Source organism: Halarsenatibacter silvermanii (genome assembly GCF_900103135.1).
Classification (GTDB): domain Bacteria; phylum Bacillota; class Halanaerobiia; order Halanaerobiales; family Halarsenatibacteraceae; genus Halarsenatibacter; species Halarsenatibacter silvermanii.
The window spans coordinates 1-83,048 of record NZ_FNGO01000011.1; the positions used below are offsets into that span (position 1 = coordinate 1).

Here is an 83,048-nt window from a genome sequence, read left to right on the forward strand (position 1 = left end):
GTTTGAGCAGCAGGCCTATGGGCTGGAGCAGGACAGGGATGGATAGAATGTCACGTTTGAGAGCCTTCAGATTCAACGGTGGTAACAGGAATGATATTTTAGAGCTTATCAGACGTAATAGACGAGAAAAAAGAATTGAAGAAACTGTCAAAAAAGTTGCTGGCGGCGGCACATATCAAAGCAGCAGCCTAACCAGTGCTCTTGGTGAAAGAAAGCAAAACATTCCCGCCCTGAAAAAGGGGGAGAGAAACGCAATTTATCATCTTATGAAGGGGGCATCGAGATAATATTTTCATGGGGGGGAGTCCTCTTTTTATTCCCCAACCCACATTTACTTGACATCGTCTTTAATCTTTGATTACTTTACAGGCCAGGTTTATTATGATAGAATAAGGTCGTAATAGAAATTATCTATTTTTATAATTAAATACGAAGCTGACGGGGAGTGGTGAAATTCCATACCGGTGGTAAAAGTCCACGAACCCTTGCAGGGTTGATCTGGTGAGATTCCAGAACCGACAGTTATAGTCTGGAAGAAAGTTGGCTTATCAATATGCCTTCCTTCCCGGGAAGGTTTTTGTCTTTTTTAGAAAGGGAGATTATTTATGTCAGATAGAAATAATGGCGAACTCAAAAGTCATAGAAGATTTATGGATAGGGCCCTGGAGCTGGCCAGCCGGGGAGCTGGATTTGTAAGTCCAAATCCTATGGTCGGTGCAGTTGTGGTAAAGGACAACAAGATTATCGGTGAGGGATATCATGAAGAATACGGCGAAAATCATGCCGAAGTCAATGCTCTGGAAGATGCGGGAAGCGAAGCCAGAGGGGCTGTGCTTTATGTAACTCTCGAACCCTGCAGTCATTACGGCAAAACCCCTCCCTGTACAAAAAGCATACAGGAGTCAGGAATTGAAAGAGTTGTTATAGCCAACCGCGACCCCAACCCCGGAGTAGCCGGCGAGGGCTGTTCTGTTTTGCGCGAGGCTGGAATAGAGCTGATAGAGGGAGTGCTTTCTGAGCGGGCTAAAAAACTCAATGAAATTTTTTTCAGTTTTATAAAGAAAAAAAGGCCCTTTATAGTCCAAAAAGCTGCTCAGACTCTGGATGGTTATCTGGCAGCTTCTTCCGGAGACTCCAAATGGATTACGGGAAAAGAAGCCAGAAGTTATGGTCACAAATTAAGACACAGGCTTGATTCTGTGCTGGTCGGCGGAAAGACCGTCATCGAAGATGATCCCCGATTGAGCGTTAGAGACTATAAAGGCAGAAAAAGTCAGCCTGTTAAGATCATTGCAGCGGGCAGTACTATTATTCCCACCCGGGCTTCTTTGTTTTCCGCGGAAGGAGAAGAGGTTTTGATCTTTGCAGAATCAAAGGCTGCTGACCGAATGAAAGATGAATTTGCCTCGAAAAATGATATCTCGGTTTTTGCCACCGAGGTTGAGGAGGGCAAACTCAATCTGCGGGAAATCGTGGAAGTTCTTTATCAGCGCGATATTAGCAGCGTTTTAATAGAAGGCGGGGGCAGGATCAATCATTCTTTTCTTCAGGACAATTTAATCGACAAATATTATTTCTTCATAGCTCCCAAAATTTTGGGTGGAAGCGATGGAACTTCTGTATATTCCGGTTCAGCTCCGCCGATTATAGAATCAGCAGCCGACCTGGAAATAACAGATCAGATCCAAATCGGCAACGATATGATGATAGAAGCCTATCCGCAGGAGAGCACCCAACCTTAAAAAAGAGGTGAAAATTTTGTTTACCGGAATTATTAGAGAGGTCGGCAGAGTCAACAGTGTTTTTCGCAGCGGCAGCAGTTTTCAGATCAGCCTCAGGGCAAAAACGGTGACTGAAGGCTTGAGAAGAGGAGACAGCATAGCCGTCAACGGGGTGTGTCTTACCGTGGTTGATTTCGACAAAAATAATTTTTCGGCTGATGTTACACCGGAGACTTTAAGACATACCAACCTGGAAAAACTCACCCCGGGGGATCCTGTTAATCTGGAACCTTCGGTCGGACCTGAGGATCTTTTTGATGGGCATATAGTTACCGGACACATAGATGATGTAGGGGAATATATCGGTTACAGCGAGGAAAAAAATTCTCGGGTCGTAGAAATAGAGTATCCTTCTTCCCTGGAGCCCTATCTGGTCAAAAAAGGTTCGATTGCAGTCAATGGGATCAGTCTGACTCTGGCAGATATTAAAGAAAACAGCTTCACGGTATCATTAATTCCAGAAAGCTGGAGGGCGACAACTTTCGCTGAAATAAGACCGGGGGCTCAGGTTAATCTCGAAAGCGATATTATCGGCAAATATGTGGTGAGTACTGTTGAAAAATTCCTGGCCGGTAATAAAGAAGCTGAAGATGAAATGGATGCTGATGGTCTCAGCAGGGATGTACTGAAGAAAAATAATTTTATTTAAACCGCGAGGAGGAAGAAAATGGATTCCATTGATCAGGCCATTGATGATATCAGAGACGGTAAAATGGTGGTAGTGGTTGATGATGAGGATCGTGAAAACGAGGGAGATCTGGTCATGGCTGCCGAGAAGGCTGACACCGAAAAAGTTAATTTCATGATCAAAAAGGCCAGAGGCCTTGTCTGTACTCCCATGAAGGAAGAAAGAATCAACGAGCTCGAAATTCCCATGATGACCGATGAAAACAGCGACCCTCATGAAACAGGCTTTACCGTCTCCGTCGATCACGTTTCCACCGACACCGGAATTTCTGCTGAAGAAAGAGCAAAGACAATCCAGGAACTTGTTAATCCAGAAGCGGAGCCGGAGGACTTTAACAAACCGGGACATGTCTTTCCACTGATGGGGCGAAAAGGGGGTGTGCTGCGCAGAGCAGGTCACACCGAAGCAGCTATAGATTTATCAAGGCTGGCCGGTCTCAAACCCGCAGGAGTTATCTGTGAGATAATCAAGGATGATGGTACCATGGCTCGCATGCCGGCTCTCGAGGAGTTTGCCGATAAATATGATTTGACGCTGGTCAGCATAGCTGATTTGATTAAGTATCGCAAAACCAGAGAAAAACTGATAAATCTGGAAGCGGAAGCGGTTCTGCCCACTGATTTTGGTGAGTTTGATATAAAGGTTTATTCTACCATCGTAGATGAACTCGAGCATGTTGCTCTCATCAAAGGAGAAGTCGAAGGCAAAGAGGATATAATGGCCAGGGTGCATTCGGAATGCCTGACCGGAGATGTTCTCCATTCGTGTAGATGTGACTGCGGCGAACAGCTGGAACAGGCACTAAAAATGATCGAGGAGGAAGGTGAAGGTGTTCTTTTGTATATGCGCCAGGAAGGAAGGGGAATAGGACTGGCCAACAAAATTAAAGCCTATGATCTGCAGGATCAGGGGCTGGATACGGTAGAAGCCAATATTGAGCTTGGCTTTCCTCCTGATCTCAGAGATTATGGTATAGGGGCTCAGATAATGCTGGATCTGGGTTTGAGCTCGATAAAACTTATAACCAATAATCCCAAAAAGCTTGTGGGGCTGGAAGGGTACGGTCTGGAAGTCACGGAAAGAATACCTATCGAGGTTGATCCTAAAAGGGAAAATGTCTGTTATTTGAAGACAAAGAAGGATAAAATGGGCCATTATCTTTCGGAGATTGAAGAACAATAATACAATATTGACCGCTGCAGATAGAAATTAAATCAAAAAATTGAGGAGGCTAAACAATGGGAAGAGTGATTGAAGGCGATCTAAATGGTGAAGGTATTGAGGCGGGCGTGGTGATATCCAGATATAATGATTTTATTACCGGAAATTTGCTCGAGGGTGCGAAGGATGCGATGATCAGACATGGGGTGGATGAGGATGACATCGATGTAGCCTGGGTTCCAGGATCTTTCGAAATTCCTATGGCAGCAAATAAAATGGTTGATTCGGGTAGATATGATGGAGTTATATGTCTGGGAGCTGTTATTCGCGGTGATACTCCTCATTTTGAGTACGTATCCTCAGAGGTTTCCAAGGGCATCGCCAAAATAGGCCTGGACGCTGATATACCTGTAACCTTTGGTATACTGACGACTGATACCATAGAACAGGCAGTGGAAAGAGCAGGAACCAAGGCTGGAAACAAGGGTTTCGAAGCTGCAGTTAGTATGCTGGAGATGGCCAATCTAATGAAAAATATATAATATCGTGATGGAAGAGAAAAATAAGGATGAAAACGGTTCCAGGCTGAAAAAAGCTGCTCTAGTTTTAAACGGCAAACCTGAGAGCAAAATTTCTCTGCAGAATCGCCTGAATGAGGAGGATTATGATGAGATAATAGCAGCTGACGGGGGGGCGAAGATACTTTGGGATATAGAAGTCAGTCCTGATCTGGTGATAGGAGATATGGACTCGCTTTCCCAGGAGGCCATCTCTGAACTGAAAGATAAAGGGAGCAAAATTTCATCATTTCCCCCGGAAAAGGATGAGACAGATGCAGAATTAAGCCTGCAGTATTGTTCCCGGCAGGAAATAGAGTCAGTGGATATACTTTCCGCTCTGGGAGGCAGAGTTGATCAGCAGATCGCAAATATATTCCTCCTGGAACTCGCGGAAAAGCTGGATCTTAAGGCTGTACTTCTGGACGGGGGGCTGGAGATAGGATTGGTAGGGAAAAAAACCGTCTTCAAAGATTGTGAGGGAGCCCGTCTATCTCTGCTGCCGCTGGATAAAATAGCCGGCAGGATCAAAATTGAAGGCTGCAAATATAACGCCAGCGAGATCGAGCTCAAAAGATACAGGACAAGAGGATTGAGCAATTTGATAACTTCTGAGCTGGCGCTGGTGGAGAATCAGAAGGGCACGCTGGTATATATGATCGATAAAAAACACGGAAAATTTAATAGTGATTAAAATATCACAATAACTGAAGACAAGAAGATCTTAAAATAAATATACGCCAGGAAAGTTGTTTTCTCTCTTTCCTGGCGAATAGTTGTATTGATGAGAAATATTTGCTTTTGAGCGATCGATTGTTCGCTGGCTAGTGAGCCTTTATGATCCTGTTATTTTTTATGCACTGAGTGCAAACTTTGACCCTTTTCTTTTTTCCATCCACCATAGCTTTTACTTTTTTAAGATTCGGACGCTGAGTTCGCCCTGATTTACCGGTGATATTTTTACCAACACCACCTTCTTTTTTAGCTTGACCCCGTCTAGTTATGGAATTGGCATTGTTGCCACCTTTGCCGCATATTTCACAGACTCTGGACATAATTTAACACCTCCTGATGAAATCTTTTTTACCGGGATGATAATCGATATATATGATATCATACCGAATATGACAATTACAACACGTCAGAAGAATTTTATGCGATTAATTTGCAAGTTTATAATAAGTATTATAGAATGAGAATGGTATATGCAACAAATTATTTTGCAAAGTCAAGATGCGAGGTGAAATTATGAGTACGTCCTGGCAGACGGATCTGGGAAGCGTTATAGTGGAAAAAGAGGTTATAGCCAAAGTTGCAGGATTGGCTGCAATGGAGTGTTATGGATTGGTCGGCATGTCATCACAAAATGTTCAGGATGGCCTGGCTGATATTTTAGGCTGGGATAATATGACCAAGGGAGTGACGGTGGAGATAGAAAATAATTCGGTCAGACTTCAGCTTAACATAATCGTTGAGTTCGGAACAAATATAGCTCAGGTTGCCAATAATGCTATGCAGAGGGTTAAATACGTCATCCAGGATAAACTGGGTATTGACGTGGAAAAAGTTGATATAAACGTTCAGGGAGTGAGGGTAGAAGATGAGCAGTGGTAGAGATAGGGCTGGCCAGGAAATTGTCGAAGCTCAAAAATTGAAAAAGATGTTTGAGGTTGCCTTACAGCTGCTGGAGAACAAAAAATCCATAGTAAACTCATTAAACGTTTTTCCTGTTCCTGATGGAGATACCGGGACCAACATGTTTCTAACCCTGAAAGAAGCCATTGAAGAAATCAATGGCAGCGACTCCGAGCACGCGGGTGAAATCTGTCATAAGCTTTCCCGCGGTGCTTTGATGGGGGCGCGGGGAAATTCAGGTGTTATTTTATCCCAGCTTTTAAGGGGTTTTGCTCAGGAGAATAGAGAAAAAGAAGTGCTGGAAGCCGAGGATTTTGTCAGCGGATTTGACGAAGCTTCTCGAGTCGCCTATAAAGGTGTGTTAAAGCCGGTCGAAGGAACTATATTGACCGTTTCGCGCAAAGCTGCTGAAGGCGCTCAAAAAGCTCTGGATGAATCGAATGATTTACAATTCATCTTCGAAGAAACCCGGAAAGCAGCTGAAAAAGCATTGAATAAAACTCCCGAACAACTTTCTGTCCTCAAAGAAGCAGATGTTGTGGATGCAGGGGGGCAGGGTTTTGTTTTTATACTGGAGGGCATGCTGAGAGCGCTGAAAGGAGAAGAGCCGGTAAAAACCGTAGTTGATATAGAAGATGCTGAAAAAGATCTGGATAAGGATAGTCTGGAGCATACTTACTGCACCCAGCTGCTCATAAATCTGGAAAATAATGATGGTCAGCAGCGAATTGATAAGATAAGAAAAGAGCTGAACAATTATGGCAGTTCTCTTATGGTGGTGGGGTCGGATAATATAATCAAAGTTCATATTCATACCGACCATCCGGGAGTGATACTGGAGAATGCTCTGCGCAGAGGCATGCTGGAAAAGATCAGCATAGAAAACATGTATCTGCAGCAGGAAGAAACCCATGAGGATTTTATAGACGGTTTTGAGGCTGATAAGACGACGGCTTCGGGAGTCTCTATCAATAATAAAGCGGATGCAGGAGAAGCTGCCGGCGAGCATAATTCTATTGAAAACAAATCGAAAAAAAGAGGAATTGTGGCCTGTTCTGCCGGTCAGGGGGTGGCAGATATATTGATGGATCTGGGAGTTGATGAGATAATCAGGGGTGGGCAGTCAATGAATCCCAGCACCAATGATTTTCTTTCGGTTTTAGAGGAGATTCCCTGCGAAGAAGTGATAATTCTGCCCAACAATAAAAATATTATTTCGGCCGCCCGGCAGGCTGCAGAGCTATGTCAGGAAAAAGAGGTTGAAGTTGTGCCTACCAGAGCTTTCACCGAGGCCATAGCTTCTCTTCTCGCTTTTGATGATCAGGGAGAGCTAAAGGATATAGTCGAGCAGATGAAGGGAGAGCTGGAGTACGTCAAAACTATTGAAATCACTGAAGCAGTTAAGGATTCCAATCTTAAGGATCTTTCAATTGAAGAGGGCGAAGTTATAGGAATAGTGGAAGGAGATATAACCGGCAAGGGTGAAAATTATCATGATGTAGCTTTAAGAATGGTCAAAGAAAATCATGAATTTGAGGACCTGATTACTATATATTACGGGGAGGAAATCTCCGAAGAAGAGGCCGAAAAGCTGCAGGAAGAGATAAAAAAATCGCTGGATGATAATTTCGAGCTGGAAGTTGAGATTTACAGCGGCGGACAGCCTCTTTATCCCTATATCATATCTTTAGAGTAGACATAACGGGTGGTGAAATACTTTGAAAACAGCAGTTTTGACAGACAGCACCTGTGATTTGCCCCGGGAAACAATTGAAGAGAAGGATTATTTGCATACAATCCCCTTAAATATCAATTTTGCAGAAGAAAAATTTGTCGATAGAGAGGACATTACCCCGGAAGAGTTTTTTGCAAGAATAGAAGAAACCGGAGAACTTCCTTCTACCTCTCAGCCTTCAGTGGGAGATTTTTTAAAGACTTATGAAGAGCTGGAAAAAGATTATGACCAGATTATTTCCCTGCATCTTTCCGGTGAGCTGAGCGGCACCCTGAACTCTTCAAAAACTGCTGCTGCCGAGATGGAGGGAGTGGATATAAAAATATTTGATTCCAGATCCGCATCTCTGGGACTGGGATTTCAGGTATTATTGACCTGCCGCCTTCTGGAAAACGGATTTTCCTGGCCTGAAATCGAGAAAAATTTAAAGGTCATGAAAACCAATACAGGTGTTTTTTTTACCGTGGATGATCTGACCTATCTGGAAAAGGGCGGCAGAATAGGAAAAGCCAGCTCATTGATAGGATCGATACTCAATTTTAAACCCTTACTGGAGCTTTCCGGTGACAGTGGTGAGGTAACCCCCCGGGGTAAAGTTCGAGGGAATTCGCGCTTGAGGGAAAAGCTGATAAAAGAGATAGAAGAAGTTTTTCAGGAGGAAGAAAATGTCTGGCTGGCGATACTTTACGGATCCCGGCAGAGAGAAGCTCTTCTTTTGAAAGAGATGATTGAGAAAAAAGCCGGGGAGAAGGAGATAGATTTGAGACTTTGGCAGAGAGAAATCAGTCCGGTGCTGGGCTGCCATACCGGCCCTTCTGTTTACGGTCTGGCTTTGACTGCCGGTGATTTTTTGGCCTGAAACTTTAAATTTTACAGGGAAAGGATTGATTTAAATTGAGAATTATTTCAGGAAAAGCCAAAGGAACCAGATTAAAAACTGCCGATTCGAATCAGGCGCGACCTACGAAGGATGTAGTAAAAGAAGCTGTTTTTAATATGATCCAGAATTTTCCTGAAAATTCTCGCTGCCTGGATCTTTATGCTGGCTCCGGCAATCTCGGGCTGGAAGCAGCCAGCAGAGGGGCTGAGCAGGTCACTTTTGTTGAAATTGAAAGGCCAAACTGCGAGATCATCAAAAAAAATATAGAAATTTTAGGGTTTGATAATATTTCCGAGGTGTTCTGTCAGAAGGCATCGGCCTTTTTAAATTCTACCGGGCAAAAGTACGATCTGGTCTTTATCGATCCGCCCTATGATTCTGATGAATACGATAAATCTCTGCAGAAGCTGATAAATCAGGATTGTTTGATCAATCCTGCCATAATTATTGTGGAGTTTTATCAACGGGAAAAACCTGAAATGGATCTTGATGATTTTTTGATACTTCGTGAAAAGGAGTACGGCAACACGGGAATTTATCTTCTCGAATATCAGGGTTAATTATGAAGTTTGGAGGGAGAGCATGAATGAAAAAATTGTTTACCCGGGGACATTTGATCCTCTTACCCTGGGGCATATGAATATCATAAAGAGGGCGGGAAATATATTTTCCGGGCTGGTCGTGGCCGTAGCCGAAAACACAGAAAAAAGCCCCCTTTTATCGGCAGAAGAGAGAACTAAAATCATAAAGAGCGAGCTGGAAGATTACCCGCAGGTGGAGGTAGATTCTTTCGCAGGCTTGACTGTTGATTATGTTAAAGAAGGGGGGTTCTCGGCTGTTTTAAGAGGTTTGAGGACGGTCAATGATTTTGAAAATGAAATGAATATGGCGGCTATGAACAAGGTGCTGGACGAAGAAATAGAAACTATTTTTATGATGACTGATCCGGAATTTTCTCATATAAGTTCCAGTCTGGTCAAAGAAGTCGCCAGGTTCGATGGGGATCTGGAGAAATTTTTGCCGGAAAGTTCGGCTGAGGCATTGGATCAAAAGATCGAAAAATAGCGGAATGAATTGATTTAAATTAGTGTTAATATGACTAAAACTATATTCAATCAATATTGATGTGGAAAAGACCCTGAATTTTTTCTGAGGAGAAAAATGTATGTTTGATTTTAATAGCAAAAAATTCAGTTCACAGCGCAGGGTCGTTCTGGGAAGAAGAGGAATGGTGGCTGCCACACAGCCTCTGGCGGCCAGCTCCGGACTTCGCATGATTCAATCAGGCGGCAATGCCTATGATGCTGCCCTGGCATGTGCTGCGGCTTTAACAGTGGTGGAGCCCACTTCTAACGGGCTTGGGGGAGATTGCTTTGCTCTTTTTTCTCGAGATGGTGAAATAAAGGGTATGAATTCCTCGGGCTGGCTGCCTGAGGATTTTAATCGATCGGAAATAGATAATCTCTCCCGGAAAAAAGATCAGCTCGATCCATACAGCTGGGAAGCCGTAACAATTCCCGGACAGCTTGCCGGATGGAAGTATCTCAAAGATGAATATGGCTCATTGAGCTGGCAGGAGATATTAAAACCGGCCATAGAGCTGGCAGAAAAAGGATTTCCTGTGTCGCCTGTTGTTGCCGAATGCTGGAACAAGGAATTAAATGATTATAAAGACAATCTCTCCCGCGATCATTTACAGACTTTTCTGGAAACTTTTACTGTCGAGGGCAGAGCACCTGCAGCCGGAGAAATATGGAAATGCCAGGATCAAGCCCGAACTTTAAAAATTCTGGCTGACGAAGGCATGAGATGCTTTTATGAGGGCAGGCTGGCTGAAAGAATAGCTGCACATTCTTCCCGAACCGAAGGCTATATTTCTGAAGACGACCTGGAAAAGTTCAGCCCCAATCCGGTTGATCCGCTCAGTATTGATTATAGAGGTCATAAAATTTATGAACTTCCCCCCAACGGACAGGGACTTATAGCTCTTCAATCTCTTAAAATTTTACAGGACTACGGTTTTGACTGTGTTAATGATCCGGCAGAAGTCCACCTGCAGATAGAGGCTTTGAAGCGGGCTTTTGCCGATGGAGAAAAATACATAGCTGATCCGGAATTTTTCGGATTGAACCCGGAAAAACTGCTCGACGACGACTATATCGATGATAAAAGAAAAAATATTACTGATTCAGCTCAAATCCCCCGCCCCGGTAATATCGATAAAGGCGGCACGGTTTATCTGGCGGCGGCAGATCACAGCGGAAACATGATTTCATTCATTCAAAGCAATTATAAAGGGTTTGGTTCTGGCATCGTGATACCAGGAACCGGAATAGCGCTGCATAATCGAGGCTGTAATTTCACTCTTGATAAAAAGTCGGCCAATTATCCCGAGCCTGGCAAGAAACCCTACCATACCATAATACCGGGATTTTACAGTTCTCCTGCCGGCAGCCTGCAGGGGCCTTTTGGTGTTATGGGGGGGTTTATGCAGCCCCAGGGACATCTGCAGGTCTTACAAAAAATGATCGATTATGATTTAAATCCTCAGGAAGCTCTGGATGCCCCCAGATGGTGCTGGCAGGATGATAATCATGTTCTTTTTGAGCCAGAATTTGACCATGATATTTTGAATAAACTGGCGAAGAGAGGTCATGAGGTCGAATATGGCCTGGACAGGAGTGTATTTGGCAGAGGGCAGATAATTTTTAAAGATATGGCAGATAATACCCTGATTGGAGCTGCTGAATCACGGGCTGATGGGCAGGTCGCAGTTTATTGAGAGGTGAAATTAATTATTATGCCGGAGAAAAAGGCTTTTTCCTGGCCAAGATTGCTAATAGGCATTTTGCTTCTGACATTCGTAATTCTCAATCTTGTTCCCTCTGCTTATTATCTTCTTGAACCGGGACCTCCGATCAAAATTGCTGATCTTATAGAGGTGGAGAATAGCAGTCGAGAGGAAGACTGGGGAAATTTTTATCTTACTTCGGTGAGCCAGAAGCGGGCCTCACTCTGGGAGGTTATTCAGTTTTTCCTGATTCCTTTTGATTCAGAAAAAGAACTATCTCCGGTTGAAGAAGCCATTCCTCCCGGAATTTCTGAAGAGCAATATTTTGAGCTGATGGGCCAGCTGATGCAGGAAAGTCAGATTGAGGCCAGAGCTGCTGCTCTAACCCGGGCCGGTTATGAAGTGGTAATAGAAAGCAGAGGAGTTGAAGTCGTGAGTGTTTTTGATGATAGCCCGACGAGGGAAAATCTGAAACCAGGAGATATAATAACCCGGGTGGATGACCGGGAAATTGAAATGCCCACTGAAGCGGTGGATGTTATTTCGGAACGGGAGATTGGAGAGAAAGTCAGGTTGAATATCCTGAGGAACGAAGAATTGATTGAAAAAGAGGTCGAAACTTTTGAATATCAAGAAAGACCCGGACAGGCGTCACTGGGTATTATAATCACCTCGGCCGGGCTGGATTACGAGATGCCGCCGCTAAATATCGAGTTTGAAGAAAAAGATATTGTCGGCCCCTCAGCGGGTTTGATGTTCGCTCTGGAAATTTATAATCAAATAACTGAATACGATCTGACAGGGGGCAGAGATATTGCTGGTTCAGGAGAAATTGATCATAGGGGTAACATTTCCCGGGTGGCAGGCATTGATATGAAGATTATCTCGGCCGAGCGCGAAAATATAGGATATTTTGTTTTGCCTGAGGACAACAGACCCGATATCGACGACGGCAGAGAACTGGACCTGGAAATTATAACTTCTGAAAGCCTGGAAAAGCTGATCGAGAAGCTTGATATCGTCAGATCTTTCAGGCCGCTTCATTCTATCACTGGAGTATAGAAATCTCTGTGTGATTTCCTTTTGCTTTCAGAGGGGTATAGAAGGGTGAAAATATCAGTCGCCATCAGATCAAGGCTTATCTGCAAAATTTTATCATCCTGAGAATTGAAGTCGGTCTGAGAGGTGAGGCTGGAAGGATTGGTAATTACCGGCAGACGGGCCCGGCGATTTAGTTCGCCGAGTATATTTTTGCTTTCAGATTTTACGGCCAGAACTCTGAGATATTGAGGAGAATCGACTCTATTCCCCGCAGTTATTTTGGCGTTGTAATCAAAAACTCTCAGGGCTGCCTGCAGTAAAACTCTTCTCACTCTACCTTCGGTATGGGTTTTGGAGGAGGCTGTATTAACAATTTCTTCGAAGCTGGAACATCCATCTTTTTGAGACTTTATGATGGAATTGACCAGATCATCTGCAGAGTCGGGACATTTACGGAGCTCGCCTTTCGTTCTCTGGCGCAAAAGCCCGGGAATCAAGCGGGAAAAATTCTTTCTATCCGCCGGGGCAAGTCCGTTCTGGCAGGCTTTATATAAAATTTTCATCGTGGTTTGAGGTACGAAATCCTTTATTTTCTCCATTCTGCCTTTATATAATTTTTTTCTCAAAGAGGTCGCACTGGCAATTTTGTTTCCGGGTTCGATATATTCGTCATGATAGTCCGCTCCTTTTCGTTTTATGGTTTTGGGGTCAAGATCTAAATTTAATTCTTTTATATTTTTAATGTATTCTATCCCTAAAATATTATTGGGTGACGATAAAATGTCTGCTGGAGATGACAATTCTCTGTCAGTAAAATCGCCTCCGGTTTCAGGCCTGCTGCTGTAATATTTATTCAGAGCTCGATTACGCGCCTGCAGGAAAGATAAACCGCTTTTTAGCTCCTCATTCATCATTTTTTTAAATTCAATCGGTTCCTCGGCCAGAATAGAGGCAATTTTCTCTAAAATTTTTATATCTCCCTGTTCACTGCCGAATACAATTTCGTCAACCATACCTGTTTCGGCCAGAGTTTCTACAGCCCCTCTGGCAAAGGAATGTGCTCCGCGGATGCAGGATGATGTGGGCAGTTCCAGAACCAGATCAACCCCTGCTCTCACAGCCATTTTAGCCCTCTGCCATTTATCCAGGCAGGCCGGAACACCGCGCTGAGTGAAGTTGCCGCTCATGACAGCGATGACATATTTTCCGCGGGTTATATCTCTGGCTTTCTGCAGATGATAAAGATGTCCATTATGAAAAGGATTGTATTCAGTTATGACTCCAGCTGCTGATTTCATAGGCTTTCCCTCCCGGTGAATTAACTTATTATGGATCTTCTTGTCTTAAGCTGGTTAATAGGTGTGTAAAAAACCTCATTTAGTTGTACTGTAAGATATAAAGCTTCGTTCACAATGAAATTTTCCCCGATCTTATACGATATCTATCAACTGATAACAAGAAGACCCCTTATTATTTGAGAAAACTTAATTATATGAAGTTTAATAAATATTATTTATAACAAGGATTTTCCAGTAATGATATTGTATATAGTTAGTGAAGCATATTTACTCAGATAATACTATACATAACCATTATAATAAATATTTTATCATTTTGCAGGGTATCTTTTCGGGCTTGCAGGATTGGATTTTTATAATTTAAACCTGTCGACATATTCCACTGGAGGTAGATTTTATGGATGTTATAGGAAAAATTCGTGAAAAAGCTCGCAATACTGAAAGCAAAATAGTTCTTCCGGAAGCTCACGATGAAAGAATACTCAAAGCGGCAGAAGTTATTATCGAAGAAGGTATCGCTGACTTGATTTTGCTGGGAGAAAGAGAGTATACAGAACGGAAAATTGAAAATCTCGGCCTGGATATAGATTTTTCCCGGCTGGAAAGTCCGGAAGGCTCCAGCAGAAGAGTTGAGATGGGTGAATTGTTGTTTAAAGTCAGGAGACACAAAGGGTTGAGCCGGGGAGAAGCTTACGAAAAGACTGCAGATCCTCTTTATTATGGCACTCTTCTGGTAGAGTCAGGTCATATTGATGGCCTGGTAGCTGGAGCTGATAATCCGACCGGTAAAGTTTTGAAACCCGCTCTTCAGATTATCAAAACTGAACCCGGAATACAGGTTGTTTCCGGTGCTTTCATCATGGTTTTAAACCAGAGTGAATTTGGAGAAGAGGGACTATTGGTAATGGCGGATTGCGCTGTCAATCCGGAGGTTAATCACGAGATTCTGGGTGAAATAGCTGTCAGCACCGCTGAAACGGCAAAAGATATTTTAGGGATCACCCCCAGGGTTGCCATGCTGTCTTTTTCTACCGCCGGCAGCGCTTCCCATGAACTGGTGGATAAAGTCAAAAAAGCGACCGAAAGGGCCAATATTTTGGAGCCGGGTCTTAAAGTAGATGGCGAACTGCAGGTTGATGCAGCACTGATTCCTGAGGTGGCCGAAAAGAAAGCTCCAGACAGCGAGATTGCCGGTGAAGCCAATGTATTGATATTCCCTGACCTGCAATCAGGAAACATTGGCTACAAGCTGGTCCAGAGGCTGGCCGGCGCTGAGGCTGTTGGGCCCGTGCTGCAGGGGATAGCAAGCCCTGTTAATGATCTTTCCCGGGGTTGTTCGGTGGAAAATATAATAAATCTGGTGGCGATCACTGCAATTCAGGCTGATAAACAATAAAAATAAGGACAGATATACAAACTGGTTAAATTACAGGAGGTTAACTAAATCAAAATGAAAATACTTGTTCTCAACTGTGGAAGTTCCTCGGTTAAGTATCAGCTTATTGATATTTCCAGCGAAGAAGCTCTGGTTAATGGTATTGTTGAAAGAATAGGAATAGAAGGATCTTTTCTGGAACAGGAAATCGGTTCCGAAGAAATTCAGATAGAAAAGGAAGTTGAAGACCACTCTCAGGCAATAAATCTGGTTATTAATACTCTGCTGGACGACGAGAAGGGTTATCTTGAAGATATAGAGGAAATTTCGGCAGTTGGTCACAGAGTTGTTCACGGGGGTGAGAAATTTTCAGAATCTGTCGAGATCACCGGAGAGGTAATAGAGCAAATCGAAGAAGTTTCCGATTTAGCCCCTCTCCACAATCCACCCAATCTGGCGGGAATCAGGGTCTGTCGTGATCTGCTGCCGAATATTTCTCAGGTGGCTGTGTTTGATACTTCATTTCATCAAACCATGCCCGAAAAGGCATATATGTATGCTCTACCCTATGAATATTATGAGGAGTATGGAGTACGCCGTTATGGATTTCACGGCACCTCACACAAATATGTTGCCCGGCGGGCTGCTGCTTTGATGGAGCGGGATATTGAGGATTTAAATATTATAACCTGTCATCTTGGCAATGGCGCCAGCCTGGCAGCTGTTAAAGAAGGAAGCTCTGTGGACACGAGTATGGGCCTTACTCCCCTGGAAGGATTGGTCATGGGGACCAGATGTGGAGATATCGATCCAGCTATTGTGCCCTTTTTACAAAAAAGGGAAGATTTATCTCCTGAAGAGATCGACGATGTTATGAATAAAAATAGCGGCATGCTGGGACTTTCGGGTATCAGTAACGATGCCAGAGATATCGAAGAGGCAGCTGAAGAGGGAGATGAAAGGGCAAAGCTCACAGAAGATGTTTTTTGTTACAGAGTAAAAAAATACATAGGAGCATATGCCGCTGCTATGGGCGGCCTTGATTGTGTGGTGTTTACGGCCGGGATAGGCGAGAATTCTGTAACAATGAGAGAAAAAATATTAAAAGATCTTGATTTTCTCGGTCTTGAAATCGACGATAAGGCCAATCAGATCAGAGGAGAAGAGAAAATAATTACAAACCCGAATTCGGAAACGGCTGCTGCTGTTATACCGACCAACGAGGAATTGATGATTGCCCGTGATACCGCCAGAATAGCCGGGATATTACAATAAAAAACGGATTTAGCGGAGCAAACATTTCGGTTGGTCCAAAATCACCCGGTAAAACTAAATAAACATTTTTGACACACCTGTTTACCATGAACTCAAAGAGAAGCTATTGCAATTTCTACCTGCCTGTGCTCCTGTTTTTTGTACGGGCAGGTAGGTTATTTTTATCTGTATTAAATTTTATTTTGCCCGGCTGTTCTTGACATTACCGCAGTTAATGAGATATAATTATCCTTGATTACAGTGATCTAATTTTTTATTATCAAGCTGCATCCCCCGGATGGAGGGATAGATCATGCTTTTAGATTTGACCGGCCTTAAAGATGAAACCGGCTATATAAAAGTGGAAACTTCTGTTAATCCCGAGAATATAACTTTCTTAGGCAGGAAAATTAAAATGCCTCTCGATTTTCGGTTGAGCCTTGATATTTTTGGCGAAGAAAAAGAAATAGTCTTCGCCGGGGATTTGAAGGGTGAATTCTTGCTGGAGTGCAGTCGCTGTTTGAAAGAGTTTAAAAAGGACGTCAATGCAGAACTCGAATTTACTATTGAAAGAGAAGAAATAGAAGATTACAGCAGTGTAGATGTGGGTGAGCATGTCAAGGAAAATTTAATTCTGGCTATACCGATCAAAGCTCTCTGCCGCAAAGACTGCCAGGGGATCTGCAGCAGTTGTGGACAGAACTTAAATAAAGGCAGCTGTGAATGTGTTCAGGACAGCGTGGACCCACGATTGGAAAAGCTGGAGCAGTTTTATAATTCTGGAAATGAATAATACCTATATAATTTCAGTATATTAAAGCAAATGATTTGAGGAGGTGGAGAATTTGGCTGTTCCCAAGCGGAGGACTTCTAAGACAAGAAAGCGGAAGCGTAGAACTCATAAAAAAATTAAACCCAAAAACCTGAACAACTGTGATAACTGTGGAGAGCTTGTTATGCCTCACAGAGTTTGCGTGAGCTGTGGATATTATAAGGGTGAAAAGGTGGCCGAAGTAAAAGGAGAATAAAAAATTAAAGAATTATGGTCGTAAAACACACCTGCAGTGGTTGCAAGCTGCAGGTTAATTTTTATTACATTTGTTTAATTTGATTTATAGAAATTTATTATATATAATATTGTCAGGATATTGGTATACAATTATTTTTGTTTACATGCCGGGTAGACAGAGGAGGATTTGGACTTATGTATATTGTTGTAGATGCGATGGGAGGAGATAATGCTCCAGAAGAGATTGTCAGAGGATCAATTAGCGCGCTTGAAGATTTGGAAGATCTCAATATAATTTTGACTGGCAAAAAATCTCAGATAATTTCTTTTTTATCGGAAAAAGAGCAGCGAGAAGATCTGGAGATTTTAGATTGTGAAGAAGTTATAGAGATGAATGAAAAACCAGCCCGGGCTCTGAAAAGAAAAAAAGACACTTCGATAGGGAGAGCAGCAGACCTGGTTGCGTCGGATAAGGCTCAGGCGCTCGTATCGGCAGGAAGTACAGGAGCTTCCCTGGCTGCAGGAATTATAAAAATAGGCCGTCTTTCCGGAATAAAGCGCCCGGCTATCTCTGTGGTGCTGCCTACAAAAAAGAAGCCGGTGCTGCTGCTGGATGTAGGAGCTAACGCAAATTGTGAATCTTTTTATTTGAAGCAGTTCGCGGTCATGGGACAGATTTACTCAAAAAATATTATGAATAGGGATAATCCAGCTATCGGACTTATGAATGTAGGTGAAGAAGAAGGCAAAGGCAATAAGATGATCGATGAAGCTTTTGAACTGATATCCGAAGATGACCGCATTAAAAATTTCAGGGGTAACATAGAAGGGCGAGATATATTTACAGGAGAGCTGGATGTAATTCTTTGTGATGGATTTGCTGGCAATGTGATACTAAAAACTATGGAAGGCCTGGGGGAGTACATATTTTCTTTGTTAAAAGATGTTTTTACGGATAATTTGAAGACCAAAATCGGTGGTTTTCTGGTAAAGAATTCACTGCAGAATATGAAATCAGAAGTGGATTATCGTCAGTACGGCGGGGCGCCTATGCTGGGGTTAAAAGGCAATGTCATAATTTCTCATGGCAGTTCCGACGCTCTCGCCATAAAAAATGCCATAAAAGCTGCCGCCCGAACGGTGGAAAATGATATTGTGCCCATTATAGATGATGAAATTAACAGGGATGGTGAATAGATATGTCTTCAAGTTCCATTATTACCGGGCTGGGTAAAAAGGTCCCGGATAACGTTATGACTAATAAGGATCTGGAAGAGATTGTTGATACTACCGATGAGTGGATAACACAGAGAACCGGCATAAAAGAAAGAAGAATAGCAGATGAGGATACCAGCAGCTCAGATCTGGCCTACGAAGCCTCCCTCGAGGCCCTGGAAGAAGCTGATCTATCTCCCGAGGATTTAGAGATGATTATTCTGGCTACAGCCACTCCTGATATGTTATTTCCGGCTACAGCCTGCCTGCTTCAGGAAAGACTGGGCGCCGATAATGCAGGTGCTTTTGATCTGGAGGCCGGCTGCTCTGGATTCGTTTATGGTCTGGGAGTTGCAGATCAATTTATCAGGGCAGGAAACTATGAAAATATTCTGGTTGTAGGCGCGGAAACTTTATCAAAACTGGTGGACTGGGATGATAGATCCACATGCGTGCTCTTTGGAGATGGGGCTGGTGCTGCTGTAGTACAGCCTTCCTCTGAAGCTGGAATATTGAGCACTGTGATGGGTTCCGATGGCAGCGGAGGAGACAGTCTTTGTGTGCCCGCCGGCGGTTCTCTGCACCCCGCTTCTCAAAAGACGGTGGAAAACAAGCTTCATTACATCAAGATGGAGGGCAATCAGGTTTTTAAATTTGCAGTTAAGAAAATGGGGGCAGCTTCTGTTGAAGTTTTGGATAAAGCCGGCTATACTCCCGCAGATGTGGATTTTTTCGTACCTCATCAGGCTAATACCAGAATCATTGATGCGGCAGCCAAAAGACTCGATCTGGACATGGACAGCGTTATAGTAAATCTGCCTTTATATGGAAATACTTCCAGCGCTTCTGTGCCCATAGCTTTAAAAGAAGCTGTTGAGGAAAACAGGATTAAGCCAGGTGATTTGATAGTGCTTGTCGCTTTTGGAGCAGGACTGACCTGGGCTTCGGCCGCTGTAAGATGGAAATAAATAAACTACCAAAGTTGGATCGAACTAGGAGGCAAATTTTATGAACGATCTTTTTTACACCCCGCTCTGTGAAAAGCTCGGCATAAGATATCCCATAATCCAGGGAGGAATGGCCTGGGTTGCCACCGGTGAACTCGCGGGAGCAGTTTCGAAAGCCGGAGGATTGGGAGTGATTGGAGCTGGTAGAGCTCCAGCTGAGGAGATAGCTGAAGAGATAGATAAAGTAAGATCGATGACAGAAAATCCTTTCGCTGTGAACTTAATGCTGATGTCCGAACACATAGACGAGCTGATCGATTTAGTTGTCAGCAAAGAGGTCCCGATTGTTACAACAGGAGCCGGAAATCCGGGCAAATATATGGAGAGGCTGCAGTCAGCAGGAATAAAGGTCGTACCGGTTGTTTCATCGGCTGCCCTGGCCAGAAGATTAGTTAGATTTGATATAACCGCAGTTATTGCAGAAGGAAATGAAGCAGGCGGTCATATAGGAGAGATGGGAACTATCGCGCTGGTTCCTCAAATAGCTGACAGCGTGGACATTCCCGTTATAGCTGCGGGAGGCATTGCTGATGGACGAGGTCTGCTGGCAGCTTTTCATCTGGGAGCTCAGGCTGTGCAGATGGGAACAAGATTTGTATGTGCTGCTGAATGTCAGGCTGCCGGCGAATATAAAAATGCTATCATAGATGCCCGGGATAGAGATGCTGTTGTTACCGGTAGATCTACCGGTCATCCGGTCAGAACTATTAAAAATAAGCTGACAAGAAAATTGCACAAACTAGAAGAAAATGGAAAGGAAGACGAATTAGAGAGAGAGGCTCAGGGGGCTCTGCGCAGGGCTGTAATTGAAGGAGATATTGAGCAGGGCAGTGTAATGGCCGGGCAGATATCAGGAATGATTGAAAGAGAAATTTCTTCAGAAAAAATCATAGAAGAGATCATCGCTGAAGCTGAAGAAATTCTGGCTTCAGATTGCAGGGAGTTTAGGGAGGGTAAGAAATGACTGAGAGAAAGATTGCTTTTTTATTTCCCGGACAGGGAGCTCAAAGCGTTGGTATGGGAAAAGAACTGGCTGAAGAATTCGAGACCGTAGATAACTATTTCGATAGGGCTGAAAATATTTTGGAGCTAGATCTCAAAAGAATATGTTTTGAAGGGCCGGAATATGATTTAAAACTGACTGAAAATACCCAGCCGGCAGTATTTGCCCTGAGCACAGCCATCAGCCAGATAATACAGGATAAAGGGATCAAACCATCACTGCTTGCCGGACATAGTCTGGGAGAATACAGCGCTTTGATAGCTGCTGAATCCATAGATTTTTCTAAAAATCTTCGTCTGGTTCGGGAAAGAGGCAAAGCAATGGAAGAAGCTCTGCCCGCCGGTCTGGGCTCGATGGCAGCTGTTATAGGTATGGATGAGGAAGTTCTGGAGGAAATTTGTTCTCACATTAACGGTGTATGCGAAATCGCCAACTATAATACTCCCCGTCAATACGTTATTTCGGGGGAAAAAGAAGCCATAAATTCTGCTATAGAAAAATGCAATAAAGAGGGGGCCAAAAAAGTCATTGAGCTGCCGGTGAGCGGCCCTTTTCATTCGAGCCTTATGGAGCCGGCTGAGGGCAGGATGAAAGATGTGCTCGAGAGAACCGATATCTCAAAGCCCAAAGTTCCCCTGGTGGCAAATGTTACTGCTGAGCTTACGACTGATCCTCAAGATATCAGAAAGAATCTTTTAGATCAGCTGACAAACTCTGTTAGGTGGAGTGAGAGCATAGAAGTGATGAAAAGAGAGGGTATAGATACCTTCATAGAGGTAGGGCCAGGCAGAGTTTTAAAAGGGCTATTGCGCCGCATCGATCGTTCTCTGGATTGTTACAGCACCAATACTCCTAAAAGATTAAAGAAAACTCTGGAGGAATTATCATGATGAATTTTTCAGGAGAAAATGTTGTCATCACCGGCAGTTCAAGAGGTATTGGTGCAGCCTGTGCCAGAAAATTTGCTGAGCAGGGAGCTAACCTGATGTTGAATTATTACAGTGATGATAGCCAGGCCAGGGTGGAAGAACTGATAGATGAATTTGAAAATCTCGAAAATTCAGGCCGGATTATTAGCAGACAGGCTGATGTGAGTGACAGCGAGGAAGCTGAAGATCTCATAAAGACCTCCTTGAATGAGTTCGAAAGTATTGATATACTTATCAATAATGCAGGTATAACTCGCGATGGTTTATTTATGAGGATGAAAGAAGAGGACTGGCGGGATGTAATCGATGTAAACCTGAATGGTGTTTATAACTGTACTCATGCGGCCATAAGAAGTATGATCAAAAACAGATCGGGCAGCATCATAAATATGACATCTATAGTTGCCATGATCGGCAACCCCGGCCAGTCAAATTATGCAGCTTCCAAGGCCGGCATCATCGGTTTCACTCGTTCGCTGGCCAGAGAGGTAGCTTCCCGCAACATAAACATAAATGCAGTGGCACCTGGCTTTATAAAGACTGACATGACCGATGATATGCCGGAATCGGCCCGTGAGGAAATGCTTTCTAATATACCTCTTGCCCGGGAAGGAAAACCGGAAGAGGTTGCTGACACTGTTCTGTTTTTATCTTCAGATTTGGCTCAATATATAACTGGAGAAGTCATTAAAGTAACCGGAGGTTTAGGGATCTGAAAGGAGGTGAAAATATCATGGCAGATATCTTTGAAAAAGTATCTGACCTGATAGCCGAGGAGCTGGCAGTTGGTGAGGATGAAATCACTGCTGAAGCTTCTTTTATTGACGACCTGGGGGCGGACTCCCTGGACGTGGTTGAACTGGTTATGGCCATCGAAGAGGAGTTCGATCTGGAAATTCCTGATGAAGATGCAGAAAAAATTGAAACCGTTCAGGATGCGGTGGATTATCTGGAAAATAATCTTTAATATCTATCAATAATGATCAGCGTCCCCGTTGAGAAGCGGGGACATTTTTTGAGTTTTCTCAGGAGAAAATACATTGTCTATTAAACTCAGTCAGGCCAAAAATTATCAGCGTTTTTCTGGTCTGATTGGGTTTAATAGTCAAGCGGTGATAATAAGCTTTAACCGGAATTAGGGGGTTTTGAAATTGAGCAATGATAGGGTTGTAGTGACCGGCATGGGAGTTTTAACTTCTCTGGGAGATAGCCTGGAAGAATTCTGGCAGGGTATAATCGCGGGAGAGTCTGGCATAGATAAAATTGAAAGTATAGACGATGTTGAAAAATATCCCAGCCAGATAGGTTCCGAAGTTAAGGATTTTAATCCTGATTGTTATATCGATAAAAAATCCCGAAAAAGAATGGCGCTTTTTACCCAGTACGGAGTATATTCAGCGCTGGAAGCTCTGGAAGATGCTGATTTAGAAATAGAGGAAAATATTGCTGAGGAAACTGGTGTTATTGTGGGATCCGGTATTGGCGGGATTGAAGTAATTGAAGAGCAAATTACACGCTTGAATCAAAGAGGGCCTAAAAGAGTCAGTCCCTTCTTTATTCCCATGATGATATCCAATATGTGTGCCGGGCAAATTTCCATTTATGCCGGGGCTAAAGGTCCTAACAGCAATACTGTGACTGCCTGTGCATCTGCCACCCATGCGATCGGAGATGCCATGGAAGTTATTAAAAGAGGCGATGCCAGAGTCATGATAGCCGGCGGTACAGAAGCTTCGATTTCGCCTTCAGCTTTAGCTGGTTTTGGCAATATGAAGGCACTTTCCACCAGAAATGATGAGCCCAAAAAAGCGAGCAGGCCTTTTGATGATGAGAGAGACGGTTTCGTTATCGGGGAAGGAAGCGGAATGCTGATTCTTGAGGATTATGAGCATGCTAAAAATAGAGGTGCTGATATTTATTGTGAGATAAGTGGTTATGGTTCTACGGCCGATGCCTATCATATCACCCAGCCTGATCCTGAAGGTGAAGGTGCGGCCAGAGCTATGGAGGCTGCTGTTGAAAAGTCCAGCGTCTCCAGCGAGGACATTGATTATATAAATGCCCATGGAACTTCCACTCCTTTCAATGACAAACTAGAAACAAAAGCTATAAAAAAGGTCTTTTCGGATAGAGCTTACGATCTGTCAATAAGTTCGAGCAAGTCGATGATAGGACACCTGCTGGGAGCAGCGGGGGCTGTCGAATCCATAATATCAATTAAGGCGATAAACACCGGGCTTTTACCGCCGACGATCAACTATGAGAATCCAGACCCGGAATGTGATCTCGACTATATTCCCAACGAACACAAAGAGGTCGGGGAAGTTAAAGCTGTTATGACAAACTCTTTCGGGTTTGGAGGTCATAATGCCTGTCTGGTCCTAAACAGGCTTTAAAACGGGAAGGTGAAGATTTTGGTTGATGAGCTGATCGAGAAGGCAGATATTAAATCGCTCGAAAATAAACTGGGTGTTCATTTTGAAGACAAAAATTTGCTGCGTCAGGCAGTTACCCATAAATCATTTCCCAATGAAAACAAAAAGTTAAATATCAAAGACAATGAAAGATTGGAATTTCTGGGGGATTCAGTGCTTGGGCTGGCGATATCGACCTATCTTTTCAATAAATGTGAGAACTCTCCTGAAGGCGAGCTTGCCAAAACCAAGGCTATACTGGTGAGTTCTGAGACTTTGGCGGAAAAAGCCCGCAAGCTGGATCTGAATAAAAACCTCCTGCTCGGACGGGGTGAGGAAATTACCGGCGGTCGAGAAAGAGAGTCTATATTAGCTGATTCCACCGAGGCAATATTCGGTGCCCTGTACCTGGAAAAGGGGTTTGTCGAAGCTAAATCCTTTATCATATCTCTTTTCAAAAAAGATATCAATAAAGTTCTTTCCGGAGAATACGAGAAGGATTACAAAACCCTCCTTCAGGAGACCGTGCAGAAGGACAGCGATAAAACTCCTCAGTATCAGGTTATTGAGGAACTGGGACCGGATCACAACAAAAAATTTGTAGTCGAAGTCGAGCTTGCAGATGATAAACTGGGAAAAGGCAGGGGAAGCAGCAAAAAGAAAGCCGAACAAAAAGCGGCCAGAAAAGCCCTGGAAAATTTAGATATATATGCTGAAGAATAAGGACAGCTGCATTCTCATGGTACGATGACCTGCCTCAATTTCTGGAGAGAGAAATTCTCCAGGTCAGGTGGTGGATAAATAAATGTTTGCCATCAGAACTGCTATAACTATAGAGGAAGATAATGAGGACGAGATAAGGAAAGCCGTAAAAAAGATGACGGATGAATTGTTCAACAAAAACCGGATAGAGTTTGAAGAGATAGTGAGCATTATCTTCTCTTCCACTGCAGACATCTCCTCCCTCTATCCTGCTCAGGCTTTCAGAGAGCTCGGTTATGAAGGTATTCCCCTTTTTAGCTGTCAGGAACCGGAGATCGAAGATGGCATGGAAAAATGTATAAGAGCACTTTTTCATGTTGAGAGTGCCAGGATTGAACAGCAGGATATAAAACATATTTATCTGAGAAGAGCCAGAGAGCTGAGGCCGGATCTTGTTGATTAACATTAGATCAGTTTTTACATTTTTAACGGAGGTTTCTTTTAGATGGAGATAAGCATTGCTATTGATGGCCCTTCTGGTTCAGGAAAGAGCACAACGGCCAGAAGAGTGGCGCAGAGACTGAACATATATTACATTGATACAGGGGCGATGTATCGGGCTGTGGCGCTTTTGAGCATGAGAAAAAATATTGACCTTGAAGATAAAGATGAAATATCCCGTTTAAGCAAAGAAACTAACATAGAGTTCGGCCAGATTACCGGAGAAGATAGCCAGAAGGTTTTCCTTAACAATGAAGAGGTTACTGATTTGATCAGAACAAATGAAGTGGATGAAATAGTTTCTGAAGTAGCCAGCATTCCCGAAGTCAGGGAAATTATGCTCAATAAGCAGAGAGAGCTGGCCCGGAAGAGTGGAGTGGTAATGGAGGGAAGAGATATAGGATCAAGGGTTTTACCCGGCGCGGATTTGAAAATATATCTGACAGCTTCTTTAAACACCAGGGCCAGGAGGAGATTTCGCGAACTCAAAGAAAAAGGAAAGCAAATTGATTTTGCTAAAGTTAAAGATAATATAAGGTTGAGAGATGAACAGGACAAAAGCCGATCTCATTCTCCTCTGGTCAGACCTGATGATGCGATCGAAATAAAAACTGATGATTTTGGCCCGAATAAAGTTGTCGAAAAAATAATTGAACTGATCAAAAAAGAGGTGTAAAATTGAACCCTTTTACTTATTGGCTGGCCAAGCTGCTGGTCATAGTTATAGGCAGAATATTTTTCAGGGTGAAAGTTCGGGGGAGAGAGAATATCCCGCAGGAGGGTCCGGTTATCATTATGTCAAACCATATTAGTCTGCTTGATCCTCCCCTGCTTGGAGCTTTTTTACCCAGAAAAATTCACTATATGGCCAAAAAAGAATTGTTTGATAATAAATTAGCTGGCTGGCTGCTCGGTTCGCTGGGAGCTTTTCCGGTAAAAAGAGGCACAGGGGACAGGAAAGCTTTGAGAAATGCCCTAAAAATCTTGAAAAATGAAGGGGTTTTGGGAGTCTTCCCGGAAGGGACGCGTTACCCCGAAGGAGAACTCGGCGAAGCACATACAGGCTCAATTATGATAGCTTTGATGGGGCAGGCACCTATTGTTCCTGCCGGCATAAAAAACGTGAAAACCGGCGGAAGAACCACGATAAATTTTGGAAAGCCTATATATTTAAATGATTTTTACGAAGAAAAGCCGGATAAAGAAACTCAAAAAGAAATTGCTGAACAGGTTATGGCTGAAATTGAAGAGCTTCTTCAGATGGATTGATTTTCTTAAACCTTGAATATGATAGTAATTTGTTTTAGAATATAAGCAGGAATAATCCACAGTTTGAAGAACTAATTTAAAGAGTCTGATTGGAAGTTTCAGGAAGCTGAAAGGAGGTGCGAGCTGGATAGAGATAAAAAAAGCAGAAGAGGCAGGTTTTTGTTTTGGTGTCGAAAGGGCTGTCGAGATGGCTGTGAAAGCGGCCAAGTCAAACGATGATGGTGAAGTCTATACTTTAGGACCTATCATTCACAATCCTCAGGTAGTAAATAAGCTGGAAAAACTCGGAGTCAGGTCTGCTGAATCACTGGAGCAGATAGATAATGGAGTAATTATTATACGTTCTCATGGTGTCAGACCCGATTTATTAAAACAGGCCCGTTCCAGGGGTCTTAAAATTATAGATGCCACCTGTCCCTTCGTAAAGAAGGCTCAAGAAAACGCCAGCCATCTGGTTGAAAATGGCTATCAAACTTTAATTTATGGGGATAAAGATCATCCCGAGGTCAGAGGGATTTTAGGAGCTGCCGATGAAAAAGCCGTTATCATTGAGAATGAAGAGATGATCGATGATATGGACTTCGATGATAAAGTTGGTATTGTAGCACAAACTACCAAATCTCCGTCATCCTATCGCAGATTGGTCTCCAATCTGGTCTCGGAAATTAGAGAGCTCAAAGTTTTTAATACTATATGCAATACCACCCAGACCAGACAGAAAGCTGCTTTAAAACTAGCCGGAGAAGTCGAAGTAATGTTTGTGATCGGCGGTCATAACAGCGCCAACACGACCAGGCTGGCTGAGATGTGTTCTCGAACCAATACCCCAACCTATCACATTGAGACGGAAGAAGACATAGAATGGTCATGGTTAAACAATGTTCAAAAAATAGGCGTGACAGCAGGGGCTTCAACCCCCGACTGGTTAATTAAGGAGGTTATTCAGGCAATGAGCGAAGAGGAAAAAGACCTGGAAATGGAAACGAAAGAAAACGAAGAAACAGAGTTATCTGAAGAAAATGAAGAGGTGGAAGTTGAATTGGAAGAAGAGGAACCTGTTCAGGAGGAACTGGAAGAATCTGATGAGGCAGAAGAGGCAGATCAGGAGGTTAATGCAGAAGAGGATGTTGAAGAAGAGGAAGCTGAAGCAAAACAGGAATCAGAACATGAGGAGGAAGATGAAACAGAAGTGATGGAGCCCACCACTCAGGAAGAGATGATGGACGCAAACGATCTGGCTGATATTGAAAAAGGAGAACTGGTTGAAGGGACCGTCGTCGAAATAAACGAGAGAGGCGCTTATGTGGATGTAAATTACAAATCTGATGGATTTATTCCTTTGAGAGAGCTGAGCACCACCGAAGTTTCGGACCCTCATGAAGTGTTGGACTTAGATGAAGAGGTTAAGGTTGTAGTCCTTACCCTGGAAGATGAAGATGGCAATATGGTTTTATCCCGCAAAAGAGCTGAACAGGAAGAGGCCTGGGAGAGTATCCAGGAAGCGCACGAAAATGATGAGATTATAGAAGCTGAGATAACCAAGGAAGTAAAAGGTGGTCTCGTGGCTGATGTAGGACTGCGCGGCTTCATCCCCGCTTCGCATGTAGCCATCGGTTATGTTGAAGACCTCAGTCAGTATGTAGGTGAAGAACTAAAGTTAAGAGTGATTGAAGTTGATAAAAGTAATAATAATGTCGTTCTCTCACATAAAGAGGTACTTGAAGAGAAGAGAGAAAAACAAAAAGAAGAAACACTCGCTGAGCTCGAAGAAGGTCAGAAAGTTACCGGTGAAGTGACCAAATTGGTTGATTTTGGCGCTTTTGTAGATCTTGGCGGCATTGAAGGCCTTCTTCACATATCTGAAATGTCCTGGGGTAGAATTGGACATCCATCAGATGTGCTTTCAGAAGGTGAAGATATAGAAGTGAAAGTTCTTGATGTTAACAGGGAAGAAGAAAGAATTTCTCTGGGGCTCAAACAGCTTCTGCCAGATCCCTGGGAAGAATTTGCCGAAAAACATTATGAAGGAGAGATTATCGAAGGCAGAATCACTAAAATTGTCGATTTTGGAGCCTTCATGGAGATAGAAGATGGCATAGAAGGACTCATTCATATATCTCAGCTCTCAGAAAGACATGTTGAAACACCGGATGAAGTAGTAGAAGTTGATGAAGAACGCAAAGCCAAGATAATCAACATCGATCCCGAAGATAAACGGGTGGGATTAAGCCTTAAAGAACTCGAAGACGAACACAAGCCTCAAACTCAGACATCCGAAAAAACTCAAACACAGGAGAAAGCAGATGAAGACAGCGCTTCTGATGAGGATGAAGATTTGGAGGATGTGCCCTCGGGTGCAACCATAGGCGAGAGACTTGGAGATCTTAAAGATATGATGGACGAATAAAAAATCCATCTATAATTAGATCTGTTTTTAGGCCTGCCTTTGTAGGCAGGCCGAATTTTTATTTCATTTTTTTGAATTTTTTTCATTCTTTTATCGCTCTGAGTTGCTTGCTGCCGGCAAATATGGTATCATCACAATGTGTTAAAACTGTTTCAGGAGGAGAGCAGCATGGTTTTAATCTCAGGTGTCGAAAAAAATTCTCTGGCGGAAGAAAAGGGTGTTAAAAAAGGAGATAAATTGTTAGAGATCGATGGTAAAAAGCCCAGAGATTACATCGATTATATGCTGGGGACCTCACGCCCCTATTTTGAACTTTTGATTGAAAAACAGGTCGGCGGCCAGAGGCGCAGGCTGAATTTTAATCGTTCTTACGGAGACCGGGTCGGACTCGAATTTGAAGAGTTGATTTTTGATGAATTGAAGACCTGTCAGAATGATTGTTTTTTTTGCTTTGTAGATCAGCAGCCGCCTGATGTCAGGGATACCTTATCCTGCAAAGATGACGACTATAGATTTTCATTTCTAAAGGGCAGTTTTATAACCCTGACGAATCTAGCCGATATGGAGTATCAGCGAATCGTTGAAAATAATCTGTCTCCGCTATATATTTCTGTTCACACTACAAACCCCGATCTTCGCCAGAGAATGATGTCAAATAAAAAAGCCGGCAGGATTAAATCTCAGCTTGAATATCTTGAAGATAAGGGAATCAAATTTCACGTACAGCTGGTGATATGTCCGGGCTGGAACGACGGAGAAGAGCTGGATAGAACCCTGGATGATTTGCTGAATTATTCAAATTCTTTGCTTTCAGCTGGAATAGTACCGGTGGGTCTGACAGCCTGGAGAGAACAAAACGACATCAAATGTTTTGACGCCGAAAGGGCCAGAAAAACTACAGCAAGGGTAAAAAAATGGCAGAAAAAAAGTCGGGAACTGTATGGAGAGAACATTATATTTTTGGCCGATGAATTTTATCTGCTTGCCGATGAGAGCATTCCCGAGGAGGATCATTATCTGGGCTATCCCCAGCTGTCCAATGGAATAGGACTCACCCGTCTCAGCAGGAATAAGTTTCGCGAAAAGCAAAAAAATCTTTCCCGGTCAAATGTAGTAAATTCAGAGGTGAATATTATAACTGGCGAACTCGGCCGTCAGGCTCTGGAGCCAGTTTTTGCAGAGCTTGACTCTATTGAGGGATTAAATCTCAAAGTCATAGAGATTGAAAACTGTTACCTGGGTGAAGAAGTGACGGTTACTGGACTTTTATCCGGTAAAGATATCATCGATGAGATAAACTCCCGGGATTTAAAAGGCTATACTTTTATACCTGAAGTTATATTCAATGATTCCGGTTTAACACTGGATGATCTCACATTATCCGATATAAGCGAGCACTGCGGTGGCTCAGATGTTTTTTCATGTTCAGGTATTGAAGAAGTTTTGGAGGTGCTTTATGATGGAGAATCCGACGGTAGCTATTGTAGGAAGGCCTAATGTAGGGAAATCGACTTTATTCAACCGTTTAATCGCCGAGAGAAAAGCAGTGGTGGAAAAGTCACCCAATGTGACAAGGGATAGAATATATGGTAGAGCTCGCTGGAAAGGAGAAACTTTTGAGGTCGTAGATACTGGCGGACTGGATTTGGAATCCAGCGCGGAAATTGCTCAGAATATAAAATATCAGGTCGATAAGGCAATAGAAGAGGCTGATATAATACTTTTTGTGGTTGACGTAAGAGAAGGGATTTCTCCTCTCGACCGGGAGATATCTCAAAAATTGAGAAAATGTGACAGAGAGGTAATAGTTGCAGCCAATAAAATGGATGATTTTTCTGCTCAGGATGAGCCCTGGGAGTTTTACAATTTAGGTTTTGAAGACGTGTTGCCGATTTCAGCAGAGCACGGCAAAAATATCGGCGATCTCTGCGATAAAATTTTCGCCAGGATAGATATTGATGATTTCAAAAAAAATTCAGCAGATGATAAAGAGATTCTGGGAGTTGCAATTGCCGGTAAACCCAATTCTGGTAAATCAACTCTGGTAAATCAAATTCTTGGACAGGAAAGAGTCATAGTTTCGCCTGAGCCCGGTACTACCCGGGATGCAGTTGATTCGATTTTTGAGAGGGCTGATAACAAATTTAAGCTTATCGATACCGCCGGTCTGAGAAAAAAATCAAAAGTAGAGGAAGATGTAGAATATTACAGCAATCTTAGGGCGATCAGAGCTATCGAGAGAGCTGATGTTGTCGTAATGATGATCGACTCAGTGGAAGGTATAACGGAACAGGATAAGAAAATTGCCGGTTATGCTCATGATGAAGGCAGACCTATAATTCTTGCTCTCAATAAATGGGATCTTATAGAGAAGGATACCCATACCGCTGATATTTTTCGAGAAGAAGTTTATCGGCAGATGAAATTTCTCAGATTTGCTCCTGTGATTTTTATTTCTGCGCTGACCGGCAAAAGAGTCGGTGAGGTCCTGGACCTGATCGAGTACGTGTATGATCAGACCCTCCAGAGAATTAGCACCGGGCTTTTGAACGAAGTAGTGGAAGAAGCTGTCCAGATGAATGATCCCCCGGCCTATAAAGGCAAAAAGCTCAATATATATTACGCAACTCAGCCGGAGGTCCAACCGCCCGTGTTTGTATTTTTTGTAAATGATCCGGAGCTGGTTCATTTTGCCTATGAAAGATATCTGGAAAACAAAATAAGAGAAGCCTTTGGTTTTGTGGGGACTCCTATAATTTTGAAGTTCAAAGAGAGATAGAAATTATCAGGAGGAATGGATTAATATGAGATTAGTTATTTTAATTTTATTTGCCTATTTGATGGGCTCAATTCCGACCGGTTTTATAATCACCATGAAAATGCTCAATATTGATATAAGAAAACATGGCAGCGGTAACGTAGGTGCCACCAATGCGGCCAGAAAACTGGGTTTTAAAATGGGAGCTCTGGTTGCCCTGGCGGACATTTTAAAGGGTTTTTTCCCTGTGCTGATTGCTGGTTTTGTTTTGAGCAATAATTATCCGGCTTCGGCAATATATCTGGTCGGTATTGCAGCCATTCTCGGTCATGATAATTCTATCTTTCTTAAGTTTGATGGCGGAAAAGGAGTGGCCACCACTTTCGGTGTAATGCTGGGAATTTCGCCGCCCGGATTTTTGATAATGGCTCTAATATGGCTGGGAATTTCTTTCACACTCAAAATAGTTTCAGTGGCTTCTCTAATTGGGGCTTTTTCATTACCTGTCACAGCCTACATATTGAGCGGAGATTATTATCAGGTTTTATTTGCAGCTATAATTTTTCTGTCGATCGTGGTGACTCACAGGGGCAATATTCAGAGATTGCTCAGAGGAGAGGAAAATCCGATAAACCTGAACGATAGCTAATATTTTATCAGCGGGGTGTTAGAACCGAAAATGAAAAATTGCGCGGTTTTAGGCGGAGGCAGCTGGGGAACAGCTATTTCAGTTCTGCTGGCCAGACAGGATCACAATGTGAGACTTTACACCCGTTCTGCTTCCCGGGCTAGAGAAATTAATGAAGAAAGAGTCAACACAGGTTATTTTCCGGAAATTAAACTTCCAGAAGGAATTCAGGCCGGTTCCGATCCGAAATTTTGCCTGGCTGATGCGGATTATGTATTTATATCTGTTCCTACCGAAGCCACCAGCCAGATACTTTCCACAATTGAAGGATATTTGAGCGGTTCGGAAATAATCATCTCTACTGCCAAGGGCATAGATACTGATAAATTTAAAACCAATTTTGAGATAATAAACAATTATCTACCCAATACAACATCGGTACTATCCGGTCCCACCCATGCCGAAGAAGTGATTAAAAACATGCCGACAGCAGCCGTAGTTGCTGCCAGAAATAGCTCTATTGCCGGAGAGCTCCAGAGGCTTGTTTCTGATGATAGATTCAGAGTTTATCGAAATCAGGATGTTAGAGGAGTAGAACTGGGAGGGGCTGTCAAGAACGTTATGGCTATAGCAGCCGGTATCTCTGATGGGCTGGAGTATGGCGATAATGCCAGAGCTTCACTTGTTACCCGGGGACTGGCGGAAATCAGAAGAATTGGAGCTGCATTTGGAGCAAAAAGTAAGACATTTAATGGTTTATCTGGCCTCGGCGATCTTATCGTTACGGCAGGAAGTACTCACAGTCGTAATAGGACTTTCGGTTATAAGATTGGCTGCGGTTTTACGGTTGAAGATGCCCTGGATGAGGTCGGCCAGGTTGTGGAAGGAGTTAAAACCACCAGGGCGTTGTATAATTTTAACAGCGAAAGAAGCAGCTCTGTTGAAATGCCTATTACAAACCAGGTCTTTAAGGTGATTTTTAATGGTAAAAATCCCGAAAGAGCTGTGGACGAACTTATGATGAGAGAGTACAAAAGTGAATAAAATTAATCACTCTAAAGGAAGGAAATTTTGAACATGTCAAGAATATAAGATATTAGAGGTTCAGGAAATAATTATTAATTATTTCATCCGGGAGGTGAATTAATTGACCAAAACTGAACTTATTGACCACGTAGCTGAGAAAACGGATATGACGAAAAAGGATTGCGACAAAATCATCAATGCCACCTTTGACTCCATCATGGATTATCTGGAAGAAGAGGCAGATAAAGAAGAAGAGCAAAGAGACAAGGTACAGATAATAGGTTTTGGCAGCTTTGAAGTACGGGATAGACAGGAAAGAGAGGGAAGAAACCCTCAAAATCCTGAGGAGACCATTACCATCCCGGCCCGAAGTGTTCCCGTATTTAGAGCTGGCAAAACCTTTAAGGAAGCTGTCAAATAAAGATAGGACTATTACCCTGAAACATTCATTCCAGCAGCAAAAAAATTGATACTACATATTATAGACAACAGAAGCGGTTAATCTCCCGGCAGCTCATCTTTCCGGGAGATTTCTTTTATTCTTTCAAGGTATTTGTCTAAAGAAAATTTTCTTTCCAATCCGTTTCTATTCATATATCTGGTTTTGCCGAATATTTTTCTTTCCTGCCAGGCTCTGTCGTGTTTGCCAAAACACCAGCCTATACCTGAATAGCTATTGGGATCTCTGCCATCCAAAGCATATTTATTGTTTAAATAAAGACTCAGATCAAAAGCTTTTTTCGGAGTTTCTGTCCATTCCAAAATTTTCTTGCCCCAGTACATGCGCATATAGTTTTGTATTTTACCTCTATGGATCAGTTCCAGCTGAGCAGCATTCCAGTATTTATCATGTGTAGAAGCTGTCTCAAATTCGTGACGGCTGTAATTAAATTGCCTTTCATCGTCTTTGTGTTCTGCTAGAGTTTCTCTGGCCCATTCAGGAAGAAATTCAGGAAAGCAGTCGTAATTCTGATTGTAATAGACAAAGTTAAAGCTGAGCTCTCTTCTGACAGTCAGCTCATCCCAGAAATTTTCTATCACAATATCTTTTTTGCTGCTGTGTTCTTTAACTGCAATCGCTATTTCCCGGGGGGAAATGTGACCGAAGTGCAGATAGGGGCTCAGATCAGATTCACACTTGAGATCGGGATCGCTGCGGTTTTTTTCGTAGTGCTCAATCCTGTTATTCAAAAACTCAGTCAATCTTTCTCTGGCAGCAGAATAACCACCGGAAAAATTTTTAGCCTCGGATACTGAATTATTTAAATCCAGATCGTTAAGAAACTCATACTTTCTGGAAAACTTTTCGGGGATGCTGGTGTATTTGCTGCCATCGGGAATGTCACTTTTAAAATCCCAGATCTTTAGATATTCATCTATCTTGTCCTCGAGTTTTTTTCTGAGAGTATAGGCGGCGTATTCTTCTTTATTTGAAGCGGCCGTGACCGGAACTATTAAATTGGTGGAAATTCTTAGTAAAGGGATTTCGATCTCTTCAGCAAGAAGCTTTCTCCAGCTGCGGGCAGGTTTTATATAGCCGCTGTCACAGACCAGGGCTGCTGCTTTTTCGGATTCATTTTTGAGTTCAGTCACAGGGCTGCTGACTTTAATTTTCATACCAAAGCCGCTATCCTGCAATTCCTCGCTGCATTCTTTGACGCCATCATACATAAAAGCGAAATGTCTGTAGTTTCCACCCGGAAATTGAGGCATAAAAACAAAGCAGACAACCAGAGGCAGATTGAGATTGTCAGCGAGCAGGGAGGCTGCCGATAATGCTTTGTTATCTTTTTGTCTTTGAGTGCTCTGCATCCAGTACAGAACGTATTCTCCTTCAGAATTTATGTCTGTCTCTTTGAGTATCTCAATATCCTCACCATCAAATCCGCCTTTGAGAAGATGCTCTTCTAGATCATGAGAATTTGTCATTAACTTTCCTCCTGCTGATAATTTCTTAATGAAAATTTATAATTAACACTCTTTAATAAAATTATATGCAAAGATAAAAAAACCTGCAAAGTTCATTATTTTGCAGGAAATTAATTTTCGGCCCTAAATTATATAAGGTAGGAGAAAACAAAAAATAATTATTTTTAAATGACAGGAGGGTCTTATTAAATGCATAATGAAATTTTAGAAGCATTAAATGATCAGCTGAATCTGGAATTGTATTCCGCTTATGTTTATCAGGCTATGGGAGCTCAGATGGAAGAAGAAGGCTGGGAGGGTTTTGCTCACTGGATGGATATGCAGGCCGAAGAAGAACTCGAGCATGCCCGCAAAATTTACGACTTTATAAATGAAAGAGGCGGAAGAGTTGAACTGCAGGCGATCGACAAACCTCCTTTTGAATGGGATTCGGTAGTCTCTGCCTTCGAGACGGCGTTAGAGCATGAACAAAAAGTCACTCAGTCTATCAATGATATCGTTTCCCTGGCCCGGGAAGAAGATGATTATGCCACTGAATCTTTTCTGCAGTGGTTCGTGGATGAACAGGTTGAAGAGGAAGACACGGTGGAGGGTATACTCGACAAGATGGAAAAAGCAGGAGATCAGGGAATGCTTATGCTCGATAGCGTTTTGGGCAGGCGCGAAGAATAGTAAAATTTATCCGGCCAGAATTAAATAGGCATCAGTGCAGAAATTAATCTTACAACAATTATAACAGATTATAGCTTATATTTTAGGCGAGCCCTAAAAGGCTCGCTTTTTATCTGCTTGATTGAAGCTGCTAAATCAGTTATAATTGAGGCAGGTATCGAAATTAATAATACTAAAAATTTATGAGGGCCTGATATAATTATGCTGGATTTTTTCAAATCTTTGCTCAAAAAATTGGGGTTAATAAGAGGAAACTCAGAGTCAGACTCCATACTTATTGATGTGAAAGATGATAACTGCGGGAGAATTATGGAAGTTAGGGCTTTAAAAACTTACGATCTCCACAGAATATATGAGGATGAGCTGCCCGGAGAATACCGTCTTAAAAAAGTGGTAATATGTGATGAATGTTTTCAAAAAGTTTTTATTGAGGTTTTTTTCGACAGCCGTTATTCCATAGAATCTTACGAAGTTGAAGGTGGAGAAATAATTTTGGAAGATTGAATGCTGCCCTTAAATAATAAAAATTTTCGGAGGGGTTAAAAAATGTTTTTAATAGATAATATCGACGAGATTTATAGAGGTTCTGATGAGAAAAAAATTGAAGACGGCTACATTTTTATCGAAGATCAAAAGATATCTGAAGTTGGAAAAACCGGTGACAAAGCTTATAGAGAACTCAAAAAAGAAGATAAAAATTATATATTGATTTCAGGAGAGAATATGTTAGCTATACCCGGTTTGATTAACACTCATACTCACGCCGGGATGAATATGCTGCGGGGTTATGCTGACGATATGAGCTTAATGGATTGGCTGAAAAATAAAATATGGCCAGCTGAATCTCAATTAACTCCTGAAGATATCAGGATTGGCAGCAGATTTGCCATACTGGAGATGTTAAAGAATGGAATAACCGGTTTTAATGATATGTACTTTGCCATGGATCTTGTGGCCGACGAGGTAAAAAAGTCAGGTATCAGAGCTCAGCTAGGTTATGGTTTGATAGAAGAAAATGATGGGCAGGAAGGCCTGGAAAAAAGCGATGATTTTATCTACAGAAATCATAATGCTGCTAACGGTAGGCTGACATGTAATATAGCTCCTCATTCTCCTTATACCTGTTCCAGCGAATATTTAAAAGGCACAATGGAAATAGCGGATAAATACGATATAAATATTCATACACATGTGGCTGAAACCGAAGGAGAAGTTCAGAATCTGATTGACAGTGAGGGAAGACCTCCGGTAGAATATTTGCACAGTCTGGGATTTTTTGAACAGAATGTTATAGCAGTTCATTCTGTACATTTAAGTGATGATGAAATTGAAATTTTTGCTGAAAAAGATGTATCAATCTCTCACAATCCTACCAGCAACGCAAAACTTGCCAGCGGCATTGCTCCTGTCAAAAAAATGCTGGCAGAGGGAATTAATGTAACTCTGGGTACTGATGGGGCTGCCAGCAATAACAGGCTTGATTTGATCTCCGAAGCCAGAATGGCTTCCTATCTACAGAAATTGGAAACTTCCAATGCTGCCACCCTCAATACGCGGGATCTTCTTGCTATGATGACAGAAAACGCTGCTGAAGCTTTAAACTGGATTCTGCTCGGAAAAATTAAATCCGGTTTCAGGGCTGATATAGTTCTAATCGATAAAAAATCAAGTCCTGAATTTTATCCTGATTATGATAGTCTTTCAAATCTTTTGTATGCTTCAAAATTAGAGAGTGTCGATCATGTATTTATCGATGGAGAGATGATAGTAAAGAACGGAGAGGTAAAAACCATAGATGAAAAAGAGGTGTATCGCGAGATTCATAGGCGCTCAGAGAAACTGAAGAATGATTAGAAAATTAGAATTTTGACAATTAATCTAATGAGAAATTTATAGAGCATAAGTTTTGACAGCCTCTTCAGCAATAAAGGCTGTCCTGGAGGTTATATAATGAAGTTCAAACCTAAATCGGCATTGGTTTTGCTGCTGGGTATTTTGCTCGCCTTCGTGATTTTTATTCTGGCAGGCAGCAGATTCATCACGGATATCCTCTGGTTTTCAGAGCTGGAGCTGCTGGATGTTTTTCTGACCAGAATTTTCGCTGAGGCCGGTCTGAGGCTGGCTATTGGTATTACAGCCTTTTTGTTTTTTTATATAAATCTCAGATATACCCGCGAAGAACTCCTGCTTTCCATAAATATCTATGATGATGACCAGATCAGCACTATTTTTGAAGGAAGACAGATACCTATTATAGACTGGCTGACTTCGAAAAGATTGACCTATCTTTATGTTGGCATAAGTGCTTTTTTGGGGTTTGTCTTTAGCGGAATCGGCTCGGGAGTCTGGGAACCGGTACTGAAGTTTTTAAATCAGGAACCTGCCGGGGTGGCCGATCCAATTTTTGGAAATGACGTATCTTTTTATCTTTTCAGCCTGCCCGTTCTGGAATATTTCAGAGAGCTGTTGGTCATTGTGGTTGTGCTGGCGGCTATTATCACTGGTTTTATCTATCTGTTTACCTCAGAATTTTTGAGCGGGACGGGAGTTAAAACCGCCAGTGGACTGTCTCTAAAAATTTCCGAGAGGGCCAAAAGACACCTTGCGGTTTTGCTGGCAATTTATCTGGCCTCAAAAATACTTGATTATAGACTATCGATGTATAGGCTTTTATTTTCTGAGAGAGGAGTGGCATTTGGAGCCAGTTTTACTGATATACATGCCACCCTGCCCGGCCTGAGAATACTTTCAGTTCTGGTGGTCATTCTTACAGGCCTGGTGCTTTTTTCTCTTTACAGAAAACAGTATAAGTTGATCTTAGGGGTAATAGGCATCTGGGCGGCAGCTTCTATATTTTTCGGATTTGTTTATCCCGGCTTTGTACAGCGTTATAGAGTTGAACCAAACGAGCTGGTCAGGGAGAGGCCCTATATTTCCAACAATATCGAGATGACTTTAGAAGCCTATGATCTGGCCGAGGTGGAAGAGCAAAGATTTGAGCTTGATTATGAACTCTCTCGTGAGGATATCGATAATAATCCCGAGATAATAGATAATCTCAGATTGTGGGATGATCGTCCTCTAGCAGCAACTTTCAGTCAGCTGCAGGAGCTGAGACAGTATTACTCTTTTCGGGATGTTGATGTCGACAGATATACGATCGATGGCGAGTACAGACAGGTGATGCTGTCCTTGAGAGAGCTGGATAAGGACAACCTGCCTTCTCATGCTCAAACCTGGGTTAACAGGCACCTGCAGTACACTCATGGATATGGCGCTGTCATGACCGGGGTGAGTGAAGCCACTGAAGAGGGTCTGCCCAGATTTTTACTGCAGGATATCCCCCCCAGAACAGATACCGATATTGAACTGGGTGAACAGTCTATTTATTACGGCGAAAACACCAATGAATATGTAATTACCAATAATGAAGAAGAAGAATTTCATTATCCTGTCAATGGAGAAAACGTTTATACTCGATATGATGGTCAGGGCGGTGTTCAGCTCTCTAGCTTTTTGCGGCGGGCGCTCTTTTCTCTCAGATATAGTGATATACAGATAATGCTGGCAGATCAAATTCGTGAAGAATCCAGAATAATGTTTGATAGAAATATCCAGGATAGAGTGAGGAAAATAGCGCCATTTCTGGTTTTTGACGACGATCCCTATCCGGTGCTGGCCGAAGGAAGAATACACTGGATTCAGGATGCTTACACTATTTCGGACAGATATCCTTACAGCGAGCCTTATAATCAGAATATGAATTATATCAGAAACTCCGTAAAGATAGTTATGGATGCATATGAAGGGGACCTGGACTTCTACATCACCGAAGAGGACGATCCCATAGTGAACACATATGCCAATATATTTCCGGATCTCTTTAAGCCTCTGGATGAGATGCCTGATTCTCTGCGAAGTCATATAAGATATCCTCAGAATATTTTTTCGATCCAGGCCGACATTTACAGCCTGTATCATATGACTGACCCCAATATATTTTATAATCGGGAAGATGTCTGGGAAGTCCCCCGGGAAAATTATGCGGGCCGGGAAATAAAGGTTGAACCTTATTATATTTCTACCAGATTGCCCGGAGAAGACGACGTTGAGTTCACTTTAATGCTTCCCTTCACTCCTGCCAGAAGAAATAATATGGTCGCCTGGCTGGGAGCCAGATCTGATGGTGAAAATTATGGTGAACTGAAGCTTTACAGCTTCCCTCGAGGGGAGCTTGTTTACGGGCCTTCCCAGATCGAATCGAGGATAGACCAGCATGGATATATCTCTCAAATGCTCAGCCTCTGGGATCAGGTCGGTTCTGAGGTGATAAGGGGTAATCTTCTGGTTATCCCCATTGAAAACTCAATCGTTTATATTGAACCGGTATTTTTGCAGGCTGAAAGGGGGGCGCTGCCGGAGCTGAGGCAGGTTATAGTAGCTTTTGGTGACAGAATAGCCATGGAAGATAATGTTGAAAGGGCTTTAGAAGTTGTTTTCGGAGAGAGAGACCCTACTCATGATATTGAGGATTCTGAAGAGCTGGAGGAGATAGAAGAGCTGGAAGAAGATATTGAAATACCCGAGGCAGATCCTGAAGTGGAAGAAGATATGGAAGCTCCAGAAATAGATCCTGAGGAACCAGTGGATGAACTGGAACCGGAATTTGAAGAGGTCGATGAACTGCCTGAAGAGACTGAAGAGATCATTGCGATGATCTCTCAGGCTTATCACGAAGCTCAGCAGGCTTTACAGGAAGGCAACTGGTCTGATTACGGCAGACATATGGATGAGTTAGAAGAGCTGCTGAGGGAATTTGAAGACCAGGATTAAAACCATAAATCTATTTTTAGCCTGTATAATTCTGGCAGGAGGGAATTTGTTGACTACCAGTATGGACAATTTTGAACTTGAAAAAAAGGCCCGACAGCATGGATTTGAAGCTGTCGGGTCTGTTTCTATTGATGTTCTCAAAAAAATTAAATCACGCGGGGATACGAAGAAATATATACCCGAAAATACTGAGACTTTTTTTATTTTTTTTCAGAGCTATCCTCTGGCAGACCCGATAAACTTTAAAGATTACAGCGAGGAGATCAGGATAGCTTATTTTGCCAGGATTTATGATTATCATGATATTTTAAAGAGAAAATTAAAAGAAATTTCTCAGGAACTGACAGCGGAGACCGGGAGGTTTCACAGCTGGTGGGGAGCCGATGACCACTCACTCCCGGAAAAATATCTCGCCAAAAAGGCGGGTCTGGGTTTTTGGGGATTGAACACTCTTCTGATCAATCGCGATTTAGGATCTTTTGGATTTTTAGGGGTGATAGCCTCCCCTTTAAAATTCGAGGAAGTCCAGGAACAAAAATCCTCTCCTGTTGAGAAGGCTCATATTGAAAAGACTGACTCCTGTTGTTACAAGCCTGCCCGGATCTGTGAAGATTGTTTTAAATGTTTGAAGGCCTGTCCTGTGGATGCGCTCTCAAAAGAAAAGATAAAACTGGATTCAGATAAATGCATCAGCTCATTGACCCAGCGCAGGGGAAGATTTGACTGGAGGAGACTGGCCCAATTTCAGAATCATTTCTGGGGATGCGATATCTGTCAGCAGGTCTGTCCCTGCAATAAAATTTTAGACTATGGCAGAAAAAATTACGGAGATTATGACGCAGGGAACCGAGGAATATCTGCTGACCACTGGCCCCGTGTCGGACCGATGACGGTAAATGAGGTATTAAAATTGCGGAGAAGAGATTTGCCCTCCTGCTGGAGTTCATATGCTTTTGGCTGGCGGGGAACAAGGATTTTGGTAAGAAATATGTTGATTGTGCTTGCTAACAATCTCAAACCTGTTTATGTAAAGGAGATAGAGGAGATGACCCGGGATCCATCCCCGATAATAAGATTTTACGCTTTTTATTGTCTTTATCGCTGGTACTGGCAGGAGAATAAAGATAGAGCCAAAAATTTCATTGCAGAGAAGATAGAAGAGGAAAAGAACTCGAAAAATCTGCAGACTTTAAAAAATATATGGAACAGCAGGGAGGAATTCGTCACGTGATAAGTATAAATATTGCCGGAAAAAGCTTCAGTTTTAAAAAAGGAACAGCTTTAAAAGAAGTTTTTCAATCCGCTCTTACCGATAACTGTCGGATTGTGGCTGCCATAGTGGACAGCTGTATTAAAAATTTGAATCATGAGCTCGATAGTTCTAATGAGGGCAGCGAAATATCACCGCTCAATAGAGGAGAAGAACTCGGTAATCGTGTATATCGCAGGAGTTTATTTATGCTTCTGGCCCGTGCTGTTGACGAATTATACCCGGAAGGAATGCTAAAAATTGCCCATTCGCTCAGCAACGGTGTATACTGCGAATTGATCAAAAATAACAGCTCTTTCAACCAGCATGATCTCAAAAAAATAAAAATCAAAATGAATGAGCTGGTGGATAAGGATATACCTTTGGAAAAAAAGAGGTTAAAAGTTAAAGATTTAAAGGATATTTATCGCAGAGAAGCGCTGCCGATAAAGGTCGGCCTGCTGGAAAGATTTGATGATGACAGTGAAGTTTCCACCTACAGATTGGGAGATTACTATAATTATTTTTATTATCCGCTGGTCCCTTCCACCGGTTATTTAAAAAAATTTGAACTGCAATATTGCATGCCCGGTTTTGTTGTTCTTTTCCCTCAATCTCAAGATTCTGATGAGGTGCCCGACTTTGTGGATCAGCCCAAACTGGCGAATGTTTTTCAGGAATATGAACGCCTGGGAGAAATTTTAGATGTTGGTTATGTGAATGACCTCAACTGCCGAATAACGAATGGTAGGCACGATGAACTGGTGAGAATTTCCGAAGCTCTGCACGAAAGAAAGATAGCCGCCATAGCGGACGAAATATATGACAAAATTGAAAAAAGAAAAATCATTTTAATTGCGGGCCCCTCCTCCTCCGGAAAAACGACCTTTACTCACAGGCTTGCCACCCAGCTCAAAGTCGATGGCCTAAATCCTGTAACTATTTCTACCGATGATTACTTTGTCGACAGAGAAAATACTCCCAGAGACGAAGAAGGCAATCCAGATTTTGAAGCTTTAGAGGCGATAAAGCTGGATTTATTCAATGAACATCTGCGCAAACTAATTCAGGGAGAGGAAATAGAGCTTCCTGAATTCAACTTCAACACAGGCAGAAGAGAAAAAAGCGGTCAAACTTTGAAGATAAGGGAAGAACAGCCTGTTCTTATCGAAGGGATTCATGGTTTGAACGAGGAGCTCACTCCGGTTATACCTCAAAACCAGAAGTTCAAAATTTACGTAAGTGCTTTAACCCAGTTGAATCTAGATCAGCATAATCGTATTCCTACTTCTGATACCAGGTTAATGAGAAGAATCATCAGAGATTATAAATATAGAGGGCATGATGTGGAAAGAACACTGGAGTTGTGGCCAAATGTACGTCGGGGAGAGGAGAGAAATATTTTTCCCTATCAGGAGAATGCAGATGTGACGTTTAACTCTGCTCTTATTTATGAACCCGCCGTCATAAAAAAATATCTGCTGCCACTTTTAAAACGGGTGGAAGAGGAAAGTCCTCATTACCATGAAGTAAAAAGGCTGCAGGAAATTCTTTTTTATCTCGAGCCGATGCCTGATCTGGCTGTGCCCCAGATCTCAATATTAAGAGAGTTTATCGGAGGAAGTGCCTTCAGGTAATTTTAGATGATCTGGATTGTTTTTTCGATTTTTCGCTGAAAAATCTATAGTTTATAATCCGGGATATTTCCTGCCAGTTTTCAACACGTCCCAGATAATTATCGAGTTTTAGAAGTCTTGAGCGGGAAATTGAATCTCTGTTATGATGTCTATTGAATAAAGCTGCTGGTATTCCTGCTTCACTCAGTTCTATTATATTCTGCATTTTGTCGTCGACAAAGAATTTTAGGCTGCATTTTCGGGCCAGAGGAGCTTTATCATCTTCATGATAAAGGCTGTCAAATGTTATATCATTTTTCTGCAGCCATTTCTCTGTTACCCGGCGATACTGGGACTCTCTTGCTGTAATCAGTATGATTTCACAGCCTTTATTTTTGAGATTGCAAAATAACTCTCTGACGCCCTCAGCGGGAGGAACCTGACTGTATATTTCTGTCAGATGTTCATCCAGAAATTGATCCAGCTGTTCCTGAGAGATACCATAGGCTTCTGTCATATCATAGCTGTTTTTGATCAGTTTTACCTCTTCTTCCAGGAATCTGGAAAGATATCTGGACCATATGTTTTTCTCTGCTCTGCCCTCTGCGGTTATTACACCATCTATATCAAAACCAAGTCTGAATGCTTTTGACATCATAAAACCTCCTGAAGAGAGTATGGTAAAACAGATTGAAGGCCTGAAAAAATATCATAAATATCATAAATTCATTTCCTCAATCCATGTCAATGTCATGTTATCATCAAAAATATAAAACTACAACCCTGAAATTGGCCGAAGACTTCATCAAATTTTTCCAGTCCGGCAGACCAGAAATTGTTTTAGAGAAAGGAGCAATATTATAATGCAATTGCAGCAGGAAAAAGCAAAAAAAATCAGCGGTATATTGAGCGAAAAATATCCGGTGCCCGAAACTGCTCTGGATTATAAAACTCCCTTTCAACTGCTTGTTGCGACAATTCTTTCCGCTCAGACTACTGATACTCAGGTAAATAAAGTGACCTCCGATTTGTTTGAAAAATATTCAAGACCTCAGGATTTTGCTGAGCTGGAAGTGGAGACATTATCTGAAGAGATAAAATCTATTGGACTTCATAGAAGTAAAAGCGAATATATCATCAAATCCAGCCGGATGATTATCGATATATTCGAAGGTGAGGTCCCCAGAAGTTTTGATGATCTGCTAAAGCTTAATGGGGTTGGCCGCAAGACAGCCAGTGTGGTCATTTATGCTGCTTTTTCCCGGCCGGCATTTCCGGTAGACACCCATGTATTCAGGGTTTCTCGGAGATTGGGCCTGGCCGACGGAAAAAATCCCGAAAAAGTTGAAGAACAGCTCAAAGAATTATTTCCGGAGGATGATTGGGGGGACATGCATCATCGTCTGATTTATCACGGAAGAGAAGTCTGCAAGGCAAGAAGCCCTGACTGCAGCAGCTGTCAGCTTCAAGATTTTTGTGATTACTTCAAAAATAATTTCAAATAATCTTGAGCCGTTCAAAAGCTTTAACATTTCAGGGCTTTCTCCATATGAGTTAATTTAATATAATTTTAGTCATATTCATATATCACTTCGCTTCATAGATACCAATACTTGTTAAGCTCCTGCAATTAAAGTTATAAGCAACCCTGAGTATACAGTAAAGAGGGTAATTTAACCAACTATTCCGGAGAAGAACCTCATAAAAAAACAAACAGGAGGATGATGAAAATGAACTTAACCAGTGGAAAGCTGCAAAACTTTAAAAATTATGAGCTCGGACAGATTCTGAAAGGAAATATCGAAAGAGGCAGGGATCTTAAAATCAGACTGGAAGAGATAATTAAGGAGGCAGGAATTGAGGCCGGTTATGTGCAGGTGCTCGGCGCCGTTAGATGTGCGCGGTTGGGCTATTTTAATCAAAATAGCTGCGAGTATGAATACCACAACTTCGACGAACCTGTGGAAATTATTAATTGCTCCGGAAATATATCGCTTTCAGCAGAAAACGAACCTACACTCCACGCCCATATGGTCGTCAGCGATAAATCGGGCAAAGCTTTTGGCGGACATTTAGAGACCGGAACGGAAGTTTATGTGGGAGAAACGATAATACAGGAGTTTAAGGGTGAGCCTCATCGCAGAAGTGAGGATCCCGAATCTGGCCTGACCCTCTGGAGTTATTAGAACAGAAGAGATATCAGGTAAAGGAGGTGACGGAGCTTGCATGTAAAAAAAATTTTAAGCCCGGCGGCAGCTTTTGCAGCTGCATTAATCTTCTTTTCAATTTTACTGCCGGGTGCTGCCGGGGAGGCCGGAGAGATCGATGAGTTTCTCTCAGCCGATGAGGAAGAACTCAGGAAATTTATGGATCAGGACTGCGAGCGCTGGGAAAAGCTCCGTCACCTCGCTTTTCATCACCAGTCCGAGAACAATATGGAAGATTATGTTTATTACCTGGAAAGGGCCGCCGAATTAAAGCCTGATAGTGATAAATTGAATCTGGAAGCTGCTATTGCCAATCATCAAAAAGGCAGATTTGAGGAGTCTGCTCGCATGTTTGAACCCATTTTAGATGAGATATCTCAGAATACGACTGAACTCGAAACCATCAATAAGAGAAGAGCGTATTATTATGCCGGGCAGGCCCAAAAAGCAGCGGGAGATTATTCTGAAGCCAGATCTATCTGGAAAGAGGGAACAGAAATAGATGACCATCCCGGATTTTATCAGTCTCTGGCTGATAGTTTTATGGAGCAGGAGTATTATGAACGGGCTTTATATTATTTTGAAAAGGCAGTAGAGCTCGATAACTCTTTCAACCATCTCTATCTTGACATGGCCGAAGCAGCCGAGTATGCCGGCGAATATGAAGCCGCTCTTGAGTACTGGAGAAAAAGCATGAATACGGGTATCAGAGTTGAGAAAGCCAGGAACAGGCTGGAAGATTTGAGGTCAAAAATCGAAACTGATCCCTCTCCTGCTGAAATTCCCCCTGAAGAGAAAAAAGATCCTGATGAACTGGCCTGGCAGCCCCAATTTCGCGATATTTATGATATAAATGAATATCTGTCCGGAGATGAACTCGGTCCTGAAGTAAAAGTTGGACTGGGGGAAAGAAGAGATGATCTTTTACTGCAGACCGATGATTACAAAATTGTGAAAAACAGCGAGGGGAATATTTTTCACGTAATTCCTCCTCGTAGAACTTTGAAAATTTCTCTGCAGGCAGGAAAATTTATTTTTGAGCAGGAGGGCGGCTTTCAAAACCGGACAGATATTGATAAACTCGCAATTCCGGCCGATAATTTGATAATTTACAGCAAAACAGATGCTGCCTCATTCTTTATCAATGATATATCTTATGGTCAGGATTATTACTGGGCAGGAAGAGAATCCAGGCAGTACAGGGGAGATATTTTATTATCTCCAGATGATGAAAATAGTGAATTTGCTGTAATAAACAGGATAACTATGGAGGAGTATCTTCTATCGGTAGTACCGGCTGAAATGCCCTCGCGGTGGCCAGGAGAAGCTTTGAAAGCTCAGGCTCTGGCAGCACGAAGCTATTTTATATCCGGAATATCATCCCGGCATCCTGAAGAAGAATATGACTTTTGTGATACGGTGCACTGTGCTGTTTATAACGGGGTAAGATCGGAAAATGATCGGACCAATCAGGCTGTCAAAAAAACAGCCGGAGAAGTCGGCAAGCATGACGGGAGGGTAATAAGTGCTGTCTTCAGCAGCAACAGCGGCGGCCAAACACAGGCTGGGGAAACAGTCTGGGGAGGGAATTCTGATTATCTTCAGTCTATCAGTCTTATTGAGAGAGAAGGATATAACGACTCCGGACTTCCCGGTGATCTTCAGGACTGGTTTCATCAAAAAGTCGAAACATACTCCGGTCCCGGGCCCTATACAGCTGAGGAAGCGTACAGATGGATGCGCCCGATTAAGCCTGAATTTATCGAAGCAGAACACAATTTAAGCCAACTTGAGAATCTGCAGGTAACCGAAAGAGGCGATGGTGGTTTCGTACAGGAAGTATTATTTTCATCAAAAGATGGAACTAACATCAGGCTGGAAGGTGGAAGGATAAGAGAGGCTTTAGGCGGTCTCAGGAGCAATAACTTCATAATACATAGAGAGTACAATGAAAAAGGACAGATTGAGAGATTTGTACTTTATGGAGCCGGTTGGGGCCATGGAGTGGGTATGGATCAAACTGCAGCGGCTAACATGGCCAGTGAGGGCAGAAAATATGATGACATTTTTCGCAGTTTTTATCGAAATACTGATATAGAAAAAATCTATGGATCTTCTTGTTATTAGTTGATAGATATCGTATAAGATCACTATCATGGCAGTAATGACTGGAAGATATAAAGCAAAGTGATTCTCGAAATTTTTCGAAACTCAGGTTAAGTCCGTGGCCAAAAAATAGTGTCCCCGGCTCAGGATGTACCGGACTGAGCGTGAGCTCAGGGAAGAGCTCACGCGAAGGGAGCGCAATTTTTTGGCCGAAAACTAAACCTATGTCGGGGAAAAATTTCATTGTGAACGAAGCTTTATATCTTACAGTACAACTAAATGAAGTTTTTTTACACACCTATTAACCAACTGATAACAAGAAGATCAAAATCTATTAAAAAAGTGGTGGGATAATGGAGATTACTTTTCTGGGGACGGGAACATCTCACGGGGTGCCGGTGCCGGGATGTAACTGTCAGACCTGTAAATCATCTGACCCGAGAAATAAAAGATATAGAACTTCTCTTTTTGTAGAACTGGAAAATAAAAGCCTTATGATAGATACACCGCCTGAACACAGACTTCAGATGGTGAGATGGGGTCCTGTAACTCCCGACATAATTCTTTTTACTCATGAACATGCTGATCATATTATGGGTTTTGATGATCTTCGTTCTATGAACTGGAGAAAGAATGACACAATACCCTGCTTTGGAAATAAAAGGACGGTTAAGCGCATCAAGCAGACTTTTTCCTATATCTTCGAGGAAAACAGCTATCACGGCGGAGGAACTCCCCGGGTGGATATTTTTAACCTGGAGGATCTTTCCTCCAGCTGGCAGCAGATTATAACTCCTCTGCCGGTAAAACACGGCGAACTGGACGTATTTGGTTATCGCATAGGTCCGCTGGCTTATATTACCGATGTAAGCAGTATTCCTTCTCAAACTCTATCTAAGCTCGAGGGAATTGAGGTTTTAATATTGGGTGTTCTGCGCGAGCGTCCACACCGTACGCATCTAAATCTGGAACAGGGGAAAAATCTTGTCAATAAAATAGACAAACCCAGAACTTTTTTTACCCATATTTCTCATGATCTGGAATATGCGGAGACCAATCGCAAACTGCCCGAGCATATAGATCTGGCTTACGATGGCCTCAAGGTAAAGATTTGATCATATGAAACTTGATCACATTAGAATTGTCAGGATACAACGGGGGGTTCATCGATGAACATTGTTCTGGTAAATCCGCAGATCCCTCAAAACACAGGTAATATAGCCAGGACCTGTGCTGTGACTGGATCTACGCTCCATCTTGTAAAGCCTCTGGGTTTCAGTCTGGATGATAAATATTTGAAAAGAGCCGGTCTTGACTACTGGGATCAGCTGGATATAAATATCCATGAAAATTTTGATCGTTTCTGGAGAAAGGCAAGCAAAAAAAGAGTTTACATCTTTACCAGTAAATCACAACGATCATATCATAAAATTCAATATGATCTGGACGAGTATTTGATATTTGGACCTGAACCGGATGGAATGTCTGAAGAGTTTTTGCGGGATAATTATTCGAAATGTTTGAGGATACCGATGCTGGATGAGGCCCGTTCACTAAACCTTGCCAATTCTGTGGCCATAGTGACTTATGAAGCTTTCAGACAGCACAATTTTCCCGATTTTAAAAGAGAGGGTAATTTTCTAAAGGAATTTTGAGCTGAACTCCAATTCGGGACTGAAGTTAAATTTAAATCTATGCTGGGGGAATTATAAATGTCAGAGAAAATACCAGACCAAAAATTTCTGCAGAAACTTTGCGAAATGTCGGGGGCTTCCGGGCATGAAGATGACCTGCATGAACTTTTACAGGAAAAATTTGCCCCGGTTACGGATGAATGCCAGGTGGACAATTTTGGTAATTTTATAGCACGAAGTTGTGGTTCAGAGGATGTGGATATGAGAATTATGATAGCTGCGCACATGGATGAGATAGGACTGATGGTCAAAAAAATTGATGAGGAGGGCTTTATAAGAATTTCAGCGGTGGGAGGAATCGATCCGAGGACACTGCCGGGACAGCGAGTAAAAATACACGGTAAAGAGGTTTTGACCGGTATAATTGGCTCTCTTCCTCCGCATCTTCTGGACAGAGAGACCAGAAAGAATAAAGCCCATAAATTAAAAGATCTCTATATTGACACGGGTATGGCTGCTGATGAGCTCGAAGAGGTTATTTCGGTGGGAAACGTGATTACCCTGGATCGAAAACTTGAAAAGCTCAATGGCAATTATGTCAGTGGCAAGGCGTTTGATGATAGAGCTGGAGTTATGATGATGTATGAATGTGCCAGGGAGTTTCAGAAACTGAGCCATGCCTCTGATATATTTTTTGTAGCTACTACCCAGGAGGAGCTTGGTTATAAAGGGGGCATCACTTCAGCATACGATTTAAATCCGGAAATAGCATTTGCCATAGATGTTACCCACGGTCTTATGCCGGGAGTAGATAAAAGCAAAGCTGTGGATATGGATGGGGGTCCTGTAATATCTTTTGGTCCTCATGTTCATCCTGATCTTTTTAAACTTCTGCAGGACACCGCCAGAGAACGGGATATATCACATCAAATAGAACCCAGCTCTTCTCCTTATGGAACTGATGCAGCCGGAATTCAGATAGTGAGATCGGGAGTGGCTACTGCTCTTTTGAGCATTCCTTTGAGATATATGCACACTTCTGTGGAAACCGTTAAACTTGACAATATAAAACACGGGGCCTATCTACTGGCGCGTTCGATTGCAGAAATAGATGAAGAGTTTGTGGAGGAGTTAACATGCTATTAAAAAAACTCAGCGAGGCTGCAGGAGCTTCCAGCAGAGAAAATGAAGTAAGAGATATCATTAGAGCCGAGATCGAGGACAGGGTTGATGAGATGAGAGTCGATGTTATGGGCAATATAATAGCGACTTCGGGAGCAGATAAAGAAGGAACTTCTCTGATGCTGGCTGCTCATATGGATGAGATCGGGCTTATGGTGACTGATATCAAGGAAAATGGTCTTCTGAGCTTTTCGGCTCTGGGAGGAATTGATCAAAGAATTCTGGTTTCTAAGGTAGTCGAGGTCGGCGAAGATAAGGTCACCGGAGTTATAGGCTCAAAAGCTGTGCATCTTCAGAAGAAAAGCGAAAGAAAAAGGCCCATAGATATGGATAATCTGTATATTGATATCGGCGCTGAAAGCAAAAAAGAAGCTGAAAAAAATATAAGCAGAGGTGACACTGCGGTTTTTAAATCCGATTTTAAAGAGCTTAATGGAGGATATTTTACCGGTAAAGCTTTCGATGATCGAGCGGGCTGTGCTATTCTGTCTGAACTGACCTCGATCGATCCAGAGGTTAAAACTCATTTTGTTTTTACAGTTCAAGAAGAGGTGGGACTGAGAGGGTCCAGGCAGGCGGCTTATGATTTAAACCCCGACTTTGCAGTTGCGGTTGAAGCCACTACAGCAGCCGACGTTCCTGAAAATGATGAACACAGATATTCCACAGAATTGGATGAAGGACCGGCTTTGACCATTCAGGATAGAAAGCTTATCAGTGATAGACTTCTTATGCAGGAGCTCATTAGAAGAGCTGAAGAATCAAATATAGGATATCAATTTCGCCGTACAGCCGAAGGAGCGAATGATGCAGGGGTTATACACCTGACCAGATCAGGAATACCTTCAGCGGTTGTTTCCGTGCCCTCAAGATATATACATTCTCCTCACGGGCTGATGAGCAGTGACGATTATGAGGATACAAAAAAGCTAATCAAAAACTTACTAACAAATTTTGATAAAGAAGGGAAGTTGAAAAAACATGATTGAATTTTTACAAAAAATTACAGGAGCGTTTGGTCCGGCCGGCGAAGAAAAAATAGTCAAAGATATTATCAGGTCTGAAATCGACAACTTCTGTCAGGACATCCGGGAGGACAAACTGGGCAATATGATTGTTTATCAGGAAGGAGAAACGGATAGAGATATCATGATCGCAGCCCATGCGGATGAAATAGGTCTTATGATCACACATATTGATGAGGACGGGTTTTTAAGGTTTACTCCCGTAGGAGGACTCAGGGTTAAATGGATTCCGCAAAAAAGCTTTATATTTTCTGATGGAATTGTTGGTACTGTAGGAGTTGAAGAGGAAAAAAAGAATGATAAAAAATTAAAGTTTGCAGATATGTATCTGGATATAGGCGCTGAAAACAGGGAAAAGGCCGAAGAACTGGTCAAAATAGGTGATACAGCTGTTTATACCAGAAACTTCGTTGAAGCGGGCGGTAAAATAATAGCCAATAGTCTTGATGATAGAGCCGGATGCGCTTTGCTTGTCAAGCTGATTCAGGAGATGGAAGATTTTCCTCACAATATACATTATGTATTTACCGTTCAGGAAGAGGTTGGCTGCAGAGGAGCTAAAACAGCAGCTTATGACATCAATCCTGACGCGGCTCTGGCTGTAGATGTTACTGCCACAGGAGACACCCCCGGTTCGAAGAAGCGGGAGGTTTCTCTCGGAGAGGGGACGGCCATCAAGGTTATGGACAGGGGCAGTATAACAGATACCCGCATCAAAAATCTGCTGACTGAACTGGCAAAGGAAAATGAAATACCCTATCAGTACGAAGTTCTGGAAGCCGGAGCTACTGATGCCCATACCATTCAGTTGAGTCGGGGTGGTGTCCCCAGCGGTACTGTTTCAATTCCCTGCCGCTATATTCATTCTCCCGGCGAGATGATAGATATGGATGATATGAACCACTCCTTCGAATTGATCAAGAACTTTTTGCAATCAAAAGAACTGGCCGAAATCACTGACTGAACTGACCTTGTTTTATTGACTGCTCATATTATCAGGGAGGATTGTTAAGCATGAAAAATTTTAAATATGTTAGAGGCCCGGTAAAATCACGAAGATTAAATCTGTCGCTGGGAATAGATCTGTTTCCAAAAAATATTTGCAGTGAAGATTGTATATATTGTGAATGCGGAAAAACGGAAAGATTGACCGCAGTGAGAGATGAATATACAGATACAGAAGAAGTTATAACTGAGCTGGAATCCAGGTTAAAAGATAATCCTGAATGCAATTACGTTACATTTTCGGGCAGAGGAGAACCCACTCTGCATTCTTCCCTGGGAAGGATAATAGATTTTATATCGGAAGAATTTCCGGATTACGATATAGCAGTTTTGACCAACAGCACACTTTTGCACCGCGCCGAAGTCAGAGAAGAACTTGCAAATGCTGATCTCCTGGTTCCTTCACTTGATGCTGGCAGTTATGAAACCTTCAATAAGATCTGCAGACCAGCTCCCGGGATAGAGTTTGAAAATATTGTTTATGGCCTCAAAAAAGCGACGGAATCTTTTGCCGGAAAAGTCTTTCTGGAAATTTTGCTTCTATCGGGCCTGAATGATTCGGAGGAAGAGATAAATAATATTTCCGATATTCTATACGATCTGCATTACGATAGAATAGATCTCAATACGCTGGACAGGCCGCCGGCAGAAAAACATGCCCGAAAGATGAAGGAGAAGAGTTTGAAAGAGATAGCCCAAAAACTGCCCGGCAGGGTAAAAATATTTAACTGAAACCTAATTTTTTAACACAGATAAAAAAGTTGAAAAAAATGAGGTGAAAATATGTCCTGGAGTTTAATAATTTTAGTATTGATACTATTATTCTTTGTGATCATACCTCTAATAAAGAACAAAATAATTCGGCATAAAAGAATTAAGAAAATGAAGAGTATCGAAGAGCAAAGGGATAGCAGAGTTATCACCCTGATTCACAGACAGGAAATTTTGGGCCTGATTGGGATGCCTTTCACCCGGTTTATCAATATAGAGGACTCCGAGGAGATTTTAAGAGCGGTGCGAGAGACAGACAGCGATAAACCGATAGATCTTATTCTTCATACTCCCGGAGGGCTGGTTCTGGCGGCCGAACAGATAGCGAGGGCTATAGACCGTCATCCGGCGCCGGTAAAGGTTTTGATTCCTCATTATGCAATGTCAGGTGGTACTTTGATAGCGCTGGCAGCGGATAATATAATTATGGATCAAAATGCTGTTCTGGGCCCGGTAGACCCTCAGATAAGTGGATATCCAGCTGCTTCGATCAAAAATGTTTTGGACCGCAAAGATATTAATGAGGTTGATGATGATACGCTGATTAAGGCGGATATTGCTGAAAAAGCAGTGATTCAGCTGGAGAACTTTCTCGAGGGGATATTGGCCGATGATTTTGAGCCGGGTGAGATTGAAAAAATCACAAAAAATCTATCACGGGGAAAATTCACACATGATTTTGCCCTTACCTGTGATGTTCTACAGGAGCTAAATATAGATCATCATACAGATCTGCCTGATGGGATTTATGAGTTGATGAAGCTTTATCCTCAGCCAGGACAGGGCTATCCTTCGGTTAATTATCTAAGTTATTGATCTTCCTTTGAGCAAATTTTGCGGTATTATTAGCTCTGATTGCTATATTAAAAATCTGGCATGTCATCTATGGCATCTTTTTTCTGTTCGGGATCGGTGTGGGTATAAATTTGTGTTGCAGAAATATCCTGATGACCCAGCAGATCTTTTAAAACATTTAAATCCTTGGTTTCTTTGTATAGAGTAGTGGCAAAAGTGTGTCTTAACTTGTGAGGGGTTATTTTTTCCGAATTTCTCAGGCCGGCTTCCCGGGCATATTTTTTTACGGTGTGCTGAACGGTTCTAACACTGATTCTATTGCCACGGGCGGAGAGAAAAAGAGCTTTTTCAGCATCATCATCCTTCTTTTTCATTTCCTCCCTATTATCCAGATATTCAATAATGGTTGTTATTACATCCTCATGCAGGGGAACAAACCTTTCCTTATTGCCCTTGCCGTAAAACTTTAGAGATTCGTCATCAAAATCAATATTTTCCAGGTCTAAATTAACCAGCTCAGAAACTCTCAATCCGGCATAAAGGAATATTTTGATTATGGCCAGATCCCTCAGTTTATACCTTGAGCTGGAATTTCTTACAGTCCGCAGATATTTCCGAGCCTGATTTGTCTTCATATAAATCGGTTCCGCTCTCCTTTCAGTTTTGCTCGTCTCTATATCTTCAGCAGGATTTTCCTCCAGATAGGAATTGCGGACCAGAAATTTAAAAAAAGAACGCAGGCTGAAAAGTTTCCGATTTCGGGTTACAGGTGAGTTTTCTTTTTCGATTACTATATCACCTAAAAATTCCGCCATATGAAATTTGTTTATCTTCGGAACTGCAAAATTATCGGAGAAATCATAGTTTTCCTTCAGGTACTCTTTGAACAAATTTAAATCACTGGTGTATTCTTTGACGGTCAGACCAGAATAACTTTTTTCAACCAGCAGATGCCTGCGAAAACGATAGACGGCTGTTTCAAAGGTTACAGATTCCATTTTTAATTACCTCCACAAGTATTTTTACATAAAAGTTTTGTTTTCTGCAAAAACCTGTACATAATCAATTCATGATAGATTTGAAAAATCCTCCCTGTTCATATTTGGCATCAACTGTTAGGGAGAAGACAGATGATGTTTTACTTTTTTTATCATTATGTTATTATGTCTGTAAAGATGCTTATTTTATTAGTCTTGTTCTTCTTTCCGGGTGTGTATCAAATTATGAATGCTGGAGGTGAAAAACATGTCCGAAAACCTGGAATTATTTTATATGCCTTACTGTCCTTTCTGCAAGAAGGTGACCAGATTTTTAAAGGAGAAAAATATCGAAGAAGAAGTAGAGCTCAAGAACATAAATAAAGATTCTGAGGCCCATGAAAAATTAAAAAAGACAGGAGGTGAGGATCAGGTTCCCTGTCTTTTTATAGATGGAGAGCCGATGTATGAATCGAATGACATTATTGAATGGTTGAAAGAAAATAAAGTCGAATAAAAATACATTTTTCATCTTTTCTTTAAATTGCCTTTTGTACTTGATTAATTATCCGCTTTGTGTTATTGTGTATTATAGCAAAATAATAAGATTTAGGAGGAATGTGTTTAATGATTTATACTGGTAAGGTCAAATGGTTTGACACGAAAAAGGGTTTTGGTTTCATCGAACGAGAGGGAGAAGAGGAAGATGTTTTTGTTCACTTTTCAGCAATTCAGGAAGAAGGCTTCAAAAATCTTGAGGACGGTCAGGAAGTAGAGTTTGAGATCGTTGAAACTGATCGAGGTCCTCAAGCTGAGAACGTCGTTAAGGTTTAAATAAACCGTAACGACTGAAAGCCCCGGCTTAGTCGCCGGGGTTTTTGCTGTTTGATTATTTCATGGCCGCAAAGTAAATGAGGTTTTGAACTTCGGAGGTGATACTTTGTCAACTTTTGATTTTTCTGCTTTCGAAGAACTGGTGGAAAATAACAGGTGCTGCAGAAGGTTTAAACAGGAAGATGGATTTTCCAGAGAGGAATTGAGTAAACTGGTTAATCTGGCGCGCAAGACATCTTCTGGTGCCAACAGACAGCCCCTGAAGTACTATCTTGCCCGTGAGGAAGAGATGAATGAGAAGATCTTCTCTACTTTGAGCTGGGCTGGAGCTTTAAAAGAATGGGATGGGCCTGAAGAAGGAGAAAAGCCTTCAGGTTACATAGTTATGCTGGGAGATAAAGATATTGCCGAAAATTTTTACTGTGACCCGGGTATAGCAGCTCAAACAATTCTGCTGGGAGCCAGAACTGCCGGAAGAGCGGGCTGCATATTTGCCGCTATAGATAAAGAAGAGCTGCGGGAAAAGTTAAATCTTGATGATCGTTTTGAAATTCTTTATGTGCTGGCACTGGGAACCCCGGACGAAGAAATAGAACTGGAAAAGATGGAAGGAAGCGACTTTAATTACTGGCGAGATGAAGACGATGTTCATCATGTTCCCAAACGCAGTCTGGAAGAAATTATAATAAATTAGGTTTGAATATCCTGCATATTTTAAGTTTTATAAAAGCCTGAGCGGAAGTTCTATTAACTTCTGCTCAGGCTTTGTTGATTTTAGATCTTTTTCTTTTTAAATAATTCCCTGGGAGCTCCTTCATAATCTTCGATAGGTTTGTGAGTCCGATTGATGGGAATTTCGGCGAACCTGGGAAGATCATCGGAGGCCAGAAAGTAATGATTTTTTCTGTCATCTTTAATGATAATTTCATCATCTTCGCTGCATAGGACACCGTCTTCAATCTCATAATTTTTATTGGAAAGCAGGTAACTTCCTTTACCGTAACGTTTTTGCTTTTCTATGCCGGAAATTTTTACTCTTCCCATCCTGCCTTCAGCAGTTAAAGCTATCAGATCGGATTCTGATCCAGCGATTAGACCGACTTTTACCCTATCGCCCTCTGCAAGCCTGATACCAATCATTCCCTTGGTATTTCGGGAAGTAGGAGAGACTTCTCGGGAAGAAAATTTAATAGTTCTGCCTTTTTCGGAGACGAGCAATATATCATCATCGTTAGTAAGAGCACCTGCTTTTATCACTCTGTCCTGTTCGGAAAGATTAACTGCTTTTATTTTGCTCACAGAGCTTTTATATTCTTCTCCGCTGCTTATTTTTACCCTGCCTTTTTCAGTTATAATTACAATATGAGAGTTCTTAACCTGATCGTTCAGGGGAAGAACGTTTACAATGAATTCCTCGGGGGGGATTTTTAAGTATTCCGGCAGGGGATCACCGGTCGACAGTCCGTGATGATCATTGATCTTGTGAGCTGGAAGACTATAACAGCTGCCGATTTGCGTGAAAAACAAAATTTCATCGAGAGAATTTAATTTTAATATGTTTAAAATCTCATCTTCTTTGGCCGCTCTAATTTTATTTCTGCTGTCGGCCTTTTTCAATTTTTTCCTGAGCGAAAAACTGACGAAAACCTCTCTGTTTTTTATCAAATCCCGATGGTCAATCCTGGCCTGGCTGCTGTCTGAGATGATTTCAGTTTTTCTTTTGTCCCCGTATTTATCCTTGATCTCATTTAGCTCAGATATAATCTGGTCTCTTAACCTCTTTTCGCTGGAGATCAATTCTTTTAGATCTCTGATCTCATTCTTCAAATTTGCGAGCTGGTTCTTGATCTTCTTTCTTTCCATTCTGGCCAGACGATGTAACCGCATATTTAATATTGCATCGGCCTGAGTTTCGTTGATCTCCAGATTTTCGATAAGAGAGCTTTTAGCTTCTTTTCTCGATCCAGAATTACGGATCAGCTGTAAAATATAATCAAGATTGTCTATCGCGATTTTGAGCCCTCTTTTTATCTCGAGATCAGCTAGCTTTTCTTCCAGTTTAAATTCCGCTCTTTTTTTGACGACATTTTTTCGGAATGCATTAAAGTGCTGAATAATTTCTTTTAAGCTCATTACTTCCGGTTGATCATTGTTTAAAGCAAGCATATTGATACGCTGTTTTTTCTGGAGATCGGTATATTTATAAAGCCTATTCTCCACGATTTCTGGATCAGCGTCATATTTCAACTCCAGCACGACCCTAAGTCCCTGCTTATCAGATTCATCTCTCACGGAAGTCACTTTCTGCAGCCTTTCTCTGTCTATCTCTTTATTTATTCCCTCTATAAGCCTTGTTTTATTGACCTGATAGGGTATTTCTGTGATAACGATCCTGCGTTTGTTATCTTCACTCTCCAGATGGATCCTCCCTCTATTTACCACCCGTCCCTGTCCTGTTCTGTATGCTTTTTTGATCTTTTCCGAGCCGATGATCTTCCCTCCGGTCGGGAAATCAGGTCCGGGAATAATTTCCTCCAGTTTTTCAGCACTTAAATTTTCATTTTTGAGAAGAGCTATACTACCTTCGATTACCTCCTCAAGGTTATGGGGAGGAATATCCGTACTCATACCCACAGCTATACCGCTGGCTCCGTTAACCAGCAGATTTGGAAAAGCTGCCGGGAGGATGTCGGGTTCTTCGATAGTGCCATCAAAATTTTCCGAGAAAGGCACGGTATTATAGCTTAGATCAGCCAGCATTTCTTCGGCCAGAGTGGTTAATTTGGCTTCGGTATATCTCATGGCCGCCGCGTTATCACCGTCGATAGAACCAAAATTTCCGTGTCCATCGATAAGAGGATATCTCATGGCAAAAGGTTGAGCCATTCTCACCAGCGTATTGTAAAGAGCATTATCACCATGGGGATGAAATTTACCCAGCACTTCTCCTACAATTCTTGCTGACTTTTTATGAGTACCATCAGCTGATAATCCCAGTTCGTGACATCCATAAAGGATTCGACGGTGCACTGGCTTTAATCCGTCTCTCACATCGGGCAAAGCTCTGCTGACAATTACACTGAGAGAATAATTGAGATATGCGTCTTTCATCTTCTCTTCGATCGATATAGGAGTAATTTTTTCACTCATATTTTGCATTCTCCTCAATTCTATTTTTTAATATTTTGAGAACCATTTATAATTTAAGGATCTTCTTGTTATCAGTTGATAGATATCGTATAAGATCACAATTAAATGAGTTTTTTGACACACCTATTCACCAGCTGAAGACAAGAAGATCCTAATTTAAATTTGCAGCTGACTTAATACATTATACAATAGCTGATAACCGAAGTGCAAGATTGGCTAAATGCCGGGATATTTGATATAATGCTTGACAGAGATTAAAAGATAAAGCATTGTAGCGACAAAAAATCACAGAAATGAAAGTTGGGTGAAGTTTTTTATGAGCAGTGAAACCAAAAAAACCTACAGCGCCGAAAACATAGAAGTTCTGGAAGGTTTATCTGCTGTAAGAAAGCGTCCGGGTATGTACATAGGCAGCACTGGAAAAAAAGGGCTGCATCATCTTGTCTGGGAAGTTGTGGACAACAGCATCGATGAATATCTATCCGGGCATGGGGAAAAAGTCAGGGTCACCATAAATCAAGATGGCAGCGTCAGCGTAGAAGACAGCGGTCGGGGAATTCCGGCCGATGATTATAAGGATACAAATAAGCCGGCTCTGGAAGTGATAATGACCAACTTACATGCGGGTGGAAAATTCGACAATGAAAGTTATTCTTTTTCGGGAGGTCTTCACGGAGTTGGCGTTTCTGTAGTAAATGCTTTATCCAGGTGGCTGGAAATCGAAACCTGCTGGGAAGGAAACCTTTATTTCCAGCGTTATGAAAGAGGAGAAGCAGTTACCCGGCTGCTGGAGAAAGACACATGCAGCAATTCTGGAACCCGTATTACATTCATGCCCGATCCGGAAATTTTTACTGATGTTGAATTTCGCTATGAAACTCTGGCCAGCCGTCTCAAAGAGTCAGCATATTTGAACAGCGGTCTAAAACTAGTGCTCCGGGATCAGCGGGAAGGTGAGAATAAACAGGATTCTTTTTCCTTTTCCGGGGGATTGAAGCAGTTTGTCAGTTTTTTGAACAGACACCACGAACCCATTCACGAGAATATAATTTATCATGAACAGGAACTGGATGATTGTTATATGGAGCTGGCCCTTCAGTACAATGGTTCTTATACGACCAGAATTTATAGTTATGCCAACAATATCAAGACAGATGAAGGAGGTTACCATGTAACAGGATTTAAAACCGCCCTTACCAGAGCGGTTAACAAATTCGCCTCCAAAAATGACCTCTTAAATAAGAGCGATCCCTCGTTAAAAGGAGGGGATATAAGGGAGGGGCTGACGGCGGTTTTGAGTGTCAGGCTTGCCGAACCTCAGTTTGAAGGCCAGACAAAGAATAAACTCGGCAACAGCGGCATCAGAAGTGAGATAGAGTCGGCTGCCTATGATTTTCTGAAGGAATTTTTGGATTACAATCCGGAGATAGGCAAAAAAGTTGTCGAAAAGGCTTTGGCGGCTGTAAAGGCCAGGCAGGCATCCAAAAAAGCCAGAAAGCTGAATAAAAAGAAAGATGCTCTGAATAAAAATAATCTTCCGGTCAAGCTGGCAGATTGTTCGAGCAGAGATCCTCAAAAGAGCGAACTTTTCCTTGTTGAAGGAGATTCTGCCGGGGGATCTGCCAAACAGGGACGCGATAGAGAGTTTCAGGCTATTTTGCCGCTGAAGGGTAAGATTTTAAATGTCGAAAGAGCCCGAATGGAAAAAATTCTCAACAACGATGAAGTGCTGGCGATCATAAAGACTCTGGGGACAAATATCGGAGATGAATTTGATATATCTGATTTGAGGTATAAAAAAGTTATTATAATGACCGATGCAGATGTTGACGGTGCGCATATAGAAACTTTAATCCTGACTCTATTTTACAGATATATGCGGGAAATAATAGAAAGAGGCCATGTATTTCTGGCCCGGCCGCCTCTTTACCAGATCAATGAATCCGGGAGCACAGAATATCTTTACAACGATCGGGAATTGAATGATTTCAGGGAGAAAAAAAGCAGCAGCAATTTTTCTTTACAGAGATATAAGGGGCTTGGTGAGATGAATCCATCACAGCTCTGGGAAACCACGATGGACCCGGAAAGCCGTCGGCTTATGAAAGTTGAAATTGAAGATGCTCTGGAAGCTGACGAATTATTCACACGACTTATGGGCAGTGATACCTCTTTGAGAAAAGAGTTTATTTTGAACAATGCCAGCAGAGTTGATGAGCTGGACATATAGATTTTGAAGTAAATAAATATTATGGTATAATTGTCGCAGGGATTAAAATTTTTAATCATCACAGGAAAGGAGGTTCTTCATTGGAAAAATATCAATGTACTGTATGCATGTATATCTATGATCCGGAAGAAGGTGACCCCGACGGAACAGGGGGAGTCGAGATCGAACCAGGAACATCTTTTGAAGATATACCAGAACAATGGGTCTGCCCTGAGTGCGGTGTAGGAAAAGATCTGTTCGAAAAGTATTAATCTTGAGCAGCAGCTTTGATCCTTTGAGTCTTTTAAAAAGTTAAGTCTGTGTTTGAAAATATTAAATTTATATTTTGAGATTGCAAAAGCCAGGGCCAGATCGGTCCTGGCTTTATCATATAGTAGCTTAGCCTGGCTTAATATGAGTCGAGTTAAGTGTTAAATTGAATTTATCCCCCTTATATAATACAATAAATAGGTGAACGATATATGCATATGTCAGGTTGAGTTAGCGAGGTGTTTCTACTAAACCATGAAGGCACGAAATTATCATGTAATAACTTACGGCTGTCAGATGAACGAACATGATTCTGAAAAAATCAGAGGTATGCTGGAAAGTATGGGTTACAATGAGGTAAAAAAAGCTGAAGAGGCTGATATTATAGTAATAAACACCTGTCTAATACGGGAAAATGCCGAATTGACAGTTTATGGAAAGGTTGGAGCGCTGAAAAAATTTAAAGAAGAAAATCCTGATCTGGTTCTGGCTGTTGGCGGCTGCATGATGCAGAAGGACACCACGGCCAAAAAGTTGTACAACAAACACCCCGAAGTTGATATAATTTTTGGCACTCATAATCTGCCCCGACTGCCCTCCCTAATAGAGAATGTGAAAGAAGGAAATGATAAGATAATAGAAATTTCTGATGCCCCCCTGGAAGCTAATAAGGACTCGGAAACTCCCGTCAAGCGGGAAAGCGATATTAAGGCCTGGATAACGGTAATAAGGGGCTGTGAAAATTACTGCAGTTACTGCGTTGTCCCGCATGTTAGAGGGCCGGAAAGAAGTCGGCCGGAAGCCCAGATATTAGAAGAGATAAAAGGAGTCGTTTATAATGGCGTAAAAGAGGTTACTCTGCTGGGGCAGAATGTGAATGCTTACGGCAAAGATCTCGAGAAAGATAAGAATTTTGCTGATCTGTTGAAAAAAGCTGCTGATATTAAAGGTCTGCAGCGGATAAGATATATGACTTCTCACCCCCGCGACTTTGATGAGCAAATGATAGAAGTAACGGCCGGCACCGATAAAATAAGCTCACATTACCACCTTCCTGTACAGTCCGGCAGCGATTCTGTGCTCAAAATGATGAATCGAGGGTATACCCGTGCGAATTATTTAAATCTGGTGGAAAAGATCAGGAGTCATGATCCAGCAGCAGCTATTACTACCGACATTATTGTCGGGTTTCCAGGAGAGAAAGAGAGCGATTTTCAAAAGACTATAGATCTGGTTGAAGAATGCAGATTTGATATGGCCTTTACGTTTGCTTACTCTGAAAGACCTGATACCCGAGCCCAGAAGATGGAAGATGATGTTGATCCTGAGGTCCGCCAGGAAAGGCTGCAGGAACTTATGGAAGTCCAGAATCGGATCAGCCAGGAAAAAAATCAAGAGCTGGTCGATGAAACTGTAGAAATACTGGTCGAGGGTGAGAGCAGAAAAAATCCCGAAACTTTTGCCGGGAGAACAGAAACCAACAAACTCGTGATCATTCCTAAAGATGAAGGCTTGAGAGGAAAATTGATACCGGTTAAAATAAATGAAGCCGGCAGCTGGACACTTTATGGCGAACCTCTCATTTAAAGGAATTTTGAGGTGATGATATGTCTGATGAACTGACCCCGATGATGAAGCAGTATAAGTCGTTGAAAAAAGAATACGACGACTGTATTTTGTTTTTCAGGCTGGGAGATTTTTATGAAGTTTTTGAGAAAGATGCCAAAATAGCAGCCAGACTTCTGGATATCGCGCTGACTTCCCGCAATAAAGGGTCTGATGGAGATATTCCGATGGCCGGCGTTCCGGCCAAGTCGGCTTCTTCATATATAGCAACCTTGATAGAAAAAGGCCATAAAGTAGCGGTATGCGAGCAGATGGAAGATGCTTCCGAAGCCTCGGGCCTGGTGGATAGAGATGTTGTGAGGGTGATAACCCCCGGTACAATTATTGAGGATGAGATGCTCCCCGAAAACAAAAACAATTATCTTGCTTCAATTTTTATCCAGGGAGATAATTATGGTTTCTCTTTTCTGGATATATCCACTGGAGAATTCTCGGTGACAGAGGTTTCCGAATTCGAAACCATCTCCGATGAGATAGACAGGCTGGAACCGAGTGAAATAATTATTGAAGAGCGATTGAAAGACATGGATGATTGGCAGGATATTATAAAAAATCGCGATTTTCAGGTTTCGGAAGCGGAAGGGTTTAAAGTTAAAGAGGCTGAAGACCTTGTCGAGGATTTTTTCCAGATCAATTCGCTCCAGGCCTTTGGCTGTGAAGAGATGAAGGCCGGCCTGGCCGCTGCCGCTGAAATAATAAGTTACTCCCGGGAGACTCAAAAACAAACTCTCGATCATATAAAGTCGCTAAATCCTTATAATGTTTACGATTATATGGTTTTGGACGCTGCCACCAGAAGGAATCTGGAATTAACAGAAACCATTAGAAAGAAAAAACAGTCCGGTTCTTTGATGTCGGTGCTCGATAAAACTGTAAACTCCATGGGTTCAAGGCTTTTAAGAAAGTGGATTAATCGTCCTCTTCTTGATAGTGATGAGATTAAAGCCCGTCATGAGGCAGTTGAAAATCTGCTGGGCGATTTTGTTAAAAGCGAAAAGCTGCAAAATTTGCTGGCCAGCGTTTACGATCTGGAAAGACTCCAGAGCAAGATAAGTTATGATACGATAAACCCCCGGGATATGGGTGCTCTCAGATCTTCGCTGGAAATTATACCCGATATAATCGATCTTTTAAACAATTTTAATAGCCCCTATATTGAAGAGATAAAAGATAATATTGATACTATGGATAATTTAAGAGCCTTATTGAAAAAAGCTCTCGTCGAGGAGCCGCCGCATTCTCCCAAAGAAGGGGGGCTTATAAGAGAGGGTTTTAATGACAGACTCGATGAGCTGAGGAGCAGCCAGAAAGAAGCCAAAGACTGGATAGCCAACCTTCAGCCCAAGGAAAGAGAAAGAACCGGAATAGACTCCCTAAAAGTAGGTTTTAATAAAGTTTTTGGATATTATATAGAGGTGACCAATGCCAATCTTGATAAAGTTCCGGATAATTATACCAGAAAACAGACCTTGAGCAACAGCGAAAGATATATAATTCCCGAATTAAAAGAAAAGGAAGCTGCGGTTTTAGGGGCTGAAGAGAAGATAAATGATCTCGAATATGATCTATTCTGTGAACTGAGAGAAAAAGCCGGGGATAATTTATCGCGTCTAAAAAACACTGCCAGACAGCTGGCCAGGCTGGATGTTCTTCTCTCCTTCAGCAGAACTGCCCTGGAAAATGATTACTGCCGGCCTGAAATAAAACAGGATGATCTTATTACGATAACCAGGGGAAGACATCCGGTTGTAGAGGAAATGGTGGATGTTGATTTTGTGCCCAATCATACCAGGCTGGACAGGGAAAGTAATAGGTTTTTGATTATAACCGGGCCTAATATGTCGGGTAAATCGACCTATCTCCGACAGGTTGCCTTGATAGTTCTTATGGCGCAAATCGGTTCATTCGTGCCGGCTGATTCGGCCAGAATCGGTGTTGTCGATCGAATTTTCACCCGGGTTGGAGCCAGCGATGATCTCTCCACCGGCCAGAGCACTTTTATGGTCGAGATGAACGAGGTCAGCAACATAGTTAACAATGCTACAGAGAATAGTTTAATTATCCTGGATGAAGTCGGCAGGGGCACCAGCACCTACGACGGATTGAGTATAGCCTGGGCAGTGAGTAAATATTTGAATTCTCCTCAAAAAGTAGGGGCCAGAACGCTTTTTGCCACTCATTATCATGAATTAACCGAGCTTGCCAGAAATGAAGAAGGTGTCAAGAATTTAAATGTTCTGGTCGAAGAAAAGGAAAATGACATAGAGTTTTTATATCAGATAGAGCCGGGCTCGGCTGAAGAGAGCTACGGAATAGAGGTGGCCAAGCTTGCCGGTCTGCCTTCAGAAATAATACAGGAAGCTCAAAATATGCTGACCAGACTGGAAGAGCAGCAAAAATATTCATCTCAATCCATGTCAACTTTTAAAGATAATGCGGAAGAGAGTCTTAACTCAGGCTATGCTCCCGGTCAGCTGCAGTTTTTTGACGTCAATTCTGGCTCGCAAAATGAACATGATCAAATAATTGAGGAGATAAAAAATGTGAACGTCAATAATACCACCCCCCTTCAGGCCCTGGAGCTGCTTCACAAGCTCAAGCAGAGGGCTGCCGGCAACAGCTAAAAACCTCATTAAGTTGTGATCTTATACGATATCTATCAACTGATAACATGAAGGCCCTTAATTTGCAGCTTTTTTACTGCCGGGTTCTCCAGAATAAAAAATTTTTGGATATTCCCAAGAGGAGAATTTTTATGAGCTCGAAAAAAAATGAGATCAAAAAATTGCCCCGACAAGTGCGCAATCAGATTTCGGCCGGTGAAGTGGTAAAAAGGCCGGCATCAGTCGTAAAAGAATTGATTGAGAATTCTATCGATGCTGGCGCTGACAAAATAAGTGTAGAAATTACAGAAGGCGGCAGAGAGAAGATTATGGTCAGGGATAATGGGATCGGTATTCCTTCTGACAAAATAGAAGAGGCTTTTGAACGATATACTACCAGCAAGATCAGAGAGATAGACGATATTCATTCTCTGGAAACTCTCGGTTTTAGAGGTGAGGCTCTGGCCAGTATAGCTTCAGTCTCTCGCCTTAAAATAAAATCCCGGTATCAGTCTGAAAAAAAAGGGACGATCATAAAATTTGCAGGCGGTGAGAAAAAAGAGAGAAAAACTGCCGGTTTACCAGTGGGAACCGAAATAGAAGTCAGGGATCTATTCTTTAACACTCCTGCCCGATTTAAACATTTAAAAAAATCTGCCACCGAGGCCAAACAAGTATCCCGCAGAATAACCGCCGAAGCCCTGGCATATCCGGAAATAAATTTTTCTTACGAAAATGATGGCAGCGAGAGAATGAAAACCCCCGGGGATGGAAATTTAAAGTCGGTTATTTTTCATCTTTTCGGAGAAGAAATCTACAGCGAACTCATAAAGGTTAATTCCAGCTCTAAAATATTAGAACTGAGCGGTTTTATTGCCGGACCAAAAGTTACCAGATCCTCCCGGCGTTATGAGTTCTTTTTTATCAACAGGCGTCCTGCCATCAATGGAAATCTCAGGAAAGGGGTAGAATCCGGGTACAGCGAATACCTGAATAAAGGTAAATATCCGCTTGTTTTTCTCAACATCAGCATAAATCCTATTCTCACAGATTTTAATGTTCATCCCAACAAGAAAAAGATCAAATTTAGCCGGGGCCAGGAAATAAGAGAGATAATAGCCGGAGAAATTGAAGAGGCTTTAAAAAATTACGAAGGAACTAAAACGGACATTAATCAGAAAAGGGAAAACTTTAACCCAAAAAACATTAAAAAGACCGGATATAAAAGAGAAAGTTCTGCTGAAGAATATCACAGGGGCCGTTTTGATTTTTCCAGTGGAAATATCAAAATGAACGATAAAGGGGAGGATTATAAAGGGGATAATAAAACTGATCTTTCCCTTCCTGATGGCAGTTTGAATCCTGATAACAGGACAAATTTTGAATCTGAACCTCCTGCAAAAGCGGATAATCTCAGCCGTGGCGTTATAGGTCAGCTGCATAATTTATTTATCCTCTATCAAAGCAGAGATGGCCTTTTGATAATAGATCAGCATAACGCCCATGAGAGAATCATTTATGATAAATTGAAATCCAGAATTGACTCCGGAAAAATAGAGAGCGAAATGTTAATCACACCTATCAACCTTACCTTAAGCCCGGATGAAAAAGAGAGACTACTTGAAATAAGCGATTATTTAAATGATCTGGGTTTTTCCATTGATAATTTCGGACCTGATAGTTACGCAATAACGGCAGTTCCACTGTTCATAAAAAATAATCAGGATAGCGATCCCAAAGAGACACTCAGGAGGCTTTTAGAGGCTGATATAAAGCTGGCACCGTCCGATATTCAAAAGGAATTGCTCAAATATACCTGCTGCAGACAGGCTGTAAAAGAAGGAGTTTCTCTGAATATAGAAGAAATGAAAAGAATTTGCAGAAAATTATTTGAAACTTCCAATCCTCATCTCTGTCCCCATAAAAGGCCGATAATAATAAATTATAGCCTGGATCATCTGAAAGACGAAGTAGAGAGACCTTAACTCAACCAGCTCAGTGTTAATTCTTGACTGAATCTACTCAGGAGAGATAAAAATGTCCAAAAACAGGGAAGAACTGCTCGTAATTTTGGGACCAACAGCCAGCGGTAAGACTTCTTTTTCTGTGAATTTATCTAAATATTTTCAGGCAGAAATTATCTCAGCTGATTCCATGCAGGTATACAGAGATATGGATATTGGGACTGATAAAATTGATAAAGAACTGCAAAAATTAATACCCCACCATCTGCTGGATATAATAAGCCCGGAAGAAGAATTTTCAGTAGCCGAATACAAAGAGAAAGCGCGAAAAAAAATAGCAGAAATCAGCAGCAGAGATAATATTCCTGTCATGGTAGGAGGTACAGGTTTATATATAAGGTCAGTGCTGGAAAATTATACCCTTCCCGATCTGCCAGATGATAAAATACGAAATAAGCTGAAAGATTTTGCTGATAGACGGGGGGAGAAAGGAAGAAAGATGCTGCATGCCCGATTGAGAGGGATCGATCCTGCATATGCCCGGAAAATTCATCATAATGATGTTAAGAGAGTTACCAGAGCCCTGGAAGTATTTTATCTAACGGGTAAAACCAGGACCTATTATGGATACCTTCAGAGCAAAATGCCACCTCCCTATAGAGATTTAAAGCTGGGCATATGGAGAAAGCGCCAAAAGCTCTATGATCGTATTGATTCCCGGGTGGAAGAGATGTTCGACGAAGGGCTTCTGGAAGAGGTAAAAACGCTCAGGGAGAAATATAATTTTAGCAAGACCGCGGGGCAGGCTCTGGGTTATAAAGAATTATTTTCTTTTCTGGAGGGGGAGATAAACCTGGATGAGGCCAAAGAATTAATCAAAAAAAGAACCAGAAGGCTGGCCAAAAAACAAATTTCATTTTTTAAAAGAGATAAGGATATAGTCTGGTTTAATCCGGACGACTGGCAGAGTTATGAAGATTGCCTGCTGGAGGCAGTCAATTTAATTTCAAAGAGTTTTGATTCGGTAGAATTCAATTTCAAACTCAAACATGCAGGAATATAAAATTTTTTATAGAAATGTGTATAGAGAATTCAAAGAGATTGTTAAATGTCACCTAAAGCTGCATATCAGGATAAAATGCTGGCTGAGGCCAGCGCCAGCGAGACAGATTTAGACAGATTTAAAATTTTATCTCATCAACGGTTTTTTACAGGTTGTGTCGCAGGTTTTGATCAATTTACGATGGTTTTAAAGGGAGATAAGGGAGAAAAACAGCTGGTTTTGGTTTATAAGCACGCGATCTCTACTATTGCAGCCGATGACTCGCTTTTGGAAAATAATAAGGAGGAAGTTAATGACTGATAAAACTGAATTTGAATTTTACAAGTACCAGGGTTTGGGTAACGATTTTATAATATTTAATCCCGATTTTACTGATGACTATGATATCAGTCCAGAGGAAGTCCGAAAACTTTGCGATAGAAATTTTGGAATTGGTGCCGACGGTATTCTGCTGATTTCACCTTCTGGTTCGAGTGAAGACGATGAGTATCCGGAATTTGATCTGACAATACATAACAGCGATGGCAGCACTGCTGAAATGTGCGGTAATGGAGTGAGATGCATAGCTCATTATTTGAAAGATCAAAAAATAATAGAAAAGGGTGTGAAACTTAAAACCGGGGCTGGAGAGATTACTCCAGAGCTGGAATCATATGATTTTGCAGCTGGCCGATCAGATGTTAAGGTCGATATGGGCAGCCCGGAATTCGATCCCGATAAAATTCCGGTGGACTGGAATTATTTCTTTGAGAGCGATAAAAAACATAAGCCTCGGGAACTATTTGAAGTGAAATATAACTTTTTCGCCGATGATGACAGCGATTACCGGGTTAATTTTGTTTCAATGGGCAACCCTCATGCTGTCTTTTTTGTGGAAAAAAACCTGGAAAGTCTTCCCCTGAAGAAATGGGGTCCTAAAATAGAGACTCATTTCATATTTCCAGAAGATATCAATGTTGAATTTGCCCGGATAATTGAGCGGGACAGCATTGAAGTCAGGGTCTGGGAAAGAGGCTGCGGGATCACCCTGGCCTGCGGAACTGGAGCATGTGCAGTGGCCGCTGCCGCAGTCAAGAAAAATTTAACCGAAGAAGCAGTGAATGTTTCTCTTCCAGGAGGAGATTTGAATATAGACTGGAGCGATAAAAGAATTAAGATGACCGGACCATCGCGTAGAGTTTTTCGAGGTACTGTTGATATTTCTAGATAAATAATAAAATAATTAAAATAGAAAGGATGGGATATTATCATGGAAGTCAATATCGAAAGAGCTGACAGAGTTAAAAATCTGCCCCCCTACTTTTTTGCCGAAATCGATAAAATGATCGACAGAGCCAGAGAAGAGGGGGTTGATGTGATAAGTTTTGGGATAGGTGATCCAGACCTTCCCACTCCCGACCACATAGTTACTGCTATGAAAGAAGCTGTTTCAGATCCTTCCACCCATAGTTATCCCAGTTATGAAGGCCTTTATGAATTTAGAGAGGCTGTCTGCGACTGGTATGACGAAAGATTTTCGGTCAATTTAGATCCTGAAGCTGAGATAGTATCGCTGATAGGTTCAAAGGAGGGACTGGCTCATTTTCCCTTCTGTTATATAAATAAAGGCGATCTGGCTCTCGTTCCCGACCCAGCTTATCCGGTATATGAAACAGCAGTCGTTATGGCCGGAGGCAGTACTGTTTCTTTGCCCATGACTCCGGAAAATGATTTTCTCGTTGATCTCAGCGAAGTACCAGAGGAAAAGTTAAAGAAGGCTAAACTGCTGTTTATTAATTATCCCAATAATCCTACCGGCGCGGTAGCAAACAGGGAATTTTTCAGGGAGATTGTCGATTATGCCCGGAAATATGAATTCCTTGTAGTTCATGACGCTGCCTATAGCGAGATAGGTTTTGATGGTCATGAACCCCCAAGCTTTCTGGAGGTAGAAGGAGCAAAAGAAGTGGGGATTGAATTTGGCTCCCTCTCCAAGACATTTAATATGACAGGCTGGAGATTGGGCTGGGCTTTGGGCAATGAAGAGATGATAGATGCTCTCAGCACCATCAAGACCAATGTTGATTCCGGTGTATTTGAAGCAATTCAGAGAGCTGGTATCACAGCTCTTAAAGGAGATAAATCATGCATCGAAAAAATGCAGGAAGTCTATAAAAAGAGAAGAGATCTTCTGGTTTCCGGTTTAAATGATCTGGGCTGGGATGTAAAACCCAACAAAGGCAGTTTTTATCTCTGGATTGAAATTCCGGAAAGCTATGAGGACAGCCAGGAATTTTCGGAAGATGTCTTCAAGGAAACGGGAGTTTTTCTCACTCCGGGGATAGGTTACGGAGATGCAGGAGAAAGATTTGTGCGTTTAGCTCTCACAGTGACAGAGGAGAGGATTAAAGAAGCTCTCGATCGCCTGGAAGAATTTTTCAAGCTGAGGAGATGAAAGCAGAAAATGTCATTTGTAGACTGGCATACTCACCCTTATGCTCATGGAGAAAAAGATCTTCGGCCCTGCCAGAATAAAGAAATTCTAAAAAAGTATGTTGATTTTGCCCGAGAAAAAGGCCTGCGGGGTATAGGTTTTACCGATCATGATTGGTTCATCGAAGATTTTGACTTTGATAATATGTATCATGTCAAAGAAAAATATGAATTAGAAATCAATATAGGTATCGAATTCGAATATATTCCCGGGAGGGAGGGCGAAATAGAGGAGATATTACATGATTATCCGCTGGAATACAGCATCGGTTCGGTCCATCAAATAAATGGCTGGGAATTTGACAATCCTGAATATAAATTCAAATTCGAGGAGCTTTCTTACAGGCAGCTTGAAAACACCTATCAAGAATACTTTAATATAGTAAAAAAATCTGTGGAAAGCGATTTGTTCGATATAGTTGGCCATCTGGAGCTGCTGAAAATATTCGATTATAGTATAGATGATCGCAGAGAGATTTTAGATATGGTTGATCCTGTCCTTAAAGCTTTAACTGACACCGATACAGCTCTGGAGATAAACACGAATGGCTTAAACAAACCGATCGGCGAATTATTTCCTGCTCTTGACATATTAAAGCAGGCGGATAATTATGGAGTTAGGATGGTTTACAGTTCTGATGCTCATGCCCCTGAAAGAACGGGAGAGAACTTTGAGTTTGTAGATAACATCTTGAAAATTTTGTAATATTTGTCTGAGGTGATAAGGATTTTCTTCACGAAAGAGGGCAAAATAAGAAAAAATCAGCTGATTACCTATCCAAATAATAGTTATGAAAAGTTAAAATCAGAAGCCAGAGAATGTCAGCGCTGTCATTTGAGAGAACAATGTACCCAGGTAGTAATGGGAGAAGGAAGCCTGGAAAATAGAATCATGCTAATTGGAGAAGGGCCGGGCGCTGATGAAGATGAAAAGGGTAGACCATTTGTAGGTCGGGCAGGTCAGCTTTTAAACGATATTATGAAAGATGTAGGGTTGAAAAGAGAAGATCTCTATATCAGTAACATAGTAAAATGCCGACCGCCTGATAACAGAGCGCCCAAAAATGACGAGATGGAGGCCTGTTCGCCCATTTTAAAAGCAGAAATTGAGATAGTGGAGCCTAAAGTAATTATGCCGCTGGGCTCCACTGCCTTAAATTATCTGGTCGAAGATGGCCTTTCTATAACCAGCAAAAGAGGAGAATGGATAGAAAGAGGAGAGCTTTTCTTTTTACCGACTTTTCATCCGGCTTATATTTTTAGAAATAGAGGGGCCGAAGAAGATGTTAGAAGAGACTTTAAGGTTTTGAAAAAAGCCAGTGAAAGAATAGAAGAGCTTTATGACTGCGGCTTTTAAAATAATAAGACTTCAATTCTATCTTATATTGCGAAAAAGCCCAATTACCTTGCCCAAAATAGATATATTTCGGTTTTTGATCGGACTATAGGCGGGATTTTCGGGCTGCAGCTTAATTGTGTTATCTTCTTGATAATATCTTTTAACAGTTGTTTCATCTTCGAGTAAAGCTATCACGATGTCGCCATTTTTGGCGACATCCTGTTTTTTTGCAATGACATAATCACCGTCATTGATACCTGCCTCGATCATGCTGTCCCCCTGAACCTGCAGCATAAATATATCGCTGTTACCCGGGCTGAAAAAATTAAGCGGAATAGGGAAGAAATCCTCGATGTTTTCCTCCGACAGAATTGGAGTTCCAGCTTTCACTCTGCCTACGATAGGAACTTCAATTATTTCACTGCTTTCTTTATCCTCATTTAATTCACTTAAAACTTCGATAGCGCGCGGTTTTTCCGGATCTCTGCGGATATATCCTTTTTCTTCAAGAGTTTTTAGATGACTGTGAACAGAAGCAGGGGATTTTAATCCGACAGCCCTGCCGATCTCACGTACAGAAGGAGGATACCCCTTGGCTGCTATTTCTTTTTTGATATAATTTAATATTGTTTTCTGCCTGTTACTTAAGTTTTCCAATTTGAATTATACCTCCTTAGTGGTATTTGAATTAACTCAGATAAGATCGGCTGAAAAAGAGAATGAATTTTTGAGATCTTTTTGCGTAAAATTTGTATTTTACGCAAAAGTATTTTTTGAACTCTTATCTACCAATAAATCCGAAATTAATTATTTGATCGCAAAAACATGGTTGCCTATCTCTGCTGTCTTTTCAAGTGTGCGAAACCAATCCAGATTATCGGCTGTTTTTGGATTGTAGAAATAACGGGCTCCCTGACTGGGATCATTACCTTCCAGGGCTTCAAAAACGGCCAGGTAAGCAAGAGTTTCAGGGTCCTGAAAGTACTGACCATCTGTAACAGCTGTAAACTGTTCTGATTGATATATAATGTCTGGTATACTATCGGGAAAGTTCGCAGCCTCCAATCTGTTTAATACTACTGCAGCAACAGCAATCTGACCAATGAATGGTTCACCTCTGGCTTCACCATGAACCAGCTGAGCCAGTTTATTTATGTCGCTTTCATCGATGCTTTTGTCTCTCATTGTACTTCTGATTTCGCTTCTTCTATCATCGTCGTATATTAAATCCATGGGAGCTTCTTCAGATACTATTTCTCTGTCATCTTCCCTGTCAACTCTGTAAATTTCTTCATCATCCCTATGCGGATCTTCAATATCTTCATCTTCTTTTTCATCACTGCCAAAAAAGTATTGAGTGGCTGTTAAAATTAATACTGCCACTCCAACTCCCTTGAGAACGTCCTCGCCATCAAAATCGGAAGCGTGAACAGTGTTATTGTTATTCAAATCAGGTAACAAAAATATGCCGCTGGTGGAAATAATGAAAAAAACAATCAGGATAATTATAGTAATAATTTTTGTTTTGATTTTATAGTTATTGATCTTATAGTTATTTTTGTCAGACTGTCTTTCAATCAATGATTTATCATCCATTGTGTTATCCCTCAATCACTGTAAAATTGAAATCAAAGAAATTACGCCTACTGCACCTATGTAAAGCATATGATCGCTCTGTCCGCTTTCTATTTCTTCTATTCGTTCCTGTCTTTCTTCTTCTCTTTCTTCAAGGGCGGTAAGACGCTGTTCTAAGTTTTCTATTCTTTCTTCATACATCTCTATATCTTCCGGCTCCTCAGGAATGTCGACCGGGTCTTCAATATCTATTGTTTCTTCCAGCTCATGCACTCTATCTTCCAGATTATCCAGTTCATCCTGTCTGGCCCTTAATTCTGCGATTTCATCTATAATTTCATCTACTTCATTCTGAAGAGCCGCAGTATCATCATGAACTTCAGCTATATCTTCGCCCTGAATTAATGTTTCCTGTTCTAATTCTTCCATTCTCTCCTGAAATAAATCCATTTCATCTGCCAGATCAACCAGTTCATCCCTGAATTCGACTGAGAGCTCTCTGAGCAAATCTAAGTCATCTTCTTCCATCTCCAGATGACCTTCGTCCAGGTCTTCCAGCATTTGAGCTAAAACTTCTGCCAGTTCAAATCTTGAAACCCGATTTGTGCCTGCAAAAGTATCATCATCATAGAGACTCATATAACCTCTTTCTATCAATTTTTCCACGCTTTCGTAGGCCCAATGTTCTTCCGGCACATCTTCAATTTCTAAACCCATTACAGCAGGAGAAAAGCTGGTTACAGCTATAAGTGTTGTTACCAGAAATGTAATTAAAACTGCCCTTTTCATTATCATTGCCTCCTGTTTCATTTTAGTAATTTATCTTAATTCTATTCTTTCATCGCCATCAGTAATTAATTTTATATTCAACAATTCAAATTTCTGCTTGATTTCCTCCAGTTCGAGGTGATCTTCTAAAATTCTGAAACGCATAGTAGCCAGTCCGCCCTCCTCGACGTTGTCAGGCAGTTCCTCCTGAAACCCAAAAATGTTTTCAGAATATTGCTCGGGTCCTCTCCAGCTCATCATCCTGTTATCTCTGACAAAAAATGTTCCCCGGCTTGCATGCATAAATTCCAGATTTTCATCATCAAATTCCAGTTCAAATTCTATCTCATTTATGTCCTCTCCGAGATTGACCCCTCTGATATCGACTGTTATTATACCTCTATCAATTCTTGAGGTTTTGAAATCAAAGTAAACTTCAGCTTCTGTGGAAGGAATATAAATTTCTTCCTGGATTGAATCAGATAAACCAGCTTCTCCTTCTAAATTTAAAGCGACGGGAAAATAGCCTTCTATATCATGGGGTCTAACCTTCCATCTTAGCTCAAGATCTTCCCCGGGTTTAACAGAGCTGCTTTTCCGCCGACTTCTTTCCCTGTCGGTGAAATCTATTCCGGGAGGAAGAACCAATTCTCCGGAAAAGTTATTTATGGCACTGTCACCTGTATTTCTTACCACCGCTTTGATAGTATATGGCATGGGAGTTAATCTGCCGTCTTCCACTCTGAATTCTTCCGGGGCAAAAAATTCAGCTTCCATTGTGGGTGTCAATAATTCAATCTCCCTTTCCAGAAGATTGGAATCTGTATTGTCAGCTTCAGCTACGACTTCAAAACTGCTGCTCCTGGGTAATTGATCAGCAGCAGGAGATGCATAAAAATTCACCTGTGCCACATCCTGTGCCTCGAGATTGCCTATTTCCCTCTCAGCTTCCTCAACCTGCAAATAATCAGGCAGATTGAGAGAAATGCTGACATTCTCTGCGGTAATTTCGGTGGTATTTTCAACATATGCTACTATAGGCAGTTCTGGTGTGTCTGTAGTAAAGGCGAATTCTCGGGGAGAGCTGATTCCCAGCGAGAGCATTCCTGGAACTTTAGTGATACCTCCCAGCCCATAAGTTGTCGAATAGCTTACTGTCTCACCGGGTTCAATAGTTTCAGGCTCCCAGTACAGGGCAATAGCGCTATCTCTTTCATACTCACCTTCTCTTAAAAATTCCCTGCCCGGTTCAAAATTAAAATCCCAGGCACCATCAGCAAGACTTCCCCAGTTTGACATATAGACATCATCCGGCGGGGTTACTTCTTCGCCGATAAAAGAGCCCTGAGAAGTGATCTGGGGATCAGTCAGAGAATCAAAGGACTGATAAAAGTTGGGCAAATCCTCGCTCGTCAAATTAGTATCTGTTTCGATTGCTTCTTCCTGAACTCTAAATGGTGATCCATCGACTTCTCCCAGCATAGTATCGAGCATAATTCTCAGACCGGTTTCATGAGGTTCATCGTCGGTGTTGGTGATTTCATATTCGATTAAAGCTGTATCTTGCAGGCCAGTTGTCGTACTCTTTACAATTTCCAGATACTGAGTGACCATCAAATCCTCTATTTGATATTCAGTGATTATTTTATCATCCTCCACCTCAGGAGGTCTGATTTTTTCGCCAAAATTAGTGTTTTGACCGGCTCTCCTCTCAGTTTCTCCGCCAAAGCTGTAGTTTACACCGTCGATTCTTACAGTGGTAAATGAAGTCCAGGGAATTGGTCTTCCATAAATCAGAGGCATGTTTTCATCATCATCTCTGCCGGGATCTCCGCCTGTGGTTTCTACTGCAAATCTTCCCCGGGCATTTTCCTCGGTGTTGATAACCACGGAAATAAAATCGTTATAAATTCTCAGATTGCCATGCTCATCGATTCTTTCGTTTATATCTGACTCCGCCTGCATCGGGACCGGGGCGGCAGAGAGACAGATAATACTGATTACCGCAGCTAAAAAAACTGTATTCAGCAGATTATTTTTGTCAATCATTTGCTGACCACCTCTGAAATTGTATTGCTAAAATAGTTCATTATTCAAATTGAATTTCAACTAATTCATAATTAATATCTGGATTTCCATATTCGTCCAGAGAGAAATCAATTAAAATATCCATGGTATAAGCGCTGGCATATGATTTAAAATTCCATCCATGTTCTATTGTGTTCAAAGCATTCCTGTCCATAGCCTCAATGCCTGAAGATTCATAGACGGATATTTCTTCAATATCTCCAGCCTGATTAATTTCAGCCGATATTACTACCTCTCCAGTCTCGCCTGGACCAACCGAGTATTTTGGATAAACAGGGAGTTGAGAATCCAATACCAGTTCGCCAGCAGCAGGAGGCACTTCTTCTTCGACTTCCTCTTCTGATAGATCTGATTCTTCCTCAATAGATGTTTCTGTTTCCTGCTCTGATTCTTGATCAGCTGTAGATATCTCTTCTGTAATTTCTTCTTCCTGTTCGGGTTCTTCCCGGGCGGCTTCAGCAGATTCTTCATCATCTATTTCTTCAGCTGTCTCGATCTGCTCTTCAATTTCTCTTTCAGATTCTTCAGCAGTTAAAACTTCTTCATCGACTTCGCCGACTTCTTCAGCTTCGGTCTCTTCCTCAAAAGCCTGCTCATCCGCCTCTGCTTCTGTCGGACTTTCTTCGACTTCTTCTATCTCAGAATCTGTCTCAGTTTCTTCATGCTCAGCTATTGCTTCTGTATCTTCTGCCTCAGCTTCCATAACATCTTCACTTATCTCCTCGTCAGCAGTCTCAACATCAGAAACTTCTTCGCTTTCATCTGGCTCGATTTCCTGAGTTTCTTCAGCCTCTTCAACCTCCGACTCTTCTTCGGTCTCTGAGTCTTCTTCAGAGACATCCTCTTCGGTTTCTTCTTGATCTTCTGATTGTTGTTCCTCTACATGTTCTTCAGCATACAACCTTTCTTCTTCGACAGGTCTATCCTCAGGTAAATTTTCAAAATCAACAAACTGTATAAATTCAAAATCAACCCTGTCTACTCCGTCCGGGTTTAAACCTGAAGCCAATCCTCCCCAGGGCAGAAAGTAAAACAAGGAAAAGTGTATGATTAGCGATATAATCAAAAACACGTATAAATTATCGAAAGGAAACTTTTTATTCATAATAATCTCTCCAGATTATATTTCTCTTTCAGCAGCAAGAGCCAGGTTATATATGCCTTCCTGTCTCAATCCATCCATAACATGTATAAGATATTGATAACTTACATTTTCATCAGCATTTATAACAACGACTAAATCTTCTTTTATCTCTCCATCTTCCAGGGCTGTATTTCTTACTTCAGCTCTTATTTCATCCAGGGACATGATATCTCCTTCCAGAGAATACTGTCCCTGTTCGTCGATATTTACAACTATATTTTCCTGAGGCTGTTCAACGACGGTTTCCGCGCTCGGAAGCTGTAAATCCAGCCCTTCAGGTGATGCCCTGAAAGTGGTAAAGAGCATGAAAAAGACCAGCAGAAAAAAGATCACATCGATCAGAGGAAGTATATTTATAGAGCTTTTGTTGTCATGAGATGTTTTTAACATTTTCTTCATACTTTTCACCTCTGTCGTTGCCATCAACTACATCCATTATCTCGACAATACTCTGATTGAGCTGATGAGCTCTTCTATCGACTATTTTAGAAAAATAAGAATAAAAAATAGCTGTAGGTATAGCAATTATTAACCCTATGGCCGTACTGATTAAAGCTGATGCTATTCCAGCGCTGATCTGAGTGGGATCGCCTATTCCGGCAGCACCTCCCAGAATATTAAAGCTGCTTATAATTCCCAGCACAGTTCCCAGAAGACCAAGCAGTGGGGCTATCATAGCTATTACATCGAGTATGGTCAGATGTTTTTCCATTTTTCTTATCTCATTTTGACCTGTTACCTGTAAAGCTTCTCTTATTCTCTCAGAATCTTCATCAAGGTTCGATAAAGCTGTCGATAAAAGTTTAACATTTGGCCCCTTTTTACCTTTCAACTGGTTATAAGCTGACATCGTATCTCCTTCATCGATCATCATTTCTACTTTTCTGATTAAATTTTTGTTGTCCTGTTTATTTTTGGCGAAAAAAATTGTTTTTTCTATAATAACTGCCAGGCTAAAAATAGATGCGATCATCAGAGGTATAGCTGTTGGGCCTCCCAGTGATAATACATTCCAAATTTCCTGCAAGTTTGATCACTCCTTTTCCCAAAATGAATTATCGATTTTATCTGTCGAACTTTCAGAGCTGGTTCAAAACATTCTCAATGAGTGTCCTGCCAAAAAGATTGCGATCATCAGTCTATTTACACATTAATTAAACTTCTACAAAAAGGCTTCAATTCCTCTTTTTTTAGTCATACAAAAGTTCTATATATAGAAAGATATATAATAACAAGATTTTAACAAAAAATTTGGCAGCGCAGGGCTGCCTAAGTTTAAAAGTATTTAAATGAATTATGAAGAATTTTGAGTCAATATTTATATATTGGAACTGTAAGATACAAAGCTGCGTTCATGAAATGTTATATCTTCCAGCCATTATTATCATGATAGTGATCTTATAAGATATCTATCAACCGAGTTTTCAGTACAGGAATGCAAAACCCTTGATAATCATCCCTAAAACGCCCAGGCTTATCAAAAGAGTGGGTACATATTTATATATTTCATCGGCTTCAGAAATTCTCACCTGTTCTTTGATAGTGCCTATGAGTATAAAACCAAAGTAAAAACCTATTGAATTTGCCAGAGCTGTTATCAACATAACATCCACACTCAGGCCTCTGTCAACCAGAATATATTGAAGACCAACCAGCGGGGCCAGCATCAGGAAAAATCTGGGGACTCCTAAAAACTCACCCTGAAATTCCCCTGTCTTCTGCAATACGAAGACGGCTCCCAGGGCAGTCAGCAGAAAGATCCAGCCGTGAGCAAACTCCAATTCCAGAGGTAGTGAAGCAGCAATAATAGTTCCTACAATAGCGGCAAAAAACAAACCCAGTGAAAATTTTACGCCTTTAATTAATGAACGCCTCACTCCTGCTGTTTCAACCAGGGATATCAGTACTCCTAAAAAATAAGCAAATATTATATTTTGAGGTATTATATTTTCCAGAAAAATTCCAAACAGTTCACTCACTTTGAGCTCCCTCCTCGAGTTCAAATATCGTATCGCTAATTATATTTACAGAGAGAAGTTTTCTTACTATCAACCATAATGTCCCCAGAATAATAAATGCTCCAGGTGTTCCTTCAAAAGAACCCAGAGGCGCAAATCCCACTTCGAAAAATGACCTGCCCAGCACCGATCCAAAACCCAGCAATTCTCTAAAGAAGCTTACCAGAACAATGGATATGAAAAAGATATTGAGCCTCTTCCAGAGCCCTCCCATACTTACTTCTGTTTTGCAGCCATAATAAGTTAAGGGGGTCACACCTATCAACAGGATATACATGCCGCTGTACTGATAAATTTCCGGATACATTACAGCTGAAATCAAATAGGCTGAATATGACAGGGATATTCCCAGTGCCAGAAACAGAACCCAGTGAGCGCCAGCCAGTTTGTCTCTATTTAACAAACTGGAAAAGCCTCTTAAAATCAAAGATATTATTATTAGGGAAGCAGCTAAATATACCGCAGTCTGCAGATTTCTGCTTCCGCCTAAAAGAATTAAGATACCCAGAATTAAAACCTGTTCAAACATATTATTAAATCTATCCATAAAGTTATATCACCCTCTCTCTTTATTCTGCCCTATTTAATGCCGAATTTACCGCATCCAAAAACCCCTGGCTTGATTGAGTGGCTCCGCTGACAACATCCACATCAGCGGTCTGTTCTCCAAGAATTTTATTCTTCAGCAGCAAAAAGGCCTGTTCACCCAGTTCCTCAGATTCACTGTGCTCGAGAACGTTGATTTCCTGGATAATTCCCTCTTCTATTTTTACTTCAACATGCACGATATCTTCATATCCTTCTCCTTTTCCTTCATAAGTTCCATCATTATAATCCACAGGAGGTGTTTTTAAATCACGGGCAGCAGTCCAGGCTTCACCAGCTGCTTCTATAAAACCTTGACTTGAACCTGTAGCTCCCGAAACAATGTCCAGCTCGGGACTCTGTTCCTCCAGAAATTTTTCCGCCAGTCTTGTAAAAGCCGGTTCAGCTATATCAGGAGAGTCACCGTGTTCTATAACTCTAACGGAGTTCATAATCCCATCTTCTACAGTTATCTCAATTTCTACATCATCGCTATACCCTTCACCTATACCTCTGTGTGATCCGTCTTTTAATTCGGAGGATATATCTTCTATTTCTGCTTCATCTTTCGCCAAAATATCGACTTCACCATGAGCTGCAGTTAAAGCTTCATCAAGAGCAGAAATAAATCCTTCGCTTGATTTTGTAGCTCCGCTTACAATATCTATATCAGGACTCTGCTCTGCTAACACTCTATTTTTCAAATCTTCAAAAGCAGGTACTGCCAGATCATCAGAATCAGAATGTTCTATGATATTGAGTTCTGAAATAAATCCTCCTTCAATTTTTACCTCCAGCTCAATTTCGTCATTATAACCCTGGCCGACACCGGTATAAAGACCATCTTCGTAATCAACCCGGGGAGTTTTAACAGCTCCAGCAGAAGATATCGCCTCCTCCAGCGCCTCTATGAATCCTCTGCTGGAGCTGGTAGCCCCGGAAACCGTACTTACATCGTAATCCTGGGTTTCGATAACTTTTTCTTTTAATTTTTCAAAAGCTGGATCGGCTTTATCAGGATTGTCATCGTGAGTTATAACTTCAAGATCAACTATTTTACCTTCTTCTACAATCATCTTAAGTTCTATATCATCCCGATAACCTTCCCCAATTCCTGTATAATTTCCATCCTGAATTTCAAAATGAGGTTCCGAAGAAGGATTGTTGCTGCCGGAATTGTTATTCTGATTAGTATTTGAGCTGCTGTTATTTCCCTGATTTCCAGTATTATTTTCATCCAGCCTGGCCTCATCCAGAGCAGCTTCGACTGCCTGCAGATAGCCTTCACTGGAGCCGGTAGCACCGGAGGCTGTATCTACATCCGTGCTGCGGGCTGAGATCACAGAATCTTCTAGCTCGTTGAAGGCTAACTCCGCAAGTCCTTCAGAGTCTCCATGGCTTATAACTTCAATATTTGTAATTTCGACCTCATTAACTGTGACATTTACTTCAATATCATCGTTATAACCCTCGCCGATACCGGTATATTCTCCGGCTTCGAATAAAGCTTCCTCTTCCTCTTCAGGTTCTTCGGGCTCTTCGAGTTCAGCCAGGGCATTATCAACTGCTGCCAGAAAGCCCTCGCTGGAACCAGTAGCCCCCGAAACCGTGTCAACATCGGTGCTCTGAGCGGCGATGACATCATCTATTAGGTCTTCGAAAGCCGGCTCGGCGATGTCAGGAGTTTCCTCGTGTTCGAGGACCTGAATATCGATGATTTCACCGTCTTCGACCATCACCTCGACTTCGATTTCGTCGTTATATCCTTCGCCGGCCCCTGTAAATGAACTTTCTTCAGTCACTTCAGGTTCTTCTTCCACTTCCTCCGGTTCTTCTACTGGCTCTGCTTCATCCAGCCTGGCCTCATCCAGAGCAGCTTCGACTGCCTGCAGATAGCCTTCACTGGAGCCGGTAGCACCCGAGATGGTGTCGACATCGGTATCCTGAGCAGACAATACAGCTTCCTCCAGATCTGCAAAAGCCGGTTCAGCGATGTCTTCGGTTTCTTCGTGACTTAAAACTTCGATGGCAGCGATCTCTGTTTCATCTACGGTGACTTCCACCTCTATGTCATCGTTATAACCCTCGCCGATACCGGTATATTCACCGGGTTCATAAATTGCTTCCGGATCTTCTTCGGGATCTACATCTTCTTCAAGTTCAGCTAGAGCTTCATCGACGGCTGCCAGAAAGCCTTCGCTGGAACCGGTAGCTCCCGATGCAGTATCTACATCGGTGCTTTGGGTAGCCAATACTTCGTCTATAAGGTCTTCAA

At 41.8% G+C, this 83,048-nt stretch carries 79 protein-coding genes, 1 pseudogene and 1 riboswitch; of the genes and pseudogenes, 64 read left to right on the forward strand and 16 right to left on the reverse strand.

Annotated elements, in window-relative coordinates; all coding sequences use genetic code 11:
- The 6 genes and pseudogenes from BLT15_RS07075 to BLT15_RS07100 form a co-directional block, all read left to right on the forward strand.
- Positions 1 to 287: pseudogene (locus BLT15_RS07075) on the forward strand (ISLre2 family transposase); the annotation flags it as partial.
- 143 nt (positions 288 to 430) lie between these two features.
- Positions 431 to 549: riboswitch (FMN riboswitch) on the forward strand.
- Positions 550 to 605: 56 nt separating this feature from the next.
- Positions 606 to 1,742 (forward strand): bifunctional diaminohydroxyphosphoribosylaminopyrimidine deaminase/5-amino-6-(5-phosphoribosylamino)uracil reductase RibD, encoded by a 1,137-nt coding sequence (ribD, locus tag BLT15_RS07080; protein WP_089760151.1) that lies wholly within the window; start codon positions 606 to 608, stop codon positions 1,740 to 1,742.
- Between the two features lie 7 nt (positions 1,743 to 1,749).
- Positions 1,750 to 2,430 (forward strand): riboflavin synthase, encoded by a 681-nt coding sequence (locus BLT15_RS07085; RefSeq protein ID WP_159429853.1) that lies wholly within the window; start codon positions 1,750 to 1,752, stop codon positions 2,428 to 2,430.
- Between the two features lie 18 nt (positions 2,431 to 2,448).
- Positions 2,449 to 3,651, forward strand: a complete 1,203-nt coding sequence (locus tag BLT15_RS07090) for a bifunctional 3,4-dihydroxy-2-butanone-4-phosphate synthase/GTP cyclohydrolase II (RefSeq protein ID WP_089760156.1) — start codon at positions 2,449 to 2,451, stop codon at positions 3,649 to 3,651.
- A 56-nt stretch (positions 3,652 to 3,707) separates the two neighbouring features.
- The gene (gene ribH / locus BLT15_RS07095) at positions 3,708 to 4,172 is read left to right on the forward strand and encodes a 6,7-dimethyl-8-ribityllumazine synthase (protein WP_089760160.1); all 465 of its coding nucleotides are present in this window, start codon (positions 3,708 to 3,710) and stop codon (positions 4,170 to 4,172) included.
- A 7-nt stretch (positions 4,173 to 4,179) separates the two neighbouring features.
- Entirely contained in the window at positions 4,180 to 4,881 is a 702-nt protein-coding gene (locus BLT15_RS07100; protein WP_089760162.1) for a thiamine diphosphokinase, read from the forward strand.
- Positions 4,882 to 5,011: 130 nt separating this feature from the next.
- Here the strand turns inward: BLT15_RS07100 and rpmB are convergent, their stop codons facing one another.
- Positions 5,012 to 5,242: a 50S ribosomal protein L28 gene (gene rpmB, locus BLT15_RS07105; RefSeq protein WP_089760164.1), complete on the reverse strand. Its 231-nt coding sequence runs from the start codon at positions 5,240 to 5,242 to the stop codon at positions 5,012 to 5,014.
- Positions 5,243 to 5,435: 193 nt separating this feature from the next.
- Here rpmB and BLT15_RS07110 point away from each other — a divergent pair, with 193 nt between their 5' ends.
- The 7 genes from BLT15_RS07110 (at position 5,436) to BLT15_RS07140 (ending at position 12,290) form a co-directional block, all read left to right on the forward strand.
- Positions 5,436 to 5,801: an Asp23/Gls24 family envelope stress response protein gene (locus tag BLT15_RS07110; RefSeq protein WP_089760166.1), complete on the forward strand. Its 366-nt coding sequence runs from the start codon at positions 5,436 to 5,438 to the stop codon at positions 5,799 to 5,801.
- Positions 5,788 to 7,518, forward strand: a complete 1,731-nt coding sequence (locus BLT15_RS07115; protein ID WP_089760168.1) for a DAK2 domain-containing protein — start codon at positions 5,788 to 5,790, stop codon at positions 7,516 to 7,518. Before BLT15_RS07110 ends, BLT15_RS07115 begins: the two co-directional genes overlap by 14 nt.
- A gap of 22 nt (positions 7,519 to 7,540) precedes the next feature.
- The gene (locus BLT15_RS07120; RefSeq protein WP_089760170.1) at positions 7,541 to 8,416 is read left to right on the forward strand and encodes a DegV family protein; all 876 of its coding nucleotides are present in this window, start codon (positions 7,541 to 7,543) and stop codon (positions 8,414 to 8,416) included.
- Between the two features lie 35 nt (positions 8,417 to 8,451).
- Positions 8,452 to 8,997 carry a 16S rRNA (guanine(966)-N(2))-methyltransferase RsmD gene (rsmD, locus tag BLT15_RS07125; protein ID WP_089760173.1) on the forward strand — a complete coding sequence of 182 codons (546 nt, stop codon included), beginning with the start codon at positions 8,452 to 8,454 and terminating at the stop codon, positions 8,995 to 8,997.
- Positions 8,998 to 9,019: 22 nt separating this feature from the next.
- A complete protein-coding gene (gene coaD, locus BLT15_RS07130) occupies positions 9,020 to 9,502 on the forward strand; it encodes a pantetheine-phosphate adenylyltransferase (protein WP_089760175.1) in 483 nt (160 codons plus the stop codon).
- A gap of 100 nt (positions 9,503 to 9,602) precedes the next feature.
- Positions 9,603 to 11,219, forward strand: a complete 1,617-nt coding sequence (locus BLT15_RS07135; protein ID WP_089760177.1) for a gamma-glutamyltransferase family protein — start codon at positions 9,603 to 9,605, stop codon at positions 11,217 to 11,219.
- A gap of 3 nt (positions 11,220 to 11,222) precedes the next feature.
- The gene (locus BLT15_RS07140; RefSeq protein ID WP_159429854.1) at positions 11,223 to 12,290 is read left to right on the forward strand and encodes a YlbL family protein; all 1,068 of its coding nucleotides are present in this window, start codon (positions 11,223 to 11,225) and stop codon (positions 12,288 to 12,290) included.
- On the opposite strand, the gene BLT15_RS07145 is transcribed toward BLT15_RS07140, so the two are convergent.
- A complete protein-coding gene (locus BLT15_RS07145) occupies positions 12,269 to 13,567 on the reverse strand; it encodes a tRNA(Met) cytidine acetate ligase (protein WP_089760182.1) in 1,299 nt (432 codons plus the stop codon). The genes BLT15_RS07140 and BLT15_RS07145 overlap by 22 nt on opposite strands.
- A 397-nt stretch (positions 13,568 to 13,964) precedes the next feature.
- Here BLT15_RS07145 and pta point away from each other — a divergent pair, with 397 nt between their 5' ends.
- The 21 genes from pta to BLT15_RS07250 all read left to right on the forward strand — a co-directional run bounded on the left by pta (position 13,965) and on the right by BLT15_RS07250 (position 33,485).
- Complete coding sequence (pta, locus tag BLT15_RS07150) at positions 13,965 to 14,963, forward strand: phosphate acetyltransferase (RefSeq protein WP_089760184.1); 999 nt, start codon at positions 13,965 to 13,967, stop codon at positions 14,961 to 14,963.
- Positions 14,964 to 15,017: 54 nt separating this feature from the next.
- Positions 15,018 to 16,217: an acetate/propionate family kinase gene (locus BLT15_RS07155; protein WP_089760186.1), complete on the forward strand. Its 1,200-nt coding sequence runs from the start codon at positions 15,018 to 15,020 to the stop codon at positions 16,215 to 16,217.
- A gap of 292 nt (positions 16,218 to 16,509) precedes the next feature.
- Positions 16,510 to 16,989 (forward strand): YceD family protein, encoded by a 480-nt coding sequence (locus BLT15_RS07160; RefSeq protein WP_089760189.1) that lies wholly within the window; start codon positions 16,510 to 16,512, stop codon positions 16,987 to 16,989.
- Between the two features lie 52 nt (positions 16,990 to 17,041).
- Positions 17,042 to 17,224 (forward strand): 50S ribosomal protein L32, encoded by a 183-nt coding sequence (gene rpmF / locus BLT15_RS07165; RefSeq protein ID WP_089760191.1) that lies wholly within the window; start codon positions 17,042 to 17,044, stop codon positions 17,222 to 17,224.
- A gap of 176 nt (positions 17,225 to 17,400) precedes the next feature.
- Complete coding sequence (plsX, locus tag BLT15_RS07170; protein ID WP_089760193.1) at positions 17,401 to 18,402, forward strand: phosphate acyltransferase PlsX; 1,002 nt, start codon at positions 17,401 to 17,403, stop codon at positions 18,400 to 18,402.
- A gap of 2 nt (positions 18,403 to 18,404) precedes the next feature.
- Entirely contained in the window at positions 18,405 to 19,388 is a 984-nt protein-coding gene (locus tag BLT15_RS07175) for a beta-ketoacyl-ACP synthase III (protein ID WP_089760195.1), read from the forward strand.
- 40 nt (positions 19,389 to 19,428) lie between these two features.
- Positions 19,429 to 20,391 (forward strand): enoyl-[acyl-carrier-protein] reductase FabK, encoded by a 963-nt coding sequence (gene fabK, locus BLT15_RS07180; protein ID WP_089760197.1) that lies wholly within the window; start codon positions 19,429 to 19,431, stop codon positions 20,389 to 20,391.
- The gene (gene fabD / locus BLT15_RS07185; RefSeq protein ID WP_089760199.1) at positions 20,388 to 21,320 is read left to right on the forward strand and encodes an ACP S-malonyltransferase; all 933 of its coding nucleotides are present in this window, start codon (positions 20,388 to 20,390) and stop codon (positions 21,318 to 21,320) included. The genes fabK and fabD overlap by 4 nt, the downstream gene beginning before the upstream one ends.
- Complete coding sequence (gene fabG / locus BLT15_RS07190; RefSeq protein ID WP_089760311.1) at positions 21,320 to 22,075, forward strand: 3-oxoacyl-[acyl-carrier-protein] reductase; 756 nt, start codon at positions 21,320 to 21,322, stop codon at positions 22,073 to 22,075. The genes fabD and fabG overlap by 1 nt, the downstream gene beginning before the upstream one ends.
- Before the next feature lie 17 nt (positions 22,076 to 22,092).
- Positions 22,093 to 22,326 carry an acyl carrier protein gene (acpP, locus tag BLT15_RS07195; protein ID WP_089760201.1) on the forward strand — a complete coding sequence of 78 codons (234 nt, stop codon included), beginning with the start codon at positions 22,093 to 22,095 and terminating at the stop codon, positions 22,324 to 22,326.
- Positions 22,327 to 22,510: 184 nt separating this feature from the next.
- On the forward strand, positions 22,511 to 23,755 hold the full coding sequence (gene fabF, locus BLT15_RS07200; RefSeq protein WP_089760203.1) for a beta-ketoacyl-ACP synthase II: 1,245 nt from the start codon (positions 22,511 to 22,513) through the stop codon (positions 23,753 to 23,755).
- 18 nt (positions 23,756 to 23,773) lie between these two features.
- The gene (rnc, locus tag BLT15_RS07205) at positions 23,774 to 24,496 is read left to right on the forward strand and encodes a ribonuclease III (RefSeq protein ID WP_200769716.1); all 723 of its coding nucleotides are present in this window, start codon (positions 23,774 to 23,776) and stop codon (positions 24,494 to 24,496) included.
- Between the two features lie 82 nt (positions 24,497 to 24,578).
- The gene (gene aroH, locus BLT15_RS07210) at positions 24,579 to 24,938 is read left to right on the forward strand and encodes a chorismate mutase (RefSeq protein WP_089760205.1); all 360 of its coding nucleotides are present in this window, start codon (positions 24,579 to 24,581) and stop codon (positions 24,936 to 24,938) included.
- A 42-nt stretch (positions 24,939 to 24,980) separates the two neighbouring features.
- A complete protein-coding gene (cmk, locus tag BLT15_RS07215; RefSeq protein WP_089760207.1) occupies positions 24,981 to 25,652 on the forward strand; it encodes a (d)CMP kinase in 672 nt (223 codons plus the stop codon).
- Positions 25,653 to 25,720: 68 nt separating this feature from the next.
- Positions 25,721 to 26,245 carry a lysophospholipid acyltransferase family protein gene (locus BLT15_RS07220; RefSeq protein ID WP_345788688.1) on the forward strand — a complete coding sequence of 175 codons (525 nt, stop codon included), beginning with the start codon at positions 25,721 to 25,723 and terminating at the stop codon, positions 26,243 to 26,245.
- Positions 26,246 to 26,378: 133 nt separating this feature from the next.
- The gene (locus BLT15_RS07225; protein WP_268762234.1) at positions 26,379 to 28,652 is read left to right on the forward strand and encodes a bifunctional 4-hydroxy-3-methylbut-2-enyl diphosphate reductase/30S ribosomal protein S1; all 2,274 of its coding nucleotides are present in this window, start codon (positions 26,379 to 26,381) and stop codon (positions 28,650 to 28,652) included.
- A gap of 138 nt (positions 28,653 to 28,790) precedes the next feature.
- Positions 28,791 to 30,149, forward strand: a complete 1,359-nt coding sequence (locus tag BLT15_RS07230; RefSeq protein ID WP_234985540.1) for a DUF512 domain-containing protein — start codon at positions 28,791 to 28,793, stop codon at positions 30,147 to 30,149.
- On the forward strand, positions 30,109 to 31,431 hold the full coding sequence (gene der / locus BLT15_RS07235) for a ribosome biogenesis GTPase Der (RefSeq protein ID WP_427854224.1): 1,323 nt from the start codon (positions 30,109 to 30,111) through the stop codon (positions 31,429 to 31,431). Before BLT15_RS07230 ends, der begins: the two co-directional genes overlap by 41 nt.
- A gap of 25 nt (positions 31,432 to 31,456) precedes the next feature.
- On the forward strand, positions 31,457 to 32,059 hold the full coding sequence (gene plsY, locus BLT15_RS07240; protein ID WP_089760218.1) for a glycerol-3-phosphate 1-O-acyltransferase PlsY: 603 nt from the start codon (positions 31,457 to 31,459) through the stop codon (positions 32,057 to 32,059).
- 30 nt (positions 32,060 to 32,089) lie between these two features.
- The gene (locus BLT15_RS07245) at positions 32,090 to 33,082 is read left to right on the forward strand and encodes an NAD(P)H-dependent glycerol-3-phosphate dehydrogenase (protein WP_089760221.1); all 993 of its coding nucleotides are present in this window, start codon (positions 32,090 to 32,092) and stop codon (positions 33,080 to 33,082) included.
- Between the two features lie 103 nt (positions 33,083 to 33,185).
- Positions 33,186 to 33,485, forward strand: coding sequence for an HU family DNA-binding protein (locus BLT15_RS07250; protein ID WP_089760223.1), 300 nt, complete (start codon positions 33,186 to 33,188; stop codon positions 33,483 to 33,485).
- A gap of 77 nt (positions 33,486 to 33,562) precedes the next feature.
- On the opposite strand, the gene BLT15_RS07255 is transcribed toward BLT15_RS07250, so the two are convergent.
- A complete protein-coding gene (locus tag BLT15_RS07255; RefSeq protein ID WP_089760225.1) occupies positions 33,563 to 34,993 on the reverse strand; it encodes a deoxyribodipyrimidine photo-lyase in 1,431 nt (476 codons plus the stop codon).
- Between the two features lie 189 nt (positions 34,994 to 35,182).
- Here BLT15_RS07255 and BLT15_RS07260 point away from each other — a divergent pair, with 189 nt between their 5' ends.
- From BLT15_RS07260 to BLT15_RS07285, 6 genes are all read left to right on the forward strand, one after another.
- Complete coding sequence (locus tag BLT15_RS07260) at positions 35,183 to 35,665, forward strand: ferritin (RefSeq protein ID WP_089760227.1); 483 nt, start codon at positions 35,183 to 35,185, stop codon at positions 35,663 to 35,665.
- A gap of 201 nt (positions 35,666 to 35,866) precedes the next feature.
- Positions 35,867 to 36,169 (forward strand): hypothetical protein, encoded by a 303-nt coding sequence (locus BLT15_RS13220; protein WP_089760230.1) that lies wholly within the window; start codon positions 35,867 to 35,869, stop codon positions 36,167 to 36,169.
- Between the two features lie 42 nt (positions 36,170 to 36,211).
- Positions 36,212 to 37,519 (forward strand): amidohydrolase, encoded by a 1,308-nt coding sequence (locus tag BLT15_RS07270; protein WP_089760232.1) that lies wholly within the window; start codon positions 36,212 to 36,214, stop codon positions 37,517 to 37,519.
- Positions 37,520 to 37,615: 96 nt separating this feature from the next.
- Positions 37,616 to 40,498, forward strand: a complete 2,883-nt coding sequence (locus tag BLT15_RS07275) for a UPF0182 family membrane protein (protein WP_089760234.1) — start codon at positions 37,616 to 37,618, stop codon at positions 40,496 to 40,498.
- A gap of 49 nt (positions 40,499 to 40,547) precedes the next feature.
- Positions 40,548 to 41,729, forward strand: coding sequence for an epoxyqueuosine reductase (locus BLT15_RS07280; RefSeq protein WP_089760237.1), 1,182 nt, complete (start codon positions 40,548 to 40,550; stop codon positions 41,727 to 41,729).
- Complete coding sequence (locus BLT15_RS07285) at positions 41,726 to 43,384, forward strand: nucleoside kinase (protein WP_234985541.1); 1,659 nt, start codon at positions 41,726 to 41,728, stop codon at positions 43,382 to 43,384. The genes BLT15_RS07280 and BLT15_RS07285 overlap by 4 nt, the downstream gene beginning before the upstream one ends.
- On the opposite strand, the gene BLT15_RS07290 is transcribed toward BLT15_RS07285, so the two are convergent.
- Positions 43,377 to 44,018, reverse strand: a complete 642-nt coding sequence (locus tag BLT15_RS07290) for a 5' nucleotidase, NT5C type (RefSeq protein WP_159429855.1) — start codon at positions 44,016 to 44,018, stop codon at positions 43,377 to 43,379. The genes BLT15_RS07285 and BLT15_RS07290 overlap by 8 nt on opposite strands.
- 208 nt (positions 44,019 to 44,226) lie before the next feature.
- Here BLT15_RS07290 and nth point away from each other — a divergent pair, with 208 nt between their 5' ends.
- From nth to BLT15_RS07340, 10 genes are all read left to right on the forward strand, one after another.
- Positions 44,227 to 44,868, forward strand: coding sequence for an endonuclease III (gene nth / locus BLT15_RS07295; RefSeq protein WP_089760243.1), 642 nt, complete (start codon positions 44,227 to 44,229; stop codon positions 44,866 to 44,868).
- Between the two features lie 225 nt (positions 44,869 to 45,093).
- Positions 45,094 to 45,549, forward strand: a complete 456-nt coding sequence (locus BLT15_RS07300) for a PPC domain-containing DNA-binding protein (RefSeq protein ID WP_159429856.1) — start codon at positions 45,094 to 45,096, stop codon at positions 45,547 to 45,549.
- A gap of 36 nt (positions 45,550 to 45,585) precedes the next feature.
- Positions 45,586 to 47,697: a SpoIID/LytB domain-containing protein gene (locus BLT15_RS07305; protein WP_089760247.1), complete on the forward strand. Its 2,112-nt coding sequence runs from the start codon at positions 45,586 to 45,588 to the stop codon at positions 47,695 to 47,697.
- 332 nt (positions 47,698 to 48,029) lie between these two features.
- Complete coding sequence (locus BLT15_RS07310) at positions 48,030 to 48,791, forward strand: MBL fold metallo-hydrolase (protein ID WP_089760250.1); 762 nt, start codon at positions 48,030 to 48,032, stop codon at positions 48,789 to 48,791.
- A gap of 54 nt (positions 48,792 to 48,845) precedes the next feature.
- Positions 48,846 to 49,331 (forward strand): tRNA (uridine(34)/cytosine(34)/5-carboxymethylaminomethyluridine(34)-2'-O)-methyltransferase TrmL, encoded by a 486-nt coding sequence (gene trmL / locus BLT15_RS07315; protein WP_089760252.1) that lies wholly within the window; start codon positions 48,846 to 48,848, stop codon positions 49,329 to 49,331.
- Between the two features lie 57 nt (positions 49,332 to 49,388).
- On the forward strand, positions 49,389 to 50,456 hold the full coding sequence (locus BLT15_RS07320; RefSeq protein WP_089760254.1) for a M42 family metallopeptidase: 1,068 nt from the start codon (positions 49,389 to 49,391) through the stop codon (positions 50,454 to 50,456).
- The gene (locus BLT15_RS07325) at positions 50,447 to 51,481 is read left to right on the forward strand and encodes a M42 family metallopeptidase (RefSeq protein ID WP_089760256.1); all 1,035 of its coding nucleotides are present in this window, start codon (positions 50,447 to 50,449) and stop codon (positions 51,479 to 51,481) included. Before BLT15_RS07320 ends, BLT15_RS07325 begins: the two co-directional genes overlap by 10 nt.
- Positions 51,474 to 52,481, forward strand: coding sequence for a M42 family metallopeptidase (locus tag BLT15_RS07330; RefSeq protein WP_089760258.1), 1,008 nt, complete (start codon positions 51,474 to 51,476; stop codon positions 52,479 to 52,481). The genes BLT15_RS07325 and BLT15_RS07330 overlap by 8 nt, the downstream gene beginning before the upstream one ends.
- 50 nt (positions 52,482 to 52,531) lie before the next feature.
- The gene (locus BLT15_RS07335; RefSeq protein ID WP_089760261.1) at positions 52,532 to 53,254 is read left to right on the forward strand and encodes a radical SAM protein; all 723 of its coding nucleotides are present in this window, start codon (positions 52,532 to 52,534) and stop codon (positions 53,252 to 53,254) included.
- 51 nt (positions 53,255 to 53,305) lie between these two features.
- Entirely contained in the window at positions 53,306 to 54,109 is an 804-nt protein-coding gene (locus BLT15_RS07340; protein WP_089760263.1) for an SDH family Clp fold serine proteinase, read from the forward strand.
- A gap of 47 nt (positions 54,110 to 54,156) precedes the next feature.
- Here the strand turns inward: BLT15_RS07340 and BLT15_RS07345 are convergent, their stop codons facing one another.
- Positions 54,157 to 55,086: a tyrosine-type recombinase/integrase gene (locus BLT15_RS07345; RefSeq protein ID WP_089760266.1), complete on the reverse strand. Its 930-nt coding sequence runs from the start codon at positions 55,084 to 55,086 to the stop codon at positions 54,157 to 54,159.
- Positions 55,087 to 55,333: 247 nt separating this feature from the next.
- Here BLT15_RS07345 and BLT15_RS07350 point away from each other — a divergent pair, with 247 nt between their 5' ends.
- The 3 genes from BLT15_RS07350 to BLT15_RS07360 all read left to right on the forward strand — a co-directional run bounded on the left by BLT15_RS07350 (position 55,334) and on the right by BLT15_RS07360 (position 56,593).
- Complete coding sequence (locus BLT15_RS07350) at positions 55,334 to 55,582, forward strand: glutaredoxin family protein (RefSeq protein ID WP_089760267.1); 249 nt, start codon at positions 55,334 to 55,336, stop codon at positions 55,580 to 55,582.
- Positions 55,583 to 55,692: 110 nt separating this feature from the next.
- Complete coding sequence (locus BLT15_RS07355; RefSeq protein WP_089760269.1) at positions 55,693 to 55,899, forward strand: cold-shock protein; 207 nt, start codon at positions 55,693 to 55,695, stop codon at positions 55,897 to 55,899.
- Positions 55,900 to 56,005: 106 nt separating this feature from the next.
- Positions 56,006 to 56,593 carry a nitroreductase family protein gene (locus tag BLT15_RS07360; protein ID WP_089760271.1) on the forward strand — a complete coding sequence of 196 codons (588 nt, stop codon included), beginning with the start codon at positions 56,006 to 56,008 and terminating at the stop codon, positions 56,591 to 56,593.
- An 80-nt stretch (positions 56,594 to 56,673) separates the two neighbouring features.
- Here BLT15_RS07360 and BLT15_RS07365 read toward each other — a convergent pair whose 3' ends face one another.
- Complete coding sequence (locus BLT15_RS07365) at positions 56,674 to 59,049, reverse strand: DNA gyrase/topoisomerase IV subunit A (RefSeq protein ID WP_159429857.1); 2,376 nt, start codon at positions 59,047 to 59,049, stop codon at positions 56,674 to 56,676.
- Positions 59,050 to 59,365: 316 nt separating this feature from the next.
- On the opposite strand from BLT15_RS07365, the gene gyrB reads away from it, so the two are divergent.
- From gyrB to BLT15_RS07420, 11 genes are all read left to right on the forward strand, one after another.
- Positions 59,366 to 61,279, forward strand: a complete 1,914-nt coding sequence (gyrB, locus tag BLT15_RS07370; protein WP_089760276.1) for a DNA topoisomerase (ATP-hydrolyzing) subunit B — start codon at positions 59,366 to 59,368, stop codon at positions 61,277 to 61,279.
- A gap of 80 nt (positions 61,280 to 61,359) precedes the next feature.
- Positions 61,360 to 61,530: a rubredoxin gene (gene rd / locus BLT15_RS07375; RefSeq protein WP_089760278.1), complete on the forward strand. Its 171-nt coding sequence runs from the start codon at positions 61,360 to 61,362 to the stop codon at positions 61,528 to 61,530.
- Between the two features lie 253 nt (positions 61,531 to 61,783).
- Positions 61,784 to 63,115 carry a tRNA (N6-isopentenyl adenosine(37)-C2)-methylthiotransferase MiaB gene (gene miaB, locus BLT15_RS07380; protein ID WP_089760280.1) on the forward strand — a complete coding sequence of 444 codons (1,332 nt, stop codon included), beginning with the start codon at positions 61,784 to 61,786 and terminating at the stop codon, positions 63,113 to 63,115.
- A 20-nt stretch (positions 63,116 to 63,135) separates the two neighbouring features.
- The gene (gene mutS, locus BLT15_RS07385) at positions 63,136 to 65,778 is read left to right on the forward strand and encodes a DNA mismatch repair protein MutS (protein WP_089760282.1); all 2,643 of its coding nucleotides are present in this window, start codon (positions 63,136 to 63,138) and stop codon (positions 65,776 to 65,778) included.
- Positions 65,779 to 65,909: 131 nt separating this feature from the next.
- Entirely contained in the window at positions 65,910 to 67,742 is a 1,833-nt protein-coding gene (mutL, locus tag BLT15_RS07390) for a DNA mismatch repair endonuclease MutL (protein WP_159429858.1), read from the forward strand.
- Between the two features lie 52 nt (positions 67,743 to 67,794).
- Positions 67,795 to 68,784, forward strand: coding sequence for a tRNA (adenosine(37)-N6)-dimethylallyltransferase MiaA (gene miaA, locus BLT15_RS07395; protein WP_089760287.1), 990 nt, complete (start codon positions 67,795 to 67,797; stop codon positions 68,782 to 68,784).
- Between the two features lie 45 nt (positions 68,785 to 68,829).
- Positions 68,830 to 69,084 (forward strand): RNA chaperone Hfq, encoded by a 255-nt coding sequence (locus tag BLT15_RS07400; protein WP_089760289.1) that lies wholly within the window; start codon positions 68,830 to 68,832, stop codon positions 69,082 to 69,084.
- Complete coding sequence (dapF, locus tag BLT15_RS07405) at positions 69,077 to 69,994, forward strand: diaminopimelate epimerase (RefSeq protein ID WP_159429859.1); 918 nt, start codon at positions 69,077 to 69,079, stop codon at positions 69,992 to 69,994. The genes BLT15_RS07400 and dapF overlap by 8 nt, the downstream gene beginning before the upstream one ends.
- Positions 69,995 to 70,033: 39 nt before the next feature.
- Positions 70,034 to 71,218: an LL-diaminopimelate aminotransferase gene (locus BLT15_RS07410; protein WP_234985542.1), complete on the forward strand. Its 1,185-nt coding sequence runs from the start codon at positions 70,034 to 70,036 to the stop codon at positions 71,216 to 71,218.
- A gap of 9 nt (positions 71,219 to 71,227) precedes the next feature.
- A complete protein-coding gene (locus BLT15_RS07415; protein WP_089760293.1) occupies positions 71,228 to 71,962 on the forward strand; it encodes a histidinol-phosphatase in 735 nt (244 codons plus the stop codon).
- A 12-nt stretch (positions 71,963 to 71,974) separates the two neighbouring features.
- Entirely contained in the window at positions 71,975 to 72,613 is a 639-nt protein-coding gene (locus BLT15_RS07420; RefSeq protein ID WP_234985546.1) for a uracil-DNA glycosylase, read from the forward strand.
- 18 nt (positions 72,614 to 72,631) lie between these two features.
- On the opposite strand, the gene lexA is transcribed toward BLT15_RS07420, so the two are convergent.
- From lexA to BLT15_RS07470, 10 genes are all read right to left on the reverse strand, one after another.
- Positions 72,632 to 73,252, reverse strand: coding sequence for a transcriptional repressor LexA (lexA, locus tag BLT15_RS07425; protein ID WP_089760295.1), 621 nt, complete (start codon positions 73,250 to 73,252; stop codon positions 72,632 to 72,634).
- Positions 73,253 to 73,402: 150 nt separating this feature from the next.
- Positions 73,403 to 74,191, reverse strand: a complete 789-nt coding sequence (locus BLT15_RS07430; RefSeq protein ID WP_089760297.1) for a cell wall hydrolase — start codon at positions 74,189 to 74,191, stop codon at positions 73,403 to 73,405.
- 15 nt (positions 74,192 to 74,206) lie between these two features.
- Positions 74,207 to 74,959 carry an S-layer homology domain-containing protein gene (locus tag BLT15_RS07435; protein WP_159429860.1) on the reverse strand — a complete coding sequence of 251 codons (753 nt, stop codon included), beginning with the start codon at positions 74,957 to 74,959 and terminating at the stop codon, positions 74,207 to 74,209.
- Positions 74,960 to 74,989: 30 nt separating this feature from the next.
- The gene (locus tag BLT15_RS07440; protein ID WP_089760301.1) at positions 74,990 to 76,987 is read right to left on the reverse strand and encodes a COG1470 family protein; all 1,998 of its coding nucleotides are present in this window, start codon (positions 76,985 to 76,987) and stop codon (positions 74,990 to 74,992) included.
- Between the two features lie 40 nt (positions 76,988 to 77,027).
- Positions 77,028 to 78,035: a TonB family protein gene (locus BLT15_RS07445; RefSeq protein ID WP_159429861.1), complete on the reverse strand. Its 1,008-nt coding sequence runs from the start codon at positions 78,033 to 78,035 to the stop codon at positions 77,028 to 77,030.
- Between the two features lie 111 nt (positions 78,036 to 78,146).
- On the reverse strand, positions 78,147 to 78,569 hold the full coding sequence (locus tag BLT15_RS07450; protein WP_234985543.1) for an ExbD/TolR family protein: 423 nt from the start codon (positions 78,567 to 78,569) through the stop codon (positions 78,147 to 78,149).
- The gene (locus tag BLT15_RS07455) at positions 78,541 to 79,197 is read right to left on the reverse strand and encodes a MotA/TolQ/ExbB proton channel family protein (RefSeq protein WP_234985544.1); all 657 of its coding nucleotides are present in this window, start codon (positions 79,195 to 79,197) and stop codon (positions 78,541 to 78,543) included. Before BLT15_RS07455 ends, BLT15_RS07450 begins: the two co-directional genes overlap by 29 nt.
- A gap of 397 nt (positions 79,198 to 79,594) precedes the next feature.
- On the reverse strand, positions 79,595 to 80,149 hold the full coding sequence (locus tag BLT15_RS07460; RefSeq protein WP_089760305.1) for a hypothetical protein: 555 nt from the start codon (positions 80,147 to 80,149) through the stop codon (positions 79,595 to 79,597).
- Positions 80,142 to 80,735: a hypothetical protein gene (locus BLT15_RS07465; protein ID WP_089760307.1), complete on the reverse strand. Its 594-nt coding sequence runs from the start codon at positions 80,733 to 80,735 to the stop codon at positions 80,142 to 80,144. The genes BLT15_RS07460 and BLT15_RS07465 overlap by 8 nt, the downstream gene beginning before the upstream one ends.
- 22 nt (positions 80,736 to 80,757) lie before the next feature.
- Positions 80,758 to 83,048 (reverse strand): FMN-binding protein (locus BLT15_RS07470; protein WP_143423038.1); only part of this gene is annotated, 2,291 nt, incomplete at its 5' end.

What these genes read in the sequence shown, in the direction of transcription:
- BLT15_RS07155 (WP_089760186.1), top strand. Translation starts at nt 15,018, where the DNA reads ATGAAAATACTTGTTCTCAACTGTGGAAGTTCCTCGGTTAAGTATCAG.
- BLT15_RS07275 (WP_089760234.1), top strand. Translation starts at nt 37,616, where the DNA reads ATGAAGTTCAAACCTAAATCGGCATTGGTTTTGCTGCTGGGTATTTTG.
- BLT15_RS07450 (WP_234985543.1), bottom strand. Translation starts at nt 78,569, where the DNA reads ATGAAGAAAATGTTAAAAACATCTCATGACAACAAAAGCTCTATAAAT.
- BLT15_RS07310 (WP_089760250.1), top strand. Translation starts at nt 48,030, where the DNA reads ATGGAGATTACTTTTCTGGGGACGGGAACATCTCACGGGGTGCCGGTG.
- pta (WP_089760184.1), top strand. Translation starts at nt 13,965, where the DNA reads ATGGATGTTATAGGAAAAATTCGTGAAAAAGCTCGCAATACTGAAAGC.
- BLT15_RS07465 (WP_089760307.1), bottom strand. Translation starts at nt 80,735, where the DNA reads ATGGATAGATTTAATAATATGTTTGAACAGGTTTTAATTCTGGGTATC.
- BLT15_RS07440 (WP_089760301.1), bottom strand. Translation starts at nt 76,987, where the DNA reads ATGATTGACAAAAATAATCTGCTGAATACAGTTTTTTTAGCTGCGGTA.
- BLT15_RS07350 (WP_089760267.1), top strand. Translation starts at nt 55,334, where the DNA reads ATGTCCGAAAACCTGGAATTATTTTATATGCCTTACTGTCCTTTCTGC.
- BLT15_RS07435 (WP_159429860.1), bottom strand. Translation starts at nt 74,959, where the DNA reads ATGAAAAGGGCAGTTTTAATTACATTTCTGGTAACAACACTTATAGCT.
- BLT15_RS07145 (WP_089760182.1), bottom strand. Translation starts at nt 13,567, where the DNA reads ATGAAATCAGCAGCTGGAGTCATAACTGAATACAATCCTTTTCATAAT.
- coaD (WP_089760175.1), top strand. Translation starts at nt 9,020, where the DNA reads ATGAATGAAAAAATTGTTTACCCGGGGACATTTGATCCTCTTACCCTG.
- BLT15_RS07110 (WP_089760166.1), top strand. Translation starts at nt 5,436, where the DNA reads ATGAGTACGTCCTGGCAGACGGATCTGGGAAGCGTTATAGTGGAAAAA.
- gyrB (WP_089760276.1), top strand. Translation starts at nt 59,366, where the DNA reads ATGAGCAGTGAAACCAAAAAAACCTACAGCGCCGAAAACATAGAAGTT.
- BLT15_RS07160 (WP_089760189.1), top strand. Translation starts at nt 16,510, where the DNA reads ATGCTTTTAGATTTGACCGGCCTTAAAGATGAAACCGGCTATATAAAA.
- BLT15_RS07335 (WP_089760261.1), top strand. Translation starts at nt 52,532, where the DNA reads ATGAAAAATTTTAAATATGTTAGAGGCCCGGTAAAATCACGAAGATTA.
- der (WP_427854224.1), top strand. Translation starts at nt 30,109, where the DNA reads ATGATGGAGAATCCGACGGTAGCTATTGTAGGAAGGCCTAATGTAGGG.
- BLT15_RS07115 (WP_089760168.1), top strand. Translation starts at nt 5,788, where the DNA reads ATGAGCAGTGGTAGAGATAGGGCTGGCCAGGAAATTGTCGAAGCTCAA.
- BLT15_RS07415 (WP_089760293.1), top strand. Translation starts at nt 71,228, where the DNA reads ATGTCATTTGTAGACTGGCATACTCACCCTTATGCTCATGGAGAAAAA.
- plsX (WP_089760193.1), top strand. Translation starts at nt 17,401, where the DNA reads ATGTATATTGTTGTAGATGCGATGGGAGGAGATAATGCTCCAGAAGAG.
- BLT15_RS07255 (WP_089760225.1), bottom strand. Translation starts at nt 34,993, where the DNA reads ATGACAAATTCTCATGATCTAGAAGAGCATCTTCTCAAAGGCGGATTT.
- acpP (WP_089760201.1), top strand. Translation starts at nt 22,093, where the DNA reads ATGGCAGATATCTTTGAAAAAGTATCTGACCTGATAGCCGAGGAGCTG.
- trmL (WP_089760252.1), top strand. Translation starts at nt 48,846, where the DNA reads ATGAACATTGTTCTGGTAAATCCGCAGATCCCTCAAAACACAGGTAAT.
- BLT15_RS07260 (WP_089760227.1), top strand. Translation starts at nt 35,183, where the DNA reads ATGCATAATGAAATTTTAGAAGCATTAAATGATCAGCTGAATCTGGAA.
- BLT15_RS07430 (WP_089760297.1), bottom strand. Translation starts at nt 74,191, where the DNA reads ATGGATGATAAATCATTGATTGAAAGACAGTCTGACAAAAATAACTAT.
- ribD (WP_089760151.1), top strand. Translation starts at nt 606, where the DNA reads ATGTCAGATAGAAATAATGGCGAACTCAAAAGTCATAGAAGATTTATG.
- cmk (WP_089760207.1), top strand. Translation starts at nt 24,981, where the DNA reads ATGGAGATAAGCATTGCTATTGATGGCCCTTCTGGTTCAGGAAAGAGC.
- dapF (WP_159429859.1), top strand. Translation starts at nt 69,077, where the DNA reads ATGACTGATAAAACTGAATTTGAATTTTACAAGTACCAGGGTTTGGGT.
- BLT15_RS07355 (WP_089760269.1), top strand. Translation starts at nt 55,693, where the DNA reads ATGATTTATACTGGTAAGGTCAAATGGTTTGACACGAAAAAGGGTTTT.
- nth (WP_089760243.1), top strand. Translation starts at nt 44,227, where the DNA reads ATGCAATTGCAGCAGGAAAAAGCAAAAAAAATCAGCGGTATATTGAGC.
- BLT15_RS07345 (WP_089760266.1), bottom strand. Translation starts at nt 55,086, where the DNA reads ATGGAATCTGTAACCTTTGAAACAGCCGTCTATCGTTTTCGCAGGCAT.
- miaA (WP_089760287.1), top strand. Translation starts at nt 67,795, where the DNA reads ATGTCCAAAAACAGGGAAGAACTGCTCGTAATTTTGGGACCAACAGCC.
- BLT15_RS07325 (WP_089760256.1), top strand. Translation starts at nt 50,447, where the DNA reads ATGCTATTAAAAAAACTCAGCGAGGCTGCAGGAGCTTCCAGCAGAGAA.
- mutL (WP_159429858.1), top strand. Translation starts at nt 65,910, where the DNA reads ATGAGCTCGAAAAAAAATGAGATCAAAAAATTGCCCCGACAAGTGCGC.
- BLT15_RS07365 (WP_159429857.1), bottom strand. Translation starts at nt 59,049, where the DNA reads ATGAGTGAAAAAATTACTCCTATATCGATCGAAGAGAAGATGAAAGAC.
- BLT15_RS07330 (WP_089760258.1), top strand. Translation starts at nt 51,474, where the DNA reads ATGATTGAATTTTTACAAAAAATTACAGGAGCGTTTGGTCCGGCCGGC.
- miaB (WP_089760280.1), top strand. Translation starts at nt 61,784, where the DNA reads ATGAAGGCACGAAATTATCATGTAATAACTTACGGCTGTCAGATGAAC.
- BLT15_RS07270 (WP_089760232.1), top strand. Translation starts at nt 36,212, where the DNA reads ATGTTTTTAATAGATAATATCGACGAGATTTATAGAGGTTCTGATGAG.
- ribH (WP_089760160.1), top strand. Translation starts at nt 3,708, where the DNA reads ATGGGAAGAGTGATTGAAGGCGATCTAAATGGTGAAGGTATTGAGGCG.
- rpmB (WP_089760164.1), bottom strand. Translation starts at nt 5,242, where the DNA reads ATGTCCAGAGTCTGTGAAATATGCGGCAAAGGTGGCAACAATGCCAAT.
- BLT15_RS07320 (WP_089760254.1), top strand. Translation starts at nt 49,389, where the DNA reads ATGTCAGAGAAAATACCAGACCAAAAATTTCTGCAGAAACTTTGCGAA.
- fabK (WP_089760197.1), top strand. Translation starts at nt 19,429, where the DNA reads ATGAACGATCTTTTTTACACCCCGCTCTGTGAAAAGCTCGGCATAAGA.
- BLT15_RS13220 (WP_089760230.1), top strand. Translation starts at nt 35,867, where the DNA reads ATGCTGGATTTTTTCAAATCTTTGCTCAAAAAATTGGGGTTAATAAGA.
- plsY (WP_089760218.1), top strand. Translation starts at nt 31,457, where the DNA reads ATGAGATTAGTTATTTTAATTTTATTTGCCTATTTGATGGGCTCAATT.
- aroH (WP_089760205.1), top strand. Translation starts at nt 24,579, where the DNA reads ATGTTTGCCATCAGAACTGCTATAACTATAGAGGAAGATAATGAGGAC.
- mutS (WP_089760282.1), top strand. Translation starts at nt 63,136, where the DNA reads ATGTCTGATGAACTGACCCCGATGATGAAGCAGTATAAGTCGTTGAAA.
- BLT15_RS07175 (WP_089760195.1), top strand. Translation starts at nt 18,405, where the DNA reads ATGTCTTCAAGTTCCATTATTACCGGGCTGGGTAAAAAGGTCCCGGAT.
- BLT15_RS07100 (WP_089760162.1), top strand. Translation starts at nt 4,180, where the DNA reads ATGGAAGAGAAAAATAAGGATGAAAACGGTTCCAGGCTGAAAAAAGCT.
- BLT15_RS07340 (WP_089760263.1), top strand. Translation starts at nt 53,306, where the DNA reads ATGTCCTGGAGTTTAATAATTTTAGTATTGATACTATTATTCTTTGTG.
- BLT15_RS07245 (WP_089760221.1), top strand. Translation starts at nt 32,090, where the DNA reads ATGAAAAATTGCGCGGTTTTAGGCGGAGGCAGCTGGGGAACAGCTATT.
- BLT15_RS07090 (WP_089760156.1), top strand. Translation starts at nt 2,449, where the DNA reads ATGGATTCCATTGATCAGGCCATTGATGATATCAGAGACGGTAAAATG.
- fabD (WP_089760199.1), top strand. Translation starts at nt 20,388, where the DNA reads ATGACTGAGAGAAAGATTGCTTTTTTATTTCCCGGACAGGGAGCTCAA.
- fabG (WP_089760311.1), top strand. Translation starts at nt 21,320, where the DNA reads ATGAATTTTTCAGGAGAAAATGTTGTCATCACCGGCAGTTCAAGAGGT.
- BLT15_RS07290 (WP_159429855.1), bottom strand. Translation starts at nt 44,018, where the DNA reads ATGTCAAAAGCATTCAGACTTGGTTTTGATATAGATGGTGTAATAACC.
- BLT15_RS07410 (WP_234985542.1), top strand. Translation starts at nt 70,034, where the DNA reads ATGGAAGTCAATATCGAAAGAGCTGACAGAGTTAAAAATCTGCCCCCC.
- BLT15_RS07400 (WP_089760289.1), top strand. Translation starts at nt 68,830, where the DNA reads ATGTCACCTAAAGCTGCATATCAGGATAAAATGCTGGCTGAGGCCAGC.
- BLT15_RS07135 (WP_089760177.1), top strand. Translation starts at nt 9,603, where the DNA reads ATGTTTGATTTTAATAGCAAAAAATTCAGTTCACAGCGCAGGGTCGTT.
- BLT15_RS07300 (WP_159429856.1), top strand. Translation starts at nt 45,094, where the DNA reads ATGAACTTAACCAGTGGAAAGCTGCAAAACTTTAAAAATTATGAGCTC.